We start from the raw sequence: 113780 nt of genomic DNA on the forward strand, positions 1-113780 counted from the left end.
GCACATTAAGCTCAAGGCCGGTAGCTTCGATCAGGCAGGAAGTGATCTCGCGAGAAGCCGCATGAAGTGCAATGCCTTCGTCTGTCAAATGAACAAAAACTTGCCGCTCATCTTCCGTGCCTCGCATCCGACGCAAAAATCCCATGTTCTCAAGTCTTTTTAACAGAGGTGTCAGGGTGCTCGTCTTCAGTGACAATTGTGCTGCAAGTTCACTGACACCTTGCTGGTCCCGCTCCCATAGCAGCATCAAGGTGATGTATTGTGGATATGTTAAGCCAAGAGGGCGGAGCATCGGCCCATAGACTTGGTTGATGGCATGCGAAGCATTGTAAACTGCGTAGCAGAACATCTCATCGGCTTTTTCAGGCAGTTTGTTCATCCTGGTTCCGAGATCCCCAAATACATCGTGTGCGATACTTTTGCTTGACGACTGCCGGAAGTCAAGATTAGTGTCAGAACCACAAAATGTCGTGCGCGATCTAAATTGCGCGAATTCTGACCGTGGTTTTTGCGGTTGCCGGAAGGAGGAGTGGAAGACGATGTCACAGGCCATAGAACTGATTGATGCCTTGAACGGAACATTTGGCCGCCACAGCGGCGCCCGCGCTTCACATGCGAAAGGGTTTTCTGCCAGAGGCCGCTTCATTCCAGCGGCCGTAGGTCCCGGGACCGATATCCCGTTGCTCGCTGAAGAGCAGCCAATAACTGCACGCTTTTCGGTTGGCGGAGGAAAGCCCGGAATCAGTGACAAAAGCCCTACAGTCCGCGGTATCGGGCTTGAAATTGGAAAGGGCGCCGGGGCTTGGGCCATGGCCCTGATTTCCAACCCGGTTTTCTTTGCCAATTCCGCGGAACAGTTTAAGGCCTTTCTGGCAGCAAGGGTGGCCGATCCTGCAACCGGCGGACCGGATCCTGAAAAGGTTAAGGCATTTAACGAGGCGAACCCGAATACGGTTCCCCATCAAAGCTATCTGAAGTCCGTGGCGCCTTGCCGGTGTTATTCTGCAGAGCAGTATCATTCAGGCCATGCCTACCACTTCGGTAGCAGCGAAGGCGTTCTTGCGGCCCGTATCCTTCTGGAGCCTGAAGGCGGCCGTCACGGCCTGACAGATGAGGAGAAGAAGGATCTGCCGGATGATTTCCTTTATGACAGGCTGCTGCGGGAGTTGAGTAACAGGCCTGCCCGATGGGCGCTGAAGCTGGTTGTGGCGAATGATGCGGATGATATCTCGGATCCCACCGTCCCATGGGATGGGGTGCATGGCGAACTGATCCTTGGAACGGTGCAAATCGAGTTGCCGGATGACCGGGCCGAGAGCGTTGCCAAAGTGTTTGACCCCTCTCATTTGCCAGAGGGTGTGGCAGAGCCTCACGATAATGTATTCGCCCTGCGCAGTCCTGCATATGCGGTCTCTGTTGCGCGCCGGTCCAGTTGAAACTGCAAAATTGGCTGCGCCCGAGCCACCGTTGCCGGAGGGGGATTAAAATGCGACTTGAAAATACCTATTTAATAAAGTAGGGATGCCATAGTCAAACTTGGAGATTCTCATGGCGCAAGAACAGCGGGCGCGACCGCATATGTTTGATGTTACCCCGGAAGAGATCAGCAGGCTGGTATGTTGTTTTTATGCACGTATCCGCGTGGATAATGTGCTTGGCCCGGTGTTCAGTGCGGCCATTGAAGACTGGCCAGCGCACGAGGCGAAAATCTTGGCGTTCTGGAGGGGGGCGATCCTGCGCGAACCGGGGTATGAAGGAAATCCCATGCAGGTTCATCTGTCCAACTCGGAAATACTGCCGGAGCACTTTCCTCGGTGGCTGGAGCTGTTCCGGGACACGGCAAACCGCGAGTTGAAACCGGAAACGGCCGCGGCATTTGCAAATCTGGCCGACCGCATCGGCAACGGGTTGTCCTATGGAATCGAAAACTTCCGCAAGCCTGAAGGGGCTCCGCCTGTTCTGGCATGAGTAATTTACGGGCAGTTGCCGGAGGGTCGCTGCCTCGTGTGTTAGGATCGAAGCCATCATTCCGTCCCGGACGGCCAAAAGGAGAGACGAAAAATGACTGCAGGCGTCTATTCCAAAGCAAGGGTGATCCAGGAGGATCCGGGGCAGGTGGTGAAGCGCTGGCTGGTTGCCGGTTGGCGGGATCTGCGCGCGAACCCCGGGTTTTCCCTTGGGTACGGGATGGCACTGGTTCTAGGGGGCTGGGCTTTGATTTGGCTTCTTTCAGCGAGCGGGACCGGCTGGATGTTGCTGCCGCTGCTGGCGGGCGGGGTGCTGATCGGGCCGGTTGCAACGGTTGGGCTCTACGCAGTGGCCCGCGGGCGGCGCGAGGTAGCCTCAAAAGGGCAGATCGCGCTGGTGGGGGCCATCCTGATGGTCTTTGCCCTGACCTGGATCCGCGCGGCCACGGTGCTGTTTGCCATCGTGTACGGTCTGCGTCCCTTTGCCGGTTTCATCGAAACCCTGCAATTGCTGCTCAGCACGCAGGCGGGGTGGGTGCTGATGATCGCGGGTTCGCTGACGGGCGGGCTGTTTGCAGCGCTTGGCTTCGCGGTCTCGGCGTTTTCAGTGCCGATGCTGGTGGATCGCGAGATCGACGGCTTCTCGGCCATGGGGCTGAGCTTCAATGCGGCCACCCATAATTTCCGGCTCTGCGTCTGGTGGGGCGCTGCCATCACCTTCCTGACCGCCCTGGGCATTCTGACCGGGTTGCTGGGGCTTGCAATTGTCTTTCCGCTGCTTGGCTATGCCACCTGGCATGCCTACGCGGATCTGTTCCATGGAGATGCATGAATGGCTGAGGCTCTTCCCAAAGGCGCGGTGCATTACGCCACCTCGCGGTTTACGCAGGACACCCTTCCGGAGAAATTGCGTAAGGATCACAGCACCAAGGCGGGCGTCTGGGGTCAGTTGGCGGTGCAAAGCGGCCGGCTGCTGTTCAGGCGGGAAGACAAGGCAGAGGTGATTGTCGAAGCGGGCGGAACCGCCATCTTTGCCCCGCAGGAAATACATTCGGTCGAGGCGCTTGGCGCAGTGGAATTCGAAGTCCGGTTCCATCGGCAGGAGGTATCCAATGCAACGTAATCTAAGCATAGAGGATGGCGTCATTTTCGGCGCTTTATTTGCCGTGCTCTTGGGCGGGCTTGCCATTCTGGGCTGGGGCGTTCCGCTGGGCTATGTGCTGCACGGCTGGCTGATCGCGCTGGCCGCAGGCTGGGGCATCATGTGGATGCTGAACCGGATCAGTGACGGGCCGGGAGAGGTGCCTTTAGAGTATAACGACAAAGTCATCCGCTTCGGTGTCATTGCTGCTTTGATCTGGGGAATAATCGGTTTTGCCGTTGGTGACATTCTTGCGTGGCAACTGGCCATCCCGTCGCTTAACGGCGATATGTCCTGGTCCAACTTCGGACGGCTGCGGCCGGTGCATACCTCCGGCGTTATCTTCGGTTTTGGGGGCAACGCGCTGATCGCGACCTCCTTTTATGTGGTGCAGCGGACCTCGCGGGCACGGCTGGCCAGCGAGACGCTGCCATGGCTAGTGTTTTGGGGGTATAACCTGTTCCTGGTGCTGGCTGCATCAGGCTACCCGATGGGCATCACTCAGTCCAAGGAGTACGCTGAACCGGAATGGTATGCAGACCTATTGCTGCTGGTGGTCTGGGTTGGCTATCTGACCCTGTACCTCAGGACCTTGGCACGGCGGGCTGAGCCGCATATTTATGTGGCCAACTGGTACTATCTCGCTTTCATCGTGGTGATTGCGATGCTGCACACGGTGAACAACCTCTCGGTTCCGGTCTCGATTGCCTACCCCAAGAGCTATTCGCTGTTTGCCGGCACCCAGGATGCGATGACGCAGTGGTGGTACGGCCACAATGCGGTCGGGTTCCTGCTGACTGCAGGCTTCCTGGGTATGCTCTACTATTTTCTGCCCAAGGCGGTGAACCGGCCGGTCTATTCCTATCGGATGTCAATAGTCGGCTTCTGGGGGATCACTTTCCTCTATCTCTGGGCCGGGTCGCACCACCTGCATTACACGGCGCTGCCGGATTGGGTGCAGTACCTTGGCATGAGCATGTCGATCATCCTGCTGGTGCCCAGCTGGGCCTCGGTCTTGAATGGTATCCTGACGATCAACGGCGCCTGGGACAAGGTGCGCACCGATCCGGCCGTGCGCTTCATGATGGTGGCGATCCTGTTCTACGGGTTGTCGACGTTTGAAGGCTCCTTCATGGCGATCCGCCCGGTGAATTCGCTGAGCCATTATACTGACTGGACCGTGGGCCATGTGCATGCCGGGGCGCTTGGCTGGGTGGCCTTTATCACCTTTGGCGCCATGTACAAAATGGTGCCTTGGGTCTGGAAACGCGAGGGCGTCTATTCGCTGAAACTGGAGGCCTGGCACTTCTGGCTCGCCCTCTCAGGCACGCTGATCTACGTCGGCGCGATGTGGAACAGCGGCATTACACAATCGCTGATGTGGCAGACCTATGATGCGGATGGCGCTTTCCTCTATTCCTTCCTCGACAGTGTGATCGAGATGCACCCCTACTATGTGGCGCGTGCAGTCGGCGGTCTGCTCTATCTGATCGGGGCCTGCATCGGTGCCTACAACATCTACATGACGGTGAGCGGTCCGCGGAAAACACAATCCCGGCAAACCGGGCCTTTGGCTCAGCCTGCGGAGTAACGCCCATGAGCACAGCACATCAGAAACTTGAACGCCACTCGCTGGGATTTGCCATGATGATCCTGCTGGTGGCCTCGATCGGCGGCATTGTCGAAATTGCACCGCTGTTTACAATCGAAAACACGGTGGAGGAAGTCGAAGGCATGCGGCCCTATACGCCATTGGAGCTGGCCGGGCGCGACATCTATGTGCGCGAGGGATGCTATGCCTGCCACAGCCAGATGATCCGTACCCTGCGCTCGGACGTGGAGCGTTACGGGCATTACAGCCTGGCCGCCGAGAGCATGTATGACCACCCGTTCCAATGGGGCTCAAAGCGCACCGGGCCTGATCTGGCCCGGATCGGCGGCAAATACTCGGACGACTGGCATGTGGCGCATCTGGAGGCGCCGCGTGAACTGGTCCCCGGATCTGTGATGCCCGGCTATGCCTTTCTGTCCGAAAACAGGCTGCAGACCGGTCACTTGCCCGCCGCACTGAAGGCGCTGAGCCGGGCAGGGGTACCCTACACAGAAGCGCAGATCGAAAATGCCGAAAAGGACGCGGTCTGGCAGGCAGATTTCGAGCAGAACTACGAAGGCGAACTGCAGGAGAGTTACGGCGCAAATGTGCAGGTGCGCGATTTCGACGGCCAGCCCGGAAGTCTGACAGAAATGGATGCGCTGGTGGCCTATCTGCAGATGCTGGGAACGCTCGTTGATTTCGATTCTTTGAACCCCGAGGAGGTTAACCGATGACCCATGATGCAGTTCTGGTCTTCTCCAAAACCTGGGGCGCTATCTATCTGCTGAGTGTGTTCCTGGCGGCCGTGGTTTGGGTTTACTGGCCATCGCGGCGCCGCATGTATGACGATGCGGCGCAGTCTCCGCTGGATGGGCGGGAGGACCAGCCATGGCGCTAAGAGAAAAGGATCCGGTCTCGGGTACGGACTTGACTGGTCACGAGTGGGACGGGATCAAGGAGCTGGACACACCTGTTCCTTGGGCCGCCCGATGGTCGCTGTGGGGCAGTATTGCAGTGGCCGCCGTATTTTGGGTGTTCTATCCGTCTTTTCCCGCTGTGAGGGACTACGCCAAAGGGGCGCTCGGGTATTCCTCAAGGGCTGAAGTCATGGCCTCGCTGAAGGAAGCAGAGGCGGACCGCGAACAAGCTTTCTCGCCTTTCACATCGGAGGATATTGAAGCGATGGCCGCCGATCCGTCGCTGGAGGAGCGCTATGGCGCGGCCATTTCCAAGCTTTATGCAGACAATTGCGCGGCCTGCCATACGGAAAATCTGAAGGGGCAGCCTGGCTTTCCGAACCTGGCTGACGGCCATTGGCTGTGGTCGGGATCGCCGGAGGAAATCGAATACACGATCCGCTATGGCATCAATGCGGCACATGACGAGACCCGCATCGCCCAGATGCTGGCCTTTGGGGCGGATGGGATGATCGAAAAGCCGCAGGTCAAGGAGGTGACGGAATTTGTGCTGTCGCTTTCCGGTCAAGAGCATGATGCAGAGGCGGCTGAGGCGGGCAGGGCAGTCTTTGAAGAAAACTGTGCCGCCTGCCACGGCGAAGACGGCCGCGGAGGCTATGAAAACGGTGCGCCGGATCTGGGAGATGGCCATTGGATTTACGGCGGCAACAGGGAAAAAATCTATCAGAGTGTCTACTACGGCAGGCAAGGTGTCATGCCTGCCTGGGAAGGTCGCCTGAGCGATATGCAGATCCGGATGCTGACGCTTTATCTGTTGTGGAACGGCGAAAATGCCCCAGGCTGAGGAAAACCCACGGTTCCGCAGGGCTATGTATCTGCTGATACTGGCCTTGCTGACCGGGTACATCGGCTTCAAGGCCTGGCACCTGTCGGTGGCCTTCGACGCGTGGGAAAATCAGTCTCTGGAGGGCGCGATTTCGGGGGCTGCCAAGTAGGTAGTTTGCAGAATGATACGCAAATATTTTGCGTATGAATGGCTTCAAGCAGCCCCTCGTCCAGCTTCCAATGCCCGAATCAGGTTCTTCATTCCGCGGTTTCCCTCCAGAACATTCTGCAGGGTCTTGCTGTCTAGTGCGGCAAAGAACACTTCCTGTGCCTCGGTCAGGATCGGCAATAGGCCGCAGGCCGGGGTCATCACGCAGCAGCCGCCATCTTCCTTCATGCACTCAACCAGCGGTGTGCCGCGCTCAGACTTACGCAGCAGCCCGCCGATTGATATAGCCTCCGGCGGCAGTGCCATCCGCATGCCCCCGTTGCGCCCGCGCACTGATTCCACGTAGCCCTCGTGAGTCAGCCATTGGGAAATCTTGGCCAGGTGGTTGAAGGGCAGCTTCTGCATCTCCGCAATTTCACGTGTAGACATTAGCCCCTCCTCATGGGTGGAGAGGTGGATCAGGATGCGAAGTGCGTAGTCTGAAAACTTTGAAATCTGCATAAGCACTCTTCTCACAAAAAACACGTATTGGAAATACGTATTTCATTGACATGTATCGACGTCCTTCAATAATAAGCATTATAAATACTTATTAAAGGGGGCGGCACATGCAGCCAGTTGTTCTTTTGATCTCGCTGATCCTGATGGCATTGCTGTCAGCGGTCTTCTACATGGCAGCCAGGGCTTCGCAGGGCGAAGCCCCCGGGCCAAATGCCAACAGCAAACGCACCGGCCTGATTTGGGCGATGGTGGTTCTCGGTGTAATCGTGTCCGTAGGCTCTCTGCGCAGCTGGCCGCACGCGTTGGCCAGTACCGGCGATGCGATGGAGGTGAATGTCAGTGGCGGTCAGTGGTGGTGGGATATCGACACCACCGAAATTCCGGTTGGGAAGCCGGTCAACTTCAACGTCACGACCGAGGACGTCACCCACGGCATGGGTATCTATGACAGTGAGCTGACGCTGCTGACCCAGGTCCAAGCGATTCCCGGTTACACAACCAAGGTCACCTATACGTTCACCGAACCGGGCAGCTACCAGCTCCTGTGCATGGAGTTCTGCGGGGTGGCCCACCACGACATGGTCAATGAATTCGAAGTTGTAGCGGTGGAGGGATAAATGAACACTGCATCTGAATCTGCTGTGGCTGATCGGGCCGCTGCCGGGCCTCAGCCCAATCCTCAGGCCAGCGCTGTCAAGCTGACCATGATCCTGTCAGGTGCGGTTTTCGCGCTGATGATGGTCTTCGGACTGATCATGCGTGCCGCTCAGGGCCAGTGGATCGAGCTGGATCCGGCGCTTTTTTATCAAATCCTGACAGCCCATGGCGCGGGCATGGTTGGTACCGCCGCGCTCTCAGGGGCCGCCATCATGTGGTATTTTTGCGGTCGTTACGTCGTACTGACCGCCGGTATCTTCTGGGCCTTTCTCGGCCTGTTCCTGCTGGGTGTTGTGCTGATCCTGGGCGCGATCTTCATCGGCGGATTTGGCGGTGCCTGGACCTTCCTGTTCCCGCTGCCCGCCCTGTCCGGCGGCGCCTGGGAGGCCGGGGCTGCCGCGGCCTTTATGCTGGGTTATGTGTCGATCGGTGTTGGCTTCCTGCTTTACTATCTGGAGCTGGGGCGCCAGATCCATGCGCGATATGGCAGCCTGGCGCGGGCGCTGGGCTGGAACCTGATCCTGGGCCGCGAAGACAACAACCCGCCGCCGCCGACCATTGTTGCTGCGGCAGCCGTCACCATCTTCAACTCTATCGGCATCATTTTGGGTGCGGCCGTTCTGGTGGCCAGCCTGGTGCATCTCTTGGTGCCGGGGTTTGAGGTCGACGCGCTCTTGGCCAAGAACCTGATCTATTTCTTCGGCCATGTCTTCATCAACGCCTCGATCTACATGGCGGTGACCGCAGTCTACGAGATCCTGCCGGAATACACCGGTCGCCCTTGGAAATCGAACCGGGTGTTCGCGATCGCCTGGAATGCGGTGCTGATCTTCGTGATGGCGGTCTACTGGCACCACCTGCTGCAGGATGTGGTAATGCCGCCCTGGATGCTGGTGGTGGGACAGTTGGTCTCCTACTTCAGCGGCATTCCTCTGATCGCAGTTACGGCCTTTTCCACCTTCCTCTATGTGCGCGGATCGAAAATGACCTGGGATCTGGCCTCTGCGCTTCTGGTCTTGTCGGTGGCGGGCTGGTCCGTAGGGTCGATCCCGGCGTCGATCGACGGGATGATCAGTGTCAATAAGGTGATGCACAACACCATGTGGGTGCCGGGCCATTTCCACACCTACTTGTTGCTGGGTGAAGTTGCGATGGCCTTCGGCTTCATGGCCTGGCTGGTGCGCGGCAAAGCCATTGCCGAGATGGGCGGCTTGGACCGCGCGGCCTTTGCCACCTATCTCGCTGGCGCTGCCGGGTTTGTCATCGTCTTCCTGTTCTCCGGTGCCGCCTCAATCCCGCGCCGCTGGGCGGTGCATTACGAGGAATGGCTTACTCATGACCGCATCGGTACAGCCTTCAGCGCACTGGTGGTGCTGGGAACCCTGATCTTTGTGCTGCGGTTTGTGGCGCGCTTGGGCCGGAGCAGCAACTGATGCTGGCGCGCGCATTCCCATCATTTCTCGCCGCCCTGATCGGCGGCGGGATCCTTTGGCACGCCACGGACGGGGCGCGCGCCTTCACAAGCGAAACGGCCCGGCGGCTGGACGTCGCCCGGTCGCCCCGCCCGGTGCCGGGTGTGATACTGGAGGACATGTCCGGCCAGCGCGTGCCGCTGCTGCCGCAGGAGGGCGAGGTGGTGCTGGTTGAGTTCATCTACACGGTCTGCGGTGACATCTGCCAGATCGCGGCGGCGGATTTTGCCGAGGTCCGCGGCCGGTTGCAGGCTCAGGATGTGAAGGCACGGCTGATCTCAGTTAGCTTTGACCCGCAGCGGGACACTCCGGAGCAGATGGCCATCTACGGCGATGCCCATGAGGCAGATGGCGCAGTGTGGATCGTTGCCCGGCCGGAAGAAAGTGACTTGGACGGGCTTCTGGAATTGTTTGATGTGACAGTCATCCCCGATGAATGGGGCGGCTACCAGCACAACGCGGCAATCCATGTGATTGACGGCAGCGGCCGGTTCTCGGCTGTCTTTGATACTGATGCGGTGGAGGCGGTGGCTGCCCATCTACGGGAGGTTCAGCCATGAGGATGATTTGCCTGGGACTGCTTGCATTGGCCGAAGCCGTTGCCCTGCGGGAGGCAGCTGTTAGCAGTCCGATTCAGCATGTTTTGGTGCAGATGCCCTTGCTGGTGCTGGCTGGAGCGGTGGCCGGGTGGCACTTGAGTGTGCCGCGCCACTGGGCGGTGCCGCTGCTTCTGACAGCCCTGACGGCCTTACTGTTCTGGATGCTGCCGCTCAATGTGGACTGGGCGCTGACGCCAGCGGGCGAGCTGGTCAAATACGCATCGCTGCCATTGTTGCTGGGACTGCCACTGCGGCTGTCCTGGCCTTGGCTGGGTCCGATCCTGCGCGGGTTCATTAAGGCCAATGCGCTGTCGATGCTAGGGGTCTTGGGTTTCCTTTACACTCATGCGCCTGTCCGCATCTGTAATTCTTATCTGGTGTCCGCGCAGCAGGATCTTGGCTTTGCCTTTCTTTATCTTGCCGCGGCTCTGGCCTGCCTTTGGGCCATCCCGGTTTTGTTCGGACATCCGCGCTGGCTGCCGCTGAGCACTGACGGATACACCAAATGCGGAGCATGAACTGACATGACTTATTCCGATACTGTTCTTGGGTTTGCGCAGCTGGCGCAAAAGAAAAGCCAGAGCCTGCGCACCGATCCACTGGCTTTCCTGATCCTGGCGCTCAAGGCCGGCGCCTTTGTCGGCGCAGGAATCCTATTGATCTTCTCGGTGGGGCAGGGCGTCGAAGGGGCCTTCCGCCCGATTGTCATGGGGGCAAGCTTTGGCATCGCACTGACGCTGGTGGTCTTTGCCGGAGCGGAGCTGTTTACCGGCCACACCATGTATATGGCGCATGGATTGCTGACCGGCACCAGCAGCCTGAAAGACCTTGCCTGCTGCTGGGCGGCAAGTTGGTCCGCCAACCTGGTTGGCGCGATACTTCTGGCGGCGTTGTTTGTGATAGGGGGCGGGGGCCTGATCCTGGGCGCCGGCGAAGACGCGCTTCTGTACAAGGTCGCCGCCAAGAAGATGCACGGATCAGCACCGCAGCTATTCGCCAAGGCGGTCCTGTGCAACTGGCTGGTCTGCCTCGCCCTGTGGTGTGCGGCACGGTCCAAGGATGATGTAACCAAATGCATCGTCATCTTCTGGTGCCTCTATGCATTCATTGCTGCGGGTTTCGAGCACAGCGTCGCCAATATGACGGTCTTCTCGGTTGCCTTGCTGTCTGATCACCCGGAGAGCATCTCGCTGGCGGGGGCGGCTCATAACCTCACTTTCGTCACTCTGGGCAACGCTTTTGCGGGTGCGGGGATCATGGGCTACGGGTATTGGCGTGCCGCCTCCAAACCGCGGATGCAGGCCGTGACCGCAAGCGACGCAGTTCTTCAGAGTGAGAAGGAGGCGCACTGATGGGTTTTTTCGCGGACAGAAGCGGTTTGGAAACCTTTGCCGGGCAGTCTCCGGTTGATGTGGCTAAGCCTATGGTTGCGATCATCTTCATATGGTCCGGAGCGGCGATTGCCGGAAACCTGATTGCAGCGCCGGCCAAATTTCAGGCACCCTCTCTTACTTTGCCGGTGGCCCTGGATGTGGGCCGAATGCAATTTCAATGGCTGGGAGTGGCTGAAGCAGTTTGCGCCTTTCTCATTTTGGCCCTGCTCCTTGCGTCCAAGCGGATGCCCAGCTGGCAATTGGTTGCGGCATTTGCAGCTTTTGCTCTGCAAAGATTGTGGATCCTGCCAGTTCTGGACGAGCGCACTCTGGCCATCATTGCAAGTCAGCCAGTGAAGGAAAGCTCGCTTCATTTGGTGTACATCGCGGCTGAGGTCGTGAAGGCCGCTTGCCTCGTTTGGGCTGGTTCCCAAGCCATGCGCCCGCTCTCAGCAAGGAGCCGCGCCGAAGTCTATCTCACCCAAAACACTCAATGATGGATGTCAAAACCACGAAAGGAACGAAGTGATGAGGAACATTCTACTGGCCGTTATCCTAGGAATTGGCAGTGGCCAAGCCGCAGCGGCAGATGGTGATGCGGCCGCAGGTGAAAAAGTGTTCAAGAAATGTGCCGCCTGCCATGCAGTGGAGGAGGGTAAGAAGAAAGTCGGGCCGACAATGTTTGGTATCTGGGGCAGGCCTGCGGGGGCGGTCGAAGGGTACAAATACTCCTCTGCAATGCAGGAGGCGGAATTCTCTTGGGACGAGGAACAGCTGACGGGATTCCTAGCGGCACCAAAGAAACATCTTCCAGGCACAAAGATGGCCTTCCCGGGATTGAAAAAGGAACAGCAGATCAGCGACCTGTTGGCATACCTAAAAACATTGAATTAGCGTTTTTAAGAAATCTGGCCGACTACTCTGCTGTTCTGATGAGTAGTTGGCTGGAACATTTGTTAAGAAGGGCCCTGCTTCACTTCTGGGCCGCGTTGCAGACTGAAGGTTATCGGGCTTGGATGAAGCAGTGTCCAAATCCTGCTCCCGCAACCAACGTTTCCAACCAAGCCCTCGCCACCAGCGGGGGCTTCTTCGATTCAGGCTGATCCAACGCCATGATCCCCGACAATTCCTCAGCAATTTTAAGTGGATGTCCGCCCGGCGCATCAGCGTCCGCAACGACGCGGTGGCCGATGCCTGAAGCAGTCGCGGCAGCAACGCAGTGTTCGAAAATAGCGAACGGAACCTTTTCCCGCATTTTGGAAAAATGTTTATTTTGAACATATGCGCTGGAGCATAAACGAAATCGAAACCTTCCTCAGTATGGTGGACACGGGTTCCATCTCCGAACCTGCTACACGGGCTGGCCTTTCAAAAGTCTGTCATTAGCAAACGGATCAGCGATCTCGAAAAGGCCTTGGCGTCGCCCTGTTTACACGCCATGCAGGCCGGATCAGCGCCACGGATGCTGCCAGTGCGCGCGCCGAGAGCGTTCGGCCTGCATTCAGTGAACTCGTAGCAGCCACCGAGTGTGGGGCGGCGGATGATCATGGCTTGCATGGCCGGTTGAGGATTTCAGCTCCGATGAGCTTTGGGACCCGTCACGTAGGTCGAATGGCCGCCAAGTTTGCCAGCCTGCACCCAAACCTTGAGGTCATTATCGAATACGATGATTCAAAGGTTGACTTGGGGCGGCCCGGATTTGACGCCGCTATCCGCGTCGGTGCGATGCCGGACAGCACCCTGGTTGTTCGCACACTTTGCGAGGATCCGCGAGCGATCGTCGCAAGCCCTGATTATCTCGAAAAGCACGGGCCGATCATTAAGCCCGGGCAACTTAGAGAACATGCCGCGATTGGATGTCAGAACAAGCGGCTGGGTGAAATCTGGCAGTTTGACAAGCCGGCTGACCCGCCGATCCCTTCCAGGGTCATGATGAACAACGGCGAAGCGATGCGCGGTATGGTTCTGGAAGGTCTTGGGATAGCGCTTCTGCTGATGTTCATCGTCTACGATGACCTGAAGGATGAACGCCTGCTTCAGGTTCTGCCTGAATTAGTTCCGGAACCTTTGCCGGTACAAGCCGTTTGGCCGCCAGTCAAACACATGCCCCCGAAGCTTCGGCTGTCCATCGACCATCTCCTCCTCGCCTTCGGGCAAAGAGCGACTTGGCAATAAGCGCACGGTGATCGTAGAGATACCTGTGATGCCGCAATTTTTGCCGCAGCTGCAGATTTAAGACGGAGCAGACCAAATCAGGAAAACAGATAGAGTTGTTCAAACAGCTCGGCTGTAAGCCGTCATGCTGCAGATGTAACGGCGTGCGTACTGATCAATGCCGGGTCACCCCGGGATCAATCAAGACTGAAAGCGATCCGCGTTGCTTTAGTGCGCTCGCCATTGTGCTTGAACCATTGCGCATCAATGGCTCGCTGTACGAAGGCCAGTTCGTGATCTTGTACCTCGTCGGGGACCAACTGCTCATGGTTCCCAGCTATCATGCTGGATTCGCGGGATGAATCCCATCACCCGATTCACGCGACAAAGCCGATCAAAGCCATTCATTAGGAGAAGCTTGACGCCAATCTAACTTGCCCCTTTCAGTCCATCGGCACAGCGCTGCTGGACATTGCGTACGATCACATTGATCAACGCGCGGGAGACTTGAAGCTCCTCTGCAATTTCTTTTTGCAGGACGCCGGCCAGCCGGTGACGCAGGAACACGTCGCGGTTCCGCGGGGGGCTGTCTGCAAGGCTCTGGACAACCGCTTGCAGCGCCTGTTTGCTTTCAAGGCTTGCCCGTCCGCACAATGGAGTCACGCCGGCCGCTGCCAGCTGGCCCTCGTCCCCGAAATCCGTGGGGATCTCACGGCGCGATTTGCGCAGGTAGTCGATGGCCGCATTGCGCACCATCCGCGCCACATAGGGCCGGGGTCTGTCCGGCAGGCTGCCGGGCTTGAAAGACAGGCATTTCAGGGCTGTGTTCTGGATCACGTCTTCGGCGGCGTCTAGCGAGCCAACCAGCTTCAGGGCGGAACACAGATGCAGCCTGCGGTGGCTGACAAGTTCTTCAATCAAGTCTTCGCAGACGCGCGGTCGTGGATGATCCGGCATGGCAATCCCATCGGTATGAACCCGGATAAATGTCCGGAAAGGTGATGTTTTTTTGGGAAAACTGCCTTTGGGCGTGCAGGCCCTGGGTTGCGCTCCCGTTATCAGCCAGGTGGGTTGCTAGGTCAATCCTCGCGTGTGAAATTGGCGGGTAATTGCCGTTAACGGGTGTGCGGCCCGCTGTTGCGGGCCGCCGGAGGCGAGCTATTCCGCGGCGGCGAGCTGTGCGGGCTGCGGCGTCAGGAGTGCTTCGGCAATCTCATCGACGCGCACCGCCAGTACCGACAGCAGAGTGTCACTCAGCCCGTGGGTCTCCTCGCAGTAACCCTGCAGGAAGATGCGGGGGCGGAAGGTCCCGCAGGTCCGCATCCGGTAGTTCCGGTCCGGGCTTTCAAAATGCACGTGCGGCTCCAGCCCGGCCAGCAGGGTTTCTCCCAGGCGGCGGCGGTAGCCCGTTGCCAGGATGACCAGATCATAAGCGCCGTTGCGGGTTTCGCCGCCCTGAGCCGGTTGCAAGGTCAGCAGCGTCTGTTGCCCGCTGACTGCTGCAGCGGTGACGCAGGTGCTGCGCAGCAGCCTGTAGGCAGAGCCGCCGGCCACTTCCTGTTCGTAGAACAACCCGTAAACTTGGTCGATCAGATCGCCGTCCACGACTGCGTAGTTGGTGTTGGAATACTCCGCCATCAACGCCCGGCGCTGGTCTGCAGGCTGCTGGTAGACGTGGGAAGTGAAGCTGGCGTCGAAAATCTCGTTCACGAATGGGCTGTCGTCCGAAGGCTTCAGCGCGTGGCTGCGGAAGATGAAGTCCACTTGGGGCCGGGACGGGTCATTGGCGAGGTCCATGAAAATCTCGGCACCGCTCTGGCCCGAGCCGATGACCGCCACTTTCAGCGGCTTGTCCGCTGCCGCCAGCCTGGGCTGGACTGTGCTGAGGTAGCTGGAGCTGTGGACCACGCCGGGGTGGTCTTGCAGCGCAGCAAAAGTGTCCGGGATGGCAGGCTTGCCGCCGATGGCCAGCACCAGATCCCGGGTCAGGTAGCGGATCTGCCTGCCGGTCTCGTCCTCGGCGGTGACGGCCAGGACCTCGCCGGTGCCGCCGGGGTCCTGGACGGGTTCGGCACCGGTCACCCGCTGGCCATAGCGGCAGGTGTCTTCTAACTGCGCAGCGGCCCAGACGAGGTAGCTGTTGAACTCCTGCCGGCTAGGAAAGAAGCTCTTTCGGTTGACGAAGCGCTCAAGCCGGCCCCGTGCATGCAGGTAGCTGAGGAAGGAGTAGGGGCTGGCGGGATTGCGCAGGGTGACCAGATCCTTGATGAAGGAAACCTGCATGTCCGAGCCTTCAAGCAGCATGTCCGGGTGCCAGGCAAAGCGGGGTTTGGCTTCCAGATAGAGGGCGTCCAGCTTTGGCGCCCCGGCCTGCGCACGTTCCTGCAGGGCGATGGCCAGGGCCAGGTTAGACGGGCCGAAGCCCACGCCGATCATGTCGTGGATGTGTTGCGGTTCGCTCATCGGGTTTCTCCGGGTTTCAGTTGGGCAAAGGGGGACAGTTGCAGCGGGCGGCCGGGATCTGCGGGGCTGGGGCGGGACCAGAGGCGGGCCTGAAAGAAATGCTCCCGCTTCAGCCGCACCAGCGTTGCGCGCTTGTGGGCAAAGTCGAACTCCTTGACCGCGGCAAAGCCGGATCGGGTCAGGTTGCGCAGCTGCTGGGTGTGGCTGGCTGCGGGTTCGCCAACCAGCGCCTGTGTGCGGGGCTCCGCCAGGAACATGTAATGCATCAGCGAGGGCAGCCAGGCGGTGATGTAGTCGGCGCCGCGGGCTTCGGGGTCACCGACCAGCACATGCCAGCCGCGGTCCCAATCCCCAGCTGGGTAATGGGCGCCGATGCGGTTTTCACGTGCCCAGTAGAGTTCAAAGTAACAGAAGGGGCGTCCGTCGAGGCAGCCAAGGACCGGCATCATATGCGGATCGGCCTGCATCCGGGAGAGGTAGTTCCGGTGGTATTCCAGGGTTCCGGATTCCTCGAAGAAGGCGGCGACGCGCGTGTCGTTCATCCAGGCGTGGAACAGCTCCAGGTCCGCAGCAGGATCCAGCGCGCGCAGCGAGAAGGTCTGCTGCAGCCAGGGGATGCGGCGATGGTAGAGGAGGCCTGACGGCTTGGGCGGCCGCAGCGGGTGGCTGCCATGCGGCCCGGCCACCTGCGCCTGCGGGTAGCTGCGGGACTGCTGCGCCAGCCATAGGTCCGGAACCTGCCAGAGCATCTCTGGAAAGACTGCTAGCCAGCTGCTGTCCAGCAGGCTGGCAGCACCGGTGGAGAGCAGTTCCTGTTCGAGAGAGGCGAAGTCTTCCCGTTTCAGCACGACCAGAACTTCCTCGGCCGCGTGGCTGGTCAGGGCCTCGCAGGCAGCCAGCAGGGTGGCCAGGCTGAGCGGGCTGGCGGGCGCCGCGAGCTGCAGTTTGCCGCCGCCATGGTCCGTGACGGCGATTTCTTGCGCGGTGCCCTGGCTGTAAACCGTGACACCGCCGGGCCCGGGCCGGGCCCAATGGGGCGGGCTGTGATCTGAGGCGTAATCCAATGACACGCTGGGTCCTCCGTTTGCTGGTCGGCGCGGGCGTGCGCCGGGACTGCTTTGAGAACGCTGCAGGGCGGAGGAAATTTACAAAAAATATCAGGTATTCTGTATTTTTCGGATATGCGCGGAGGAGCCTGTTTTCAAACCGGAAAACCCGGCGCCTGAAGACAGGGCCGGGAGACATTTTCACAGTGAAATCGGGTGTTAACTGAGGGCAAACACCTTTTGAATCGCGCGGTTCACTGCCACAGGCAGCACCGACATATGGTTTTCTCCGGCATAGGTTTCATAGTCAGATTTGACCCCCGGAAGCTGGTTCAGCGCAGCGGCCATGTCCTGTGCTGCGGCGATAGTCCGGGTCTTTTCCTTCTCGGCCAGCCGTTCGGCGGCCTCTGCGGCCTCCGTCTGGAAAGGGGCGAGGCGCGCGCCCTCCCATTCGCCTGCGGAGAGATGCACATAGGGGCTGTGCGGGCCGGGATCGAAACGGATCAGATGCTGCAACAGGAAGCTGTCTTCCCAGGTGATCGCAGGGCTGGCAGCGATCCAGTGGCTGAAGGTGCCCGGCTGGTTGAACAGCAGCCACAGGGCAAACAGCCCTCCAAAGGAATGCCCGAATAATCCGCGGTGCGCAGGGTTGAGCGGCGCACAGGACTCTGCCAGCGGCAGAACCTGTTCCAGCAGGAAGCGGGCCATTTCTTCTCCACCGCCGGTGCGTACCGGTTCGCTGTCCTCGTAGAACGGAGGATAGGTCTGCCCTGGCGGCGGACCGAGGTCCCAGCTGCGCCGGAAAGGGTCATAGGCGCCGTCCGTCGGGTAGCCGATGGCGATCAGCACGCCCCAGCCGACATTGGTGCCTGAGGGGTAACAGGCCTGCGCCCGCATTGCGTCGATTGCGGTGCCGATCACCGCATTGCCGTCTGTCATGAACAGGGCGGGCCAGCCGTCGGCGGGGGGCTCTTCAGGAGGAACCCAGACGAAGATGCGGCGGATGACGCCGCTCACGCTGTCGGCCACGTCGTGCCAGCGGGCGCCTGTCCAGGTCTCGCCGGTGGCGCAGGCAGGGGGCAGCGGTGTCATTAGCGCGCCTCCGCGATGGCTTGCAGGACATCCGCCACCAGGTCATCGGCGTTTTCCAGGCCGGCAGCAAGGCGCACCGAACCGGCGGGGGTGCCGAAGCGCTGGAACACATTGGCCGGGCCGGAAAGGCTCAGGGCGGCCTGAGCGGGGATCACCAGGCTTTCCGGGCCGCCCCAGCTGACGCCGATTTTCACTACTTTTAGCGCATTGGTGAAACGGGGAATGTCGACGCTGCTGTCCAGATCAAAGGCGAACAGCCCGCCATAGCCCGACAGGCAGGCGTTGCCCGGGTTGGCCTCAAAAGCAGGATGGCGGACGCGGGCGACGGCGGGATGGGCAGAAAGGGCCCGCCCCAGCGCCAGCCCGTTCTGCATGTGGCGGGCCATTCGAAGATGCAGGGTGCGCATGCCTCGCAGCACCAGCCAGGCGTCGAAGGGTGAAAGCTTGCCACCAAGGAAATGATAAGCCTCGTGGTCGATACGGGTAAGCAGCGCCTTGGGGCCTGCAATCAGGCCTGCCAGCGTGTCCGAATGGCCTGCGAGATATTTGGAGGCGGCGTGAACCACCAGGTCGATGCCGAATTCCGCCGGGCGCTGGTACAGCGGCGTGGCCCAGCTGTTGTCGATCACCGAGATCACCCCCAGCCGGCGCGCCTCGGCACCGATGGCGCGCAGATCCTGGGTGGTGAAGCTCCAGGAGGCCGGGCTTTCCAGATAAATCAGCGCCGCGCCTGGCAGCGCATCGAGCACCGCCTGGGTATTGGTGCCGTCTACATACTGGGTGGTCACACCGAACTTCTTCAGCAAGCATTCGAACAGGCGGAAAGCGTCGGAATAGAGGTTCTCAACCGCCACAACACGGTCGCCGGATTGCACAAAGGGGATCACCGCGGCAGCAATGGCGGCCATGCCGGAGGCAAAGCCGCGCGCTGCCTCCACGCCCTCCATCCGGGCGATGAGGCTTTCCAGCTCAGCCACCGTGGGGTTGTTGCCGCGGCTGTAGACATAGCGGCTGGACTCGCCTGCAAAGACGGCGGCCAGGTCCTCGTAGCGGTCGAACAGAAAGGAAGAGGTCTGGAACACCGGCACCGAACAGGCGCCATGCGGCATGGGATCATGCGGGGCGATGAGATCGGGTGTGAGCCGGTCGGACGCGGCGGGCAGGGTGGGCGAGTAATCGTTCATGCGGGAAGACCTTTCAGGGGAGTGTGCGGCAGGCGCAGCAGGATCAGGACAGCGGCGAAGCCAGTAAGGAACGCCGCAAGCGACAGTGCTGGGGCAAGCCCGGCGAAGCCCCAAAAACCGGCGGCAGTGAACAGGAGCGGCAGGAACAGCCAGCCCAGCGGTGCGAGGCCCAGGAGAGCGGCATCGCGGGCGCGGGCGGTGGCTTGCAGGCTGACTTGGGCCGCGTGGCGCAAGGCGGTTGCGGGCAGCGACAGAGCGAACGCTGCCAGCGCGGGTTCGGCAAGGGACTGAACCGCAGGATCAAGGGTGAACAGGGCGCTGATTTGCGGCGCGGCCAGCAGACCCGTCAGCAGAAACAGGCTGGCGGCGGCGGTGGCGATGGCTGCGGTGGTGAGCGCCGCGCGGGCAAAGCGGGCGGTATTGTTTGCACCGGCGGCATAAGCCAGCACCGCCTGCGCGCCGAGACAGAAACCCTCGACCGGCAGAGTGGCGAGCACCCAGAGCCTGAGGGCGATGCCCATGGCGGCCTGGCCAGCGGTGCCCTCGTGCTCGCCGGCCAGGCGGTAGAGCAGCAGAAAGGCGAGGCTGGCCCCCAGCACTGAGGCCGCCTCAGGCAGGCCGATGCGCAGAACCGGCCAGAGGCGGGCAAGGGCGCTGCCGGAAAGGCGCGGCCGCAGCCGCAACGGGGTGCGGGAAGTTGTGAAATACCAGCCATAGAGGGCGAGAGTGGCAAGCTGGGCCAGTACGGTGGCCAGCGCAGCACCGCGCACGCCGAGGCCCGCGGTGAAGATCAGCAACGGGTCCAGCGCCATGTTGAGCGTGAAGCAGAAGATCAGGCTGAAAAGGCTGAAACGGGCGTGGCCGCTGCCGATTGCGGTGAAATCGCACAGGATTTGCACCATTCCCAGCCCCGCCGAGAGGGTGAGGATGCTGATGTACTGCAGGGCAGGCTCCCGCACCGCTCCCGTGGCGCCCAGCACATCCAGCAGCGGCAGCCGGGCCAGCCAAAGCGCAGCAGCGGACAGGGCGGCCAGCAGCAGGCAGAGCGCCATAGCGGCGGAGGCGAGGCGGGCGGCCTCCTGCTTGCGGCCGGCGCCCAGGGCACGGCCGGCCGCGGCGGCGGTGCCGATGCCGAGCCCCACGCCAATCGCGGCGGTGAGGCCGGTGAGGGGCAGGGCTAGGCTGACGGCGGCCAGTGCCTCTGGTCCGAGCTGGCCGACAAAGTAGCTGTCCACTCCCTGGTGGGCGGCATTAATCGATAGGCCACCTGCGGTGGGCAGGCCTGCGCGCAGCAGCGTCCGGAGGAGATCCGGGCTGGCAAGGTTCAAGGCGGTCATGGTCTGGGCTTCTATCTGATGAGGGTCTTCCTGACCTTTGACGCAGGCGTGGCGGGGAAATTCATAAGCCAGGTGCAAGTTTTTTGCTGGGCGGGGTGAACCGCGGGCGATGTGCTGCGTCTTTCCGGGGACAAGAGATGAATGGAGACCCGAAAATGACCCAACCTGGACACGATCAATGGATCTGCGTCAGCAACAGTGAAGGCCGCTGGTCCGTCTGGCCTGCAAACCTGCCGGTTCCTGCGGGATGGCAGGCCAAAAGCATGCCTGCGGATCGCAGTGCCTGTCTCGCGGAGATTGAGGCGCGCTGGACCGACCCGCGTCCCGAATCACTGCAGGAGGCGATGGCATGAGCGGCACACTGGCGCTTGAAGATGCGGAGATGGAGCTGACACCGGGTGAAAAACAGGTTTGCGCTCATGATCAAGTGGGGCAGCTGGCGCCCTACGGGGTGCAGGTGCTGCTGCTCAGGGCGGATGCGCGCTGGCAAATCGCTGAGGTCCGGCAGGCCGCGGAAGCCGTCTTGGAAGCGCATCCGGTTTTTTGTGCCCGCCTTCACCGGCAGGCGGGCGGCGAGATGCGCCGCTCTGAACAGGAGAGGAACCGGATTAGACTGGCGGAACGCCCGGCTGAGGAGTTGGAGGCCGCGCTGGCCGGGATGCGTTTTGATCTGGACGGCGGCGCGGGGGCCTTTGCCTGTGTCGCAACGGATGACAGGGACCATCTGTTCGGCGTGGCTTTGCACCCGGCCTTTGGCGATGCAGGGGTGCTGAACGCTGTGGCTCTGGGCTTTGCCCGCGCGTTGACGGGAGAGGCGGATGTTGCTGTTCCAGCGGTTGGGGCTGCAACTGAAACGGGCCGGGATCAGCTGTCTGGCTGGCGGGAGATGCTGGAGGACACGGCCTGTGCGGTTGCCCGTTTGCCGCACCGGCACGGCGGCAGCGAAGACGTCGCACGGGGCCGTGCAGAACATGTGCTGCAGCCGGCGCTGGCGGAAACCCTGCACAGTGAAAGCACCGGAGCGGAAGCACGTTTCGCTGCCGCGCTTGGCATTGTGCTGTCGCGCAGCAGCGGGCAGGGGGATCTGCGCTTTGCAACCGGTTCCGTACAGGCGCAGGCGGTGCGGCGCAGTGAAGACATCCTGCCGCTGCGGCTGCGAATTGATCCGGGCAGCAGCGCAGGAGCTGTGCTGGAACAGGTGCAAACGGAATTGGAGCGGGGCAGGGCGCGCGCAGTGCCTTCGGAATTCCTGGTGCAGGACATGCTGCGCCGCGAGGGTGCGGACCGGCATCCTTTGGGAGCCGTCACCCTGCATGTGCGCAGGGATGTGCCGCTGCCGGATGGGCTGGCGTTTTGCACTTTGCCGGACCCTGCGGCGCAGGGGGAGTTGATGCTGCTGGTGCGTCTGAGCGGTGATGGCAGGGTGATCCTACGGGCCAGCTATGCGCGGGACTTGTTCGAGCCTGCCTTGATCGGGCGCTTTCTGGCGCATCTGGAGCGGGTCCTGAATGCCGGGCTGGCGGATCCGGAGCAAGCGGCAGGGCGGATTGCCTTGCTGAGCGGCGAGGAACTGAACACGCTGTCGGCGCCCTATGAGGACAGCGCGGTCAACGATCCCCGCATGGTGCATGAGATCATCGCCGGCCACGCTTGCCTGACGCCGGACAAAACGGCGCTGATCTGCGGTGGCGAGGCCTGGAGCCACGGCACCCTGAACCGCCGGGCCAACCGGCTGGCGCACCGGTTGCGGGCGCTGGGGGTTGGCGCCGAAGTGCCGGTGGCCGTCATGGTCGAACGCGGCAACGAGGCGGTGATGGCGATCCTGGCGGCGCTGAAGGCAGGCGGCGCCTATATCCCGCTGGAGCCGGACCATCCGGAAAGCCGCAATCACCACATACTGACCGACGCAGGCGTGCAGGCGGTGATCACCCGCCGCTGCCACCTGGACAAGCTGCCCGAGGGGCTCAAGGCCCGGATCCTGTGCCTGGACGAAGATCCCGGGGCAGGTCAGCCGGAGGTGGACCCGGATGTCGCCATCCATCGGGACCAGATGGCCTATATCATGTATACTTCCGGCTCCACCGGTAAGCCGAAAGGCGTTGCGGTGGAACATGGACCGCTCAGCGATCATCTGCAGGATACGGCGCGTGTTTATGAGATGAGCAGCGAAAGCCGCGAGCTGCCGTTCCTGCCGTTCTCCTCGGATGGCGGGCATGAGCGCTGGATGAATCCTCTGATGATGGGCGGTTCGGCGGTGATCCCGGACGGCGTGCTGTGGACGCCGGAGCAGAGCTTTGCCGCGATGCGCAAATACGGCTGCAACAATGCCTCGATCCCGACGACCTACCTGCAGCAGCTGGCGGAATGGGCGGAAGAAACCGGCGAGGCGCCGGATATGCGGCTCTATTCATTCGGCGGCGAAGGGCTGGCGCAAGCAACCTTTGACCTGCTGTCGCGGGAGCTGCGGGCGCCCCTGCTGATCAACGGCTACGGGCCGACCGAAACCATCATGACGCCGATGGTCTGGAAGGTGCGGGCCGGCACCCGTTTCGAAGGCGCCTATGCGCCCTTGGGCCGGGCAGTGGGCAACCGCCGCGCCTATGTGCTGGATGCGCAGCTGATGCCGTGCCCCGTCGGGGTGGTGGGAGAGATCCACCTGGGTGGCGAGGGAGTTGCGCGCGGCTATGTGAACCGGCCCGGCACCACCGCGGACCGGTTCATTCCCGACCCTTTTGCACCGGAATTGGATGGGCGTTCAGGTGCGCGGATGTACCGGTCCGGCGATCTGGGGCGGTGGCGCGAGGATGGCACCATCGAGTTCCTCGGTAGGGTGGATCATCAGGTGAAGCTCAATGGCTACCGGATCGAGCCGGGCGAGATCGAAGCGGCGCTTTTGCAGCAGCCGGGGGTCTCCGAAGCGCTGGTTCTCCTGCGCGAGGATGGTGGCGAAAAGCGGCTGGTCGGCTATGCCGTGGCGCCGCGGGACGTGCAGGAGGAGCAACTGATGCGGGCGCTGGAGGCGCAGCTGCCCCGGCATATGGTGCCCTCAGCCATTGTTGTGCTGGAGCGGATGCCGACCAATCCCAATGCCAAGGTTGACCGGGCGGCACTGCCGCTGCCGGGGGTGCGGCGGCGTGCCGGCGAAGGTGCCGCCCCAGCCGGGGAGGCCGAAGCCGCGGTGCTGGCGGTTTGGCGGGAAGAGATCGGCAATCCGGAAATGGGCGTGACCGATGACTTCTTTGACATGGGCGGCAGGTCGCTGACCGCGTTGAAGGTGCTGGCCCGCATGCGCAAAGCCTGGCCGGGCATTGCGCTGACCATTGCGGACTTGTTTGATGCGCCGACGGTCCGGGCCCTGACACGGCGGCTTGAGGCAGGGGATGCCACGGGGCGGCAGGCGATTGCGCTGCGCAGTACCGGCTCAAGGCCGATGCTGTATTGTTTCCCCGGGCTGCTGGTGTCGACCCGCGAATACCTGCGGCTGACGGCATTTCTGGGAGAGGATCAGCCAGTGACCGGCTTCCTGTGCCATTCGCTCAATGAAGAGAAGCATTTGAACGTGTCAGTGCAGGATGTGGTGGCGCCTTATGTCGAACATATCCGCCGGGAAAGCGCCGGGCGGCCCTGCGCATTTCTGGGTTGGAGCTGGGGCGGTCTTCTGGCCTGGGAGGCGGCGCGACAGCTGCAGGGAGAGGTGGATCTGCGGATGATCGGCATGGTGGATGTCTGCGATCTGGGCCGCGATTTTGCTCCTGGCGCGGTGCCGCGCTTTGCTCTTGGCGAGCGGGAGACGCTGGAAGCGGAGCTGCAGGCGTGGCTGGGCAAGACCAGGATGCGGTCACAGTGGGACGCGCTGATCGGGGCGATGGATGCGCTCTGCTATGACCAGTTCCTGCGTTTCATCGGCAACGAGGCAGAGCCGCTGCCCTTTGACGGCCCCGAGGTTTCCAGCCGCGAGCATACGTTCTGGGTGTTGATCGACAACGCGCTGGTGTTTCGCCAGTACCAGTTGGCGCAGTTGAATGTGCCGGTGGCCTCCTTCAGTGCAGGGGACACGCTGAGCCGGGGTCTGAATCTGGTGGACTGGCGGCAGGTATCCCCGCGCGCCGAACCGGCGGAAGTGGTGCCTGGCACCAACCATCTGCACATCATTGGCGATCAACTGTTCCATGGCCGTTTCAAGGCGGCGCTGGAGCGGGCTTTTGCAGGCGCGTAATGGCAGCAGCCGGGGCTGAAAAAGCCCCGGCTGCCGACCGGACAAAGGCGGCACGGGTTATCCCCGTGCCGCTGTTTTTTTGATCAGAACGATTTGCCGATAGTGAACGACACGGTGCGGCCTTCTCCGCGAGAGCAGCCGTAGCCGTCGTAACAGATGCTGTCGTAACCCTTGTCAAACAGGTTGGAGACCCGCAGGTTCACCTCCATTTCCTGCCATTCATAGCGCAGGGCCAGATCGGCAAGCGTGTAGGAGGGCGTCACCCGTGCGTTGCTTTGGGTGGCAAAGGCATCGTCATTGTAGCGGATGCCGCCGCCGATGCTGAGACCCGGCAGCAGGGCCGCGGCATCATAGTCCAGCCATAGCGACAGCTGATGCGGCGGCGCCATGGCGTTGTCGTTTCCGGTGAGGCCTGCAACCAGAGATTTGGTGATCTCGGTGTCCAGGTAAGTATAGCCGAACACACCTTGCAGATTGTCCGTGATCCGGCCCCGGGCCTCCAGCTCAAGCCCGCGGGAGCGGATTTCGCCTTCCTGAGTAAAGCTGCTCCAGGTCGGGTCGTTGCGGTCGTAGTCCTTCACGTTGGTCTTGCGCAGGTCAAAGACGGCGGCGCTGAGCATATAGCTGCCGTGTTCCGGCAGATAGCGCAAACCGGCTTCCCACTGTTTGCTTTCGGAGGGGTCCAGAGGCGCGCCGGCGATGGTCTTGCCGAAGTTCTGGACGAAGCCTTCGGTATAGCTGACGTAGGGGGTCATGCCGTTGGCCATCTCGTAGGTCAGGCCCAGCATGCCGGTGGTTGCTGCGTTCTTCTGCGATTGGGCGGTGGAATTCAGCAGATCGTCGATTTCATTTTCGAACCAGCTGCGGCGCAGGCCCGCGGTGACGGCCAGACCGTTGCTGAACTTATGGTGGTTCTGCAGGTAGATCCCTTTTTCAGTATATTCTTCCCGGTTATATGCCGACAGCGGCGGGTAGGCGACGTTGAAATCGAATACCGGATTGGCGAAGCTGACGGAATAAGCGCCATAGGCCAGGTGCTGGCGGTATTCGGTTTTGCGGCGCTGGTAGTCGGCGCCGACGATCAGGCTGTTACCGCCGCGTTTCCATTCCAGGTAGTTGTCGAAGCCCAGGTTATAGGCCTCTTCGGTGTTGGCCTGTGCGGTATAGCCCATGTTGCCGGTCGCAAAGTCGGTCGAGGCGAGGTACAGGTGCTGGTAGTCGATCTTGTCGCGGGCATAGCGGGTCTTCTGATTGAAGGTGAAGCCGTCGCCGAAGCGGTGCGAGAACTCCCAGCCGATGGAGCCGCTTTCGCTCTCATAGGAATTGAAGCCCGACTGCCGCGTATAGAAGTTCTCGGGCAGGCTGCCGAGGGCCGCGTCATATTCCACGCCCGCTTGCGGCACCCATTGCAGCGGGGTCCGCTCGTCCTGCTGCAGGTGCATCAGCACCGTCAGGCTGGTGTCGTCACTGGGCGCCCAGGTCAGGCTACCCGCAACCAGATTCCGGTCGTTGTGGGAATTGTCCAGTTCGGTCTCGCCGTCGCGCAGCAGCACCGTCAGCCGTCCGGCCAGCGTTCCTTCGGCATTCAGTACCCGGGATACGTCCAGGCCGGCCTCGGCGGTGCCAAAGCTGCCGTAACCGGCATAGGCAGAGCCTTCGTTTTCAAATGTGGGACGTTTGGTGACCAGATTGACCAGGCCGCCTGCGTCGTTGGAGCCATAAAGAACACCCGCCGGGCCGCGCAGCACCTCGACCCGGTCCAGCATGTAGGGGTCGATCTTGAAACTGGCGAAATTGTGCGCCTTGTTCGGCAGCCCGTCGCGGTAAAGCGCACTGGTGCCCATGTCGAAGCCGCGGATCGAGAACTGGTCGAACCGGTCATCAGTGCCCCAGGTGGAGGGGTTGATGCCGGGGGTGAACCTGATTGCGTCCTCGACCTGGGCGGGCTGGCGCCGCTCCAGCTCGGTAGAGGTCACGACGGAGATCGACTGCGGCACCTCGGCCAGCGGCACGCCGGATTTGACGCCGGTCTCGGAGGCGGGCGCGAGATAGCTGTCGACGGCGCCGGCATATTGCAGCTTGTCACGCACGATGATCGGCGCGAGCTCCAGCACGTCCTCTTCCTGTGCTGAAGCGGGTTGGGCGGCGAACGCAGAGGCGCTAAGCGCGGTGCCGCAAAGCAGCGCTCGCAAAGCGGGCCGGCCGGTAGCGGCCGGGGAGGGTAGGGTTGTCATCACTGTAGTCCCAGGTTTTTCGGCCAGGCTGCGCTGCAGCAGGAAACCGGCCCTATTGGTTGGCAAATTGCAAATATCGCCTGGGACATTCCTGGGTGGCGGCACCATACATTTAACGGGTGAAGAGTCAACGGTGGCGCGGCCGTAACTCTTGATTTGGAGCGGTTTTTTCCGGCTTTTCATGTCCCGTTAGGTCCGTAGGCAGAGAGATGGAACGCCCTGCAGACCGGAACCTCGCCGCGGCGTTGCGGCGGCAAGCCGATGGGTTACGGCAGGCTCCAATAGGCTGCGATATAGCTTTGGCCAGGCGGCACGCCGGCTGCCCGGGCGGCGGCGCGCAAGGGTTGGGCCTCGGATTTTTCGCCGGCGAACCAGAGGAAGGCGCCGGGGTGCTGCGGGAAGTCCGCCCGGGCGCATAGGCCGAGGCTGTCTCCGACCCGCCGGTCCAGCCAGCGCAAGGAAATGCCGGGCGGGGCGGTGACCGGATACCCGCAGGCGGCGCCGCCATCGGCAAGCAGCGTGGCGCTGCCGCAAGTGCCGGGCGGCAGGGTTTCGAGAATGCGGGCTGCTGCGGGAAGGGCGGTCTCATCAGCGTAAAGCAGGATTTCTTCCGTATTCGGAATGCCGCCGCCGCCGGGGCCTGCGATGGCCAGCTGATCACCCGCGGCAGCGTTTTGCGCCCAGGCAGAGGCCCGGCCGCCGGCATGCAGGAACAGGTCGAATTCCAGCAGACCGCTTTGGGCGCAGACATTGCGGGCGGTATAGACCGGCCGGTGCAGCGTCTTGGCGCCTTTGGGCCAAACTGTCCGGCCGCCGGCATCGAGCTTCGGGTACTCCGGATCGGTGCAGCCTGCGGGCGGCAGCAGCAGGCGGAAGTGGATGGCATCATCGCCAAAGCCGGACAGATCCTGCGCCTGCAAGCGGATGCGCAGAAAGCTGCGGCCCAACGGAATGACGGAGAGCAAGGTGGTGAATTGCACATCCGGAGGCCGTGTGCTCACGACGCCATTATCCGGCCAGCGGAGTGAAGCCGCCGCTCCAGGCTGCAGGTGTTCGAGGTGCTCGGCAAAGCCCTCTTTCAGCATGTGGAGCCGGTCCGGCAGCGCAGCTGATACCCGGATCGCGGTGCCTGTTCCCTCCGCGGTAAAGCGGTAGCGGCCAAAAGCGGGGACTTCGATCGTGAGGCTGGCTTCAGTCTCGTGGACGACCGGCAATTCATGCTCTTGCGCCATGGCACGCAGTGCCGGCCGGGCGGCGGCAAAGGGCAAGGCGGGCAGATCAGCCTCGGCCTGCAGGGGGAAGCTGGGAAGGCTGTTCATCGGTGCGGGCCTCATTCCGGGATCACGTGGGGGGTGCCATGCAGCGGGTCTGGGATGATCCGGCATGGGAGACCGAACACCTCCTGCATGACGGTCTCGGTGACCACTTTGGCGGGAGTGCCCTGGCAATGAACGCGGCCGGACTTGAGAGTGATCATATGGGTGGCAAAGCGGGCCGCGAGGTTGATGTCATGCAGCACCATGGCGATGGTGCGCCCGGTCTCGCGGTTGAGTGCCTGCACCAGTTTCAAAAGCTCGATCTGATGCGGCAGATCAAGGTAGGTGGTGGGTTCGTCCAGCAGCAGAATACCGGTGTCCTGCGCCAGCGCCATGGCAATCCAGGCGCGCTGGCGCTGGCCGCCGGAAAGCGCCTCAAGCGGCCGTGTGGCAAGGGGGGCCATGCCGGTGCGTTCCAGCGCCTGATCAATGGCGGCGGCATCCTGGCGGGACCATTGCCGCAAAGGGGACTGATGCGGAGTGCGGCCGCGGGCGGCAAGGTCGCGGACGGTCATCCCTTCGGGGGCTGCGGGGGATTGCGGCAGGATCGCCAGCCTTTGTGCGACAGAGCGGCTGGGCTGACGGTGGATTGCCTTGCCGTCCAGCATGACCTGGCCCGCGGCGGCGGGCTGCAGCCGTGCCAGGGCGCGCAGCAGGGTGGATTTGCCGCAGGCGTTGGGGCCGGCGATGACCGTAATGCTGCCATCGGGGATTTCTGCGTTCAGGTCAGTGAGCACATGGGTCCCGGCATAGGCAGCTGACAGGTTCTCTGCACGCAGGCGGGCGTTTGGGGCGTTGGAGGCATTGAGCATCAGAACGGTCCTTTGCGGAAGTGGCGCAGCAGCATCCAGATCAGCAACGGCGCGCCGGCAAGGGCGGTGAAAACGCCGGCGGGCAGCTGGATCCCGGGCAGAGCACGGGAAACGGTATCAGCAAGCAGGGTGATCAACGCGCCCGCAAGGGCCGCGCCTGGCAGGGCTGGGTGCCCGCCGGGTCTAAGCGCGCGGGCGAGGGGGCCCGCGGCAAAGGCCACAAAGGGCAGCGGCCCGGCGGTGCTGACCGCCAGTGCCGCCAGCAGGGTGCCGGTCACGGTGAGCGCCAGCCGCAGCGCAGGCAGGTTCAGGCCCAATCCGGCGGCGGTCTCCTCGCCCAGAGGCAGCCGGGCAAGCGGGAACTGCAGCCAGAGCACCAGAGGCGCCAGCAGGGCCAGCCCGGCCCAGACCCGGGCCGCGTCGTCCCAGTTGCGCGCGTTCAGCGAGCCGGTGAGCCAATGCGCCATGCTGACGGCGCTTTGGATGTCAAGGCGGCTGAGCAGCAGGTCGGCGGTGGCACTGAGCGCGAGACCGGCACCGATACCGGTGAGGATCAGCCGGGCCGGGGACAAACCGCCCTTCCACGCCAGCAGGGTGACGGCGGCGGCGGTCAGCAGCGCTCCGGCAATTGCGCCTGGCAGCACCAGGCCACCGGTGATGATCAGCGCCGCCAGGGCACCGCAGCTGGCACCGGCGTTGAAGCCGATCACATCGGGTGAGGCGAGCGGGTTGCGCAGCATCGCTTGGAAGATAGCCCCGGAGAGGCCAAAGGCGGCTCCGGCGCCGAGAGCGGACAAGATGCGCGGCAGACGGAGATCAAGCAGAACCAGTTGTTCCATAGCGCTGCCCTGACCTGCCAGCACCTGTAAGCTGCGGGTGAGACCAAGAGGGTAGCTGCCAAGCTGTGCTGCAAATGCAGCCAATGCCAGCAGCATGGCCAGCAGCAGAGCGCTTGCCAGAACGGTCTGGCGCGGGATCTGCAGCGAGAGGGAGGCGATACGAAAGGTCCAGTTCACAGGCTTCGGGCTCCGTTCCGGCGTACCATCCAGATCAATGCGGGACCGCCCAACAGCGCGGTCATCACCCCGGCCTGCAGGCTGCCGCCAAAGAGCGGCAGACGACCGGCCAGATCGGCGCCAAGCAGAAGAATGGCACCAAAGGGGGCAGACAGGGCAAGGCTCCAGCGCAGGCCTGGCCCAGCGGCCCAGCGGGCCAGATGCGGCACGATAAGACCCGCAAAAGCAATCGGGCCGGCCAGGGCGACGGCACTGCCGCTTAGCAACACGATTGCGGCGCTGGCCAGCAGCCGCGCCGCGCCGGTGCGTACGCCCAGGCCACGGGCGCTGTCTTCGCCCAACAGCAGGGCGTCGAGGCCTGACGCCGCCGCCAACGCCGCCAGCGCGCCCAAAACGAAAAAGGGAGCGAGCGCTGCGATTGTCTCTAATTGGATCCCGTCAAAGCCGCCGAGTACCCAGAAACGGTAAACGTCCAGCGCCTGCTGGCTGGCCAGCAGCAGCGCCCGGGTAAGAGCAAGGAACAAAGCGCTGATGGCGGCGCCGGCCAGCAGCAGCCTTAGCGGGCTGGCCAGAGAACCGCCGCTGAGCACGGCCACCAACAGGGCCGCCGCCAGCGCGCCGCCAAGGGCGGCCCAAACAAAACCCGCGGGATCGGTGATGCCCAGCAGCAGGATGCAGCCGGTCACCGCCAGCGCGGCGCCGCCGTTGATGCCGAGAAGGCCCGGGTCGGCCAGAGGGTTGCGGGTCAGCCCCTGGATCAGCGTTCCGGAAATCCCCAGCGCGGCACCTGTCAGGCCAGCGCCGAGCAGCCGCGGCAGCCGCATCTGCCGGATGACGATCTGTTCGGCGCTGGCCGGGTCATAAACGCTCATAGCCTGCCAGACCTCGGCCCAGCTGACGGGGCGCAGGCCTAGCCGCAAAGATACTGCGGCAAGCAGTATCAATGCCGCAAGCGATCCAGTCAGCCAAAGCGCACGGCTGGAAAGGGCGGCGCGGCGGCGAGGAGCTGCCAGGGCAAGTGCGGTGTCAGGCATCTTAATATCCCCCGGGCAGCAGTCCGGCCTCAGCCATTCCAGGAACCGGTGTTGCGGGGGTCCCGTCCGATGCTGCCTCCAGCAGCGGTACCAGGCGGTCGAGCGCGTAATCCAGGCTGAGCGGGCTGGAGTGGGACAGAGCAGCGGCCAGTAGCGGATCCGCGTGGATTTCCCTGCCCTCCCTATAGGCGCGCAGGGTCGGGCGCAGCGGCATCCGGGCAATCTCTGATGCAGAACCGCCGTAGTCGAGCCAGATCAGCACATCCGCGTCGATAGGTGCGGGGGCCTCGGCCGGGATCAGCGCGTGAAAACTATTGACGCCTGCGGCCGTGTTGATTTCAGCGGGCACTTGAAAGCCGAGATCTTCCAGGAAGCGGCCGCGGATATCGCGGCTGGTGAATGCTCCGGTCTGCCCGGCCCAGACCATGGCAGCGCTGGCGCCTTGCCAATCGGGATGGCTTGCACGCAGTTCTTCGAAACGCTTGCCGATGCGTGCGATTACCGCCTCCGCCCGGTCCGTTGTGCCAGTGGCAGCGCCGAGCCGCCGCAGCATCAGTTGCCAGGGGGTACCGTAATCACCAAACCCGGCCGGCTGTGCAAGGGTGGGGGCAATGCGTGACAAAAGGGCGTATTCCCGTTCTGTGATGCCAGACCACTGGGCGGCGATCAGATCGGGTTCAAGCGCGGCAACCGCCTCGATATCTATGCCGCCCCGTAAGACCGCCGGACGGCGCTCTCCCATGACCTCCAGGGCCCAGGGCCAGACGCCGGAAGGATCGTTGCCATACCAATTCCGCAAGGCGGCTGGGGTTTCACCAAGCGACAGCAGGAAGTCATGGCCGATAAAGCTGATCGAAACGATGCGGCGGGGTTTTGCCGGGACGTTTGCGTCCCCAAAACGGGTTTCAAGCCTCACCGGGAAGCTTTGTGCCGCAGCAGCAACTGCTAACAAGGAAACCATAAGGCAGGCAAAGGCAAGACGCATAGCCGGTTTTAAGTCCAAAGGCGGGCACCGCCCGTTGTTAAAGTTTCGTTCAGCTGTCTTCAGCAGCAGAAATTTTAACGTTTGACTGGACTCTGCACCTTCGTTCAGGTGGCTGTAATCTTGCTAATACGCTTTTGATGTGTGGTGTTGACCCGATATACACTCTCAATTCCCCGGTCAAGGAACTTGCGGCTCCAGCTCTTGCCAGCGGCACGAAGCGAATGCCATTCTGCTTGTTCAGGCAAGACCGGTTGATGCTGTGATTGCGGCCGCTACTGAACAGAGGTGGCCGCGCTTTTTTGACCAGTTTGCAGCTCGTTTAAGGTGGATCAGGGTTTCGCATCAGGCTGCCATTCTCATGGTTTCTATTTTGTTTTCACAGGCCTCATCCGGGGGGCAAGATGCCATGGGTCGAATGCCGGCGTTCGGCGTTGTAACAGGCCATCCGTGTACTGATCCCCGCACGGGCTTCAGAGCCGGTTTCAAAAGCGTTTAGGCAGACACATTCGCCCTTCAGGGACCGCCGCAACCGCTCAACCGTCCGGTTGCCGATCCAACAGCCCCGGCCATCCATTCACTGTCCGGCAGCGCATGTTTACATGCGCGACAGGGCAGATACGGACATCGGCGTCTTAGCAACTGGTCTGAATTCCCGCGACCACCTTTCCGCTCCGCCGCCCGGCTGGCCATGTGGATGCAGAGCTTGCGGTCGAAATCCGTGTCCAAACCCGCATTCGGGGGAACATCGCGCTCTATTGTTCCGCCTGCGGCCGCTACACGGACCAGCCCGGCGGGAGCAGGTCGTGGTTGAGGGGACTTCACGTTCATTGCAGCCCCTTTGAAGGGACACCCCAGTGGTCTCCAACAGCGACAATAAGCAGTTCTCGGAGGTGAAACATTTTCCGGTCAACCAAAGTCACCCGTTATCCTTCACTACGGCACAGTTTCCGGACAACCCGTATGTCCAGTGCCAATCGGCCTGCGATGCCACCTGCGCGTGCAATCGCTGTTAGCCTGAAGAGGACTGCCAAAAGCGGCACCTGAAGCACCACGATACCGGGGGCGGTTTTCCAGTCCCACAGATGGGGGACTACCGGGAAGCTGCCGCGGCGGGGATCATGCGGGTACTTCGCGAGGTTTTGAAGGAGCGTTCGATGACAGGTTACTCGGTAGACGGAACCCGGCTTTGGTCCCGGCTAATGGACATGGCCGAAATCGGTTCCACAACAAACGGCGGTTCGCACCGGCTGTCGCTCAGCCAGGATGATGAGGACGGCCGCGAGCTGTTTCTTGCATGGTGCAAAAACCGCGGCTTTGCACCGGTCTTTGACAAGATCGGCAACCTGTTCGTCCGCCGTGCGGGCCGGAACCCGGCAGCGCCTCCGGTTGTCATCGGCAGCCATCTGGACACGCAGCCCAATGGCGGCCGGTTCGACGGCGTGCTGGGGGTGCTGGCCGGATTGGAAGTGCTGGAAACGCTTGAAGATCTCGGCATTGCAACAGAGACGCCGGTAGAAGTCGCCGTGTGGACCAACGAGGAAGGCGCCCGGTTTCAGCCCGCCATGATGGGCTCGGGCGTTCATTGCGGTGTGCATCCCCTTGCAGAGGCACTGGCGGCGACCGACGCATCCGGCATCCCGGTTGCGCGGGAACTCAAACGGTTTGGCTACGATAACGGTATGGAACCGGGAAACCGCGCCACCGGCAGCTATCTGGAACTGCATATCGAGCAGGGGCCGGTCCTTGAACAGGAGGAGAAGACCATCGGCGTCGTCACCGGCGGACAGGCAATCCGCTGGTATACCCTTACACTGAGCGGCGAAGAGACCCACGCAGGTCCGATGCCCATGGCGATGCGGCGCGATCCGGTGCGGCATCTGGCAGCAGTGACGGAGCTTGTTTACCGGAGCGGCCTGGCGGATGCCGATGCCCGCGCGACCATCGGAAAAATCGAAACGCTGCCGGGTTCGATCAATGTAGTGCCAGGTCAGGTTTGCCTGTCGGTCGATTTGCGCCATCCCGGCGAGGCCGCGCTGGAGCACATGCATAGCGCGTTGGCCGAGGGTATTGCACGATTGAATACCGCGGCCGAGGGCGTGGATATTCGTCTTGAGCAGATCTGGCACTCGCCCGCGGTGTCATTCGATGCGCAATTGATTGAGGCGGTGCGAACCGGCGCTGCAGCGCGGGGCTATCCCTCCCGGGATATGGTCTCCGGAGCCGGGCATGATGCGTTCCATCTTGCCAAGCTGGCACCCGCAACGATGATCTTTGTGCCCTGCCGTGATGGCATTAGCCACAACGCGCGGGAATACACGGCACCGGAGCATGTCGAGGCCGGCGCAAACGTGCTGCTGGATGTTGCGCTGCAGGCAGCGGGTGTGCGGGCATTGGCGGGGGGCACGGCATGAGGATCACCATTGCCGATTGGGATCCGCGGCCGCAGGCAAGGGCGGCGCAAGCGGACGCATTGGCCGCCCATGCGGCGGCAGAGCAGAGCGAACTTGTGCTGCTGCCGGAAATGCCGCTGAGCGCTTGGCTGGCCATCAGTCCGGAACGTGACGCGGCGCTGTGGGACCAGTCTGTCCATGACCACGAGAGCGGTCTGGATGAACTGGGTGAGCAGCTGGGAACGGGTTTGGCGGGATCACGGCCGGTCCTGAATGCAGGCGGCCAGCCCAGAAACCGTGCTTTCCTGTGGCAGGACAGCCGGTTCGCCGACGTGCGGCACGAGAAAGCGGCCCTGCCGGAGGAAGACGGTTACTGGGAGAGCCGCTGGTATGGAGCGGGTGCGCAGCAAACGGCGCCGCTGGATTGGAACGGGCTGCGGATCGGTTTTGCCATCTGCACCGAGCTTGGGACCCGGCGCATGGCTGCCGCCTGTCGCAAGCGGGGGCAGAAGTGCTTCTGGTGCCCCGCGCAACGCCGGATCTGGGCAGCGATATCTGGGTCTCCGGCGCCCGTGCCTTGGCGGTGCGGACCGGCTGTTATGTCCTGTCTTCGAATTTCGCCTATCCGGCAGGAAGTTTTGCTTTGAGGGGCGTTCCCTGGCGGTGGATCCGGACGGGGAACTTCTCGCGGTGACCACCGAGGAGCAGCCCTATGCCACGGTCTCAGTCTGCGCCGGTGCCGCACGGGATGCAAAGTCCACCTATCCCCGGTATGTGTTTGACAAAATAAAGAAACAGAAAGGTGCGACATGAAACATCTCTGCGCGGTTGCGGCGGGGTGGGCGCTTTTGGCAGGCGGTGCCGCAAATGCGGACAGGCTGGTGCTGACCAACGCTGCCATTTACACGGTGGATGAGGCGCGCAGCTGGGCCGAGGCGCTTGCCATTGATGAAGACGGCATCATTACCGCCGTTGGCAGCGAGGCTGAGGTACTGGCTGCCGCAGGTGAAGACTCGGAGATTGTGGACCTGGGCGGGCGCATGGTGCTGCCGGGGTTCCAGGACATCCACCTGCATGCGGTGGAGGCCGGGGTGAATGCGGTTCTCTGCCCGTTCGAAGCCTTCGACACGCTTGCGGGCTACAAGGCCACGGTACGGGACTGCGCCGAAAACGGCGAGACCGGCGCCTGGGTGCTGGGGGCCGGTGTGAATATGGTCAACCTGCTGGAATTGCACAGCAACCCGGTTACGGTGCTTGACGAAATCTCGCCGGACCGCCCGGTGATGATCCTCGACGACATCGGCCATGGCGCCTGGGTCAATTCCCTGGCGCTGCAGGCAGCGGGATATGACACGGCCGAGGATGCGGCCAACGGCAATATCATCCTGCGCGGGGATGATGGGCGGCCCAACGGGGTGGTGCTGGAAAACGCACCGCACAACCTGCGCACACTTGCCTTCCCGCCAACTCAGGAGAACTTGGACTTTGCCTATGACGGCCTGCTGAACGCGGCAGCAGAACTGAATGCCAACGGGATCACTTCGATCAGTGATGCAGGCGGATATTGGCCGCAGGGCCACCACAAAGTGTGGGATTGGGCCGAGGAAGCGGGTGAGCTGCCCCTGCGGGCCTCGAACGCCTTTTACATCTATCCCGACCGGCCATTGGACGCACAAATCGCGGAGATCAAGACCCTCTACCACAACGACCCGGACCGGCTGGTGCGCTTCAACGTCGCCAAGATCTATGTCGACGGCATCCTGAGTCAGGCCACAGGCGCCTTGCTGGAACCTTATGAAGCAGGGCTGGACCTGCAGGACGGCGAGGAATACGGGTATCTCTATTTCGAGAAAGACGAACTGATGCGCGCCGCGCGGGAACTTGCCGCAACTGGCTTTCAGCTGCATTTCCATGTGACCGGGGATTACGGCGCGCGGCTGGCGCTGGACGCGATTGCCCAGGCCGCGCCGGAATCTGGACCGCATCGGCTGACCCATCTTTACCTTGCCGACCCCGCCGATTACCCCCGCTTTGCCGAGCTTGGCGTCATTGCCGATTTGCAGCTGGCACCCAGCGCGGTCGCCAAGGGCTACAAGGCCTTCATGGCTGAGTTCATCGGCGACCGCACCGATCGGCTGCTGCCTGCCGGGGCACTGCTGGAAGCCGGAGCGACAGTTACGCTGTCAAGTGACTGGGACGCGGATGAGCTGAATCCGCTGATCAAGATCGAAACGGCGGTCAGCCGCAGGCACAACGGCCTGCCCGATGTCGCCACGGCCATCGCAGCGATGACGATCAACCCGGCCATTGCCCTGCGCCACGCGGACCGGACCGGCTCCATCGAGGTTGGCAAATTCGCGGATCTGGCGGTGCTCAGTAAAGACATCCTGAAGATCCCGACCAACCAGATCAGCAGCGTTGCCATTGAGGCGACCCTGCTGCAGGGCGAAGCGGTCTTTGATGACGCGGGGCTGTTCGCTGAATGAACTCAGAGCTGCCCGCTCACCGGCCTGTCGAGGTAGCTGAGCGGGTCACCGGTTGCATTGGCTGGTGCCCGGGTCAATGCCTCAAGAAACAGCGAGAAAAGTTCGCCCTGCGAGGTGATACCCAGTTTGTTGTGAATGCGCTTGCGGTGGACCTTGACCGTTTCCGGGCTGTTGCCCAGCTCGCGTGCAATCGACTTCGAGGAATGCCCCTTCAGGATCAGCTGCACGATTTCGACCTCACGCCCGCTCAGCATCGAGGTGGCGAACCGGTCAAAGGACTTTTTCAGATGCAGCCCCATGCGGCCGCTGCCGGACAGAGAATTGGGGTCCAGCGCAGGCCAATGGCGGCGGCACAGCGCCGCAATGCAGGGCAGCAGCCCGGCAAGCGCGGCCCTTTGATCCGGACCAAACTGGAAGCCTTCCTCCCTGCTGCCCAGCGAGATCACCGCGGCAGCGCCGTTCCCGAAGGCGACGAACACGCTGGTTTCGTCAAACAGACCGGTGTCTGCATAGAAGGTCTGGTAGTATTCTGACGACATGAAATCATCAGGTGCGCATTCGCCAAGCGTGACCACGCGGTCCCCGATCCCCTGCTGGAACAGATTGTAAAATGGGTCGAGGAAATAGGCGAAATCCAGATAGGGCTTGATCGTCGCAGCGCTGTATTCATCCGACAGGTTGTCGAACAGCTCCATCGGCGGGTGATCCGGGAAAAAGGCTGCAATGAAGGTGCTGTCATATCCTGATGCCGATTGGCACAGGTCTGCGAGGGCGGCCAGGAATCCGTCCTGCCCGGCAAGCTCGATGGCCCGGGCTAGGCCTGCAAGGCAGCCTGACTCACCAGTTCTGTTGGAGCTTTGCATCATCGTCCTTGCGTCAAACATCGTGTTTCCCAACGTTCATATCAGAAAATTCTTGACCACCTGTTGGCATCTAGGCCGGCTGCTGCTGTGTCATGCAGTGGATGCCGCCGCCGGCATGGCAGATCCCGCGCATATCCACCGCCAGGATCTCGCGGTTGGGGAAAGCCTTGGCGAAGATTTCCTGCGCTGCCGCATCAGTGGGCGTTCCGAACGATGGGACCACCACGCCGCCGTTTGCGATATAGGCGTTCACATAAGACAGGGCCGTCGTGTCGGTTTCGGGTTCGACCATATAGGCCTCGTCGATCAGCCCGATCTCGATCTCCCGGCCATCGGCATCGGTCTGGCCGCGCAGGGCTTTCAGGTTTTCCTCACAGACCCTGTAGCGCGGGTTTGCCGGGTCCGGGTTGCGTTCGAACAGCAGCTTGCCCGGCGCTGTGAAGGTCAGCATGCCGTCGATATGGCCGTCGGTGATCCATTCCTCCTCGTCGCCCGGCAGCCAGATGACCTTGCGGGCGCCGATGGTATGGAACAGTTCGCGTTCCACATCCGCCTTGGTCATGCCCGGATTACGGTTGGGATTGAGAAAGCAGGTCTCCGTCGTGATGACGGTGCCGCGGCCGTCCACATGCAAGCCGCCGCCTTCGCCGGTCAAGGGGGACTGGAACAGCGGCAGGTTGAGGTGGCGTACCAGTGCGGCACCGATGCCTGCATCAAGCTCGTAGTCCGGAAACTTTTCGCCCCAGCAGTTGAAAATCAGATTGGATCCGATGGTCCGCCCGTTGCCATCCGTCACGAACAGCGGGCCGGTGTCGCGGAACCAGTGGTCATTCTGCGCCAGCGGCACCACATCAACTTTATCCGGCAGCAGACGGCGCGCAAAGATTGCGTGATCGGGGTGCGCGGCCACCCGGACCGGCTCAAACCTTAAGATCGCAGTTGCGACCCGCACAAAGTTCTCCTGCGCGGCAGCCAGGCCGCTGCCCCAGTTGTCTTCGTGGCCGTCCCAAGGCCAGGCCATCCAGCAGGCGGTATGATGCGCAGTTTCGATCGGCATGACAAAGCCCAGTTCTCCGGGGCTTTTGCCGCTGGCAAGGGCTGCGGTCAGGTCTGTTGAGGTAAGCATGTTCATGCTGCGGGCTCCTGCTGGGTAATACAATGGATGCCGCCGCCGCCAATGGCGATGGCAGGGATTGGCACTTGCGCCACGCGGCGGCCGGGGAAGAGTTCTTCGAAGGTTTCGCGCACCAGCCCGTCTTCGCGGATTCCATACTCCGGCATCACCACACCGCCGTTGCAGATGTAGGAATTGACGTAGGAGCGGCAGAACCGCGGGTCCTCCGAGACCGCGCTGGCGGCATCGGGGATCTTCACCAGCCTGAGGCTGCGGCCCTTGGCGTCGGTCTGGTCTTCCATCGCGCTGATATTGGCCAGATTGATAGCGTGCCAGTCGTGATCTGCCGGGCCTTCCGCCTCGATCAGCACCACGCCCGGCGCGACAAAGGTTGCGATGCCGTCGACATGGCCGTCGGTTTCGGTTTCTTCCACGTTGCCGGGCAGCCAGATCACCTTGTCGCCGCCGAGCATGGCTTTCAGCTCTTCCTCGATGCGGTCGCGGTTCCAGCCGGGATTGCGGTTGGCATTGGGAAAGCAGCTCGCGGTGGTCAGGATGGTGCCTTCGCCATCGACAGAGACGCCGCCGCCTTCGGCGATCAGGCCGGAGTGGAAGATAGGCACACCGGCGGCGTTCAGAATCGCATCCGCAGCGGCATTATCGCCATCAAACGGCTGGTATTTGCCGCCCCAGGCGTTGAAGCCAAAGGACACGCCGGCGCGGCCACCCTTGCCATCGGTCAGAAAACAGGGTCCGGCATCGCGCGCCCAGCTATCGTCGATCGGGCTGGTAAGGACATCGATATCAGACCCCAGCAGCGACTTTGCTTCCGCCGCATCTTCGGGGCGGACCAGCATGGTCAGCGGTTCGAATTCGCGGATGGCGCGGGCCACGGTGGCGTAGTTGCGGCGGGTCTCTTCCATATCGGGCCAGAACCCTTCCCGCGTCGGCCACATCATCCAGGTGCGCTGGTGCGGCGCCCATTCAGCGGGCATGCGGAAGCCCGCGGATTTTGGTGTTTGCTGGTCGGACATGGAGGGCTCCATCATGCAGGAAATGTTGTCCGAACAGTCTAAATGTGAGCATATGTAATGCACAAACGCGGAATTCTACGGGTTAGGATGAGAGATTTTAATGAATAACCCCTATCGCCCCTTACCGCCGCTGGGCGCCCTGATCGGGTTCGAAGCTGCGGCCCGGCTCGGCAGCTTCTCGCTGGCAGCGGAAGAGCTGAACATGACGCAATCGGCAGTGTCGCATCAGATCCGGACGCTGGAGACTCATCTGCAGCAGCCGCTGTTCCTGCGCATCAGCCGGCGGGTGGAACTGACAGACGCCGGCCGCGACCTGATGGTCTCTGCCCAGGAGGCGCTGGAGACGGTGCGGCTGGGGGTACGGCGGCTGGACGCCTATTCCAAGCCCGGTTCGGTGGTCATCCACATGCCGCCTGCTTTCGGGACGCTCTGGCTGGCGCCCCGGCTGACGCGGTTGCGCGGCAGCCATCCCGATGTGGACCCTTGGCTTTATACAGGCAGCCACGACGTCGATCTCACCGAATCCGAATTTGACATCACGCTGACAACAGAGGCGCCGGCCGGCGAAGGCTTTGCCGCGGCGCCTTTCTTGCGCGAGGAACGCATTGCGCTGGCGGGCCCCGGTCTGGCGGCGGATTTTCAGAACCGCATGGGTGAGGCCCCCCTGATCCATGACGAACACCCCGATGACTGGCAGAACTGGTTCCTGGCCGTCGGACTGGAGCGGGCGGATTGCGCCAAGGGGCTGAACTTCTCCGATACCGCGCTGGCAGTTGATGCCGCCACGCGCGGGCTGGGGATGTGCCTGTGTGACAGGACGCTGGCGCAGCCGCTGGTGCGCGCGGGCAAGCTGCAGGTGCTAAGTCCTGTCAGCCTGCGCGGCGGCGGCCAATACCGCCTTGTGACGCTGGAACGCAATCTGAAGCGCACTGCGGTCCGGGTGTTATGGGATTGGATGCTGGCGGAAACCGGCGGCAGTTAGCGGCAGGCTGCCGCAGGGGGCGGTGCCGGTCTGGCCGCCTCATCCGGGAAAAAGCAGGCCGACTGGCGTCCACCCGCCCGCTTGTCCAGCTGCGGCATTTCGGTCCGGCAGCGGGCCGGGCAGCCCTTCTGCTCATACAACCAGCAGCGGGTGTGGAAGGGGCAGCCGGCGGGGATGGCGGCATGCGACGGGACGTCTCCGGACAGCACGATCGGCGCGGCCTGCGCCCGGTTCCTGGCCTTGACCCGCGGCGCCGCCGACAACAGGGCCGTTGTATAGGGATGCGCAGGGGCGGCGGTCATCTGCTTTGTTGGACCGATCTCGACAATCCGGCCCAGATACATCACTGCAATACGCTGGCACAGGTGCCGCACCACCGACAAATCATGGCTGATAAACAGCATCGCCATGTTCTGTTCGGCGCGCAAATCGTTCAGCAGATTCAGGATCTGCGCCTGCACCGATACATCCAGGGCACTGACTGGCTCGTCTGCGATGATCACCGGCGGATCATTGGCAATCGCCCTTGCGATGGCGATGCGCTGGCGCTGACCACCGCTGAACTGCTGGGGATAGCGCGCCGCATGGTCCGGGCTCAGCCCGACGCGCCGCAGCAGCGCCCTGACGCGGGACTGGAGCTCAGGGCCCGAGGCGGTTTTCTGGATCCTGAACGGTTCCGACAGAATGCGTCCGATGGTCTTTCTAGGATGCAGCGAGGCATAGGGATCCTGGAACACCATCTGAACCCGCCGCGCGAGAGTGAGCCGCTCCGGTGAACAGGAAGGATCAATATGCTGCCCGTTGACTTGAATGCCGCCTGCAGAGGTTCCGGTGAGGCCGACGATGGCCTTGCCCAGCGTGGTCTTGCCGCTGCCGGATTCACCAATCAGGCCCAGCACCTCGCCCTGCCGGATCTCCAGGGTTACATCGCTGAGCGCCTTGAAAGTTACGGGTTTCTCAAACAGCGCCCGGCTGCCGGAGGTACGGAATTCGACGGCAAGATTGCTGATCTCAAGCGCGGGGGACGGTGTCGGCCTCATGCGGTTTCCTTTGCCTGCGAAGGGTTGGCGTGCAGCAGGCAGGCGACCTTATGCGCCTGCTGCGGCATTGCAACGGGTTGCGGTTCAACCAGGGCGCAGGTGTCAAATGCTGCCGGGCAGCGGTCGCGGAAAGCGCAGCCCGAGGGCCGCTGCCAGATCACCGGCGGGGTTCCTGGAATGGGCGTCAGCCGGGCGTGCTCGCCGTCCATTGACGGATGCGCCCCCAGCAATCCCTGCGTATAGGGATGCTGCGGGTGTTCCAGTACCTCAGCGGTGGGTCCGCGCTCCACGCCGCGCCCCGAATAAAGCACGATCACCTCATCGGCCATTCCGGCGACCACCCCCAGATCGTGGGTGATCAGCACCAGCGCCATGTTCAGATCCTGTGAGAGTTGTTTGAGGAGCTGCAGGATCTGCGCCTGGATCGTCAGGTCAAGCGCGGTGGTCGGCTCGTCTGCGATCAGCAGCTTGGGCTCGAATACAATGGCCATGGCGATCATGACGCGCTGGCGCTGGCCGCCGCTCAACTGATGCGGATAGCGGGCCATCATGCCTTCGGGGTCCGACATTCCGACCCGTGCCAGCGCCTCGATGGCCTTGCGGCGGGCCTCGGCTCTGGTCAGGCGCCGGTGCGCCTGCAGGCATTCCACAATCTGATCGCCGATCCGCATCACCGGGTTCAGGCTGCTCATCGGGTCCTGGAAGATCATCGCAATGCCGGTGCCCTGCAGTTTGCGGAACTCCGCTGCGGAGAGCTGTGCCAGATCGGCGCCATCGAAAAGGATCTGCCCGGAGACCTGCAAAGGCCCACCTGCCAGCAGCCCCATAATGGCCATCGCCGCAGTGCTTTTGCCGGAGCCGCTTTCACCCACAATGCCCAGGCATTTGCCCCTTGCAAGGCGCAATGAAAGGGGGGCGACAATTGCTGCCGTCCGATCGCCTGCCTTGATGCTTACTTTCAGATCCGTGACGTCCAATAGTGCCATGGCGCGCGCAACATCCTTTTTTGCCAGGGTGTCCCCCGGCACACAGAGAGAACCGGGGCATTGCAAATTACTATAGCCCATCCGCTTCAGGTGGCTGTGCCCCATAGGTGGTATCGACAGGAACAGCCCTATTTTGGGAGTTTAAGAGCAAGGAAACGGTAAGCGGCTCCCTGATTGGCCGAGGCGCAGATTTCCTGACAACATAGGGAGCTTAACATGAGCCATCCGCGCAAACGCCCGAACACACCGCAATTCCATCTGCCGCGCCGGTCCTTTCTGGCCGGCAGCTGTGCCTTTGCCGCGTTGGCGGCGGCGCCGGGTACGGTGGCCTGGGCTGCCGGTTCTGCGAGTCCGCCCAGCCTTGGCGCCCGCGATCCCAATGCCCTGGTGGTGCTGGTGGATGCAACGGTCGAAAACCTAGACCCGGCGACCAATATCGAATGGGCCTATGGGCTGCGCCCGGTCTATGAAACGCTGACCGTGCTGGACGGCACCGATACGCTGAAGGCGGCGCCGGCGCTGGCGACCTCCTGGGAGGCCAGCGAAGACGCCAGCAGCTGGACCTTTACCCTGGCCGAGCGGGTGATGTTCCACGATGGCACTCCCTGCGATGCCGCAGCGGTGAAAAAAGCGGTCACCCGTCTGGTGCTGCATCCCGCCGGGCTGGCCGGCACCTGGCAGTTGGATGACCCGGACAGCCAGATCGTGGTGGTGGATGCCAAAACCATCCGCTTTGACCTGGGCGAGCCGCGCCCGTTCTTCGACCGTCAGGTGTCCTCGCAATACGGCTTCTGGATCGCCAGCCCCACCGCGGCCGAGGCGCATTCCAAGGGCGATGATGACATGGGGTCGCAATACCTGCAGACCAATCCGGTGGGCACCGGTCCTTACATGCTGGAAAGCCTCAACCCCGGTCAGGATGCAACCTTTGCCGCCAATACAGATTTCCGCGGCGGCTGGGACCATCCGCATTTCAACCGGGTGATCACCAAGACCATTCCGGTCTCCGCCACCCGCCGCCAGCTGCTGGAAACCGGCGAAGCCGATATGACCCTGGCAATGGAACCCGAGGATATGGTGGTGCTGCGCGATGATCCGCGGTTTGCGGTAAGCGATACACCGACCTTCACCGTGCAATATGTGGCCTTTGCCACCGATGGAAAACTGGCCGACCCGCGCGCCCGCCAGGCGCTCTGCCACGCCTTTGACCATAACACCTATATCAAGGAAGTGGCGCTGGGCACCGCTGACAAACCTACCTCGGTGTTTCCATCGCTGATGCAGGGCATGGACGGCCAGGACCGGCTGCTGCCGTTTGACCTGGACAAGGCCCGCGCGCTGCTGGGTGAGGCCGGGATTGCCGGAGGCACCGAGCTGACAATGGCCTATTACTCCGGTTTCGGGGACATCGAAGGCCAATTGCTGCAAGCCTGGCTGTCCGAGATCGGCATCAGCCTAAAACTGCAGGAAATGTCCTTCTCCGCTTATCTCGACGTATTCTTTGGTGAGGGCAGCGCCGAGGAGCGCCCGGACCTGTTCTATTTCTCCTGGTGGCCGAATGTGGATCATCCCTACAGCTTTGCCTGGGGGCTGTTCAGCGGCGATGCGGCGACCTTTGACGGCAACACCGGGCGCTATGCCAATGACGAGGCGACGGCGTTGATCGATGAACTGCGCAACCAGGTGATAGATGAGGAGATGACCGCCAAGTTCCGGCGCCTTGCCGAGATCCTGACAAATGAAGACCCGGCCTGGCTGCCCATTCTGCAGGAGCGGTCGCAATTTGTATCGCGCAGCGACATTGCCGGGGTGGAGAACAACCCGGTCTATGTGGCGACGCTCGATATGTACAACCTGTCGCGCACGTCATGAGGGGTGTCTGAATGCTGCGTTTCATTCTCAGGCGTACGGCAGCCACCCTGGTACTGATGACAGGTGTTGTGCTGATGACCTTTGCGCTCGCCCGGCTGCTGCCGGGCGATCCCGCGCGCCTGATCGCCGGCGCCCGTGCCGATGCCGAGGCGGTGGCCGCGGTGCGCGAGCGGCTTGGCCTGGATGACCCGGTCACCACGCAATTCGCGGCCTATGTGGGCAATGTCCTGAACGGCGATTTCGGGCGCTCGGTTGTTACCCGGCGGCCGATCTCCGAGGACATCCAGGCCTTTTTCCCTGCAACGCTGGAACTCGTCATTGCGGCGGGGCTGATCTCATTGGTGCTGGGGGTGCTGCTGGGCACTATGGCCGCGGTCAAAAGCGGCCGGCCCGCGGATGCCGGCGTGCGCAGCGTGGCGGTTCTGGGCCTGTCGGTGCCCGACTTCTGGATTGCGCTGGTCTTTCAGATGATCTTCTTTGCCACCCTGGGGCTGGTGCCCTTTGGCGGGCGGCTTGGCACCGGGATTGCAGCGCCCGAGTTTGTCACCGGCTTCATGACCATCGACAGCCTGATTGCGGGCCGGTTCGACCTGTTCACCGACGCGCTGCACCATATGATCCTGCCTGTTGCTGTGCTGGCGATCCCGTCGATGGCGATCACCATCCGGGTGGTGCGGACCTCGCTTCTGGAGGTGCTGTCGCAGGATTTCATCCGCACTGCGCGCGCCAAGGGGATTTCGCCGGTCCGGGTCTATTTCAAACATGCGCTTGGCAATGCGCTGCTGCCGATCGTCACCATCTTCGGGCTGAACACCGGGCTGCTGATTTCCGGCGCCGTGTTCATCGAGCTGATTTTCGACTGGCCGGGGCTGGGCCGCTACACCGCCAATGCCATCTCCGCCTCCGACTATAACGCCATCATGGCCATCACCCTGGTGGTGTCGATGGCCTATACCCTGATCAACTTCCTGGTTGATCTAAGCTATTCTTTCCTCGACCCGCGGGTGGATCTGACATGAGCGCCGAAACCTCCTTGCCCCCGTCACGCACCCGCCTGCCAAAAACCCTGGGCCGCATCATCCGCCCGGTTGCCGGTTTTGCCGGTTCATCGGGCCAGGCTGCTCTGGCGGTGGCAACCGTCACCCTGGTTGTGACGATTTCGATCCTGGCCTTTGGCGCCTATGTGATGGACACGCATATCACCGCCTTTGATCCGCTGAAGATGAACATCCGGGCGCGGCTTGATCCGCCCTCGGCGGAGCATTGGATGGGCACCGACAAGATCGGCCGGGACATGCTGTCGCGGGTGGTGGCCGGGTCCTGGATCTCGCTGTCGGTGTCCTTTGCCGTGCTGACGGTTGCCGCGGTGATCGGCACCAGCTTCGGGCTGATTGCGGGCTATGCCGGCGGGCTGGCGGATGAGATCCTGATGCGGGTGATCGACCTTTTCCTGGCATTCCCTGCGCTGATCCTGGCGGCGGCAATTGCCGCCAGCTTTGGCGGCGGGATGCTGTCGACCACCATTGCCCTGTCAGCAGTGTTCTGGCCCTGGTACGCCCGCTTGATCCGCAGCCGCATCCTGTCGCTGAAAGAGCAGGAGTTCATTGCCGCCGCTCGCTGCATGGGCGCCTCGCACCTGCGGCTGATCTTCTCGGACCTGCTGCCGATGGTCTGGCCCTTGGTGATCGTCCAGGCCACAACTGACGTCGGATTTGTGATCCTGGCGGCATCCGGACTGTCGTTCCTTGGGCTGGGTGCGCAGCCGCCAACGCCGGAATGGGGCGCGATGATCTTTGACAGCCTCACTCACCAGCCGGCCTCTTGGTGGCTGGCGGTGTTCCCCGGTGGCGCAATTGCCCTGGTTGCAATCGGCTTCAACCTGCTGGGCGACAGCTTGCGAGACCACCTCGATCCGTCACTCGGCGCGTCCGAAGCCGGCATTTAAAATAGGAAATCCCGATATGAACCGACGCAACTTTCTCGCCTCCGGGGCGGCGGCGCTCTCTGGCGCGCTGACAGCAGGCCCTGCCGCCGCCGCCCGGTCCGTGAACTACGCCAAGACCGGGGCCGAAATCATTCCCGGCAGCGCTGCCGCAGACGGCTTTGCCTTCCCCGCCGAATGGGTCCGGCATGAACGCACGCTGATGCAATTCCCACCGCCGCAGAACTGGTACCCGAACCAGCTGAACGCAGCCCGCAAGGAATGGGCGGACGTGGCCAATACCCTTGCGGAGTATGAGCCCGTCACCATGGCAGTACGGCGGCGCGACATGGCGGCGGCAAAGAAGCTGCTGTCCTCGGAAATTACCCTGATAGAAATGCCGCTGAACGATGCCTGGTCGCGCGACAGCGGGCCGATGATTGTGCAGAACGCGCAAGGCGCGCGCCGGATCACCGGCTACACTTTCAACGGCTGGGGCCGCAAGTTCCCGCCCTACAAACACGACACGCTGGCCAAAGGCCGGTTTGCGGCACATCTGGGCCTGCCGATGTACACGTCCGATCTGGTGCTGGAAGGCGGCGCAGTGGCGGTGGACGGCCAGGGCACCCTGCTGACCACCGAGGAATGCCTGCTGCACAAGAACCGTAATCCTGGCTGGAGCAAAGCCCAGGTGGAAGCTGAGCTTAAAGCCGGTCTGGGCGTGCAGAAGGTGATCTGGCTGCCCCGCGGCCTCACCCCGGACCCGATCACCGACGGGCATGTCGACGGCATGGCAGCCTTTGCCGCGCCGGGCGTCGTGCTGCTGCATACCACCGATGACCGCTCCGACCCTAACTACCGGATCACTCAGGATGCCAAGCACATCCTGCAGCAGGAAACCGACATCCGCGGGCGGCGCTTCGAGATTATTGAGATCCCGCTGACCAGCTATGACGTTGTTCACATGAACTTTTACATCTGCAATGGCGCTGTCATCGTTCCGGTGTCCGGCAGGAAAGGCGAGGATGACCAGCCGCTCGCTATCCTGCGCGAGGCCTTCCCGGGCCGGCGCGTCGTGGGCGTTTCAGGCCGTATGATCGGCGGTGGCGGCGGCGGGGTGCATTGTATCACCCAGCAGGTGCCCGCGGTTTGAGAGCAAAAAAGAAGGGGCCAATTGCTTGGCCCCTTTTTCAGTTGCGGGAGAGGGGCTTGTCGTATTTCACGAAAGGCGTCAGCGTGGCCACCTGATCGTAGAGTCTGCGTGCAGTGTGATTGAATTCCTGCGTGTGCCAGTAGAGGTCAGAAGCACCTTCGGCTTTGGCCCGCCTTGCCACTTCATCGATCAAAGCCCGCCCGGCGCCGGCTCCACGCGCCTGCGGATCGACAAACAAGTCCTGCAGGTAGCAGGTGTCCTCCACCGACCACATGTCGCGGTGCAGCAAATAATGGGCGAGACCAACGGCTTCGCCATTCAGTTCGGCAATCAGGCCGCGGTACTCCCGCGCATCCGCCGACAGCAGCCTGGCAAAGCTGCTGTCATATATGGCCGCCGGCAGCGTAGCCTTGTAAAAAGTAAGATAGCCGCTCCACAGCCGGTCCCAGCTTACGCGGTCGCTTTGTTCAATCACCCGGATCGTCAGCAATTTTGTCATCGCATAGTTCCTGTTTTGCCGTCCAAGGTGCGCAGGGTGCCGTACATATGCGGCCTGCGGTCCCGGAACACCCCCCAGGCGCTGCGGTAACGCGCGGCGGCATCCAGGTCGGCGGTTGCCGTGATGAAGGTTTCCTCCTCGCGGCCGGCCTCCGCCAGGATCTCGCCGGTGTGGCCCGCGATGAAAGAGGTGCCGTAAAAGACGCCGGCTGTTTCGCCCTCCTGTTCGGTGCCCACGCGGTTGGATGCCACCACCGGGATCATGTTTGCCGCGGCGTGGCCCTGCATCGTGCGCCGCCAATGGCCGCTGCTGTCCAATTCGGGGTTCTTCGGTTCGGTGCCGATGGCGGTCGGGAACAGCAGCACCTCAGCCCCCTGCAGCGCCAGGCAGCGGGCGGTTTCCGGAAACCACTGGTCCCAGCAGATGCCGCAGCCGATCCGGCCAAAGCGGGTTTCAACCACCTGAAAGCCGCTGTCGCCCGGCGAGAAATAGAACTTCTCCTCGTACCCCGGTGCCTGCGGGATGTGGGTCTTGCGGTAGTTGGTCAGGATCGTCCCGTCAGCATCGGCGATGGCCAGCGAGTTGTAGCGCGCCAGCCCTGCCTCCTCGTAATAGGAGATAGGCAGCACCACGCCGAGTTTCCGGGCCAGCAACGCAAAATGCGACACCACCCGGCTTTGCTCGAGCGGCCGGGCGAGCTGCAGGTGGTCTAGTGACTGTTCGAGACAGAAATAGGGTGTTTCGAACAGCTCCTGCAGCAGGATAACCTGGGCCCCTGCTTCGGCGGCATTGGTCACCAGCGCCTCAGCCTTGGCGATGTTTTCGTCGATATCCCAGCTGCAGGCCATCTGGGTTGCAGCAAGCGCTATCTGTCGCATGCATTCACTCCTGACTGGCGATGAAATCCTGAATTGAGCCGGCAACGGCCCCGATCAGCTCATCGCATTGCTCCTTGCTGATGATCAGCGGCGGCGACAGGACGAGCCGGTCGCCAACCGGGCGCACGATGACGCCACGCTCCATGCAGCCCTTGAACACCTTACCGGCTGCTTGCTCGGACAGATCGAGCGGGGCCTTGCTTGCCTTGTCGGCAACCAGATCGATGCCCAGCATCAGATGGCTGCCGCGCACATCGCCCACAATCGGCAGGTTGAGCAATGACTGGGCGCTTTCCTGAAAATAGCGGCCAACGGTCCGCACATGATCCAGAATGCCTTCGCGCTCGATGATCTCGATATTCTTGAGCGCCGCGGCGCAGGCCACGGGATGCCCGAAATAGGTCAGCCCCATCGAGAACACCCCGCCCTCGCACTGCGGCTTGGCGATGGTGCCGTAAATTTCATCCGAGATCAGCGTTGCCCCCAGCGGGATATAACCCGAGGTCAGCCCCTTGGCGCAGACCAGGATGTCCGGCGTATAGCCATACAGCGTTTCCGAGGTGAACCACTCCCCCAGGCGGCCAAAACCGGTGACCACCTCATCAGCGATATAGAGCATGCCGTGGTGCTTGCAGACTTCATACATGCGTTTGTGGTAGCCCGCGGGCGCAACCAGCACACCGCCGGCGCCCATGATCGGTTCGGCGATGAAAGCGGCCACATTGTCAGGGCCCAGCTGCTGAATGCGGGCTTCGAACTCGCGCACCAAGTGGTCGCAATAGTCCGCATCGCTCCAGCCCTCCGGCTTGGCATAGAGATTGGCTTCGGAAACGTGGCTGATGAACTCCTCACCAATCCGGTCGAAGCCGTATTTGGTGCCATGGATGCCGGTGAGCGAGGCCGCCACATAGGTTGCGCCGTGATAACCGTTCTGCCGGGAGATGATCTTTTTCTTCCGGTGCTGGCCCTTCATGTCAAAGTAATAGTGGACCAGCCGGACCGCGGCATCATTGGCGGTGGAGCCGCCGCAAGTGTAATAGATGTGGTTCAGATCCCCCGGCGCCAGCTCCGCCAGCTTGGCGCCCAGCTGGGCCGCCGGCACATTGGTGCTGTGCCCGAACGGGTTGTAATACTGCATGTCCATTACCTGTTTGGCGATGGTCTCGGCCATCTCCTCGCGGCCATGGCCGATGTTCACGCACCACAGCCCGGCAATGCCGTCCAGCAGCCGGTTGCCCTCGGTATCGATGACATGCATGCCCTGGGCACGCTCGATGACATGGCTGCCCTCTTCGGCAAAGGCGGCAAAATCCGTGTAGGGGTGCAGAAGATGGGCGCGGTCCTGTGCCCATGCGGTCTGCGGTTCGGGAACACTCATCTGGGCTCTCCTGAATGTGGCGGGGTTTTCATTGCTGGGTCCCAGCTTCTTCCAGGTTGTCTTCCGGGCACAGTCCCCCGCAGTGGGTATTGGCAACCCGGTTGCCATCCAAGGAACATGGCCATCACCAATGTCGCGCCGGTCAGACATGCCTCCGCCTGATAACTCGCGCCGTGCGGTATTTCTGGATTGAGAGTGTCCGGTAGCTGCGAGAGATGAAGCTGTTAATCATGGTCGTGCAGCATAGATGCAGCGTCTGAAATGAACTGGAGCTTCGCCGGGCCGCACTGCAGGATTGAGGTAGGCGGCAATCAGGAAATAGTGCCGATCTTACTGCGGGCAACGTCGGCTTCGCGTGCTTCGCACCAGTTAATGCGCTGCGCAGCATTTGGTAAAACCGGCTCGACCCGGCCCGCTGCTGCGGCGCGAACGCAGGTCCGGTCCGGATTGGCGAACGGCACGTGCCGCCCGCCAACGTGATTCAAATGTCGATTTGCTCGGCGATGCTCAGCGCATCTTCAAGTTCGACACCAAGGTATCTGACAGTCCTGTTAACCTTTGTGTGTCCGAGCAATAGTTGAACCGCCTTGAGATTTCCGGTTTTCCGGTATATCTCCGCTGCTTTGGTTCTGCGCTGCGAATGGGTGCCGTATCCACTGGGTTCCAGCCCAATCTCTGCCACCCAATCCCGCACAAGCCGGCCATTTTGGCGAGTTGAGAGATGCGGGTGAGCAGCCCAACTTGAGTGGTCCAAATTTGAAGTCAGTGCATGGTTGGCCTTTGGTCCATCGAGACGATGGCCTCTGGAGCCGGTGGGTGGTAGCCCAGAGCACTGTGGGGTCTTTTGGTATTGTAGTGTTTCCTCCAGCTTTCGATGATAATTTGCGCCTCACGCAGCGAGTAGAAAACTTCCCCGTTCAGCAACTCGTCGCGCATTCGCCCGTTGAAGCTTTCGCAATAGCCATTCTCCCAAGGTGACCCTGGTTCAATGAACGCAGTTTTGGCCCCGACAGCTTTGATCCAACCCCTGACAGCCTCCGCGATGAACTCTGGGCCGTTGTCAGATCGGATACACGCTGGGACACCACGCAATATGAACAGGTCCGTCAGCGCGTCGATGACCTCGGTCGAGTTCAGCTTTCGCTTCACCCGGATCGCAAGACACTCCCGGCTGTGTTCGTCCAGGATGTTCAATGTCCTGAACGCCCTGCTATCATCTGTCCGGTGATGCACGAAGTCGTAGGACCAAACGTGATTGCGATACTCCGGCCGCAGCCGGACACATGATCCGTCGTTGAGCCAGAGCCGTCCCTTCTTGGGTTGCTTCATTGGAACCTTCAGCCCCTCTCGCCGCCATAGACGTTCGACACGTTTATCGTTCACCCGATGCCGGCAGGCGGTGTTTACACCGCCGAGAGGGGCCAGCCTGCGTCTCTCAGCAGTGCTAAAAGCATGCCTCCGTTCCGGCCTCGCACTGAGTCCACATAGGCCTCATGGGTCAGCCATTGAGAAATCTTGGCCAAGTGATTGAAAGGCAGTTTCTGCATAGCCGCGATCTCGCGGGTCGACATCAATCCTTCCTCATGCGTGGCGAGGTGGATCAGGATGCGCAGGGCGTAATCTGAGAACTTTAATATCTGCATAAGTGTTCTTCCCATAATTAATATGCATTGGAAAGGCGTGTTTTGTTGAGGCGTACCGCCGCCTCCCAGTAATGGGCGTTCAGAATACTCATTAAGGGAAGTGGCACATGCAGCCAGTTGTTCCATTGATCCCGCTGGTCCTGAGGGCGGTGCTTTCAGCTGTCTTCTGCTGGGAGGCATGGGCGATTGACCCGGCCCGAATGCCAACAGCAAGCGCACAGGGCTGATCTGGGCAAAGACGGTCCTTGGTGTGATCGTTTCCGCCGGCTTTTTGCGCTGCTGGCCGTATGCACTGGCCAGCACCCGGAACGCGATGGAAGTGAACGTCAGCGGCGGTCAGTGGCGGTGGGATATCGATGCCACCGAGATCCCGGCCGGCACGCTGGTCAATTTCAACGTGGCAACCGGGGACGTCACCGACGGCATGGGCATCTATGACAGCAGCTTGACGCTGCTGACCCAGGTGCAGGCGGTCCCCGGTTGCACCACCCGGGTCACCTATACGTTTGAGGAGCCTGGCGGCTACCAGCTCCTGAGTATGGAGTTTTGCGGAGTGGCCCATCAGGACTTGGTCAAGGAATTCGAAGTTGTAGCGGTGGAGGAATAAAGGAGCACTGCATCTGAACCCGTTGCGGCTGGGTACCCTGCGGCGGCAAAAACCGGCCGCGGAGGATTCCCGCTTCAAGGAGCCGGTGAAGGTACCGCTTGTGCAGAGCCGCAATGAGGTCAAACGCATTGTGGCCATGGCGCTCGGCCCGAAAGCGCGCGTAGCAGAGGCGCGAAAGCTGCCGAACCCCGCAAGGTGCGGCGCAGGCTCATCAAAGCCCGCAAAATCCGTGCCCAATATGCCGCGCATCATTCAAACGTCGCGCACGGTGTCCGAAAAACGGGCAGAAAAATTCTTTATCACAGGGCGTAGTGATGCGTTTGAACGGTTTCTGAGAGTGCCGGTAAGCAACGGCGGTTGAATGCTCCCGCAACTACCGTTTCCAAAGGGCATGATCCCGGCCAATTCGCCAATAAGGTCAAGCTGATGGCCTTCGGACGCTACACTGTCCGGAACCATCCGCACCTCCGAAATCAAGGCTCGCCGCGCCGCGGTGGCCTGCTGCCTCACCTTTGGCGCGAACAGAGGCCGGGATGCAGCCGCAGGGCAGGCGCTGGTGGGTGACAGCCCAGAGCATCGTTGGCGCATTGCGGCATGAACTTTGCGAAATGCGGCGGAAAGCGTCATCCGGCTAGGAAATTGTTAGAGAGTGCAGCTTAAACCCACAGGCAATATGCACGTAATGAAGGTTCCGCACTAATGCTCCGACTCCCCGATTTTCTGTACCGGCTGCCTGTTCGTATCTATGCGCTGGCGGCGCTGGCTCTCAGCTTGACGGCTGTGCTGACTTTCCTGCTGCTGTCACAATCCGTCAAAAACGCCTATGAAATGCGCTATACCGAGCTGCACAACGTCACAGACACCGCAGTCAGCCTGCTGCGCGATCTGGAAGAAGGAGTGAAATCCGGCCGCTTCACCGAGCAGGAGGCCCGGGACATCGGCCGAGAGCGGCTCACCGCTCTGCGTTTCGGCGATGCAGGTTATGTTTTTGTCTTCGACCATGATCTGGTGGTGCAGGCGCATCCGACGGTGCCCGCTTGGAATGGCACCAATCAGGGCGCCTACGAGGATGTGACCGGCATCAAGGTGTTCCAGGAGCTGGAGAAAATCGCCGCAGCTAATGGGGCAGGGGAGCTTACATATTACTTTAAGAAACCTGATTCCGACGTGATCGAAGCCAAGATCGGCTATGTGCAGGCCTATGAACCCTGGGGCTGGATTGTCGGCACCGGCGCCTATGTCTCGGATATCGAGTCGGACGTGGCGCTGATGCGCAATGAGGCGCTGATCATTCTGGGCATCAGCCTGGTGACGCTGTCTATTGCCGCCTATTTCATCACCCGCAGTGTCACCGGACCGCTGAACGGTCTCAAGTCCCGCATGCAGACCTTGGCCGATGGCGACACCGGCAGTGAAATCCCCTGTGCCAATGCGCGCAGCGAAATGGGGGAGATTGCCCAAAGCCTCGATGTGTTCCGCCAGGCTCTGATCCGTCAGAAAGATCTGGAGAAGGCCGAGCAGCTGCGCAATGAAAAGCGCAGCAATGTCGTGGCCGTGCTCAGCGGCAAACTGTCAGCCCTGTCGCAGGGGGACCTGACCGCGCAGATCACCGAGGTTTTCCCTGAGAATTACGAGCAGCTGCGCCAGGATTTCAACACCACCGCGCAGAACCTCAGCGCCACGGTCGAGCAAGTGATTGCCGCGGCCGCCAGCATCCGCAGCGGTGCTGCAGAAATCAGCCAGGCTTCGGATGACCTGTCGCACCGCACCGAAAGCCAAGCCGCCACGCTGGAACAGACCGCCGCTGCGCTGGATGAGCTGACCGCAAGCGTCAAATCCGCCGCCGACGGCGCCCGCAGCGTCGAAGCGACCATGGACGAGGCCAAGGAAGAGGCCCGCACCAGCGGCGAAGTGGTGCAGAGCGCGGTGTCCGCGATGACCGAGATCGAAGAAAGCTCCAACAAGATCAGCCAGATCATCTCGGTGATCGACGACATTGCCTTCCAAACCAACCTTCTGGCGCTGAACGCGGGTGTCGAGGCGGCGCGCGCAGGCGAGGCAGGGCGCGGCTTTGCGGTGGTGGCGTCTGAAGTGCGGGCGCTGGCACAGCGGTCGTCAGACGCGGCGATGGAGATCAAGACGCTGATCTCGGACAGCTCCGGCCAGGTGGCCCGCGGTGTGGATCTGGTGGGCAAGGCGGGGGATGCGCTGCAAAGCATCGTCAGCCAGGTTACCCATATTTCGCAGCTGGTCTCCGGCATTGCAGAAGGCGCGGCGGAGCAGTCCACCGGCCTGAATGAGATCAACACCGGCGTCACTCAGCTGGATCAGGTCACCCAGCAGAACGCGGCGATGGTGGAAGAGGCGACGGCCGCCGGCCATTTGCTGAAGACCGATGCCTCCAAGCTGACCGATCTGGTGGCGCACTTCAAAATCCCTGGCGGCCGTGTGGCAGCTGCTCCGGCCCAGGCGGCCAGCACGCCGGCATCTGTGCCGTCCGCCCATGGCAACGATGACTGGGACATGCAGCCCGCCGCGCAGCCTGTTGCCGCGGCCGGCGGCAATGCGGCCAAGAATATGTGGCAGGATTTCTGACCCGCTTGGCAGCCTTCACAGACAAACAAAAAGCGCCCGGGGATTTCCCCGGGCGCTTTTTTGTTTCGGACTGTCCGGAAAGATCAGCCGATGATCGCGTTCAGTGTGGCACTGGGACGCATCACCTTGGCCTTCAACGCGGCGCTCGGACGGTAGTAGCCGCCGATGTCTGCCGCCGGGCCTTGGGCTGCGGCCAGCTCGCTGATGATCTGTTCCTCCTTGGCGCCCAGCTCTTCGGCGATGGGGGCAAAATGCGCCGCCAGATCCGCATCTTCGGTCTGTGCTGCCAGGGCTTCGGCCCAATAGCGGGCAAACCAGTAATGGCTGTCGCGGTTGTCCGGCTGGCCCACCTTGCGCGAGGGCGAGCGGTTGTGGTCGAGAATGCCTTGGGTGGCGTCCTCAGCCGCGGCGCCCAGCACACCTGCTTTGGCGTTGCCTTTGTTGTCGGCCAGGAAGTTCAGGCTTTCCCCCAGGGCGCAGAATTCACCCATCGAATCCCAGCGCAGGTGGTTTTCCTCGACCAGCTGCTGCACGTGTTTCGGGGCGGAACCGCCGGCGCCGGTCTCAAACAGCCCGCCGCCCTGCATCAGCTTGACGATTGACAGCATCTTGGCCGATGTGCCCAGTTCCAGGATCGGGAACAGGTCGGTCAGATAGTCGCGCAGCACGTTGCCGGTGATGGCGATGCTGTCCTTGCCCGCAGTAATGGTCTCCAGGCTCTGGCGGGTTGCCTCGCGCGGGGCCAGGGTCTGGAACTTGTCCGCAACGCCAGCGGCTTCCAGCGCAGGCTGCACGTATTTGATCAGCTCGGCGTCATGGGCGCGGTTTGCGTCCAGCCAGAAGATCGATTCCGAACCGGTCAGCCGCTGACGGTCCATAGCCAGCTGGATCCAGTTCTCGATCGGCGCCTTCTTCACAGTGCAGGCCCGCCAGATGTCACCCGCCTCAACGTCGTGCGAATGCAGCGTCTCGCCGTTGGCCAGAACCACCCGGATGGTGCCGTCTGCGGGTGCCTCAAAAGTTGTGGGGTGGGAGCCGTATTCCTCGGCCTTCTGCGCCATTAGGCCGACGTTGGCGACGGCACCGGCGGTGGTCACGTCAAGCGCGCCATTGGCTTTGAAGAAATTGATGGTTTCGTCATAAATCGTGGCATAGCAGCGGTCGGGGATCACGCAGTTGGTGTCGCCCTTGTTGCCGTTCTGATCCCAGCCCTTGCCGCCGGCGCGGATCACTGCGGGCATCGAGGCGTCGATGATCACATCGGACGGCACATGCAGGTTGGTGATGCCCTTGTCGCTGTCCACCATGTACATGTCGGGGCGCTCGGCGCGGACCGCGTCGATGGCGGCCATGATCTCTGCGTTGTCCTTGACCCGCGCCAGCAGGTCGCCCAGACCCGAGTTCGGGTTCACACCCAGCGCGTCCAGTTCAGTCCCGAATTTGCCGAACACCGGCGCCAGCCAGGCCTTGACAGCATGGCCGAAGATGATCGGGTCGGAGACCTTCATCATGGTGGCCTTCATGTGCAGCGAGAACATCGTGCCGTCAGCCTTGGTGTCCGCGATCGCCTCCGTCAGAAAGGCGGCCAGGGCCTTGGCAGACATGAAGGTCGCATCGGCCACGGTGCCGTCTTCCAGCGGCCAGGCGTCTTTCAGCACGGTGACCGAGCCATCTTTGGCGGTGAATTCGATTCTTGCGTCCCCGGCCTGCGCGGCGGTGATGGTGGCGGATTTCTCGTTTGCATAGAAATCATTGCCCGGCATCGACGACACTTTGGTCTTGCTGTCTGCCGACCATGCGCCCATCGAATGCGGGTTCTTTTGGGCGAAGTTCTTCACTGCCTTGGCGGCGCGACGGTCGGAATTGCCTTCGCGCAGGACCGGATTTACAGCCGAGCCCTTGATCGCATCAAAGCGCGCGCGGATGTCTTTTTCGGCGTCTGTGGCGGGTTCTGCCGGGTAGTCCGGAATGGCATAGCCCTGGCCCTGCAGTTCCGTGACAGCGGCAACCAGCTGCGGCACCGAGGCAGAGACATTGGGCAGTTTGATGACATTGGCGTCCGGGGTTTTCACCAGCTGGCCCAGCTCGGCCAGATCATCGCTTTGGCGCTGTTCTGCGGTCAGCCCTTCCGGGAAGGCTGCAATGATGCGCCCCGCAAGCGAAATATCCTTGGTTCCGACCGAGACACCAGCGGCTGCGGCAAACTTGCGGATGATCGGCAAGAACGATGCCGAGGCCAGTTCGGGCGCTTCGTCTACAATGGTATACAATATGTCCGGGGTTTGATTTTCTGCCATGTTTCACAACCTTTCAGCGATCTCGGAGGCTTTTGTGACGTCAGCGCAGACAGGCCGCGCCAGGTTCGGGTAATCCGGTGCTGCCGCGGCGGTGCCCTGAAAATGGGCGGAACCCGGCCTGGCAGCCAATGGTATGGCCCCCATGTAGAACACGATTGCTGCGGGTGCAATGGTTTGGCGCATCTGCGCCCCGCGCGGATTGCCGCGGCTGCGCGCAGGCGGGCGGGAGAGGGGCGCTGCCCCTCTTGGGCCTGCGGCCCAATTCACCCCGGAGTATTTGGGGGAAAGATGAACATTGCGAGAGAATGGGATTATTCGCGCAGCTCACCCGGTGCGACGCCCCAGAGTTTTTTCTTAGGCGCCCAGCCGCTGTAACCGCCGGCCGAGATTTCACACCAGCTGGTTTCGCAGTCGCCGAGGCGGGCAACCACGCCCAGTTCAAATGCGGCGGTTACCGGCGCGCGGGAGTCCGGGCGCGCGTGCACGGTCAGCATGTCTTCTTCGATCAGCACCGTGCGCACGCCGGACAGCAGCGCGTAATGCACCCAGCCGCCGGCCCCCTCGCGGTCTTGAACCCGGCGCCAGTGGCCGTATTCCGCGGTGATCTCCAGCGGCATGCCGCGGCGTTTGAACACCCAGTCGATCTTATGGGTCAGCGAAGGGCCGCGGCGCACATTGCCCTTGGCCGCCTTCATCGAGACATAACGGGGCAGCGGCAGGTTGGTGACAGGGCCGCGGGATTCGGCGGCGCACACAGCCCCCGCCAGCGCCAAGGATACCGCTGCCGCTGCCAGATGGCGCATTGCCATTGCCGCTTTTTTCACTGCCTGCTCGCCTCTTTTTGCCCAGCCGGATCAGGCCCAGCCTCTTGTTCCGGTCTTCTGCCCGCCCTTTGGCACTGGCCGGGAAATTTCCGGCCTGCGGCAAGGGAGTCGCGCTTGGGTTCTTGTGCCCGCCCGCGTCCTGCGCCACGATGCCATGGAGGCGTGCGGAATGAAAAGCCCAAGGGAGAGCGCAAGTGCCAAGAGACCGACTGAGTGTTGTTGTTACGCGACGGTTGCCGGAGCCTGTGGAAACCCGGCTGAGCGAGTTGTTCAATGTGCGCCTGCGCGAGGATGACGCGCCGATGTCCCGGGCCGAGCTGGCCGCGGCGGTGAAGGATGCCGATGTGCTGGTGCCCACGGTCACCGATACCATTGATGCAGGGATCCTGGGGCAGGCGGGCGAGCGGCTGCGGCTGATTGCGAATTACGGCGCGGGCGTTGACCATATTGATGTGTCCACCGCCCGTCAGCGCGGCATTCTGGTCTCCAACACCCCCGGGGTGCTGACCGATGATACTGCTGACATGGCAATGGCGCTGATCATGGCAGTGGTGCGCCGCATGCCCGAGGGGCTCGCCGTGATGCAGAAGGGCGACTGGAAAGGCTGGGCGCCCACAGCGCTGTTGGGCGGGCGGATTGCAGGGCGCCGTCTTGGCATCCTTGGCATGGGACGGATCGGCCAGGCCGTGGCCAAGCGCGCGGCGGCCTTTGGCATGCAGATCCATTACCATAACCGCCGCCGGTTGCGTCCCGAAACCGAAGAGACGTTGGAGGCCACCTATTGGGAAAGCCTCGATCAGATGGCGGCGCGGATGGATGTGCTGTCGATCAACTGCCCGTCTACCCCTTCAACCTTTCACCTGATGAATGCACGCCGTCTGAAACTGATGAAGCCCTCGGCGGTGATCGTGAACACCTCGCGCGGCGAAGTGATCGACGAACACGCCCTGACCCGCATGCTGCGCTCGAATGAAATCGCCGGTGCCGGCCTTGATGTCTATGAACACGGCACCGACATCAACCCGCGCCTGCGCGAGCTGCCCAATGTTGTGCTGCTGCCGCATATGGGCTCGGCCACAATCGAGGGCCGGATCGAGATGGGCGAGAAGGTGCTGTTGAATATCAAGACCTTCGAGGATGGCCACCGGCCGCCGGATCAGGTGGTGCCCTCGATGCTGTAACTGCCCGCGCTCCGGGCCGGAATTTAAGAAAGGATTTTTCCATGAGACACTTGATTCTGGCCTGTATCGTCGGCGCCGGCAGTGCGGCCGCGCAGGAGGCCGCCGACGCCGTGGCCCCTGAGGGGGCAACCGCCGGCACGTTTGAGGCACTCTCGGCGGAAGCCGCCGCCGCTATGGAGGCCAAATCCGCAGGCCAGCCCGTAGAAGCCGAAAACTGGATGGTGGCTGCCGCCAATCCGCATGCAGTGGAGGCCGGTGCCGCCGTGCTGCGCGCAGGCGGCACCGCGGCAGATGCGATGGTGGCGGTGCAGACCGTGCTGGGACTGGTGGAGCCGCAATCTTCCGGCCTGGGCGGCGGCGCGTTTCTGGTCTGGTATGACGCTGCTGCGGGCGAGCTGACCACGCTGGACGGGCGCGAGACGGCGCCGCTGGCCGCCACGCCAATCTTGTTTCAGGATGAAAACGGCGAGCCGTTGGAATTCTTTGATGCGGTGGTCGGCGGTCTGTCTGTCGGCACGCCGGGCACACCTGCGCTGCTGGAGGCCGCGCACCGGCGCTGGGGGCAGGCCAACTGGCCGTCGCTGTTTGAACCGGCGATCCAGCTGGCCGAGGAAGGTTTTTCCGTCTCCCCGCGCCTGGCAGGGCTGGTGGCAGATGATGCAGAGCGGCTTGCACGGTTCCCAGCTACCGCGGAATACTTCCTGCCGGACGGCGCACCCATTGCCGAAGGCGCTATGCTGCTGAATCCGGACTATGCCGCCACCTTGCGGGCGCTGGCACAGGACGGGGCAGGGGCGTTTTATTCCGGCCCTATCGCGGCGGGGATCGTGCGTGCCGTGACCACGGCTGAGGGCAATCCCGGCGTGCTGTCTGCCACCGATCTTGCGCTTTATCAGGTCAAGGAACGTCCGGCGGTCTGTGCGGCCTACCGCGATTTTGAGGCTTGCGGTATGGGGCCGCCGTCCTCAGGCGCGCTGACGGTGGGGCAGATCCTCGGAATGCTTGGGCAGTATGATCTGGCAGAACTGGGCGCAGACAGTGCCGAGGCCTGGCGGCTGATCGGCGATGCTTCGCGGCTCGCCTTCGCCGACCGGGGCCGTTACATGGCGGACAGTGATTTTGTGCCGGTGCCGACGCATGGGCTGGTGGCAGCGGATTACCTCGCCAGCCGGGCAGAGCTGCTGCAAAGCGGTGATGCGCTGCCCGAGGCGGCGCCGGGCACACCCGAGTTCGACCATGCGCTGCTGCTGGCGGATGACGAGTCGATCGAGCTGCCCTCGACCTCGCATATTTCGATTGTGGACCAGTACGGTAACGTGCTGTCGATGACCACGACGATAGAAAACGCCTTTGGCTCGCGGCTGATGGCGGGCGGGTTCCTGTTGAATAATGAGCTGACGGATTTCTCCTTCCGCACCCATGCGGACGGCGTGCCTATCGCCAACCGGCTGGAACCGGGCAAGCGTCCGCGCTCCTCGATGGCGCCGACCATTGTGCTGAAGGACGGCAAACCGGTTCTGGCCATCGGCTCCCCCGGCGGCAGCCGGATCATCGGCTATGTGGCGAAATCCATCGTGGCATGGGCCGATTGGGGGATGAACATCCAAGCGGCGCTGGCGCTGCCGCATCTGGTCAACCGGTTCGGCACCTATGATCTGGAGGCAGGCACCAGCGCCGAGGGGTTGGAGCAGGCGCTGACAGACATGGGGTATGAGGTCAATATCCGCGATCTGACCTCCGGCCTGCACGCAATTGAAATCGGCGAGGGGCTGAGGGGAGCTGCGGACCCGAGACGGGAAGGGATTGCGCTGGGCGGTTAGCCCGTTATGGCCCGACCGCCATGCCGGGCGGCATCAGCGCTACGGGGTTCTGGGTATTGCTGAACTGCAAGTTCGGGGCTTAGGTTAACAGGTGAAGTTCCGGGCTCTGTGCCCTGACCCCGAGGAGACCCATCATGGTGCAAGCTATCTCATTGCCCCGCAACGAGGCCGGGATCGCCGCCGCTGTCGAGACGCTGAAACAGCGGTTCGGCGATCAGTTGCAAACCGGCCAGGCCATCCGCGATCAGCACGGCCACACCACTACCTGGATCACCAACCAGCCCCCCGATGCAGTGGTCTTCCCCACCTCTGCGGAAGAAGTTTCCGAGATTATCAAGGTCTGCGCCGAATACGGCGTGCCGGTCATTCCCTTCGGCACCGGCACCTCTCTGGAAGGGCATGTGAACGCCCCCGCCGGCGGTATCTGCATCGACATGATGCGGATGGACAGGATTATCGCCGTCCATGCCGAAGACCTCGACGTGGTGGTGCAGCCCGGCGTCACCCGTGAACAGCTCAACACCTATCTGCGCGATCAGGGTCTGTTTTTCCCGATCGATCCCGGCGCCAATGCTTCCTTGGGCGGGATGGCGGCAACGCGGGCCTCGGGCACCAATGCGGTGCGTTATGGCACCATGAAGGACAACGTGCTGGCGCTTGAGGCGGTGATGGCCGACGGCGGCGTGATCCGCACGGCGCAGCGGGCCAGGAAATCCTCGGCAGGGTATGACATGACTAGCCTGCTGGTCGGCTCCGAGGGCACCCTGGGCCTGATCACCGAGCTGACGCTGAAACTGCAGGGCATCCCCGAGGCGATCCGCTCCGCCCGCTGCTCCTTCCGCACCGTGGACGACGCCTGCCGCGCGGTGATGATGACCATCCAATACGGCATCCCCGTTGCCCGCATCGAACTGCTGGATGCGCTTAGCGTGCGCGCCGCCAACGCCTATTCCAGCCTCGACCTGCCGGAAACTCCGCTGCTCTTGCTGGAATTCCACGGTTCGGACGCGGGCGTGGTGGAACAGTCGGACATGTTTGCCTCCATCGCCGAGGAATTCAGCGGCTTTGATTTCGCGGCAACCTCAACGGCGGAGGAGCGCAACAAGCTTTGGCAGGCGCGCCATGATATGTATTGGGCCAGCCTGCAGCTGCGCCCCGGCGCCAAAGGAATTTCCACCGACGTCTGCGTGCCGATCTCGCGCCTTGCCGAATGCGTCGGCGCCGCGCGGGACAAAGCCGAGGGCATGGGGCTGATGGCGCCGATTGTCGGCCATGTGGGCGACGGCAATTTTCACGCGCTGCTGCTGATTGATATGGACAGCGGGATCGAGCGGCAGAAGGCGGATGATTTTGTCGGCTGGCTCAACGATCTGGCGATCTCGATGGACGGCACCTGCACCGGCGAACACGGCATCGGCCAAGGCAAACGGCCCTATCTGGAGAAGGAACTGGGCAAGACAACCCGTTACATGGCCGCGGTCAAGGCCGCACTGGACCCGGAGAACATCATGAATCCGGGCAAGATCCTGGAGATGTGATCCGCAGACGCCCGCCAGCCGTCCGCACTGGGCCAGCGGAGGATTTGAGTATTTGGAAAAAGGTGAAGCACAAGCCGGTCGCTTCATCTTTTCTCAAATACTCACTCCGCAGCGGGGGCAACGGGATGCAGCGCCAGGACGTTGCGCCCCCGGCGCACGCCTGCCTCAGCGTATCTTAAGCCCGCTCTGTCATGATTCCCCTTGATCGCGGTCACCGCCGGGCCTGACACCCCCGGCATTTTGGAACAGGGCCCTTTGGCAAGGGCACGCAGAGTCAAGTTTCAGCGTGCGGGAGGAACCTCCCGTCCCGCCTCCGCCTCCATGGCGGCGCCGCCATTCCTTACTGCTGACGATCAAAGCATCAGACAGCATCCAAGGATCAGCACCGGCAGAATGCGGCAGCAACCGGCAGGGCAGGGTCCTGGCCGGGCAGCGGAAATTGCACTGCATTCTTCCCTGAAATGCCGGAAAGCTGCCGCAATTCTGCGCCGGGTCCTGAATTGGGATGAAGCCGGAGCGTTTCGCAAAACCGGAGAACGGTATGGGACTGAAAAAGGCAATGGGCATTCTGGTGTTCAGCACCCAGGCGGTGATTGGCTATGATTACTACATCCAGACCCGTGCCGCGGGGCTGAATTGGGGGGATCTCAGCGCCACCGACTACAGCACCATTCTGCAGGACCGCTTTACCCGCGCCCGTGCCGCCAAGGAGGCAACCAGCCTCGCCGGGCTTGCTGCCGCCGGGGACGGCCAGTCGATTTGGAGCGAGGCGGCGGGCTATGGCAAGAGCCTGCTCTCGGGCGGTCAGCAGGTTGCAGATGCACAGAACAACGAGAACGCGCCGCAGCCCGTCTGTATCCGTCGCGGCAATGTTGCGGACTGCTGACAGCCCTAAACCAGCCTGATCAAGGAACCACAGGGGGCGCCGGCCCGCTTTTTGCTGCGTAGAAAAACGCCATTTCCGGCAGGCCTTCCATCAAAATCCTGTATGCTGTGGCGCGCAAGGTCGGTTTTGGCTGTTTTTGCGTCGGCCTGATTTTGCGCCGATTGCGCGGCTTGGGCATAACCGCAGGCAAGAATCTCACAAAGCTGGAGAGCCGGAGAATGAAAACCCAAGTCAAAGCGCTTGTTGTTGGCGGCGGCGCCGTTGGCACCTCGATTGCCTATCACCTGGCCAAGGCCGGCTGGGAAGACGTCATGCTGATCGAGCGTGACGAGCTGACCTCCGGCTCGACCTGGCACGCAGCCGGCCTTCTGCCGCTGTTCAACATGTCCTATGCGACCACCCACATCCACAAGTACTCGGTCGATTTCTACAAGACCCTGGAAGAGGAAACCGGCCTGAACGCAGGTTTCGCCGTGGTCGGCAACCTGCGCATGGCGCAGACCCAGGAGCGCATGGACGAATACATGCTCTATGCCTCCATCGCGGAAACCTGCGATGTGCCCTATGAATGGCTGACCCCGGATGAGATCAAGGCCCGCTGGCCGCTGATCGAAACCTCCGACCTGAAGGGGGCGATCTACCACACCGAAGACGGCTATATTAACCCTGCGGACGTGACCCAGGCGATGGCCAAGGGCGCCCGTCAGCGCGGTGTTGAGATCGTTCGTAAGCTGCAGGCTGATGAATTCCACTGGACCGGCACCCACTGGGAAGTCACCTGCACCAAGATGGTGGAGAAGGGCGGCAACCTGGTCGAGTCCGACGAGAAGGTGGTGATCACCGCCGAGCATGTCGTGACCGCATCCGGCAACCACGCGCAGCGCACCGCCAAAATGCTGGGCATCAAGATGCCCGCGATCCCGGTCGAGCACACCTTCATCGTCATGGACAAGGACCCCGAGCTGGTCAAATGGCGCGAAGCTGGCAACCCCGAGCATCCCGTGGTGCGCGACGCCGACAATGAATCCTATGCCCGCGAAGAGCGCGGCGGCTGGATCCTGGGGATCTATGAGCGCGGCGCGCCTGCACGATTCGAACACGGTGTGCCGGACAGCTTCCGCGCCGACCTGTTCCCGCTGGAGCTGGACCGGATTGCCGATCAGTACATGGCGATGGCGGAACGTGTGCCCTCTTGCGCCGAATCCGGCCTCAAGGACGACTTCAACGGTCCGATCTGCTACACCCCCGACGGCAACCCGCTGGTTGGCCCGGCACCGGGCCTGCGCAACATGTGGCTGGCGGAAGGTTTCTCCTTCGGCATCACCGCCGCTGGCGGCACCGGCTACTATCTGGCGCAGATGATGGTGGACGGCGAAGCCGAGATCGACATGGCGTCGCTCGACCCCAAACGCTATTCCTCCAACTGGATGACCACCGAGTTCGCGGCCCGCAAGAACGAAGAGTGCTATGAGCACGTCTATATCCTGCACCACCCGGACGAAGAGCGCCCGGCAGCCCGCCCGCTGCGCACCGCACCGGCCTATGACCGTCAGAAGGCCCGCGGCGCACAGTTCGGCTGGGTCAACGGCTGGGAACGCCCGAACTACTTCGGCCCTGTCGATGCGCCTGAGAACTTCGACCACGATGCCCGCTCCTTCCGCCGCGGCGGCTGGTGGCAGCATGCCGTGGACGAAGCCAAGGCGATCCGCGAAGGTGTTGGCCTGGTCGACGCAACCGCGTTCACCAAGCATATCGTCAAAGGCCCCGGTGCCACTCAGTTCCTGGACTGGTTCACCTGCAACAAACTGCCCAAGGTCGGCCGCATCAACCTGACCTATGCGCTGACCGTTCTTGGCACCACCCGGACTGAGTACACCATCGTCCGCCTGAAGGACGACGAGTATTACCTGGTGTCCGCAGGCGCCTGGACCGAATACGACGCCGACTTCCTGAAGAAGGCGATCGCGGACAAGGAAGCTGAGTTCGGCCGTATCGAGCTGCAGGACGTGACCACCCAGTGGGGCGTGTTTGCCATTGCCGGTCCGAAATCGCGCGACGTGCTGAAAGAGATCATCAACGACGCCGATCCGGAAACCGCGCTGTCCAACAAGCGTTTCCCGTGGCTGTCGGCCCGTCAGATCGAACTGGGCATGTGCCCGGTCAATGCGATCCGTGTGGCGTATACAGGTGAACTCGGCTGGGAACTGCACCACCCGATGGAGATGCAGAACTACCTGTTCGATCTGCTGGAAAAGGCCGGTGAGAAGCACGGTATGAAACTGGTGGGTGCGCGCGCCCAGAACTGGCTGCGCCAGGAGAAATCCTATCGCGCCTTTGGCAACGAACTGGGCCGCGATGCGACCCCGCTGGAAGCCGACCTGCCGCGCTTTATCGACCTGGAGAAGGACTTCCACGGCAAGGAGAAACTGGTCGAGACCGGTGTGCGCGTGAAATGCTGCACCCTGCTGATCGACGGACCCGAAGACGCCGATCCCTGGGGCCGCGAGGCGCTGTACGCCGAGGATGGCACCCGTGTGGGCCGTCTGACCTCGGGCGGCTATTCGGTGGCCTTCGAGAAATCCATCGGCATGGGCTATGTAAAGCCCGAGATGGCGGTGGAAGGCACCAAGCTGAAGGTCAAGATCCAGGACAAGCTGTGGGACGCGGTTGTGACCTGCGACAGCCCCTATGACCCGAAGAACGAGACCATCCGCCAGAACGGCTAAGGCCAGAGCGGTGAGACAAGGATGCCCCGGCGATTGCGCCGGGGCTTTTTTTCTGGGGGTGGCGGCCAGCCAAGCGCGGCCTGTCTGCCCCTGCGGTCGTTAGGACGCCAGTTTTTCCGCTTCAGCGACCGCGGCCTGGAAGCCGGCCTCCGGATCTGCCGTCAGCAGCGTGGGCTGGAAACGGATTTCTTCGATGTTCTCCACACCGGCCTGGTTCAGCCAGAACTTCAGGTAGGCAGACTGGTGGTCCACGCCGAAGGCGGGCGAAGGCATGTTCGGGCCGTAGGCTCCGCTGGTCAGGGCCAGCACGGCCTTTTTGCCTTCCAGCAGGCCGAAGTAGCCTTTTTCCGGGTCAAGACCCCACAGCAGGCCGGGCTGGTGCACCAGGTCGATGTACTGCTTGAACTTGTAGGGGATGCTGCCGTTCCACATCGGAGAGGCGATCAGGTAGATGTCGGCGCTGATGAAGCGATGAGCCATGGTGGTAATCTCGTCCCAGGCAGTCCGCTGGGATGCATCCTGGTCCTGGCCGGTGATGATGTTCATCTTGGCGGCAACCTTGTCGCCATCAAAGTCCGGCAGGGTTTCGGCGGACAGATCCAGAACGTCCACCTCGAGCTGGGCGTCCTGCGCCTGCAGCTTAGCAAGATAGGCGTTGGCCACCGCGGTAGACTTTGAATCATCGCCGCGGGGCGATGCCTTGATAAACAGCAGTTTGGTCATCTCATGTCTCCTGTCTGAGGGAATGACTGTCTTGGACGGGTGCAATATGAGGGCGGAACCAACCCGCAAAAATGGATTGAATCGCAAAGCACTTGTGCGCAAATTGCACAAATGATTCAGGGCGCCAGCATCTCTCTGTTTGTCTGCGTGGTCGAGGAGGGCAGCTTCTCGGCAGCAGCTCGCGTTCTGGGTGTGGCGCCGTCGTCGGTGGCGCGCCAGATCCAGCAGCTTGAGAGTGCATTGGGGGCGCGGCTTTTTCAGCGCACAACCAGGAAGCAGAGCTTGTCTGAGGCTGGCGAACTGTATTACCGCCATGCGAAACGCGCTGCCGAGGAGCTGGACGCTGCCCGCAGCGGGATCGCGCGTATGACGGGCGCACCGGCCGGGGTGCTGACGGTAACGGTTGAGCCGGATCTGGCGGTGGCCCTGATTTCACCGCTGCTGCCCGAGTTTCTGCGCGGGCATCCGGAGGTGAAGGTGAAGCTGCTGTTTTCCTCTCCCATTGCGGATTTGGTGGAAGGCCGGATCGACCTTGCAATCCGCATGGGGCAGCTGAAGGATTCCAGCCTGGTCGCCCGTAAGTTGTTCGATAGCCACTCGCAGCTCTATGCCAGCCCGGCTTATCTCAAGGCGCAGGGCACACCGGCGCACCCTTCGGATCTGGCAGGGCATCAGTGCCTGTCGTTCCGCACATCCGCCGGCCCCTCGTTCTGGCGGTTTGATACGCCGGACGGCCCATGCGATGTTCCGGTCAGCGGTCCGGTTCAAGCCAACGGGCTGGCGTTTCTGAAGGCGCTGGCGGTGTCCGGATGCGGGGTCGTGATGATGCCCGAGTGGGCAGTCCGGGAGCAATTGGATAATGGCAGTCTTGTTCCCTTGCTCGCAGAATTTGTTTCTCTTCCCGCAGGCACGCCGGTCAGCGCGGTCTATGCGGAGCGGCGCCAGCTGGAGCCGAAAACACGTGCTTTTGTGGATTTCCTGACGGCCCGCCTGCCAAAATCCTGAACCGGCGCCCAATCCGGATCCGGCTATGGAACCTGTGCTGGACGCCTTTCCGATTGGCCGCAGATATTGCTCTCCCGCCCGTCACCGTTCGGATATGAAATCCGAAGGTTCCCGTTGGGCCAGGCAGGCCGCGCCTGCGGCGCGGCCTGCCTGGCCCCCGTGGCGGCGCGCCGGGCGCGGCGCTGGGCCGCCGCGGTCAGCCGCCGGCGGTCTCGGCCAGCTCCATATGGCCCCAGCCGCGCGACAAAACCCGGCGCAGGATCGGCTCGAAGAACTCCAGCGGCTTGGTCGGATACGCCGGATCAAAGGCGCATTGGTCGTATTTTTCGCAGAAATACCTGCAGTCCTCCCAATGGGGGCTGTCACGGTATTTGTCGCGGGCGTTGCGGTCGCCGCCGAAATGATGGTTGTAGTAAAACCCCTGAAACACGCAGTGATGTTTGAGGATCCAATAGGTTTTCTCGCTGACATAGGGCTTCATCATCGCCGCTGACAGTTCGCCATGGTTATAGGGCGACAGGATATCGCCGGTGTCATGCACCAGTGCCGCCACGATGATTTCGTCATCGGCGCCGTCTTCATGCGCGCGGGTCGCCGCCTGCAGCGAGTGCTGGTAACGGTTCACCGGGTAAGGGGTCCAGTCCTCGTCCAGTGAGCGGATCGCGTCCAGGATCCGGTCGGGCAGGGCGGCGTTATAGGCCTCCTCGTATTTCTCCACTGCGGCCCAGTCTTCGGGCGTGGCGTCTTCGAAACTGGTCCAGGTTGGCTTGTGGCTTTTGTCCAGCATGTCGCGGGTCCTTTGGTTGATATGGTTTCAGCCTAGCGAAACGTATCTGAGCAGGAAAACGAATTGATTTGCTCGATCCGAGCAGAAATATTGATCATCATGCAGATCAACGCTTTTGAGACTTTTCTGGCTATTGAGGCCGCCGGCAGTTTTCACGCTGCGGCGCGGCGGCTGCATATCACCCAGACCGCGGTCAGCGCCCGCATCAAGGCGCTGGAGGAGGCGCTGAGCGCCAGCCTGTTTGAACGCGGGCCGGGCGGCACCCGGCTGTCTGCGGCGGGCCGGCAGTTTCTGCCCTATGCCGAGCAGATGATGCGGACCTGGGAGTTTGTTTCCGGCGATTTGCGGGAAAGCCTGGCGGGACGGGTCTCGCTGCGGCTGGGGGCGCAGCTGTCGGTTTGGGATCCTCTGCTGGTCGATGTGGCCGTCTGGCTGGAGCAGGCACAGGGCACCGTGCCGTTCACGCTGAACTATGATCACGGTCTCAACATGGGCGAAGCGGTGGCGCGCAGGCTGCTGGATCTGGCAATTGTGAACGAGGTTCCCGCAGGCACAAGACTAGGGGTAGAGGAGCTGCCGCCGGAGGAGCTGGTTCTGGTGTCGGACCAGCAGTTGCGGCTGGGCCGGGACGCATTGCCCCTGTTCATCAACCTGGAGTTCGGCAGCGAATATGCGGCGCAGGTGCAGCAAGTGCTGCCGCAGCGCAGCCGCCAGCATATTGTGCTGGGTAACGCCCCGATGGGCTTGCGCTATCTGATGAAGCGGGGCGGCATGGGGTATTTTCCTGCCTATATGGCGGCGGGGGCGCTGGCGGCCGGGCAGATCCACAGGGTCGAGGGCGCGCCGCCAATCCAACTGAGCTGCAAGGTGCTGTACCTGCCGGACAACCCGGCGCTGGAGCAGATCCGCCAGGTCCTGCAGGGACTGCGGGAGGTGCGCACTCAAAATTCCGGCGCGGAACTTCCGCCGGAAAACAGGTGGCCTCCGGGTTGAATTCCGCGTTGGAATTCAGCGGGTCAGCTGATCGAAACAGTCCATCGCCTTGGCCGCATACATCATTGCCGGTCCGCCGCCCATCTGGATCGACATCGCCAGCACGTCGCCGACTTCCGCCCGGCTTGCCCCCGACTTGACCAGCGCCTCCACATGCAAACCGATGCAATCCTCGCAGCGCAGGGCCACCGCGATGCCAAGGGCCACAAATTCCTTTTGCTTGAACTCCAGCACGCCGCCCTTTTTCACAGCTTTGCCGAGTGCGCCGAAGGCCTGCGCGGCTTCGGGGATGGCGTCGTTCAGATTGCGCAGCCCCTTGCGGGTCTCATTCAGTTTGCCGTGCCAGTCCATCTGCCTGTCCCTCAATAATACATTCCAATTTACGAAGGTGTATGGGCCGCAGGGGCGGGCAGCATTGATCCAGATCAGAGGCGTGGTTTTTCCGCAATCAGCGCAAGGTTGTTGGCGGGCATCTCGACCGCATGCAGCAGCTCCAGCCCGTTGCTGTGCAGCCAGCCGATGGTGTCGAAATCGTCCTTGTAGCCGATCTGCGGGTCGTGGGCGGTGAGGCTGGCGTGAAAGGTCCGGTCGCCTTCGCTGGTCAGCCCGCCGCCGCGCAGGAAGGGTCCGTAGATCACAAAGCGTCCGCCGGGGGCGAGGGCGGCGGCGGCCTCAGCGATGAGGGTTTTTGCTTCATCTTCGCTGATCAGATGCAACAGGTTCACCAGCACAATCAGGGTCTGGCCGGGGTGCTTTGCACCCCAGCCTGGGGCGGTTGCATCCAGCGGCACGGGCGGGGCGATGTTCGCCAGGCCCGCTTCATCGGCATAGGCCCGGATACTGGCAAGCCGGGCCGCCTCCGCTTCGCTGGGCTGCCACATCAGGCCGGGCAGGCGGGCGGCATAGGCCGCAATATGCTGGCCGGTGCCGCTGGCCAGCTCCAGTGCGCGGCCCTGTGCCGGGGCAATCCCGGCCAGCAGATCGCACAGCACATCGCTGTTGCGGGCGGCGGCGGGGGCGAACAGCTTGCCATCCTCTGGTGCCGCGACCGAGGCTGATCCGGGAACAGAGCGCACCGGCATCAGCGCAGCCTTGCAGGCGACAGGGCCGCGACGGCGGACGCATCCAGTGCCGGCGTGCGGCCTGCCGTCAGATCGGCAATCAGCTGCGAGGCGGAGGGGGCGGTCATGATGCCATAGCCGCCCTGGGCCGCACACCAGATGAAATCCGGCTGCTCCGGGTCCGGGCCCAGCACCAGGGTGCCGTCGGCCACAAAACTGCGCAGCCCGGCAAAGTTGCTTTCGACCCGCGTCACCGGCTCGGTCACCATTTCCTCGTAGCGCGCCAGTCCCTCGGCCAGCACCATGTCGTCGGCATAGGCGTCATGCGGATCCACCGGGTCGGTATCGGCGGGGGAGACCAACAGCTTGCCCGCGTCGGGTTTGGCGTACCAGGTTTCACCGACACCGATCATCATCGGCCAGCCGCTGACGTCATGCCCGCCCGGCGCAGGCAGCCGCGCCATCGAGCGGCGTTTGGGCTGCAGGCCGATGGTTTTCACACCCGCCAGTGCCGCAACCTGATCCGCCCAGGCGCCCGCCGCGTTGACCAGCTTGCGGGCCTGATAGGTCTGGCCGCCGGCAGTGACCCCCCAGCCTGACGCAGAGCGGGTGATGGCGGTCACCGGCGCCTTGGTCACGATCTGCCCGCCGGCGGCGCGCAAGGTTTTGGCGAAATCCTGCAGCATCCGGTCGGTGTCGATATCCTCGGCCGCACCGCTGACGGCGGCAAAGCCGACGGTATCGGGGTTCAGGATAGGGATCATGGCGCGGGCCTCGTCCAACTCCAGCGTAGCCATCTGCAGCTCATCCACGTCGCGGGCAAAGCCCTCGGCATCCTCCTTGGTCCCCACCAGCATCAGCCCGCGCGGTGACAGGTAGCCGCCGTCGCGCAAATAGGCGGCGCTGGCGCGGTTCAGGTCGATGGTGGGGCCGTGGCCGTAGTTTTCCTCGAACAAAGCAGCGGAGCGGCCCGAGGAATGGTAGCCAAGCGCGTCCTCCATCTCCAGCAGGGTAACGCTGCCAAGGTCTGCAAGCCGGGCGGCGGCGCTGGTGCCGGCCATGCCGCCGCCGATGACGATGAAATCCTGCATGGGTCTAATCCTGTTCTTCCAGCCGGTCGGTCGCGGGTGCGGGCCGGGGGCTGAGTGCTTCAATTGCTTGGTAAAGGTCCGGGTCCATAGCAAAATCCAGCGCCGCCAGCGAGGGCTGCAGCTGCTGGACAGTGCGGGCAGAGATGATCGGCACAGGGCGGCTGGGATGCGCTGCGGCCCAGGCAACGGCCAGAGTGGCGGGATCGGTTCCATGATCCGCTGCCAGAGCGGTCAGGGCTTGGGCGGCTTCATGCATGAAGGCCTGACCGTAGCGGGTGCGGTAGCCTTTGTCCTCGGTAATGCGGCCGCTGCCGCCGGTGGCGTATTTGCCGGTCAGCAGCCCGCCGCCCAGCGGGGAATAGGGGACGGCGGTGATGCCCTGATCAGCGCACATCGGCAGGATTTCCACTTCAGCCTGGCGCTTCACCAGCGAATACATCGGCTGCAGGATGTCCACGGCGGTGCCCGAGGCAAGGCCCGCCATCTGCGCCTTCATCACCTGCCAGGCAGCAAAGTTCGACAGCGCCGCATAGCGGATCAGCCCTTCGTCTTTGAGGGCCGCAAAACAGTCCATGGTTTCGCGCAGGCCGGTATGCGGATCAAACCGGTGCAGGTAGAGCACATCGACCATGTCCAGCCCCAGCCGGCGGCGGCTTTCGTCAAACTGAGTGCGGATGTTCGCGGCGCCGGCACCGCCGGTATAGCCGGCCTTGGTGGCGATCAGCAGCTGCTCGCGCTCCTCCCGGATCAGGCGGCCCAGGATCTCCTCCGAGCGGCCATCCGTATAGATCCAAGCGGTGTCAAAGTGGTTGATGCCAGCGGTGCGGCAGGCGGCGTACATCCGGGCCGATTGCGCCTCATCGGCGCGGCCGCCGAACTGCATGCAGCCAAAGGCAAAGCGGCTGGCGGGGGTGCCATCGGGGGTGGTCAGATTCTGCGTCATGCGCGGAGCTTGGCATAGGGGGCGCGGCAGGGAAAGACGGATTGCAGCCTTCGTGCAGCCCAGGCCTGGATGCCATAATGCGGCCCGGTTTTCTTGTCAGGATAGGCGCGGCAAAGCTACGGAGAGTAAACGTGAAACAGTTTCTGATGATCGGGGCGGCGGCGCTTCTGGCAGCCTGTGCGGGACCGGAGAAGCCCGACTACTGGTCGGCAACACGGGCTGGTTCCGGCGCGCAGACGGGAGGGCAGATCAGGGTGCAGACCGGGGCAAGCGGCACAGATTACCGTGCAGCAGCCGAGGCTGAGATGGCCCCCCATGCAGCGATGCGCCCGGGCCTGCACAAGACCCGCACCGGCGCCCCATGGCTGGTGGCCCATTCGGCGGGCTTCCAGGCTGGCGGCGCACGGCTGGCTGCCCGCGAAGCCGCCGGGGCTGCGATTGCCTACAAGGCGTTTGAACGCAAATCGCCCTATGCGGCAAAGACCCATCTGGGGGATGCGCAGACCCGGTTCCGGATCGTCACCGTGGATGGCAGCAGCTTTGCAGTGATGTTTGCCATCGATATGCCAAAGAAAGAGCTGCGGGCGGCTGACAGCGCCGCGCTGCAGGAGTTGACAGCCTATGTCGCGCAGATTTCCGGCTGCGCAGTGACCGGCGCGCCGCTGGCTGAACGGGATGGCGGACAGGTGCGTCGGCTGGCGGCGCCGGTGCGCTGTTCCTGACCGGGGCCGGTGACACCGAATGAAAAAGGCCCGCCAATTGGCGGGCCTTTCCATTTCTGAGTGACGCGCAGCTTACTGCGGGATGTCGCCTTCCAAGCCTTCGACATAGAAGTTCATGCCAGCCAGGGTGCCGTCGTCTGCGGTCTCGCCCTCAGCCAGCCAGTCCGAGCCGTCCTGCTTTTTGATCGGGCCGGTGAACGGGTGGTAGGAGCCGTTTGCAATGGACTCCTTGATTGCCAGCGCGGCGGCTTTCACATCCGCCGGTACCGCGTCGGAAATCTCGCCGATGCCAACCATGCCGGCGCCGATGCCGTCCCAGGTGTCAACCGACTCCCAGTTGCCGTCGATCACCGCCTTGGTGCGGGCGATGTAGTAGGGCGCCCAGTCGTCGATGATCGAAGACACCCGCGGCTTGGGACCGTATTCCGCCATGTCGGAGGCCTGGCCAAAGGTGATCACATTGCCTGCGGCCTGTGCGGCGGCCTGCGGTGCGGTGGAGTCTGTGTGCTGCAGGATCACGTCGGCACCTTGTTCGATCAGCACCTTGGCGGCATCAGCCTCTTTCGCAGGATCGAACCAGGTGAAGGCCCAGACGATCTTGAACTGGACGTCGGGGTTCACCTTCTTGGCGTGGATATAGGCGGAGTTGATGCCGCGCACGACTTCCGGGATCGGATATGAGCCGATGTAGCCGACCACGTTGCTTTCGGTCATGTGGCCCGCGATGGTGCCCTGTACTGCGCGGCCCTCGTAAAAGCGGGCGGAGTAGGTTGAGACGTTGTCGGCGCGTTTATAGCCGGTGGCGTGCTCGAACTTCACGTTCGGGAATTTCTTGGCGACGTTGATGGTCGGGTCCATGTAGCCAAAGGAGGTGGTGAAGATCAGGTCGGCGCCCTCCAGCGCCATCTGGGTCATCACCCGCTCGGCGTCGGGACCTTCGGCGACGTTTTCCACGTACACAGTTTCGACCTTGTCGCCGAATTCAGCCTCAACCGCTTTGCGGCCCTGGTCGTGCTCATAGGTCCAGCCGCCGTCGCCGACGGGGCCGACATAGACAAAGCCCACTTTGGTGGTGTCGGCCATCGCCGCACCGGCGGCCAGGCCAAGCGCCATCGCGGCGCTGGTCAGAAGTTTGGTCAGTTTCATCAATTTCTCCCCAGTTTGGATCTTTTTGGCCCCGGGGTGCCGGGGCAGTGAAAAGCCCCCCTTAACGGGAGGCATGGAAGTTGCGGCCAAGCGAGGCGGGTGCGCTGCTTTTGTCCGCCGAAAGGATAACAAGCACAATGATCGTAATCAGATAGGGCGACATTGCCAGATACTCGACCGGAATGGCAACGCCTGCCGCCTGCAGATTGAGCTGCACCACGGTGACCCCGCCGAACAGGTAGGCACCCAGCAAAGCGCGCCAGGGTTTCCAGCTGGCAAAGACCACCAGCGCCAGCGCAATCCAGCCGATGCCGGCGGTCATGCCTTCGGTCCATTGCGGGACGCGAATGAGGCTGATGTAGGCACCGCCAAGACCGGCGCAGGCGCCGCCGAACATGATTGCCATCAGGCGGATTTTCAGCACCTTGTATCCCAGCGCATGGGCGGCGTCGTGGTTCTCGCCCACTGCGCGCAGCACCAGCCCGATGCGGGAATACTTCAGCACCCACCAGACCGCGGCGGTCAGCACGATACCGAAGTAAAGGATGATGTCATGGCCGAACAGGATCGGGCCGACCACGGGCAGATCGCTGAGCACCGGGATATGGATATCGCCCATCTGCGGCGGTTTCACACCGACATAGGACTGCCCCAACAGCGCCGAAAGCCCCAGCCCGAACAGGGTCAAAGACAGGCCCGAGGCGACCTGGTTTGCCTGGGCAAACTGGGTGAGGATCGCGAACAGGATCGACAGCGCCGCACCGGCAAAGGCGGCAGCGACAAAGCCCAGCAAGGGTGAGCCGCTCTCCACCGCCACGGCAAAGCCTGCGATGGCGCCGATGATCATCATCCCCTCGACGCCAAGGTTCAACACTCCGGATTTCTCGACCACCAGCTCGCCTATGGCGGCCAGCAGCAGCGGGGTTGCCGCCACCATCAGCGAAGCGATGAGCAGGACCGGGTTGATTGCAGAAAGATCCATTACGCCACCTCCGGCTTGCTGAGTGCGATGCGGAAATTGGTCAACAGGTCAAAGGCAAGGAGGAAGAACAGAAGCATGCCCTGGAACACCTGAATGGCCGCGGCGGGCAGCTGCAGGTTCGACTGCGCGATGTCGCCGCCGATGTATGTCAGCGCCATCAGCCCGCCGGCCAGCAGGATGCCTACGGGATGCAGGCGGCCCAGAAACGCGACGATAATGGCGGTAAAGCCATAGCCCACGTTGAAGTCGATGGAGATCTGGCCCGAAGGCCCCGAGACCTCGAACATGCCGGCCAGCCCGGCCAAAGCGCCAGAAGTGCCAAGGCAGAACAGCACCAGCCGGGTCGGGTTCACGCCGGCAAACTTGGCCGCGCGCGGCGCCTCGCCAGTGAGGCGGATGTGGTAGCCGGTCATGTGGCGGTTCAGCAGCACATAGGCAAAGATCACCGCAATCAGCGCCGCCACTACACCCCAGTGCATCCCAGATCCGGCAATCAGCTCGGCGTTATGGGCGCTGTCCCAGGATTGCAGGTTGCGCGAACCGGGGAAGCCGAAGCCCTCCGGGTTCTTCAAGAGGCCCAGTGAGACCGAGGCGAGAAACTGCTCGGCCACATAGACCAGCATCAGCGAGACCAGGATTTCATTGGTGCCGAACCGGGTTTTCAGAATGGCCGGGATCATCGCCCAGAGCCAGCCGCCAAAGGCGCCGGCAATCACCATGAAGGGGAAAATGAGGAAGGATTCGGAAGGATAGAAGGCCAGGCCCGCCCCAGCGCCGAATATGGCGCCCATGATGTATTGCCCTTCGGCGCCGATGTTCCAGATGCCGGCCCTGAAACCCAGCGACAGCCCGATGGCGATCAGCACCAGCGGCGCGCCTTTGACCAGCAGCTGGGGGCGGTAGTAGAAAGAGAACTCGCCAAACAGCGGCTCCCAGAAAATGGTGCGGATCGCCTCCACCGGTGGTTTGCCAAGGGCTGCAAACAACAGTCCGCCAAACAGCATCGTCGCCAGCACCGCCACCAGCGGCGTTGCCATCGACCATGCGCGCGACGGCTGCGGCCGTTTCTCAAGCCGGATCATAAAGCGGCTCCCTGTTTCATCGTTTTATTTCTTTTGCGGAGGTCAAACATGCGCCACCTCCATGCCGTGGGCGCCGCCCATCATCAGGCCGATCTCGTCCACCGTCAGGCCCGCGGCCTCACGCGGGGCGCTCAGGCGGCCTTCGTTCAATGCGGCAAAGCTGTCGGAGATTTCCATCAGCTCGTCCAGATCCTGGCTGATGCAGATCACCGCGGCGCCCTTGGCGGCCAGATCCAGCAGCGACTGGCGGATGGCTGCGGCGGCAGCGGCATCGACACCCCAGGTCGGCTGGTTCACTACCAGCACATCCGGGTCCTGCAGAACCTCGCGTCCGATCACAAACTTCTGCAGATTGCCGCCCGACAGCGAGCGCGCCGCATTGCCGGGACCAGGCGTGCGGACGTCAAAAGCCTTGATGATACGTTCGGCAAAATCCTTGGTCGCTGCCCAATCCAGAAACCCGTTTTTTTCCAGCCCCTCGCGCACCGATCCGGTGAGCATGGCATTCTCCGTCAGGCTCATATCCGGGGCGGCGGCGTGGCCCAGGCGTTCTTCGGGTGCTGCCAGAACGCCCAGCTTGCGCCGCGCGGCGGGGCCGAGGCGGCCGATGGGTTGCCCATGCAGTTTCACCGCATCCGCATCGGTCAGGACCTCGCCGGAGAGCACACCCAGCAGTTCGTCCTGCCCGTTGCCTGCCACGCCGCCGATGCCAAGGATTTCGCCCTTCTTTACCGTCAAGTGCACGTTCTTCAGCGCGGTGCCAAAGGCCGAAGGCGCCGGTACCGACAGGCCGGAGATATCCATCGCCACACCGCCGAATTCGCGGCTGCCGCGTTCCGGGGTCTGCAAGGTGCTGCCGACCATCATCTCCGCCATGTCGCGGGCCGAGGTTTCAGCCGGTGTGCATTCGCCGACGTTCTTGCCCAGCCGCAGAATGGTGGCGTGATCGCAGAGCGTGCGGATTTCCTCCAGCTTGTGCGAGATATAAAGGATCGAGGTGCCCTCGGACTGCAGCTTCTGCAGTGTCTTGAACAGGATCTCCACCTCCTGCGGGGTCAGCACCGAGGTCGGCTCGTCCATGATCAGCAGTTTCGGGTCCTGCAGCAGGCAGCGGATGATCTCCACCCGCTGACGCTCGCCTGCCGACAAATCACCAACAGTACGGAACGGGTCCAGCGGCAACCCATAGGTCTCCGACACCTCGCGGATGCGGGCGGCGAGGTCGCGCAACTCCGGCGGGTTTTCCATCCCCAGCGCGATGTTCTCGGCCACGTTCAGCGCGTCAAACAGCGAAAAATGCTGGAACACCATGGCGATGCCGTCAGCGCGTGCCGCACGCGGCTCCGCCGGGGCGAAAGGCTCCCCGCGCAGCAGCATCTGGCCGCTGTCGGGCTTCACAAGGCCATAGATCATCTTGACCAGCGTCGATTTCCCGGCGCCGTTTTCACCGAGGAGGGCATGTACTTCGCCCTCGCCGATGTCAAAGGAGACGGAGTCATTGGCCACAACCCCGGGGTAGGCCTTGGTCAGGCCTTGCAGGCTTAACAGTGGTACACTCACGCGCGCCGGTCCTTTCTCAGTTCTTCTTTTGCACTCAGCCGCAGCAGCTGGGCCGCGACGCCGACCGCAATCATCTGCGGATGTTTTCCAAGTTGCGGATCGCCGATCGGGCAGGTGATCCGTGAAATCCGGTCCGGGCTGTGGCCCAGGGCGGCAAGACGCGACCGGAACCGCGCCCATTTGGTTTTGGAGCCGATCAGCCCGGCGAAGGCAAAGCCGTGGCCCAGCAAAGCGTGGCATAGCGCCAGATCCAGCGCATGGGAATAGGTCAGCACCAAATGCGCAGCGTTTTCAGGCGCATGCGGCACCAGAGGCGCAACGTCAGCTGCCGGAATCGCGGTGACACCTGCCGGGGTTTCAACCGGGAACCGCGCGGCGGCGGTGTCCGCCCAGGTGATCTGCAATTCCGGCAGCGGTGCCAGCACATTGACCAGCGCCCGCCCGACATGGCCCGCGCCCCAGATCCAGACCGGCAGTTGCGGCTGATGCACCGGTTCGATCATCCAGCCGTCCACCAGCTGCGGCGCAAGGGGCAGGCCCTGGCTGCGGGCGGCAGCGAGGATGCGTTTCACCGCCATCGGCATCGGCGCCGGGCTGGCGGAGCGGGCGATGATCTCCTGATCCAGCGCGGCCAGATCCGCGGTCTCATAGACCTCGCTCAGCAGGGTGACCGCGCCGCCGCAGCATTGGCCCAGGTCCGGCCCTAATGCATGGGTGCTGAACGTCTTGGGCTCGGCTTGCAGGCGTGCGGCCTCTGCGGCCTCAAACTCCAAGGCGCCACCGCCGATGGTGCCGCTTTGGCCATCCTTCCACACTAGCATGGCGGTGCCCGTCTCGCGCGGGGAGGAGCCGCGGATGGCAGCGATCACCACGCGAGTGACGCGGCCATGTTCGGAAACCGCCTTGCGGAGGGCTGCAACATCAAACCCCATCGCGCACCCTCCGGATTGCGCGCCAGACTTCCTCTGCCGTCGCCGGCGCGTTCAGCGCCGGGTAGCTGTCGCCAAAGGCGGAAACCGCATCGCTGAGCGCCAGCCAGGCGGAGATGCCCAGCATAAAAGGCGGCTCCCCCACCGCCTTGGAGCGGTAGATGGTGTCCTCGCGGTTCTGCCCGTCGTAAAGTGCAACGTTGAACACATCGGGCCGGTCCGAGCAGGCAGGAATCTTGTAGGTCGAGGGCGCATGAGTCCTGAGCCGCCCGGCGCCGTCCCAGACCAGTTCTTCGGTGGTCAGCCAGCCGGCGCCCTGCACATAGCCGCCCTCGATCTGGCCGATGTCGATGCCTGGGTTCAGCGACGCGCCGGCATCGTGCAGAATGTCTGCACGCAGGATACGGTTCTCACCGGTGAGGGCGTCCACAACAACCTCGGTCACAGCGGCGCCATAGGCGAAATAGTAAAACGGGCGGCCCTGGCCCTTGATCCGGTCCCATTCCACCTTGGGTGTCTTGTAAAAGCCGGTGGCAGACAGGCTGACCCGGCCCTGGTAGCAGGTCATGGCGGCCTGATCGAAGGACATTTCGTCCTGGCCAATGCGCACCATGCCACCTTCAAACACCACATCGCCGGGGCGGGCCTGATGCTGCAACGCCAGATACTCGGCCATGCGGTCTCGAAGGATGTCGCAGGCCGCTTTCACCGCCATGCCATTAAGGTCGGACCCCGACGAGGCCGCGGTGGCGGAGGTATTGGGCACTTTGGCGGTGTCGGTTGCGGTGATCTTGACCTTCTCCAGCGGGATGCCAAAGCGGCTGGCGGCAACCTGTGCCACCTTCTGAAACAGCCCCTGGCCCATCTCGGTGCCGCCGTGGTTCAGATGCACCGAGCCGTCCTGATAGACATGCACCAGCGCGCCGGCTTGATTGAGATGCGTCAGCGTAAAGGAAATCCCGAACTTCACCGGCGAAAAGGCAATGCCGCGCTTCAGGTGGGTCTGGCCCTTGTTCCATTCCGCAATCGCTGCCTTGCGCGCCGCATAATCCGAGGAGCGCAGCAAATCCACCGTCATCCCATGCAGCTCAAAATCTGTGACTTCCATGCCATAAGGCGTGGTGTTGTCTTTCCTCTTGCCGGAAGTATCCCGGGGGGCAGGGGGGGCAGAGCCCCCCTCCGCCGGTGCCGCATAATAATTCCGCTGCCGCAGCTCCGCTGGGTCCATCCCGAGGTCATGGGCGATATGGTCCATCACCCGCTCGATCCCGACCATGCCCTGCGGTCCGCCAAAGCCGCGGTAGGCGGTGGCGCTTTGCCGGTTGGTGCGCAGGCGGTGGCTCTCGATCCGGATATCGGGGATCAGATAGGCGTTATCCGCGTGCAGCATCGCGCGGTCGGCGACCGGCAGCGACAAGTCCTGCGCCCAGCCGCAATCTGCCAGATGCAGGAACTCGACCCCTTGCAGAAGGCCGTCCTCATCAAATCCAGCGCGGTAGGAGATGCGGAAGGCGTGGCGCTTGCCGGTGATCACCATGTCGTCGTCACGGTCATAGCGCATCTTGCAGGGCTTGCCGGTCAGCCGCGCCGCAACGGCACAAGCGACGGCCAAAGCATTGCCCTGGCTTTCCTTGCCGCCAAAGCCGCCGCCCATGCGGCGGGTTTCGACCCGCACGGCGTGCATCGGCAGGCCGATGGCGTCCGCGACTTTGTGCTGGATCTCGGCCGGGTGCTGGGTCGAGGAGAAGACATGCATGCCGCCATCCTCCTGCGGCCAGGCCATTGCCGCCTGGCCTTCGAGGTAGAAATGCTCCTGTCCGCCGAGTTCGAATGTGCCCTCAATCATGCGCGGAGCGGCAGCGATGGCAGCGGCGGCGTCGCCCTTGGCATAGATGCGCGGGCCTTCCTCGAACCGGCTGTCAGCTGCAAGGGCCGCGTCCAGGGTCAGCAGGGCGGGCTCCTCGGCATAGTCGGCCTTGCCCTTGCGGGCCGCGATGCGGGTGTTGCGATGGCTGTCAGCCACCACCAGGAACACCGGCTGGCCGACGTAGTTGACCGTGCCCGAGGCCAGCAGCGGCTCGTCATGGATCGAAGGGGAGACGTCGTTGGAAAACGGCAGCCCCCTGGCGGTCAGCACCGCCACGACACCGGGGCTGTGCTGCGCGTCGTGCAGGTCCATGCCGGTGATATGGCCGCGGGCGATGGGGGAAAGGCCAAAGGCCAGATGCAGCGTGCCGGCGGGCGAGGGGATGTCATCCACATAGCGCGCGGCGCCGGTCACATGCAGTTCGGCGGCGTCATGGGGGAGGGGTTTTGAAATGCTCATGGTTTCACCTCCAGCACCGAAACTGCCGCGCCGTTCATCTCTGCGAAATAGCGGCAAAGCATGCTGCGCGCGGTTTCCAGCCGGTATTCGGCTGAGCCACGCATGTCGCTCATCGGGGTGAAGTCCTGATCAAAGGCCGCGGCGGCGGCCTGGATCGTGGCTTCATCCCAGGGCTGGCCTGCGAGGGCGGCCTCGACATTCGCGGCGCGCTTGGGGATACCTGCCATGCCGCCAAAGGCGATGCGGGCCGTAGTGATCCGGCCGTTCCCGACTGTCACGTTGAAAGCACCCAGCACGGCGGAGATGTCCTGATCAAAACGTTTCGACAGCTTGTAGACTTTCAGCGCGCCGGGCTGGCGCGGGAAGCTGACGGCCTCGACAAATTCGCCATGCTGGCGGTCCTGTTTGCCGTAGCCGAGGAAGAAATCCTCCAGCGGTAAATCGCGGCGGTCATCCCCATTGCGCAAGTGCAGGGTGGCACCGAGCGCGATCAGTGCGGGCGGGGTGTCGCCAATGGGGGAGCCGTTGGCGATATTGCCGCCAACTGTAGCGGCGGCGCGCACCTGCTGGGAGGCGAAGCGGCGGAGCATTTCGGCGAATGACGGGTGCAGCGGTTCTATTGCGGTGCGCAGGGCGTTCATGTCTGACATGGCGCCAATGCGGACGGAGGTATCCGTGACCTGAATGTCCTTCAGGTCTGTGCAGCCGTCCAGCAAGATCATCTGCGGCAGATGGCGCAGCTGCTTGGTGACCCAGAGGCCGACGTCGGTGGCGCCGGCCACAAGGGTTGCATCCGGGTTGGCGCTGTAGAGTTCGGCTAGTTCGTCTGCGGAGGCGGGCAGCAGCGGGGGCGTTGCCGCAGGGGGGCCGGAGGGGGGCGCTGCCTCCCGGCCTGCGGCCTCCCCCCGGAGTATTTCGGAAAAAGTGAAAGAGGTTTCATCCGCGATCCAGTCCGGGACCGGGGCGCCGCTGGCGGCCTCGGCGGCGCGGATGATCGGGGCGTAGCCGGTGCAGCGGCAAAGGTTGCCGGCCAGCTGGTCGTCATAATCCGTCGCACCGTTGGTGTGGGCGGTCACCATCGACATGATGAAGCCGGGGGTGCAGAAACCGCATTGGCTGCCGTGATGATCGATCATGGCCTGCTGCACCGGATGCAGGCTGCCGTCCGGGCCTGCGGCACCTTCGACAGTGCGGACAGATTTGCCGTTGAGCTGGGGCAGGAACAGAATGCAGGCATTCAGCGCCTTCGATCCGCGTGAATCGGTGACCATCACGGTGCAGGCGCCGCAATCGCCCTCATTGCAGCCTTCTTTGGTGCCGGTGAGACCCTTAGCGTCGCGCAGCCAGTCCAACAGCGTGACTGAGGCGTCTGCGTGTTCGATCAGAACGTCTTCACCATTCAGACGAAAGGCGAGTGCCATCTTCCCGGGATCCGCCGCGTTACCCTGTTGACCCGGTGTGCCTTCCTTCGATGCGGCGTAGAAGGAGAGGCGGGCTGTGTATTGCTTGCGGATACCAGCCTAGGGAGCAGGCCCTTGGCAAAGCAAGGAAAACCGCTGCTGCGCTGCAGTATTCCGCGGCGCAAGAAAATTGCGGATGCAGCGGCTATGCTGTTATTTTTTATGCCTTTTAGCTGTATGTTTGGGGCGGGTCTCTCTTTGCGGGGCGAAACAGCTTCAAATTAATCCTGAAAATGGCGGGTAATCCTTTCGCTATTCCGGGAGGCGGACCGGCACTTCACCCTTTCACCGTGCTGCGGCAATAAGATAGCGTGGCGGCATGACAAGCTCTCCCCGATTCATTCACCTGCGCAGCCATACCGAGTATTCCCTGCTGGAAGGCGCGCTGCGGCTGAAAAAACTGCCGGACCTGTGCAAGAAACACGGCATGCCTGCGATTGCTGTGACCGATACCAATGCCATGTTCTCGGCGCTGGAATTTTCGGTGACGCTGTCCGGTGCAGGCATCCAGCCGATCCTGGGCTGCCAGGTCGATCTGACCTTTCAGCAGGCGGAGCCGGGCGGCAAGCCCAAGCTGCCCGCGCCCCTGGTGCTGCTGGCGCAGAGCGAAGAAGGGTATGAGGGCCTGATGCGGCTGTCGTCCTGTCTGTATGTGGACAATGGCGGGCAGCTGCCGCAGGTCACATTGGACGATCTGGAGGCCAACAGCGCCGGGCTGATCTGCCTGAGCGGCGGGCCGGACGGGCCGGTGGGGCTGTTGCTGCAGCAGGGACAGCGGCCGGCGGCAGAGGCGCTGATGCAGCAGCTGAAGCGGATTTTTCCGGACCGGCTGTATGTGGAACTGCAGCGCCACCCCGGCGAGCACGGCCAGCCGGAGGCGGAAAAACAGACCGAGCGCGGCCATGTGGAGATGGCCTATGCGATGGAGCTGCCGCTGGTCGCGACCAATGACGTTTATTTCCCCAACACCGAAATGTACGAGGCCCATGATGCGATGATCTGCATCGCCGAGGGTGCCTATGTCGACCAGTCCGAGCCGCGCCGCCGGTTGACTGCGCAGCATTACTTCAAAAGCCAGGAAGAAATGGTGGCGCTGTTTGCCGACCTGCCCGAAGCGGTTGAAAACACGGTGGAGATCGCCAAGCGCTGCGCGTTCAAGGCCTATTTGCGGGATCCGATCCTGCCTAAATTCGCCGATGATGAGGTCTCAGAACTGCGCCGCATCGCCAATGAGGGCCTGCAGAAACGTCTGGCGGTGATCCCGCACGCGGTGAGTTTGGAAGAATACCAGGCACGGTTGGATTTTGAGCTGGGCATTATCGAGGGCATGGGATTCCCCGGCTATTTCCTGATCGTTGCGGACTTTATTCAATGGGGCAAGGATCAGGGCATTCCGGTGGGGCCGGGGCGGGGCTCGGGCGCGGGATCTTTGGTGGCCTATGCGCTGACCATCACCGACCTTGACCCGCTGCGCTATTCGCTGCTGTTTGAACGGTTCTTGAACCCGGAACGGGTGTCGATGCCTGACTTCGACATCGACTTTTGCATGGACCGCCGCGAAGAGGTGATCCGCTATGTGCAGCAGAAATACGGCCGCGACAAGGTGGGGCAGATCATCACATTCGGAGCGCTTTTGTCCAAGGCGGCGGTGCGCGACATCGGCCGGGTCCTGCAGATGCCCTATGGCCAAGTGGACCGGCTGTCCAAGATGATCCCGGTGGAAGGGGTCAAACCCGTCTCGATTGAAAAGGCGCTGGTGGATGAGCCGCGGCTGAAGGAAGAGGCACGCAATGAGCCGGTGGTGGACCGGCTCTTGACCTATGGCCAGCAAGTCGAGGGGCTGCTGCGCAATGCCTCGACCCATGCCGCCGGTGTGGTGATCGGCGACCGGCCGCTGGATGCGCTGGTGCCGCTCTATCAGGATCCGCGATCCGACATGCCGGCCACCCAGTTCAACATGAAATGGGTGGAGCAGGCCGGGCTGGTGAAGTTCGACTTCCTTGGCCTGAAAACCCTGACCGTCATTCAGAACGCAGTGGACCTGATCAAGCAGTCGGGCCGCGATCTGCATACCGGCGAGGACGGCACGCAATTGTACGAGCCGCCCGAGGGCGCGGTGAATGAAATCAACGCCATTCCGCTGGACGATAAGGTCACCTATGACCTTTATTCGCGGGCCAAGACGGTGGCGGTGTTCCAGGTGGAATCCACCGGCATGATGGATGCGCTGAAGCGCATGAAACCCACCTGTATCGAGGACATCGTGGCGCTGGTGGCGCTGTACCGGCCCGGTCCGATGGAGAACATCCCGACCTACTGCGAGGTGAAGAACGGCCTGAAGAAGATCCAGTCGGTGCATCCGCTGATCGACCATATCCTGGAGGAAACCCAAGGCATCATCGTCTACCAGGAGCAGGTGATGCAGATTGCCCAGGTGATGGCCGGCTACAGTCTGGGCGGCGCCGACCTGTTGCGCCGGGCAATGGGCAAAAAGATCAAGGAGGCGATGGACGCCGAACGCCCGAAGTTTGAAAAGGGCGCGGCGGAGAATGGCGTGCCTGCCAAGAAGGCCTCGGAAGTCTTCGACCTGCTGGAGAAATTCGCCAACTACGGCTTCAATAAATCGCACGCGGCGGCCTATGCGGTGGTCAGCTATCAGACCGGCTGGCTGAAGGCGAACCACCCGGTAGAGTTCATGGGCGGCGTCATGAACTGCGATATCCATCTGACCGACAAGCTGGCGATCTACTTTGAAGAGGTGAAGAAAGGGCTGGGGCTGAAATACGTGCCGCCCTGTGTGAACCGGTCGATGGCGACGTTTAATGTGGTCAAGGGCGAGTTGGTCTATGCGCTGGGCGCGCTGAAAAACGTCGGTGTCGAGGTGATGCGATTGGTCACCGAGGCGCGCAATGAGAGCGGGTATGACCGGGTTTTTGTGAACCTGTTCGATTTTGCCCGCCGGGTGAATTTAAAGCGCGTCGGCAAGCGGCCCTTGGAGATGCTGGCGCGGGCAGGGGCGTTTGACCAGCTCGACCCCAACCGCCGCCGGGTGTTCGAAAGCCTCGGCCCGTTGGTGGATTACTCCGCCGCGGTGCATGACCAGCGCAATTCCAGCCAGGTGTCGCTGTTCGGCGAGGCGGGCGAGGATCTGCCCGAACCACGCCTGCCGAGCGTGCCGGACTGGCTGCCGGCCGAGCGGCTGAGCGAGGAATTCAAGGCGATCGGGTTCTACCTGTCGGGCCATCCGCTGGACGATTACATGCCGGCGCTGAAGCGCAAGGATGTCATGACGCTGGATGAAGTGACGGCGAAGGCCGAGCGCGGCCCATTCATGGCCAAGATGGCGGGCGTGGTGGCCGGACGGCAGGAGCGTAAATCTGCCCGCGGCAACCGCTTTGCCTTTGCCCAGCTGTCGGACCCCTCCGGTGCCTTTGAGGTGACGCTGTTTTCCGAAGTGCTGGAGAAATCCCGCGAGTTCCTGGAGACCGGCGCCAAGGTTGTGATCACCGCCGAGGCGACGATGGAGAGCGATCAGCTTAAACTGCTGGTGCGCTCGGTTGGTCCGGTGGACAGTGCGATTGCCGATGCCGGGCGCAGTTCCCTGCGGGTCTACCTGAGCGATGCGGCTGCGGTGGGCACCGTGGCGCAGGTGCTGGAGGACGCCAAGGCGGCGGCCCGCAATGCCGCGCGCGGAGAAGTCTATATGTACCTGCAGGATCCGGGCCTGCCCGGCGATGTGGAGATGGATCTGGGCCAGGCGTTTCCGATCAACCCGCAGATCAAAGGGGCGCTGAAGTCGCTGGACGGGGTGCTGGATGTGGAGGAGATTTGAGGGGGTGATTTTGAGGTTTCAATGCCTAGTTTAAAAGATTTTGTCGCAGCAATGCAGGCGGGATGGATGCCTGCACTCGCCGCTTTTGTTGGTTGTCTGTCGGTTTTAGCGGGTGACTATTACAAACTGCCCTATTTAGATTCCGCACCCGACTGGTTAACAACTACCGCAGCGTATGTAGGTGTCTTTGCCTTTAGCATTTTAGTAGCAAACCTCTTTCGGTTGCCGGTGCTGGCCTGGAAGAAGCGGCAATCACGCAGAAAAGAGAGGCAACTTCGGGCGAGGCTGCGGAAGTCTTTAGATGAGGCGCCAGACGAAGAGTTGGATTTGTTAATGAGCTTGTTCGCATCTGGACGGCAGTCATTTGTTGCAACCTATACCGATGGGCGTTTGGCCCCTCTAGTCGCGAAAGGGTTTCTCCTCCGCAGTGGCGGTCAATACTCTGTGTTAGAATGGCCTTTTCGTGTGAGAAATGAAGTGTGGAACTACCTGAGAGAACTGGCCCGAGAGAGTTAACCTTTTCGGCACTTTGAGAACTAGGTCTAAAGGTTAGAAGGTGTTTACTTAGCCCGGAACAACGGCGCGGAGCGCCCCGGGCCTGCGGCAGCCCGTTCGGGCGGGCTGGCGCAATGGCAAGGCTGGGTGCTCCGCCGGAGAAGTCGTACCGGTTTGGCCGGAATAAACTGCCCCGAACACCTGTTGAGGCGCCAGCCCACGGGCTGGCGCAGGCCCGTCATGACGGGATTTTGCTCAGTAATGCGGCGGGCGTTCGTCGCCGAAGACCGCACCGCCGGTGCCGTCCTGCTCGCGGGTGGCCTCACGCTGCATCAGCATGGCGACGCGGCGGGTCAGGGTGTCGATCTCCTGCTGCTGACGGGCGATCACGTCGCTCATCTCCTCCACGCTGCGGGTCAGATGGGCAATTTGCTCTTCCAGATGCTGCATGGGGCTCTCCTGTGCGCGGCTGGCCTGTCATAGGGCCATTGCCTGCCTGGGTCCATGGGGCGGCTGTTGCTGACGCGGGTTTTCTGGTGGAAAACCCGCGGGCCTCCGGCGGGGATATTTTCCGCCAGACGAAGACGGCGCGGCGCTATGGCCATTGGGTTCCTGCGTCCCTGTGTGTGCCCGGCTCCTTCTTGCTGTTGCGGCTGGCATCCGCTAGACCGCCGGGCAAGTGAAACCGCTACCCGTGAGGAGGCCGAACATGGCCAAAGTGAAGAAACAGCCCCGCCCCAAGGCACAAACGCCCAAGGGGTTCCGTGACTATTTCGGTGCGGAGGTGACCCAGCGCAGCGAGATGCTGCGGGCCATTGCGGGTGTGTATCATCATTACGGGTTTGAGGCGCTGGAGTCCGCGGCGGTGGAAACCGTTGAGGCGCTGGGCAAGTTCTTGCCCGATGTGGACCGCCCCAACGAGGGTGTGTTTGCCTGGCAGGAGACCGAGGACGACGGAAACGGTGACTGGATGGCGCTGCGCTATGACCTGACGGCGCCCTTGGCGCGGGTCTATGCCCAGCACCGCAATGATCTGCCGACACCGTACCGCCGCTATGCGATGGGGCCGGTCTGGCGCAATGAAAAGCCGGGACCGGGCCGCTTCCGCCAGTTTTATCAGTGTGACGCGGACACCGTGGGCACCGCCTCGATGGCTGCCGATGCCGAGATCTGCGCGATGCTGTCGGACACGCTGGAGACCGTCGGCATTCCCCGCGGCGACTATCTGGTGCGGGTGAACAACCGCAAGGTTCTGAACGGCGTGCTGGAAGTGATGGGGATCGGTGACGACCCTGCTGTACGTGACAATGTTCTTCGCACTATCGACAAGTTCGACAAGGTGGGTGAGGCCGGTGTGCGCGAGCTGCTGACCAAGGGGCGGCTGGATGCTTCGGGTGCCTTCATCGACGGCGTTGGCCTGTCTGATGATCAGGCCGCGCCGGTGCTGGCGTTTCTGACCTCCAAGGCGGCGGAGGCGGCGGGCACCATTGCCAACCTGCGTGCTGCCGTGGGTGACAGTGCGGTGGGCCAGGAGGGCATTGCCGAGCTGGAGCAGATCGGCGAGCTGCTGGCTGCGGGCGGCTATGGCAAGGACCGGATCGAGATTGATCCTTCGGTTGTGCGGGGGCTTGGCTATTACACCGGGCCGGTGCTTGAGGCGGAGCTGACCTTTGATATCCTCGACGAAAAGGGCCGCAAACGGCAGTTCGGATCGGTTGCGGGCGGCGGGCGCTATGACGGGCTGGTCAAGCGCTTTACGGGCCAGGAAGTGCCTGCAGTGGGTGTGTCCATAGGCGTTGACCGGCTGCTGGCGGCGCTGCATGCCAAGGGGCGGCTTTCGGCGGAGGCTGCCGGCCCCGTTGTCGTCACCGTGATGGACCGAGACCGGATGGCGGATTACCAGATGATGGTTGCGGAGCTGCGCAACGCGGGCATCCGGGCCGAGGTTTACCTGGGCAATCCCAAGAATTTCGGCAACCAGTTGAAGTATGCGGATAAGCGGAATTCACCCGTGGCCGTGATCGAAGGCGGTGATGAAAAAGCCAATGGCGTGGTGCAGATCAAGGACTTGATCCTGGGTGCCAAGATCGCAGAGAGCGCGACCCTGGAAGAGTGGAAGGAGCGTCCGAGCCAGTTTGAAGTGCCGCGCACGGAACTGGCCGCCAAGGTGCGGGAAATTCTGGACGGGCAGGACTGATCATGGCGGCTCAATCGCAAATTCAGGCCCGCGCTGCGATGCTGCGGGTCCGCTTTGAGGCCGCAGGCGCGCAGGTGGTGGACACGCCGCTGCTGCAACCGGCCGGCACGTTGCTGGATCTTTACGGCGAGGACATCCGGGCGCGCGCCTATGTGACCTCAGATGCGCTGCACGGCGAACAGATGCTGCGCCCGGATTTCACTGTGCCGGTGGTGGAGGCGCATATGCGCCACGGGGCGGAGCCTGCGCGCTACACCTATTCAGGCGAGGTGTTCCGGCGGCAGGAGGTCGACCCTGACCGGCCCAACGAATACCTGCAAGTCGGCTATGAGGTGTTTGAGCGCAACGATGCGGCGGCAGCGGATGCGGAGGTGTTTGCGCTGTTTGCGCTGCAGGTGCGCGGGCTGCCTTTGCGGGCGGCAACCGGCGATATCGGCATTCTGATGGCCGCCGTGCAAGGGCTGAAAACCACGGAAAAGCGCAAGGCGGCGCTGATGCGCCATATCTGGCGGCCGCGCCGGTTCCGGGCGTTGCTGGACCGGTTCGCGGGCCGGGCATCGGTCCCGGAGAACCGCAAGAAGCTGCTGGAGACCGAGGGTGATCTGACCGGGTCGGCGGTGGAGCTTGGCAAACGCCGCGCGGCAGAAGTGCAGGCGCGGGTTGAAGCGCTGCGCGAAGATGCCAAGGCGCCGCCGATTGCCGAGAATGAGCTGCTGGCGCTGGAAGCGCTGATGGCAGTACGCGAAACGGTACCCTACGCGGTAGAGCAGATGCGCGACATCGCGGTGGACCTGCCGCAGATCAATCTGGCGCTGGACCGCCTGGATGAACGCACCGCGGCGATGAAGGCGCGCGGAGTGGATGTGGAAGCCCTCGATTTCGAGGCCTCTTACGGGCGCACCTCGATGGAGTATTACGACGGGTTTGTGTTCGGCTTTTATGCCGAGGCGCGGCCTGATCTGCCGCCCATTGCCAGCGGCGGGCGCTATGATGCGCTGACCCGGCGGCTGGGCGGGGGCGAGGAAATCCCGGCGGTCGGCGGTGTGCTGCGCCCGGACCTGATGCTGCAGCTTGAGGAGGTGCGCGCATGAGTTTGAAGCTGGGGGTGCCGTCCAAGGGGCGGCTGATGGAGAAGACATTCGACTGGTTCGCCAAACGCGGCGTGACATTGGCGCGCACCGGGTCCGACCGGGAATATGCCGGCGCGGTCGAGGGTGTTGCGAACATGGAGCTGGTGCTGCTGTCGGCGGGGGAAATCCCGCGTGAGCTGGCGGCGGGGCGGATCCACCTGGGCGTCACCGGCACCGATCTGGTCCAGGAGAAACTGCCGCGGTTCGAGCAGCAGCTAGAGAGCCTGGCCGAACTGGGTTTTGGCCATGCCGACCTGATCCTGGCGGTGCCGCAGTTCTGGATTGATGTGGACACACTGGATGACCTGGATGCGGTGGCGTCTGCCTTTCGCACCGAGCATGGGCACCGGTTGCGGATTGCCACCAAATACCACCGGCTGGTGCGGGAATTCCTGACCGATGCCGGGGTGGCGGATTACCAGCTGGTGGACAGCCAGGGCGCGACTGAGGGCACGGTGAAGAACGAGACCGCCGAGATGGTGGCCGATATCACCTCAACCGGCGAGACGCTGCGGGCCAATCACCTGAAGCTGCTGGCGGACGGGCTGGTGCTGAAGTCCCAGGCGACGCTGTGGCGCAGCCGGGTGGCGAAATACGGGCTGGATGAGAAGGCGGCGCTGAACACGCTGCTGGATCTTCTGGAACACCAGAGATAGGCGGGACCGCCCGCGCGCAAGCGCGGGCTGCGCCCAACGCCATTCGGGCATCTTTGATGCCTGCAATGGGGGAGGGAGATCCTCTTTTTTGAACCCAAAGCGGTCCGTGTGCCAGTGTTCTCCCGCCCGGAGCAGCGGCATCCAAGATACCGCCGTTCCGGTTGGGCCGGGCGCCGGGCTGACGCCCGGCGCTGGCGAGGCACGCGGCGGGGGGTGCGGAAAGCCTCAGATCACTCCGATTTCCGCCAGTGCCTGCGAGAGTTCCAGCGGCAGCGGCTCTTCTTGGCTTTTGCCGGCAGGCAGGTCGGCGGGTGAGTCTTCAGTCTTCAAATAGCGCCAGCCCTGGAACGGGCGTTTCGGCGCAGTGTGGGTGCGGTGCAATTCCGGTTCCAGAATGATGGCGCAGCGGCGGATGCCGTCTTCGCCGATGACCTCATCCATGCGCAGCACGCGCTGGCGGCATTGGATCAGCCCCTTGATCACCCAATAGATCGAGCCGCCGTTGAGGATCTCCGCCTCGCGCTTGGGCCACATGCGGGTGACGTGGCGTGGCAGGCCTTCGGGCAGTTCGCGGCGGCGCATCTCCTGCCAGGCCATCAGGCTTTCGACGCTTTCGGTGCCAACCGAAAGCTTCACAAGGTTCACGCATTTATCCACAGGTTCCCCACAGAGTCGTCCAGAGCGGCACCTTTATATAGTAGTTCGGAGTTTGGTGCTAGCAAGGTCTTGTGGTACACTCGGCAATAAATTCTCAACGAAGTACGTTTTCAGCGTTGAGAAATCTGTCTTGCCTGTAGTATCGAAGCCGCCATTCAAGCTGCATTCGTGCTGCCACACGACTCAAAGGATTCGCCATATGAGCCGCTTCGCCGCCCCCATCGCCGAGCAAATCTGGGATATGAAATACCGTTTCAAGCAGGCCGATGGCATGCCGATTGACGTCACCGTCGAGGACAGCTGGCGGCGCATCGCGCGCGATTTGGCGCGGGCGGAAAAATCGCCGGATGCGTGGGAGGAGAAGTTCTTTGCCGCGCTGGAAGACTTTAAATACCTGCCCGCAGGCCGGATTACCGCAGGTGCAGGCACCGCGCGCCAGGTGACCCTGTTCAACTGCTTTGTGATGGGCACCGTGCCGGACAGCATGTCGGGGATTTTCGACATGCTGAAAGAGGCGGCGCTGACCATGCAGCAGGGCGGCGGCATCGGCTATGACTTCTCAACCATCCGGCCGCGTGGCGCGGATGTGAAGGGCGTGGCGGCGGATGCCTCCGGCCCGTTGTCGTTCATGGATGTGTGGGATGCGATGTGCCGCACCATCATGTCGGCGGGCTCGCGCCGCGGCGCGATGATGGCCACCATGCGCTGCGACCATCCGGATGTTGAGGCTTTCATCACTGCCAAATCCGATTCTGCCCGCCTGCGCATGTTCAATATGTCGGTGCTGATCACCGATGCTTTCATGGATGCGGTCAAGGCCGACGGGTCCTGGGAACTGGTGTTTGACGGCAAGGTCTACCACACCGTGCAGGCGCGCGATCTGTGGAACAAGATCATGCAGGCGACCTATGATTATGCCGAGCCCGGCGTGATCTTCATCGATCGGATCAACAAGGCCAACAACCTTTCCTATATCGAAAACATCTGCGCCACCAACCCCTGCGGCGAGCAGCCGCTGCCGCCCTATGGTGCGTGCCTTTTGGGCTCGGTCAACATGGCGCGGCTGGTGGCCAATCCGTTTGAGAAAGACGCGCATCTGGACCAGGAGGCGATGCAGGAGCTGGTCGCCACTGCGGTGCGGATGATGGACAATGTGGTAGATGTCTCCAAATTCCCGCTGGAGGCGCAGGCACAGGAAGCCAAGAACAAGCGCCGGATCGGCCTTGGCGTCACGGGCCTGGCCGATGCGCTCTTGATGCTTGGTCTGGAGTATGGTTCGGACGAAGCGGCGCGTCAGACCGACGAATGGCTGCATAGCATAGCCCGCGCCGCGTATCTGGCGTCGGTGGATTTGGCCAAGGAGAAGGGTGCCTTCCCGCTGTTCGATGCCGAGGCGTACCTCAGCTCCGGCAATATGCTGAACATGGACGCGGACGTGCGCGACGCAATCCGCGAGCACGGCATCCGCAACGCACTGCTGACCTCCATCGCGCCGACCGGCACCATTTCGCTGTATGCCGGCAATGTGTCCTCGGGCATTGAGCCGGTGTTTGCCTATGCATACACCCGCAAGGTGCTGCAGAAGGACGGGTCGCGCACCGAAGAGGAAGTGGTCGATTACGCAGTGCAGATGTACCGCGAGAAATTCGGCGCCGATGCCAAACTGCCCGGTTACTTCGTCAACGCCCAGACCCTGCCGCCCGCGGCCCATGTCAAGATGCAGGCAGCGGCGCAGAAATGGATCGACTCGTCGATCTCTAAGACCATCAACTGCCCGGAAGACATCTCCTTTGATGACTTCAAAGACGTTTACATGCAGGCCTGGGATCAGGGCTGCAAAGGCTGCACCACTTACCGCCCGAATGACGTGACCGGCTCGGTTCTGTCGGTCAGCGAAAGCGCCGACACCGCGCCGGGCGAGACCGCCCAGGCACCGCATGAGAGCGATAGTGCCGAAGTGGTCTACATGTCCGAACCGCTGGACCGCCCGCAGTCTCTGGAGGGCCATACCTACAAGCTGAAGTGGCCGGACAGCGAGCACGCGATCTATCTGACCATCAACGACATCATCATCAACCACCACCGCCGTCCGTTCGAGGTGTTTATCAACTCCAAAAACATGGAGCATTATGCCTGGACGCTGGCGCTGACCCGGATGATCTCGGCCGTGTTCCGCCGCGGCGGTGATGTGTCCTTTGTGGTCGAGGAGTTGAAAGCGGTGTTCGACCCGCGCGGCGGCGCCTGGGTTCAGGGCAAGTATATCCCGTCGATCCTGGCGGCGATTGGCGGCGTGATCGAAACGCATATGGTCAAGACCGGCTTTCTGGAAGGCGAGGGAATGGGGCTGAAATCCGACCCGCAGGCGCAAGTGGTAAACCTGAACGCCCCGCGCGGCAAGGCCTGCCCGAGCTGCGGCCAGTTCGACATGCAGATGGTCGAAGGCTGCATGACCTGCCGCAGCTGCGGTCATTCGAAGTGCGGCTGAAGGGGGCTGGGGGTTAATTGTTTTGTAAATGGCGTATGATCGCTGCCAAAACGCCCTAATCGGCTGCCAATTGTAGGCCCTAAAAATTCCGCCGGTCCAGAAATGGACCGGTTTTCCTTTTGTTTCAATGCCTTGGGCGGGACCCGGTTTCGGCTATCTGTTTCGAGATGACACACTCGCTCCGACTAGTTCGCTCAGTTGACTTAAGCGTCCTTGTTCAGCAGGACTGAAGCTCAAACCTGGCCAGGTTCTTTCCCCCATTTTCTCGAATGCACTGTGCGCAATCGGGATCCAAACGGCGCGGCGCGCCGGGAAAAGGGCCAGCTATGTCCAAGATCAAGTTCATCGAAGCAGAGTTCCACAATGTCGACAAAGACCGGCGGGCGATACGGCAGCGCCTGGAACGGTTCCTGAAAACGCGCCTCGCCCTCGAGCGCGGCATTGTGCCTCCGGACCAGGACGATCGTGATGACCGCCTGCGGTGGGAAAACGAATTGATGCAGGTTGGTCTCGGGCGCGAAGGTCAGGATCGCGTGGACCGCCGGGTGGGCAGGCTGGCGGAAGGGAGGGCTGCCGCCGCAGGTCTCTCCCACCTCAAGCTCGACGACCGGAGAACCTTGGAGGGTCTGCGCAACGGTGTGGAACTGGTCCGGATCCGGACGGAACATCAGGCGGATGAAATCGCCGCCAGAATCCATTCCGGCATGCCCTGGATGGCACCTGCGACAGATCTCCTTTGGAAATTGATGCGGCGCTCGGTCCGCAATGGTGACGCGGGCTTCCGCCTGCCTCCGGTTCTTCTCGACGGACCGCCGGGGATTGGAAAGAGCATGTGGGCCCGTCAGCTGAGCACCGCACTTGGCGTGCCCCGCTGTGGTGTGGAGGCGACGGCGGAACAGGCGTCGTTTGGCATTGTCGGCTCTCAGCGAGGCTGGTCCAACGCGCAGCCGGGGCGCCCTTTGATGACGATCCTGAAGCACCTGGTTGCGAACCCGGTGGTCGTTGTGAATGAAGCGGCAGAGGCCGGGGTTGCAACTTCGACCAAAGGGAACTGTTTCGGCCTGACCGAGGGGCTGCTGTCCCTCCTGCAGCCATCTTCTGCAACTTTGTGGCAGTGCCCTTACTACTAGGTGGGTTTCGACATGTCCTGGATCAGCTGGGTGCTGACCTCCAATACCTTGGTCACTCTACCAGCCCCATTGCTCAAGCCGCTCTGAAGTCCCATTCTATATGACGACGGACAGAACGTTTTGCGCAAACCGCAATTGAGACCGGGAAGCCGATTACTATTGCTGGAGAGCCGTTGGCGGTCGACCAGGCTCACTACTTGCTGGACGTTCCAGCGACGGCTTCAAATGATGCGGCCAAACAACTGTTTGAGGCCTGGCTAGAGGCTTCTTTTCAATAAGAGCTCGGCAAAGGCCATTCTAGATTTACCGCATGTGCGCCGAAGGCAGACCGAACTCACGTCTGCGGATGGTCCATTTCCAAAGTAGGCCGATGCCACGCCAAGCCGCACCCTCACTCCGCGGCGAACATCAAAGAACCTTCACCAGAGCTGCCAGCCTCCGCCGCTCCTTCAACAACAATGTTTTATAGAATCCGGCCGACGCGGACGGCCCTTTCCTGCCGTCTGATCATTAAGCGAAACGCTGCGGTGCGGCTCGTCAAACCTGCTGTTGGCACATAGCGCAGCATTTCTTCAATGGGGCGGTCCACGTCACTGGAGCCATCCGGGCTGCTGTCGAGAAGGAGGCGCGGCGGGCTTGCCGTGCCAGCTCAAAGAGTCCGGCATCATCGCGGCGGATGAAAATACCGGCGGCATCGGGCTGATCAGCCCGGCACAATGCACGGGCAAGCCGGGTGACAGCTGACATCAGAACAGAACCGGCTTTGTGTAGTAAGGCAGCTCTTCCACTCGGACGGCGTTCGGGTCTTTTGCGGCCTCGGCGCGGACATGAGCTGCGATTTCATGCATCGGCGCAAACCAGACATCGCCGCGCTCCAGCACTTTCTCAAGCCAGGTCTCCACCTGCCGTCAGCGCGCCAGACGCTCGGTCAAGAAAGGATGCCAGATCGCCAGCCACAACTCGCCGGCCTCGAATTGGGCTTCGAATTCTTCCCAGAAACCCTCAAGGCCGCGGCTGGGTCCGGCCACCGGCATCATGTAGCCGATCTCATCGTATTGGGCGAAGGGCGGCCAGTCGTCGGTGCCCCAATGGACCGGAAGCTCAACCAGCGACCCGGCGATGGAGTTCAGCATAACCCGCAAAAAACTAGGGGAGGGGGTGGGCGGCCAGGAATTGCTCCATATGGGTTTGCAGGAAACCGTCCTGTGCCAGCCCGTCTTCACCAATGGCAACCAGGCGGGTTTCCGGCGCACCGCGCCACAGGCCGTCCTTGTGGAATTCAATCCGCGAACCGACCTTTTGAAACACAATCCGGGTTTCCGGAAAATCCGCACAAAAAAGCACGCCTTTGGACCGGAACACGGAATTTGGCAGAGAGCCGAGTGCGGATTTGAAGCTGGCATAGCTGAAAGGCTCTTGCGCCGACCAGATTTGCGAGCAGAACCCTGCCGCAGGTCGCGATTGTGGAAGGACAGCGTTCTCCGGGTCATGCCGGCCAGTGTCCAAAAGAAACTGCACCGGCACTTGCCCGATGCTGGCCTCAAAGGCTGGCAGATTCGGGAACAGCCATCGCGCGCGGAAATCCGCAACCTGCTGCGGCTGCACCAGATCCGTCTTGGTCAGCACCGCAATATCGGCGGCCTCAATCTGCGCCTGCACCAGCTGCCGGCAGCTGTCCGACAGCACATCAGTGTTTTCGACATCCAGCAGCGTTACCACCGCATCCAAACGGGCATAGTTCCGCAGCTGCGGATAGCCGAAGACAGAAGCGATGCGGCCGGGCTGAGAAACCCCGCTGGCCTCGATCAGCAGATATTCTGGCGGGTTGTCCGAGAGGAACAGGGCCTGGAGCTGCGCCACCATATCACTTTGGATCGAGCAGCAAACGCAGCCGTTTGACAGCTCCATCACCTCGCGCTCGCGCTTCAGGATCAGGTCGGCGTCGATATTGACCGCGCCGAAATCATTGACCAGCACGGTGATGTTCAACCCATGCTCCCCCTGCAGCAGGGTATTGATCAGAGTGGTTTTGCCAGAGCCGAGGAAGCCCGCGACGATGGTAACCGGAACGCGCGTGTCCATCAGATGTCCACCGGAGTGAGATCAGGCACCGGAGAGGTGATGCGGCTTTCAAAATCTGTGCCTTGCATCCAGCCCTTTGGGTCATGCACAATCTCGCCATCCACCATTGTCAGATGCACCTGCGATTTGTGCCAGTTGCCCTTGGCGTCAATCTCCAACAGGTTGCGGTCCAGGACGATCAGATCGGCGGTCTTGCCTGCGGTGATCGAACCGGACACATCCTCGCAGCCCATCGCATAGGCGCCGTTGAGGGTCAGCATCCGGATCGCCTCTTGCGGGGTGATCGACCGGCCCAGTTTGCCCTCCATCTCCCCGCGCGGGTTTTCGCGGGTGACAAGCGTTTCGAACCCGAACCAAGGGTCGATGCTGCTGACCGGCCAATCGGTGCCCATTACGGTAACTCCGCCCGCATCCAGCACGCCGCGCACGTTATAGGCCTCCTGCAGCCGCTCCCCGAAAGACGAGCGCGCACCGATGGTGAACTCCGACGGGAACCATCCCACCGGAGAGAACTCGGCAATCACGTCCAGCTCAGCAAAACGGGCCAGATTGCCCTCGTCCAGCAGGGTGGAATGGGCGCATTGGTGGCGCATGCCACCCGAACCATTGCGGCGGCGGCATTCAGCTACTGCATCCAGGAAAATGTCCGAGGCGCCGTCGCCGGTACAATGGGCGATTACCCGGATCCGCTTGCGGTCCATCTCTGCCACCATGTCGTAGATATGTTCGGGCGTCAGGTTCAGCGAGCCCTGCCAGGTCTTTTCGTTCGGCCATGGGGTGATCAAGTAAGAGGTGCGCGGCTCGGCAGTGCCGTCAAAGTGGAACTTCACGGCATTCGCATTCAGACGCTTGGAGCGGTAGTAATGCCGCTCGCCCGCCAGCAGCTCCCAGCGGCGGCGCACCGGGAAGATGTCGTCTTGCCAGCTGATCGCGGCTTCGACCCGCACCGGCAGCTCACCCGCGAGGTCGATAGCACGCAGCGCATCCAGACGCTGCTCGCACACATGCACGTATTTCGTTGCCACCACCCCGCGGGCAGACTGGAACCGCGCGCCCTCGCGATAGGCGCGGGTCAGCGCATGCATCGGCGGCGGCGGCATCGCCGCCATGATCAGCGCATAGGCCCCATCAACCAGAATGCCGTCCGGCTCGCCGGTCAGCGGGTCGCGCACGATGTAGCCGTTGTTGGGATCGACTGTGTCCTTGCTGACGCCTGCCAGCTCCAGCGCCTTTGAGTTGGCCATGCAGCTGCCCCACATCCGGTCCATGATCGCAACCGGCCGGTCGGGGATAAAACTGTCGAGCCAGTCGCGCCCTGGCTTCAGCCCCGCCTTGCGGAAGGCGTAGTGGACGAAATGCTTGCCGAAAATCCACTCGTGGTCCGGGTTTTCGGTTGCATAGCGCAGGGTCGCCTCGCGCACCTGATCCGGGGAGGGCGTCTCCAGTCCCACGTCCAGATAGTCGGAGTATTTCGGCCCCAGAGCCAGATCCGGATGGGTGTGCATATCGTACAGCCCCGGCATCGCAAAGGCGCCGTTCAGATCATGCACATGGGTGTAATCGGCAATCAGCGGCTCTATCTCGGCATTGCTGCCAACCGCCATGAACCGTCCGTGTTTGATTGCCACCGCCTCGGCCCAGGGCTGATCCTGATCAACGGTGTAAATCCGCCCGTTCCGCAGCACCATATCCGCCGCAGGCAGCCCTTCAGGTGTGTTGGTCGACCGGATTCCGACGCTCGAAACCATGCTAATTGTCCTTTTCCTGTCCTGGGCCCGCACCACACCGGCATGCGGCTGCCCTGTCCGAACACAGTAAGAACGCAGGATTTCTCACGTCAAATGAAAGAAATTCCGCTGCATTTAGAAATTTTTCTCATGTAACATGCCCGAAACCCTGCTTAGAGAGGTCCCGAACATGGGTAGCATGGCCGAAAGAGACGCAAGCGATGCGCGCCGGGTCTACCCGTCGATGACCGCGCTCAGGATGCTGGAGGCGGTGTCGCGGCTGGGCAGCCTGCATAAGGCGTCAGAGGCGATGTTCGTGACCCCCAGCGCGGTTTCGCATCAGCTGCGAAATCTGGAACAAATGCTGGGTGTCAAACTGATCAGCCGTGCGGGCCGCAAAGTGGAGCTGACCTCAGCCGGCAACCGCTATGTGCAGGACATCCGCAAGGCGCTGGAGATCGTCGAACGCGCCAACGCTCCACTGGGCGGCAGCGAACCCTTCGGACCCTTGCGGATCAACTGTGCGTCAGGTCTCGGCAGCTATTGGCTCGCGTACCACATCACCGAGTTCCTGGACCTCTTTCCCAACATAGACCTGGAAATCACCAACGAGACCGATCGCAGCGATATCCTCAACGATCAATCTGATTTCTCGATCATCTACGGCGACGGCGCCTGGCCGGGCAAGCACGTCCAGCACCTGTTCACCCCACGCGCTTTCCCAGTCTGTTCGCCCGCCTTCCTAGAGCGCCACGGCCGCATCCGTACGCCCGAGGATCTAGTGAAACTGCCGCTACTGCACCACCGCAATCAAAGCGATTGGGTGGTCTGGCTGTCTGCCGCCAGCAAGAAGAGCTTTGAGTTGAGTAAGGGCATCATGTTCTCGGACGTGACCCAAAATATCAACGCAGCTATTGCCGGAGCCGGGATAGCCATCGGGGACGACATCCTGGGCCGCCACGCGCTGAGCGAGGGTAAGCTGGTACGCCTGTTTGACACCGATATTCGCGGCCCCCACGCCTATTACATCGTTACCCAGAAAGAGCGGATGGAACGCCGGGTTTGCCAGCTGGCGATCGACTGGCTGTCGCGCTGGTTCCAGGAATACACACTGCAAACGCAGAGTTAGCCACACGCAAATTCATGAAAAAATCTCAAGTAAATACGGAAATTTGTTTCATTTGACGTGAAAAAAACTGACTGCAATCCTTTCGCCAATGCTCAGGGCCTTACCGGGGCCAGGAACGATGGGGAGCCAGTCAGTGTCACAAATCGCGGCCAGCAGCATCTGCAAGTCCTATGGCAACTTCAAGGCTCTGCATGATGTCAGCATGGAGATCAACAAAGGCGAGTTCCTGACCTTTCTCGGCCCCTCCGGTTCCGGCAAGACCACTTTTCTGATGATCCTTGCAGGCTTTACCGAACAAACATCCGGCCAATTGATGAAAGACGGCAAGGACATCAGCGCAATGGTAGCAGAAGAGCGCAATTTCGGCATGGTGTTCCAGGGTTACGCGCTGTTTCCGCATATGACCGTCTGGCAGAACGTCGACTACCCCCTGCGGGTGCGCAAGATGGGCAGCGCCGAGCGCAAACAGAAAGTCGGGCGGATCATCGAGACGGTGGGCCTCGCAGAACATGCACACAAAAAACCTTCGCAACTGTCAGGCGGCCAGCAACAGCGGGTGGCGCTGGCGCGCTCGCTGGTGTTCCAGCCGGATGTGCTGCTGCTGGATGAGCCGCTCTCTGCGCTCGACCGCAACCTGCGCGAACAGATGCAAAACGAGCTGAAGCGGGTGCATGAGGAGACCGGCACCACCTTTGTCTTTGTCACCCATGACCAGGGCGAGGCGCTGGCGATGTCCGACAAGATCGCCATTTTCAATAGGGGCCGGCTGATGCAGCTGGACTCGCCTGACCGGATCTACAACGCGCCGGACTCGCGCTTCGTCGCGGAATTCCTGGGCCAGATCAACATTTTCCCGGTGGCGAACCCCGGCATGGACGGTAGCCTCTTGCGCGGCAATCTGGACGGCACGACGCTTTCGGCCGCCAATCCGGGAAACCGCGTGAACGGCACCGTCAACATCGCCGTGCGGCCTGAACACATGACACTCAGCTCCGAGCGCCCCGCGGGTCAGGCCAATATGCTGCCCGCCAAGGTGATCCAGACCACCTATCAGGGCTCGCACAGCGACCTGGTGCTGCAGACGCCGCAAGGCCACAGCATCAGCGCCTCCACCCACAACGCCAGTGGCGCGCTGCCCCGCGTTGGCAGCGATCTGTGGGTCGGCTGGTCGCCCGAAAACACCATCGTGATTGCCGACTAACAAGATCCGGGCCGCACCGCCCCGGGCGGCGGATGGACCCGGCAGAAAATGACCAGGGAGGATACCATGAACAACTTTCAACGAGACTGCTGCGAGCTATTGGCTGAGAGCTTCCGCAACGGCAAACTGGATCGCCGCGGCTTTCTGACCGGGCTGGTGGCACTGGGTGCCGCCACTGTAGCCGCGCCTGGGGCCCGTGCTGCGGGCCAGGAACTGGTGGTGGTCAACTGGGGCGGCGACGCGATTGACGCGTACTCCGCAGCCTTTGCCGAAGCCTATGAAGCCGCCACCGGCAACAAGTTGAAAATCGACGGCTCCGGCCCGCTCGAAGGCTCGATGAAGACCCAGTTCGAAAGCAATTCGGTCCGCTGGGACGTCTGCGACGCGGAACCCTATTCCGCGATCCGCCTGGGCCGCGAAGGCATGATGGAGAAAATTGATTACTCCATTGTCGACCGCAGCAAGATCGAACCGGGCTTTGACGGTGAATTCTACGTTCCTTCCTATTTCTACAGCAACGTCATCACCTATGACGCCGCCCGCTTCGGCGATGACGCGCCCAGCACCTGGGGCGATTTCTGGAACGTGGAGAAGTACCCGGGCAAGCGCACCCTCTACAAATGGATGACCGGCGTGCTTGAGGCCGCGCTACTGGCCGATGGCGTTGCGCCTGCCGAGCTTTACCCGCTGGACGTGGACCGCGCGCTGGCCAAGATCGAGGTGCTGAAGCCGCATATCGTCAGCTTCTGGTCCTCCGGCGCCGAAAGTCAGCAGCTGTTGCGCGACGGCGAGGCCTCGATGGGCCTGCTGTGGCACACCCGTGCGAACCTAACCAAACAGGACACCGAGGGTGAGGTCGACTGGACCTTTGATCAGGGTCTGGTGTCGCCCTCTGGCTGGACTGTGATCAAGGGCAACCCGGCCGGGCTCAAGGCTGCAATGGAGTTCATCGCCCTGGCCCAAAACCCGGACAATCAGGTGACCCTGCTGAACGAGCTGGGCAACGGCCCAGCCAACCCTGCCGCCCATGCGCTGGTGTCGGAAGAAATGAAGCCGGTGGATGCCAGTTCGAAGGAGAACCTGGAGCGTCAGATCGTGCTGCAGGCGGAATGGTACGCCGACCACTACGGAACTGCGCTGGACAAGTATCTGGCGCTGGTTAGCAGCTAAAGCGATAGGAGAGGGCAGCAAAATGGCCACGCGGTTCAACATACACACCATCGCCATGTGGCTGCTGCCCGCCCTGTTCCTGGCGGTCTATCTCGCGCCGCTTCTGGGTGTCTTCGGCTGGTCCGTCTCCCGGCCCGAGCCGGGCGCGGAGAACTATGTGCGAATGCTGACCGACGCCGATGCGCTCAACATAATGCTGCGCACCGCGCGAGTCTGCCTACTGGTCACCGGCATCTCGGTGCTGCTGGCCTATCTTATGGCCTACCACTGGGTCTTCGGCTCGCCCGCCCGCAAGCTTTTCATGGAGCTTTGCATATTTATCCCCTTCTGGATCTCAGTATTGATCCGCGCCTTCGGCTGGGTGGTGATCCTGCGCAACAAGGGCATTCTGAATGAAACATTGCTGTCCATTGGCGCCATTACTGAGCCGCTCACACTGGTCAGGACCGAGCTTTCGGTGATCCTGGGCATGGTGCATTTCCTTGTGCCCTTCGCGGTTTTCCCGATTGCCTCGGTGATGCGCCAGATTGACTCACGGGTGCTCCTCGCCTCGCGCGGCATGGGCGCTAATCCCGCCTTCACCTTCTGGAACGTGTTCCTGCCGCTCACCATTCCCGGCGTCCTCGCCTCGGTGATCATCGTCTTTGTCTTTGCCCTTGGCTTCTTCATCACCCCGGCGATCCTCGGTGGCGGCAAAATCGTGATGATTGCGGAATACATCTACATCCAGATGTTCCAGACATCGAACTGGGGCTTTGGCGCCGCGCTCAGCATCGGGGTGCTGGCCGTGGTCGCGGCAATGGCGGGCCTGCTGTTCAGGGTCATCCGCCCGGAAAGGTTGGTCAAATGATGCGCAAGCCCCTGAACCTGCAAGGCTGGCTGCTGAAACTTGCCGCCATCCTCACCGGCCTCTTCATGCTGATGCCGCTGATGGCTGTGATCCCGGTCTCCTTCACCCCCAAGCGGTTCCTGTCTCTGCCAAAGGGCGACTGGTCCCTGCGCCACTATCAGGCGCTGATGACGGATGAGGCCTGGCTGGCAAGCATATCCGACAGCGTGCTGGTGGCTCTGGCCAGCAGCGTGATCGCCACGGTTCTGGCCACCGCTTTTGCCTTGGGCCTTTGGTTCCGCCAGCCGCGCTATGGCGGGGCGCTGGTGGGGCTGGCGCTGTTGCCAATGGCGGTGCCTCCGGTGGTCTCGGCGGTAATCATCTACTTCCTGCAAGCGCGCATCGGCCTGATCGATACCTATGCGGGGCTGATCCTGACCCATGTGATCATGGTGACGCCCTTTGCGGTGATCGTGATGCTGACGGCCACCTCGCGCCTCGACAAGTCGCTTGAGCTTGCTTCGCGCAACCTCGGCGCCTCGCGGATGCAGACCACCTTTTGGGTGGTGCTGCCGAACCTCAAATTTGGGCTGTTCTCGGCCTGGTTCCTTAGCCTGGTGCTATCCTGGGAGGAGATCGCCGTCACCCTGTTTGTCAGTGGCATCGACGTGATCACCTTGCCGAAACGGATCTGGGACGGGCTGCGCCTGAACGTGGACCCGATCATCGCCGCAGTTTCGGTGATCCTGATGGTGCTGACCACCATCGCCATTGTCGCCAAGACCCTGCACGAGCACCACAAAGGCAAATCCGGCAGCTAAGACCGGCACAATCGAAGGTACCCCTGATGGACATCAATCAGATTTCCGAGCTGTTCACCCTGGTGACCGGCGCCCAGAATGTGATCACCGGTGAGCGGCTCGCCCTGCGAAACACCGGCTATTGCGCTGCGAGCTACGATGGTGGCGTGCTGCTCACGCCGGGCTCGGCGCAGGAAGTCAGCGGGATTTGCCGGCTGGCCGCTGACAACGGGCTGACCATTGTTCCGCAAGGCGGGCTGACCGGGCTGGTTCAGGGCACAGCCACCGCATCCGGGCAGGTGGCTTTATCACTGGAAAAGATGAACCGCATCCTGGATCTTGACCCGGTGCAAGGCGTTGTTACCGCCGAGGCCGGCGTCACCCTGCAGCAGGTAATCGACGCCGCCGAGCCCCTCGGCCTCGCCCCCGGTGTCGACCTGCCGTCGCGCGGCAGCTGCACCCTGGGCGGCATCGCCTCGACCAATGCCGGTGGGATCCAGGCGATCCGTTACGGCATGGCGCGGGACAACATCCTGGGGCTGGAGGCGGTGCTGGCCGACGGCACGCTCCTTGACCTCAGCAACACCCTGCTCAAGAACAACGCAGGCTATGACCTGAAACAGCTGTTCATCGGCTCAGAAGGCACGCTGGGCATCATCACCAAACTCACCCTGCGCCTGCACAGCCGCCCGTCCTCGGTGCAAACTGCGCTGATCGGCTGCGCCGGAACCGAAGATCTGTTCCAAGTGCTGGCCAGCGCCCGTAAGGTCTTTGGAGGCAGCCTCTTGTCATTTGAAGCTATGTGGCCGGAGTTCTTCACCCAAATCGCCACACATTTGGGTACCGGCATGGTGTCACCAGATTGCGGCATCTACGGAGTGATTGAGACAGGTCATTGGGGCGATGTAGGGCAGGACGACACCCTCACGGCCTTCCTGGCACAATGTTTCGAAAACGGCATCCTGCTGGACGGTGTCGCCGCCCAATCCGAATCCCAGCGCCGAACCATCTGGCAACTGCGCGAGGACGCAGACGTGATTGAAAGCCGCAAGGGGCCCTGCCTGTCCTATGACGTCGGCCTCTGCCTCAGCGATATCCCGGGCTATGTCGAACAGCTGCAAGAACAGATCGCCCGGGAATGCCCGGGTGTCGGCTGCTATGTCTTCGGCCACATGGGCGACGGCAACCTGCACATCATGGCGGGCCCCGCCCCTGACCCCGCCAGCCACGCCGCAATTGACGGTGCGATTTACGGCGTGCTGCAGCAGTTCCCTGGCACCACGGTTTCGGCAGAACACGGCATCGGACTGGAAAAACGCGCTCAGCTGCCGCTTAGCCGCCCCGCACCAGCTCTTGCGGCCATGCGACGGCTAAAGACAACGTTTGACCCCCAACTTATGCTCAACCCCTTCAAGGTACTTTCAGATCTATCCTAGCCTCCTCTTGAAAGGTGATGCGCGATTTGACTAGCCTGAATGCCCGCCAAAAAACCGGTGCCTGGGGGATAGCACTTTTGCAGCGAGTATTAGCATCCTGCCCCTCACATCCCACAAAGAGTTGAGTGTTGGAGACTTCTCGCTACTGCAGCGAATATCTGGAATGTCCGGCCCCTCGATGATCGATCATGGCTGCAGCGAAAGGGTGGTTCGAGTTTCACGCCTCAGACTGGCTTCGAATGACCGTTCCGGCGACATCGGCTGCATCGCAGCGAGGAGCGTGCCGCACCTGCAAGCGAATGCTGCCTCAGCAAACACCTGGAAGGGCAAGGGCAGCGAAGTCCGGCTCACCGCCAGCCCAAGTCCGACCAGGTGAACGGCCTCTGTCTAGGAGATCAGCCATTCACGCCCGGCGCGGCGAACTTGCGGCATGAGCCCAACCTGTAAACTCGAATTTCTCGCTGCATGCGCACGCAGCGCGAGAAATGCTGCATACGCGTTAAACTCGGTGCTGCCGCTCAGCGGAAGGAACGGTCATTCATGCTGGCCGCAGCGAAGATCAGACGCGAAACTCACAGGTCGCGGACGAAGTTGCCGTTCCCCGGTTCAGTCTGGAAGGTCCGCTAGGAAAATTTGGAGGGTGCAATTGATACTCTTCCGTACCTTAAGATAGGCAGGCAAATCGTATTGGATGTCAGGCGACGCCCCACCAGCGCAGGGTCTGTTCGCAGTGATATCGGATCGCGTTGACCGCGCCTTCAGTGTCACGGCATTCCAGAGCTTCAATGATCGCAAGATGCTCTTCCATGGCTGATACGATCCGGTTTTGAAGAAACGGGCGCGCATTTTGGATAATTGAAATCCGCATCCGGTTGGCTTCATAGCTGGCCGTTAGCTGCGAGTTGTCGAGGCCCTCGGCAAGGAAATTGTGCAGCGACAGATCGACTTCGATAGCCTTCGGAGGAAGACTGCTTCCCAGTTCAGCCCGTGCGGTGTCTAGCATTGCATTGTGCTGCACCCGCAAGTCCTTCAAGCCAGATAACGTACTGCCGGCGATCCGCCGGCGCGCTCCCTCCTGATCCAGAACCATGCGGAAATCGAGGCATTTCCGGATGATCTCCGGACGCGCTTCCATTACTTGCACGCCGCGTTTCGGCAACGTGGCCAGCAGGCCGTGCGAACTGGCCTGTTTCACCGCCTCGCGGACAGCGGCGATCGGGCAGTCGAGAATTTGAACAAGTTGCGACATGGACAGGAACTGCCCGTCGCGCAATCTGCCGGTCCGCAGCGCGTGCCAGAGCTCCTGCTGAGCTTTTTCCGCCAGAAGCTGAACGCCGCCTGATTGAGTCATTGACGCCCCGATGTGGTATTATCAACCAAAACCATAAGGTGTTACCTGGATTTTCATATAGCCTGCTAGATAACATATCTTCTAAAATGTTAGATGCAAGATTAATTTCGCTCGATGTTTAACAGGATAAAAAAGCCGCTTGTCGGGTGGCTTCGGGGAGGAAAGCATGGCTTCTATAGATCAATCGAATGTCGCCCACGGTGGCACGTTAGACCCAGAGGGCAACGCCCTTAACCCAGTCGGCGCTGACGAAAAAACCTGGGGATGGTTCGCGATCTTCAACATCTGGGCAAACGACGTGCAATCGCTGTTCGGCTATTCACTTGTCGCGTCGCTGTTCATCTCGTTTGGTGTCGGCGGCTGGACTGCGTTTGCGGCTCTGATCACTGCCGGGCTTTTTGTCATGTGGATGGTCAACTTGTCTGGTGCCGCTGGTGAAAAATACGGCATTCCCTACCCTGTCTTCGCGCGCGCCAGCCTGGGAACCCAGGGCGCAAAGCTTCCGGCCATACTTCGGGCCACGGTTGCCGTGTTCTGGTACGGAGTTCAGGTTTACTTTGCCTCGACGGCGGTGGCTCTCCTGATCCGCTCAATCACCGGCGCAAGTGGCGGGGTGGAAATCCTCGGTCTGACGGGCATCGACTGGATTTCCTTCCTCATTGTCTGGGGCTTCCACATCGTCATTTTCTGGCGAGGCATGAACTGGGTCGAGACCTTCCTGAACATCGCCGGTCCTTTCGTCTATCTGGTGATGATCGGCTTGGTGATCGTGCTTTGGCAGCGCTCCGACGGTCAGCTTCTTTCGGCAACTGCGTCGATCTTTGCTAATCCCGAGGGTACGTTCTGGACAGAGTTCAAAGGCTTCACCGCCATCGTCGGCACAATGGTGGCCTATTTCGCCGCGGTCATGATCAACTTCAGCGACTTCTCGCGCTATGCTAAGGACAATCGGACGATGAAGCTGGGCAACCTTGCCGGTCTGCCCTTCAACATGATTCTGTTCTCGGCACTTGCGCTTTTGACCACTGGCGGCGCAGCTGTGGTGTTTGGTGAAGAAATCATCAACCCCACAGAAATCGTCGAGCGCACGGACAGCGTGCTGCTGGGCGTTATCGCGGCGATCACCTTCTTCGCCGCTACGGTTGGCATCAACCTGGTGGCCAATTTCATCCCCGCAGTAAATGGCATTGCCAACTTGGCACCAGAAAAGATCAGTTTCCGAAAGGCCGGCTTGATCACATCGATCTTTGCCCTGGTGATCGGTGGGTTCTGGAACAGCTTCATCAGCCAGTTCGGGATCAGCGGCTTCGTCAATACGCTCGGTGCCGTGCTCGCCCCGATCTTTGGGATCATGATTGTCGACTACTATCTGCACCGCAAAGAGCAGCTGAGCGAAGCCGATCTCTACAACATGGAAGGCGGCATCTATCACTTTGACAACGGCTGGAACGGTCGTGCAGTTAAGGCGTTCGGCGTGGCGGCGGTGTTCTCGGTTGCAACCGTCTGGGTCCCTTGGTTCGCAGTCTTGTCCGGCTTCAACTGGGTGATTGGCGCAATCCTGGGCGGCGTAATCTACCATGCCATCGCCAAGGACCACGTGAAAGTCTGATGATGCGCTAGTGTCTCGCCGGTGGAGCCTTGTGCTTCACCGGCAACCCTTCTGGGCTCATGACCGAAAACTCAGTTCCAAAATCAAGCTGGCGAGTTTGCCCTCTCCGGCAGGGCTGGATCTGGCTGGACAAACGGATCGAGATGACCACGGCTGAAATCATGGAGGTCAGCGAAACTGAGCCGGGTTGCCAGCGGCTTATGACGATCCCAGGTATTTGGCCCGTTGATCTCAACGGCGATGGCTGCTGCCGTTGGCGAGGGCGAGGCCTATGACCGGGGACGCGACTTTGCAGCCTGGCTCGGATTGGTCCCGAGGCAAAGCAGCACCGGCGGGCGCACGATATTGGGGAGCAACACAAAACGGGGCAGTCGTCATCTGCGCATGCTCTTTGTGCAGGCCGCACAGGTCATCATGATGCGCCCCAAGAACTGGCACAAGTTCAGCTTTGGTCCGTGGCTGGAAGCAGCGTCAATGCGGATGCAGCACAACAAACTTGGTGCGGCACTGGCCAACAAGCTCGCCCGGATCGCCTGGAGCGTCCTCAGCTCCGGCAAAGACTTTGATTGGAAAGGACAAGAGATAGCGGCTGCGGTCCGATCAGGCCAATGCCGCAAACAACGTTCGTAAACCTCAACTGCATGGAACGGAATTAAGACGCACCCAAAGTCTGAGAGCCCAAATGGTCATCAATGATCTGGCAAGTAATGAGACAGCGGCGCGTGCGCACTCCCAACAGGGCCACGGCAAACAATGAAGCCGATACAAAGGCCGGATACATATCAGCGGCTTCCAGAAGACATGCGATTGATCACTTGCAAACAGCAGCCGGTACATACATTGGGCTCTCTGCTGACCTCGAATGCGCTGCAGCATCCACGGGCTCCAGATCGCCCGGCTAGGCGCGACCGGCCCAACTAGAGGTGGTCGCGGGGTTGATCCAGCGACGTTTTCGGTGATGTGCTGCCACCCGCGTCCCAAAAGCCGAGGTTCGGCCTAGTGGCGGCGAAATCTTGGTGAGAGCCCAATGTGCCGGATGCTGCGTTCTGTACTGGTAAAGCTGCTCTTCGCGGCCAATCAGGATGTTGGCTAGGAACCAATATGCTTCGCTCCAGGCGCGGATCACTTCCTCGGTCGCCGCCTCTTTGAGAACCGCCTTGATCGCGGCCAGCAGGGCGCTGACGACATGATCATAGTGGCGGGGTTCGATTTGCAGGCCCACATGCTTGTTTGCAATACGCTCCACCGCCGACGCCATCGCCGGAAGGTTTTCGATGTTCTGGGCGTAGGCCAGGATCGCGTTGGCCAATGCTGCGTGCTGGGGGGAGGCGCCGTTCTGGTGCGACTGGTTGAACAGTGTGCGGATTTCAGGATCGGCCAGCAGCCTGTCGTACATCTCTGCTACGATCTCGCGCCCATGCTGCGCCAGCGCCGGAACAGTCGCCTTTACGGTATCGATGGTGGTTTGGCTGAGTGGCTGTGCCATTGCACGCTCTTGATTTGTCGGTTGGCAAGCCTGCGGCCTGCTTCGTGAGTTTCACTGCATGAAACATTCAGGCTGGTTGCATGTATGATTGCAGCTTTGAAAGATGCAATCCAAATGAATATTAAAAGCGTGATCGGAGCCCCGGATGAAGCTGAACCTGACAACTGATTACGCGTTGAGAATTCTTATTTTTCTGACGTCCAAACCCGAAGAGCTGCACTCGATTGAGACATTGAGCCGCATCTACCGTCTGCCGCACAGCTCTTTGATGAAGATCGTCAGCGAGCTGGTCCGGCAAGGCTGCGTCATGAGTGTTCGCAGCCGCTACGGCGGCATCAAGCTCGGACAGGCCGCCAGCGAAATCAATGTGGTGCAAGTCGTACGGAGCATGGAGGAAAGCTTCGAAGTTGCCAATTGCGGAGAATGTCTGATCCAGCCCCAAGGACGAAGCCGCTCCGCGGCATTGGCGCGGGTGGCTGATGTTCAGCGATGATCTGACAGTGGTGCATTTGGGGAACGGCATTTCTGCCTGACGATTGAGCCCTTCTCAATCATCAGACAGGAGGCTCCCATGACAGAGGAGAGATCAACCCCGCTTCGAGAGCGGATGATCGAGGACATGCGCATCCGCGGGATGGGCGACAAGGCGCAGAAAGCGCATATCCGGGCGGTCAAGGATTTCGCCATTTTCCTCGGGCACCCGCCGGATACCGCCTCACCGGAGGAACTCCGCGCCTATCAACTGCACATGACGGATACAGGGGTCACGCCGGCGACTTTCAACGCCAGGATCGTGGCGCTCAGATTCTTCTTCGGCATGACCTGCGGGCGCGAGGAGATGAAGCGCTACATGCAGTTCCGCACCCAGCCCAGGAGGTTGCCTGTAGTCTTCAGCGTTGAAGAGGTATCGGACATCCTGATGGCGGCGCCGGGGCCCGGGCTCAAATACCGTGCCGCGCTCAGCATTTCCTACGGCGCGGGGCTGCGGGCCGCCGAGGTCTGTAACCTCAAGATCGGCGATATCGACAGCAACCGGATGCTGATCCATGTCGAACAGGGCAAAGGGCGGAAGGACCGGAAGGTGATGCTGTCACCCGGGCTTCTGAGCTTGCTGCGCGACTACTGGCGCGAGGCGCGGCCGGAGGGCTGGCTGTTCCCCGGCAAGCCGAAGATCAACCCGCTGTCGCCACGGCAGCTGAACCGCGCCTTCACGTCAGCGAAGAACATGGCCGGCATCAAAAAGGCCGCCACTCTGCATACCCTGCGGCACAGCTTTGCGACGCATCTGCTGGAGGCCAACACCGATGTCCGGGTCATCCAGGTGCTGCTCGGCCATGCCAAGCTGAGCACGACGGCCCAATACACCCATGTCGCCACCAAGACGATCCGTGACACGGTCAGCCCCTACGAGATGCTGGAGCAGTTGCAGGATCAGACAATCAAGCGAAGCCTGAAGTGACGGGGCACTGGGGTGTCCCGCCCGGGGCTGGAGATTGCTGATATATTCCGTGCCCATGGTGCCGCGTGGCGGCGGGCCAATGCAGGGCATGTCAGCCTGACCCAGCTCAAGGTGATGTCGGCAATCGAAGCCTGCCGGACCGAAGCGCTCGGCGGGCATGTGGCCGGGTGCGCCAAATGCGGCCATCGCCACATCGCCTACAATTCCTGCAAGAACCGGCACTGCCCGAAGTGCCAAGGGCCAGCGGCGCGCGACTGGATGGAAGCCCGCGCCGAGGACCTGCTGCCCGTGGAGTATTTCCACGTGGTCTTCACCCTGCCCGCAGAGATCGCCCGGATCGCCTCCTGGAACAAGCGGGCGGTCTACGGTCTGCTGTTCCGGGCGTCGGCACAAACGGTCATGACCATCGCAGCGGACTCCAAGCGCCTTGGTGCTCGGGTGGGCATGACCAGCGTGCTGCATACCTGGGGATCGGCGCTGACCCATCACCCCCACATCCATATGATCGTTCCCGGTGGCGGCCTGTCTCTGGACGGCGCGAGATGGATTGCCTGCAAGCCCGGGTTCTTCCTGCATGTGCGGGTCCTGTCGCGCTTGTTCCGGCGGCTGTTTCTGGAGGGGCTGATGGCGCTTCACCGCGCCGGGGAGCTGGCCTTCTTCGGCGACCTGGAACCGCTGGCGCAGGCCGATGCCTTCGCAGAGTGGCTGGCTCCTTTGCGCAAGTCCGAATGGGTGGTCTATGCCAAACCGCCCTTCGGAGGCCCGGAAGCCGTTCTCGCCTATCTCAGCCGGTACACCCACCGGGTGGCCATCTCGAACGCACGCCTCGTCAGCGCCGACGCAGGCACCGTGGCATTCCGTTGGAAGGACTACAGGATCAAGCGCGGCGACAGGCAGAAAGTCATGCGTTTGGCCACGCCCGAGTTCATCCGCCGCTTCCTGATCCACGTCCTGCCCGCTGGTTTCCACCGCATCCGGCACTACGGCTTGCTCGCCTCAGCGCAGCGCAAGGCCAACATCGCCCGGTGCCGTGCCCTGCTCGGGACAAGGTGCCCGGCTCAAGAACCGCCAGAAGCCGCCGAGGTTCTCCCGCTCACCCTGCGTGAGCCATGCCCGTGCTGTGGCGGAACAATGCATATCATCGAGATCTTCCGGCGCGGGCAAAAACCCCGGTCGCGCGCGCCACCGCGGAAGGAGGCGGCATGACGAAACGCCCGTCATTCCGGTATTGTGAACACCGGGCATCCGCAGCCGCCCGGCTGTCTCCATTTACGCCTGTACTCTCCTGCAAG

The 113780-nt window shown here is 62.2% G+C and carries 102 protein-coding genes and 3 pseudogenes (1 of these 105 running past the window's edge); 56 read left to right on the forward strand and 49 right to left on the reverse strand.

Going from position 1 to position 113780, the window contains the following annotated elements; translation table 11 throughout:
• On the reverse strand, positions 1 to 379 hold the 5' portion of the coding sequence (locus K3555_RS04480; RefSeq protein WP_260007536.1) for a MarR family winged helix-turn-helix transcriptional regulator. The gene continues 77 nt to the left of window position 1, outside the view; only the first 379 of its 456 coding nucleotides appear in the window; the start codon lies at positions 377 to 379; the stop codon falls past the left edge of the window.
• A 70-nt stretch (positions 380 to 449) separates the two neighbouring features.
• On the opposite strand from K3555_RS04480, the gene K3555_RS04485 reads away from it, so the two are divergent.
• From K3555_RS04485 to K3555_RS04525, 9 genes are all read left to right on the forward strand, one after another.
• Positions 450 to 1436 carry a catalase gene (locus K3555_RS04485; protein WP_260007537.1) on the forward strand — a complete coding sequence of 329 codons (987 nt, stop codon included), beginning with the start codon at positions 450 to 452 and terminating at the stop codon, positions 1434 to 1436.
• 112 nt (positions 1437 to 1548) lie between these two features.
• On the forward strand, positions 1549 to 1968 hold the full coding sequence (locus K3555_RS04490) for a group III truncated hemoglobin (RefSeq protein ID WP_260007538.1): 420 nt from the start codon (positions 1549 to 1551) through the stop codon (positions 1966 to 1968).
• A gap of 93 nt (positions 1969 to 2061) precedes the next feature.
• Positions 2062 to 2799: a DUF2189 domain-containing protein gene (locus tag K3555_RS04495; RefSeq protein ID WP_072503354.1), complete on the forward strand. Its 738-nt coding sequence runs from the start codon at positions 2062 to 2064 to the stop codon at positions 2797 to 2799.
• Entirely contained in the window at positions 2800 to 3090 is a 291-nt protein-coding gene (locus K3555_RS04500; protein ID WP_260007540.1) for a DUF1971 domain-containing protein, read from the forward strand.
• Positions 3080 to 4699 (forward strand): cytochrome-c oxidase, cbb3-type subunit I, encoded by a 1620-nt coding sequence (ccoN, locus tag K3555_RS04505; RefSeq protein ID WP_260007541.1) that lies wholly within the window; start codon positions 3080 to 3082, stop codon positions 4697 to 4699. The genes K3555_RS04500 and ccoN overlap by 11 nt, the downstream gene beginning before the upstream one ends.
• 5 nt (positions 4700 to 4704) lie before the next feature.
• Positions 4705 to 5436: a cytochrome-c oxidase, cbb3-type subunit II gene (gene ccoO, locus K3555_RS04510; protein WP_102859016.1), complete on the forward strand. Its 732-nt coding sequence runs from the start codon at positions 4705 to 4707 to the stop codon at positions 5434 to 5436.
• Positions 5433 to 5600: a cbb3-type cytochrome c oxidase subunit 3 gene (locus K3555_RS04515; protein WP_014875441.1), complete on the forward strand. Its 168-nt coding sequence runs from the start codon at positions 5433 to 5435 to the stop codon at positions 5598 to 5600. The genes ccoO and K3555_RS04515 overlap by 4 nt, the downstream gene beginning before the upstream one ends.
• On the forward strand, positions 5591 to 6463 hold the full coding sequence (ccoP, locus tag K3555_RS04520) for a cytochrome-c oxidase, cbb3-type subunit III (protein ID WP_260007542.1): 873 nt from the start codon (positions 5591 to 5593) through the stop codon (positions 6461 to 6463). Before K3555_RS04515 ends, ccoP begins: the two co-directional genes overlap by 10 nt.
• The gene (locus tag K3555_RS04525; protein WP_211003004.1) at positions 6450 to 6614 is read left to right on the forward strand and encodes a hypothetical protein; all 165 of its coding nucleotides are present in this window, start codon (positions 6450 to 6452) and stop codon (positions 6612 to 6614) included. Before ccoP ends, K3555_RS04525 begins: the two co-directional genes overlap by 14 nt.
• A 44-nt stretch (positions 6615 to 6658) precedes the next feature.
• Here the strand turns inward: K3555_RS04525 and K3555_RS04530 are convergent, their stop codons facing one another.
• A complete protein-coding gene (locus K3555_RS04530) occupies positions 6659 to 7114 on the reverse strand; it encodes an Rrf2 family transcriptional regulator (protein WP_014875439.1) in 456 nt (151 codons plus the stop codon).
• Positions 7115 to 7221: 107 nt separating this feature from the next.
• Between K3555_RS04530 and K3555_RS04535 the strand changes: the two genes are divergently transcribed.
• The 8 genes from K3555_RS04535 to K3555_RS04570 all read left to right on the forward strand — a co-directional run bounded on the left by K3555_RS04535 (position 7222) and on the right by K3555_RS04570 (position 13390).
• Positions 7222 to 7731: a cytochrome C oxidase subunit I gene (locus K3555_RS04535; RefSeq protein WP_260007543.1), complete on the forward strand. Its 510-nt coding sequence runs from the start codon at positions 7222 to 7224 to the stop codon at positions 7729 to 7731.
• Complete coding sequence (locus tag K3555_RS04540) at positions 7732 to 9204, forward strand: cbb3-type cytochrome c oxidase subunit I (protein WP_260007544.1); 1473 nt, start codon at positions 7732 to 7734, stop codon at positions 9202 to 9204.
• Positions 9204 to 9803, forward strand: coding sequence for an SCO family protein (locus K3555_RS04545; protein ID WP_260007545.1), 600 nt, complete (start codon positions 9204 to 9206; stop codon positions 9801 to 9803). Before K3555_RS04540 ends, K3555_RS04545 begins: the two co-directional genes overlap by 1 nt.
• Positions 9800 to 10360: a hypothetical protein gene (locus K3555_RS04550; RefSeq protein ID WP_260007546.1), complete on the forward strand. Its 561-nt coding sequence runs from the start codon at positions 9800 to 9802 to the stop codon at positions 10358 to 10360. The genes K3555_RS04545 and K3555_RS04550 overlap by 4 nt, the downstream gene beginning before the upstream one ends.
• 6 nt (positions 10361 to 10366) lie before the next feature.
• Positions 10367 to 11194 (forward strand): formate/nitrite transporter family protein, encoded by an 828-nt coding sequence (locus K3555_RS04555; protein ID WP_260007547.1) that lies wholly within the window; start codon positions 10367 to 10369, stop codon positions 11192 to 11194.
• Positions 11194 to 11712 (forward strand): hypothetical protein, encoded by a 519-nt coding sequence (locus tag K3555_RS04560; protein WP_260007548.1) that lies wholly within the window; start codon positions 11194 to 11196, stop codon positions 11710 to 11712. Before K3555_RS04555 ends, K3555_RS04560 begins: the two co-directional genes overlap by 1 nt.
• A 31-nt stretch (positions 11713 to 11743) precedes the next feature.
• Positions 11744 to 12109, forward strand: coding sequence for a cytochrome c family protein (locus K3555_RS04565; RefSeq protein WP_260007549.1), 366 nt, complete (start codon positions 11744 to 11746; stop codon positions 12107 to 12109).
• Positions 12110 to 12796: 687 nt separating this feature from the next.
• Positions 12797 to 13390, forward strand: coding sequence for a substrate binding domain-containing protein (locus K3555_RS04570; protein WP_260007550.1), 594 nt, complete (start codon positions 12797 to 12799; stop codon positions 13388 to 13390).
• A 408-nt stretch (positions 13391 to 13798) separates the two neighbouring features.
• On the opposite strand, the gene K3555_RS04575 is transcribed toward K3555_RS04570, so the two are convergent.
• From K3555_RS04575 to K3555_RS04600, 6 genes are all read right to left on the reverse strand, one after another.
• Positions 13799 to 14326 carry a sigma-70 family RNA polymerase sigma factor gene (locus tag K3555_RS04575; RefSeq protein WP_260007551.1) on the reverse strand — a complete coding sequence of 176 codons (528 nt, stop codon included), beginning with the start codon at positions 14324 to 14326 and terminating at the stop codon, positions 13799 to 13801.
• 201 nt (positions 14327 to 14527) lie between these two features.
• Complete coding sequence (locus K3555_RS04580) at positions 14528 to 15832, reverse strand: lysine N(6)-hydroxylase/L-ornithine N(5)-oxygenase family protein (RefSeq protein WP_260007552.1); 1305 nt, start codon at positions 15830 to 15832, stop codon at positions 14528 to 14530.
• A complete protein-coding gene (locus K3555_RS04585) occupies positions 15829 to 16902 on the reverse strand; it encodes a GNAT family N-acetyltransferase (protein WP_260007553.1) in 1074 nt (357 codons plus the stop codon). Before K3555_RS04585 ends, K3555_RS04580 begins: the two co-directional genes overlap by 4 nt.
• Before the next feature lie 195 nt (positions 16903 to 17097).
• Positions 17098 to 17970, reverse strand: coding sequence for an alpha/beta hydrolase (locus K3555_RS04590; RefSeq protein WP_260007554.1), 873 nt, complete (start codon positions 17968 to 17970; stop codon positions 17098 to 17100).
• Positions 17970 to 19154, reverse strand: coding sequence for a PLP-dependent transferase (locus K3555_RS04595; protein WP_260007555.1), 1185 nt, complete (start codon positions 19152 to 19154; stop codon positions 17970 to 17972). Before K3555_RS04595 ends, K3555_RS04590 begins: the two co-directional genes overlap by 1 nt.
• Positions 19151 to 20491 carry an MATE family efflux transporter gene (locus K3555_RS04600; RefSeq protein ID WP_260007558.1) on the reverse strand — a complete coding sequence of 447 codons (1341 nt, stop codon included), beginning with the start codon at positions 20489 to 20491 and terminating at the stop codon, positions 19151 to 19153. Before K3555_RS04600 ends, K3555_RS04595 begins: the two co-directional genes overlap by 4 nt.
• A 155-nt stretch (positions 20492 to 20646) precedes the next feature.
• Here K3555_RS04600 and K3555_RS04605 point away from each other — a divergent pair, with 155 nt between their 5' ends.
• Positions 20647 to 20844, forward strand: coding sequence for an MbtH family NRPS accessory protein (locus K3555_RS04605; protein ID WP_260007560.1), 198 nt, complete (start codon positions 20647 to 20649; stop codon positions 20842 to 20844).
• Entirely contained in the window at positions 20841 to 24707 is a 3867-nt protein-coding gene (locus K3555_RS04610; RefSeq protein WP_260007561.1) for an amino acid adenylation domain-containing protein, read from the forward strand. Before K3555_RS04605 ends, K3555_RS04610 begins: the two co-directional genes overlap by 4 nt.
• Before the next feature lie 83 nt (positions 24708 to 24790).
• On the opposite strand, the gene K3555_RS04615 is transcribed toward K3555_RS04610, so the two are convergent.
• The 7 genes and pseudogenes from K3555_RS04615 to K3555_RS04645 form a co-directional block, all read right to left on the reverse strand.
• Complete coding sequence (locus tag K3555_RS04615) at positions 24791 to 26821, reverse strand: TonB-dependent siderophore receptor (protein WP_260007562.1); 2031 nt, start codon at positions 26819 to 26821, stop codon at positions 24791 to 24793.
• 386 nt (positions 26822 to 27207) lie between these two features.
• Complete coding sequence (locus K3555_RS04620; protein WP_260007564.1) at positions 27208 to 28260, reverse strand: siderophore-interacting protein; 1053 nt, start codon at positions 28258 to 28260, stop codon at positions 27208 to 27210.
• An 11-nt stretch (positions 28261 to 28271) separates the two neighbouring features.
• The gene (locus K3555_RS04625) at positions 28272 to 29069 is read right to left on the reverse strand and encodes an ABC transporter ATP-binding protein (protein ID WP_260007565.1); all 798 of its coding nucleotides are present in this window, start codon (positions 29067 to 29069) and stop codon (positions 28272 to 28274) included.
• Positions 29069 to 30085, reverse strand: coding sequence for an iron chelate uptake ABC transporter family permease subunit (locus K3555_RS04630; RefSeq protein WP_260007566.1), 1017 nt, complete (start codon positions 30083 to 30085; stop codon positions 29069 to 29071). Before K3555_RS04630 ends, K3555_RS04625 begins: the two co-directional genes overlap by 1 nt.
• Entirely contained in the window at positions 30082 to 31119 is a 1038-nt protein-coding gene (locus K3555_RS04635; protein WP_260007567.1) for an iron ABC transporter permease, read from the reverse strand. The genes K3555_RS04630 and K3555_RS04635 overlap by 4 nt, the downstream gene beginning before the upstream one ends.
• A gap of 1 nt (position 31120) precedes the next feature.
• The gene (locus K3555_RS04640) at positions 31121 to 32035 is read right to left on the reverse strand and encodes an ABC transporter substrate-binding protein (RefSeq protein WP_260007568.1); all 915 of its coding nucleotides are present in this window, start codon (positions 32033 to 32035) and stop codon (positions 31121 to 31123) included.
• Between the two features lie 472 nt (positions 32036 to 32507).
• Positions 32508 to 32678: pseudogene (locus tag K3555_RS04645) on the reverse strand (integrase core domain-containing protein); the annotation flags it as partial.
• Between the two features lie 580 nt (positions 32679 to 33258).
• Between K3555_RS04645 and K3555_RS04650 the strand changes: the two are divergent.
• The 3 genes from K3555_RS04650 to K3555_RS04660 all read left to right on the forward strand — a co-directional run bounded on the left by K3555_RS04650 (position 33259) and on the right by K3555_RS04660 (position 36980).
• Positions 33259 to 34515, forward strand: coding sequence for a Zn-dependent hydrolase (locus K3555_RS04650; protein WP_260007569.1), 1257 nt, complete (start codon positions 33259 to 33261; stop codon positions 34513 to 34515).
• On the forward strand, positions 34512 to 35141 hold the full coding sequence (locus tag K3555_RS04655; RefSeq protein WP_260007570.1) for a nitrilase-related carbon-nitrogen hydrolase: 630 nt from the start codon (positions 34512 to 34514) through the stop codon (positions 35139 to 35141). The genes K3555_RS04650 and K3555_RS04655 overlap by 4 nt, the downstream gene beginning before the upstream one ends.
• A 162-nt stretch (positions 35142 to 35303) precedes the next feature.
• Positions 35304 to 36980 carry an amidohydrolase gene (locus K3555_RS04660; protein ID WP_260007571.1) on the forward strand — a complete coding sequence of 559 codons (1677 nt, stop codon included), beginning with the start codon at positions 35304 to 35306 and terminating at the stop codon, positions 36978 to 36980.
• 2 nt (positions 36981 to 36982) lie between these two features.
• On the opposite strand, the gene K3555_RS04665 is transcribed toward K3555_RS04660, so the two are convergent.
• From K3555_RS04665 to K3555_RS04675, 3 genes are read right to left on the reverse strand one after another with little or no spacing between them, the layout of a single operon-like run.
• Positions 36983 to 37864 (reverse strand): response regulator transcription factor, encoded by an 882-nt coding sequence (locus K3555_RS04665; protein ID WP_260007572.1) that lies wholly within the window; start codon positions 37862 to 37864, stop codon positions 36983 to 36985.
• A 49-nt stretch (positions 37865 to 37913) separates the two neighbouring features.
• On the reverse strand, positions 37914 to 38975 hold the full coding sequence (locus K3555_RS04670) for an agmatine/peptidylarginine deiminase (protein WP_260007573.1): 1062 nt from the start codon (positions 38973 to 38975) through the stop codon (positions 37914 to 37916).
• Positions 38972 to 39991: an agmatine/peptidylarginine deiminase gene (locus K3555_RS04675; RefSeq protein WP_260007574.1), complete on the reverse strand. Its 1020-nt coding sequence runs from the start codon at positions 39989 to 39991 to the stop codon at positions 38972 to 38974. The genes K3555_RS04670 and K3555_RS04675 overlap by 4 nt, the downstream gene beginning before the upstream one ends.
• Before the next feature lie 100 nt (positions 39992 to 40091).
• Between K3555_RS04675 and K3555_RS04680 the strand changes: the two genes are divergently transcribed.
• On the forward strand, positions 40092 to 40973 hold the full coding sequence (locus K3555_RS04680) for a LysR substrate-binding domain-containing protein (RefSeq protein WP_260007575.1): 882 nt from the start codon (positions 40092 to 40094) through the stop codon (positions 40971 to 40973).
• On the opposite strand, the gene K3555_RS04685 is transcribed toward K3555_RS04680, so the two are convergent.
• Together K3555_RS04685 and K3555_RS04690 are read right to left on the reverse strand one after the other, a co-directional pair.
• Positions 40970 to 42013 carry an ABC transporter ATP-binding protein gene (locus tag K3555_RS04685; protein ID WP_260007576.1) on the reverse strand — a complete coding sequence of 348 codons (1044 nt, stop codon included), beginning with the start codon at positions 42011 to 42013 and terminating at the stop codon, positions 40970 to 40972. The genes K3555_RS04680 and K3555_RS04685 overlap by 4 nt on opposite strands.
• Positions 42010 to 42999 (reverse strand): ABC transporter ATP-binding protein, encoded by a 990-nt coding sequence (locus tag K3555_RS04690; RefSeq protein ID WP_260007577.1) that lies wholly within the window; start codon positions 42997 to 42999, stop codon positions 42010 to 42012. Before K3555_RS04690 ends, K3555_RS04685 begins: the two co-directional genes overlap by 4 nt.
• Positions 43000 to 43215: 216 nt before the next feature.
• Between K3555_RS04690 and K3555_RS04695 the strand changes: the two genes are divergently transcribed.
• The 4 genes from K3555_RS04695 to K3555_RS04710 are packed head-to-tail and all read left to right on the forward strand — an operon-like array spanning position 43216 to position 47945.
• Positions 43216 to 44871 (forward strand): ABC transporter substrate-binding protein, encoded by a 1656-nt coding sequence (locus K3555_RS04695; protein WP_260007578.1) that lies wholly within the window; start codon positions 43216 to 43218, stop codon positions 44869 to 44871.
• Positions 44872 to 44882: 11 nt separating this feature from the next.
• Complete coding sequence (locus tag K3555_RS04700) at positions 44883 to 45890, forward strand: ABC transporter permease (RefSeq protein WP_260007579.1); 1008 nt, start codon at positions 44883 to 44885, stop codon at positions 45888 to 45890.
• On the forward strand, positions 45887 to 46816 hold the full coding sequence (locus K3555_RS04705; RefSeq protein ID WP_260007580.1) for an ABC transporter permease: 930 nt from the start codon (positions 45887 to 45889) through the stop codon (positions 46814 to 46816). The genes K3555_RS04700 and K3555_RS04705 overlap by 4 nt, the downstream gene beginning before the upstream one ends.
• Before the next feature lie 16 nt (positions 46817 to 46832).
• Positions 46833 to 47945, forward strand: a complete 1113-nt coding sequence (locus K3555_RS04710) for an agmatine/peptidylarginine deiminase (protein WP_260007581.1) — start codon at positions 46833 to 46835, stop codon at positions 47943 to 47945.
• Between the two features lie 37 nt (positions 47946 to 47982).
• Here the strand turns inward: K3555_RS04710 and K3555_RS04715 are convergent, their stop codons facing one another.
• From K3555_RS04715 to K3555_RS04740, 6 genes and pseudogenes are all read right to left on the reverse strand, one after another.
• On the reverse strand, positions 47983 to 48444 hold the full coding sequence (locus tag K3555_RS04715) for a GNAT family N-acetyltransferase (RefSeq protein WP_260007582.1): 462 nt from the start codon (positions 48442 to 48444) through the stop codon (positions 47983 to 47985).
• Positions 48441 to 49322 (reverse strand): N-carbamoylputrescine amidase, encoded by an 882-nt coding sequence (gene aguB, locus K3555_RS04720; RefSeq protein WP_260007583.1) that lies wholly within the window; start codon positions 49320 to 49322, stop codon positions 48441 to 48443. Before aguB ends, K3555_RS04715 begins: the two co-directional genes overlap by 4 nt.
• 4 nt (positions 49323 to 49326) lie before the next feature.
• Positions 49327 to 50700, reverse strand: coding sequence for an aminotransferase (locus tag K3555_RS04725; RefSeq protein ID WP_260007584.1), 1374 nt, complete (start codon positions 50698 to 50700; stop codon positions 49327 to 49329).
• Positions 50701 to 51181: 481 nt separating this feature from the next.
• Positions 51182 to 51427 (reverse strand): annotated as a pseudogene (locus K3555_RS04730) (tyrosine-type recombinase/integrase); the annotation flags it as partial.
• A 35-nt stretch (positions 51428 to 51462) separates the two neighbouring features.
• Positions 51463 to 52083: pseudogene (locus tag K3555_RS04735) on the reverse strand (IS3 family transposase); the annotation flags it as partial.
• Between the two features lie 20 nt (positions 52084 to 52103).
• Positions 52104 to 52469 carry an Rrf2 family transcriptional regulator gene (locus K3555_RS04740; protein WP_260007585.1) on the reverse strand — a complete coding sequence of 122 codons (366 nt, stop codon included), beginning with the start codon at positions 52467 to 52469 and terminating at the stop codon, positions 52104 to 52106.
• 124 nt (positions 52470 to 52593) lie between these two features.
• On the opposite strand from K3555_RS04740, the gene K3555_RS04745 reads away from it, so the two are divergent.
• The 3 genes from K3555_RS04745 (at position 52594) to K3555_RS04755 (ending at position 55545) form a co-directional block, all read left to right on the forward strand.
• Positions 52594 to 52950, forward strand: coding sequence for a cytochrome C oxidase subunit I (locus K3555_RS04745; protein ID WP_260007586.1), 357 nt, complete (start codon positions 52594 to 52596; stop codon positions 52948 to 52950).
• Between the two features lie 22 nt (positions 52951 to 52972).
• On the forward strand, positions 52973 to 53311 hold the full coding sequence (locus K3555_RS04750; RefSeq protein WP_260007587.1) for a hypothetical protein: 339 nt from the start codon (positions 52973 to 52975) through the stop codon (positions 53309 to 53311).
• Between the two features lie 338 nt (positions 53312 to 53649).
• A complete protein-coding gene (locus tag K3555_RS04755) occupies positions 53650 to 55545 on the forward strand; it encodes a methyl-accepting chemotaxis protein (protein ID WP_260007588.1) in 1896 nt (631 codons plus the stop codon).
• A gap of 83 nt (positions 55546 to 55628) precedes the next feature.
• On the opposite strand, the gene K3555_RS04760 is transcribed toward K3555_RS04755, so the two are convergent.
• Positions 55629 to 57842 (reverse strand): NADP-dependent isocitrate dehydrogenase, encoded by a 2214-nt coding sequence (locus K3555_RS04760; protein WP_260007589.1) that lies wholly within the window; start codon positions 57840 to 57842, stop codon positions 55629 to 55631.
• Between the two features lie 311 nt (positions 57843 to 58153).
• A complete protein-coding gene (locus K3555_RS04765) occupies positions 58154 to 58651 on the reverse strand; it encodes an SH3 domain-containing protein (protein WP_259994441.1) in 498 nt (165 codons plus the stop codon).
• 209 nt (positions 58652 to 58860) lie between these two features.
• On the opposite strand from K3555_RS04765, the gene K3555_RS04770 reads away from it, so the two are divergent.
• The 5 genes from K3555_RS04770 (at position 58861) to K3555_RS04790 (ending at position 66817) form a co-directional block, all read left to right on the forward strand.
• The gene (locus K3555_RS04770) at positions 58861 to 59847 is read left to right on the forward strand and encodes a D-glycerate dehydrogenase (protein WP_259994430.1); all 987 of its coding nucleotides are present in this window, start codon (positions 58861 to 58863) and stop codon (positions 59845 to 59847) included.
• A 41-nt stretch (positions 59848 to 59888) separates the two neighbouring features.
• Positions 59889 to 61667 (forward strand): gamma-glutamyltransferase, encoded by a 1779-nt coding sequence (ggt, locus tag K3555_RS04775; RefSeq protein ID WP_260007590.1) that lies wholly within the window; start codon positions 59889 to 59891, stop codon positions 61665 to 61667.
• 134 nt (positions 61668 to 61801) lie between these two features.
• Complete coding sequence (locus K3555_RS04780; protein WP_260007591.1) at positions 61802 to 63205, forward strand: FAD-binding oxidoreductase; 1404 nt, start codon at positions 61802 to 61804, stop codon at positions 63203 to 63205.
• A gap of 541 nt (positions 63206 to 63746) precedes the next feature.
• The gene (locus K3555_RS04785; RefSeq protein ID WP_260007592.1) at positions 63747 to 64091 is read left to right on the forward strand and encodes a hypothetical protein; all 345 of its coding nucleotides are present in this window, start codon (positions 63747 to 63749) and stop codon (positions 64089 to 64091) included.
• A gap of 218 nt (positions 64092 to 64309) precedes the next feature.
• Positions 64310 to 66817: an FAD-dependent oxidoreductase gene (locus K3555_RS04790; RefSeq protein WP_260007593.1), complete on the forward strand. Its 2508-nt coding sequence runs from the start codon at positions 64310 to 64312 to the stop codon at positions 66815 to 66817.
• 99 nt (positions 66818 to 66916) lie between these two features.
• On the opposite strand, the gene K3555_RS04795 is transcribed toward K3555_RS04790, so the two are convergent.
• Positions 66917 to 67540, reverse strand: a complete 624-nt coding sequence (locus tag K3555_RS04795) for an FMN-dependent NADH-azoreductase (RefSeq protein ID WP_260007594.1) — start codon at positions 67538 to 67540, stop codon at positions 66917 to 66919.
• 111 nt (positions 67541 to 67651) lie between these two features.
• Between K3555_RS04795 and K3555_RS04800 the strand changes: the two genes are divergently transcribed.
• A complete protein-coding gene (locus tag K3555_RS04800; RefSeq protein ID WP_260007595.1) occupies positions 67652 to 68545 on the forward strand; it encodes a LysR family transcriptional regulator in 894 nt (297 codons plus the stop codon).
• A gap of 196 nt (positions 68546 to 68741) precedes the next feature.
• On the opposite strand, the gene K3555_RS04805 is transcribed toward K3555_RS04800, so the two are convergent.
• Positions 68742 to 69332 carry an HD domain-containing protein gene (locus tag K3555_RS04805; RefSeq protein WP_260007596.1) on the reverse strand — a complete coding sequence of 197 codons (591 nt, stop codon included), beginning with the start codon at positions 69330 to 69332 and terminating at the stop codon, positions 68742 to 68744.
• A gap of 99 nt (positions 69333 to 69431) precedes the next feature.
• Here K3555_RS04805 and K3555_RS04810 point away from each other — a divergent pair, with 99 nt between their 5' ends.
• Positions 69432 to 70325 (forward strand): LysR family transcriptional regulator, encoded by an 894-nt coding sequence (locus K3555_RS04810; RefSeq protein ID WP_260007597.1) that lies wholly within the window; start codon positions 69432 to 69434, stop codon positions 70323 to 70325.
• A 15-nt stretch (positions 70326 to 70340) separates the two neighbouring features.
• Here K3555_RS04810 and K3555_RS04815 read toward each other — a convergent pair whose 3' ends face one another.
• From K3555_RS04815 to K3555_RS04830, 4 genes are all read right to left on the reverse strand, one after another.
• Complete coding sequence (locus K3555_RS04815) at positions 70341 to 70676, reverse strand: carboxymuconolactone decarboxylase family protein (RefSeq protein ID WP_260007598.1); 336 nt, start codon at positions 70674 to 70676, stop codon at positions 70341 to 70343.
• Between the two features lie 74 nt (positions 70677 to 70750).
• Positions 70751 to 71407: a class I SAM-dependent methyltransferase gene (locus K3555_RS04820; protein WP_260007599.1), complete on the reverse strand. Its 657-nt coding sequence runs from the start codon at positions 71405 to 71407 to the stop codon at positions 70751 to 70753.
• Positions 71407 to 72477: an FAD-binding oxidoreductase gene (locus K3555_RS04825; protein ID WP_259994412.1), complete on the reverse strand. Its 1071-nt coding sequence runs from the start codon at positions 72475 to 72477 to the stop codon at positions 71407 to 71409. The genes K3555_RS04820 and K3555_RS04825 overlap by 1 nt, the downstream gene beginning before the upstream one ends.
• A 4-nt stretch (positions 72478 to 72481) precedes the next feature.
• Positions 72482 to 73420: an aldo/keto reductase gene (locus K3555_RS04830; protein ID WP_260007600.1), complete on the reverse strand. Its 939-nt coding sequence runs from the start codon at positions 73418 to 73420 to the stop codon at positions 72482 to 72484.
• Positions 73421 to 73551: 131 nt separating this feature from the next.
• On the opposite strand from K3555_RS04830, the gene K3555_RS04835 reads away from it, so the two are divergent.
• Positions 73552 to 74142: a hypothetical protein gene (locus tag K3555_RS04835; RefSeq protein ID WP_260007601.1), complete on the forward strand. Its 591-nt coding sequence runs from the start codon at positions 73552 to 73554 to the stop codon at positions 74140 to 74142.
• 72 nt (positions 74143 to 74214) lie between these two features.
• Here K3555_RS04835 and K3555_RS04840 read toward each other — a convergent pair whose 3' ends face one another.
• From K3555_RS04840 to xdhA, 7 genes are all read right to left on the reverse strand, one after another.
• Positions 74215 to 75288 (reverse strand): BMP family ABC transporter substrate-binding protein, encoded by a 1074-nt coding sequence (locus K3555_RS04840; RefSeq protein ID WP_259990590.1) that lies wholly within the window; start codon positions 75286 to 75288, stop codon positions 74215 to 74217.
• Between the two features lie 61 nt (positions 75289 to 75349).
• On the reverse strand, positions 75350 to 76270 hold the full coding sequence (locus K3555_RS04845) for an ABC transporter permease (RefSeq protein ID WP_260007602.1): 921 nt from the start codon (positions 76268 to 76270) through the stop codon (positions 75350 to 75352).
• Positions 76270 to 77352, reverse strand: coding sequence for an ABC transporter permease (locus K3555_RS04850; RefSeq protein WP_260007603.1), 1083 nt, complete (start codon positions 77350 to 77352; stop codon positions 76270 to 76272). Before K3555_RS04850 ends, K3555_RS04845 begins: the two co-directional genes overlap by 1 nt.
• A 42-nt stretch (positions 77353 to 77394) precedes the next feature.
• The gene (locus tag K3555_RS04855; protein ID WP_260007604.1) at positions 77395 to 78912 is read right to left on the reverse strand and encodes an ABC transporter ATP-binding protein; all 1518 of its coding nucleotides are present in this window, start codon (positions 78910 to 78912) and stop codon (positions 77395 to 77397) included.
• Entirely contained in the window at positions 78909 to 79844 is a 936-nt protein-coding gene (gene xdhC / locus K3555_RS04860; RefSeq protein ID WP_260007605.1) for a xanthine dehydrogenase accessory protein XdhC, read from the reverse strand. The genes K3555_RS04855 and xdhC overlap by 4 nt, the downstream gene beginning before the upstream one ends.
• Positions 79834 to 82167, reverse strand: a complete 2334-nt coding sequence (gene xdhB / locus K3555_RS04865) for a xanthine dehydrogenase molybdopterin binding subunit (RefSeq protein WP_260007606.1) — start codon at positions 82165 to 82167, stop codon at positions 79834 to 79836. The genes xdhC and xdhB overlap by 11 nt, the downstream gene beginning before the upstream one ends.
• Positions 82164 to 83588, reverse strand: a complete 1425-nt coding sequence (gene xdhA, locus K3555_RS04870; protein WP_260007607.1) for a xanthine dehydrogenase small subunit — start codon at positions 83586 to 83588, stop codon at positions 82164 to 82166. Before xdhA ends, xdhB begins: the two co-directional genes overlap by 4 nt.
• 358 nt (positions 83589 to 83946) lie before the next feature.
• Here xdhA and dnaE point away from each other — a divergent pair, with 358 nt between their 5' ends.
• Positions 83947 to 87459: a DNA polymerase III subunit alpha gene (dnaE, locus tag K3555_RS04875; protein WP_259994394.1), complete on the forward strand. Its 3513-nt coding sequence runs from the start codon at positions 83947 to 83949 to the stop codon at positions 87457 to 87459.
• Positions 87460 to 87480: 21 nt separating this feature from the next.
• Positions 87481 to 87975, forward strand: coding sequence for a superinfection exclusion B family protein (locus K3555_RS04880; RefSeq protein ID WP_260007608.1), 495 nt, complete (start codon positions 87481 to 87483; stop codon positions 87973 to 87975).
• 234 nt (positions 87976 to 88209) lie between these two features.
• Here K3555_RS04880 and K3555_RS04885 read toward each other — a convergent pair whose 3' ends face one another.
• Complete coding sequence (locus K3555_RS04885) at positions 88210 to 88404, reverse strand: SlyX family protein (protein WP_259990609.1); 195 nt, start codon at positions 88402 to 88404, stop codon at positions 88210 to 88212.
• 259 nt (positions 88405 to 88663) lie between these two features.
• Here K3555_RS04885 and hisS point away from each other — a divergent pair, with 259 nt between their 5' ends.
• Genes hisS through hisG form a run of 3 tightly spaced genes read left to right on the forward strand, consistent with a single transcriptional unit; the run spans position 88664 to position 91937 of the window.
• On the forward strand, positions 88664 to 90151 hold the full coding sequence (gene hisS, locus K3555_RS04890; RefSeq protein WP_260007609.1) for a histidine--tRNA ligase: 1488 nt from the start codon (positions 88664 to 88666) through the stop codon (positions 90149 to 90151).
• A gap of 2 nt (positions 90152 to 90153) precedes the next feature.
• Entirely contained in the window at positions 90154 to 91242 is a 1089-nt protein-coding gene (locus tag K3555_RS04895; RefSeq protein WP_259990613.1) for an ATP phosphoribosyltransferase regulatory subunit, read from the forward strand.
• Positions 91239 to 91937, forward strand: a complete 699-nt coding sequence (gene hisG / locus K3555_RS04900; protein WP_259990615.1) for an ATP phosphoribosyltransferase — start codon at positions 91239 to 91241, stop codon at positions 91935 to 91937. Before K3555_RS04895 ends, hisG begins: the two co-directional genes overlap by 4 nt.
• A gap of 225 nt (positions 91938 to 92162) precedes the next feature.
• Here the strand turns inward: hisG and K3555_RS04905 are convergent, their stop codons facing one another.
• Positions 92163 to 92594: a DUF1489 family protein gene (locus K3555_RS04905; protein ID WP_259994384.1), complete on the reverse strand. Its 432-nt coding sequence runs from the start codon at positions 92592 to 92594 to the stop codon at positions 92163 to 92165.
• Positions 92595 to 92793: 199 nt separating this feature from the next.
• Here K3555_RS04905 and K3555_RS04910 point away from each other — a divergent pair, with 199 nt between their 5' ends.
• Both K3555_RS04910 and K3555_RS04915 read left to right on the forward strand, forming a co-directional pair.
• Positions 92794 to 95079 (forward strand): adenosylcobalamin-dependent ribonucleoside-diphosphate reductase, encoded by a 2286-nt coding sequence (locus K3555_RS04910; protein WP_260007610.1) that lies wholly within the window; start codon positions 92794 to 92796, stop codon positions 95077 to 95079.
• A 326-nt stretch (positions 95080 to 95405) separates the two neighbouring features.
• Positions 95406 to 96209 carry an AAA family ATPase gene (locus K3555_RS04915; RefSeq protein ID WP_260007611.1) on the forward strand — a complete coding sequence of 268 codons (804 nt, stop codon included), beginning with the start codon at positions 95406 to 95408 and terminating at the stop codon, positions 96207 to 96209.
• A gap of 746 nt (positions 96210 to 96955) precedes the next feature.
• Here K3555_RS04915 and K3555_RS24765 read toward each other — a convergent pair.
• Genes K3555_RS24765 through K3555_RS04930 form a run of 4 tightly spaced genes read right to left on the reverse strand, consistent with a single transcriptional unit; the run spans position 96956 to position 100039 of the window.
• Positions 96956 to 97111: a hypothetical protein gene (locus K3555_RS24765; RefSeq protein WP_311200018.1), complete on the reverse strand. Its 156-nt coding sequence runs from the start codon at positions 97109 to 97111 to the stop codon at positions 96956 to 96958.
• Positions 97112 to 97117: 6 nt separating this feature from the next.
• Positions 97118 to 97342: a hypothetical protein gene (locus tag K3555_RS24770; RefSeq protein WP_311200019.1), complete on the reverse strand. Its 225-nt coding sequence runs from the start codon at positions 97340 to 97342 to the stop codon at positions 97118 to 97120.
• A 13-nt stretch (positions 97343 to 97355) separates the two neighbouring features.
• On the reverse strand, positions 97356 to 98291 hold the full coding sequence (locus K3555_RS04925) for a GTP-binding protein (protein WP_260007612.1): 936 nt from the start codon (positions 98289 to 98291) through the stop codon (positions 97356 to 97358).
• A complete protein-coding gene (locus K3555_RS04930; RefSeq protein ID WP_260007613.1) occupies positions 98291 to 100039 on the reverse strand; it encodes an amidohydrolase in 1749 nt (582 codons plus the stop codon). The genes K3555_RS04925 and K3555_RS04930 overlap by 1 nt, the downstream gene beginning before the upstream one ends.
• Before the next feature lie 178 nt (positions 100040 to 100217).
• Between K3555_RS04930 and K3555_RS04935 the strand changes: the two genes are divergently transcribed.
• The 6 genes from K3555_RS04935 (at position 100218) to K3555_RS04960 (ending at position 106583) form a co-directional block, all read left to right on the forward strand.
• On the forward strand, positions 100218 to 101147 hold the full coding sequence (locus K3555_RS04935; protein WP_260007614.1) for a LysR substrate-binding domain-containing protein: 930 nt from the start codon (positions 100218 to 100220) through the stop codon (positions 101145 to 101147).
• Between the two features lie 133 nt (positions 101148 to 101280).
• The gene (locus K3555_RS04940; protein ID WP_260007615.1) at positions 101281 to 102348 is read left to right on the forward strand and encodes an ABC transporter ATP-binding protein; all 1068 of its coding nucleotides are present in this window, start codon (positions 101281 to 101283) and stop codon (positions 102346 to 102348) included.
• Positions 102349 to 102414: 66 nt separating this feature from the next.
• Positions 102415 to 103518, forward strand: coding sequence for an ABC transporter substrate-binding protein (locus K3555_RS04945; protein ID WP_260007616.1), 1104 nt, complete (start codon positions 102415 to 102417; stop codon positions 103516 to 103518).
• A gap of 22 nt (positions 103519 to 103540) precedes the next feature.
• On the forward strand, positions 103541 to 104368 hold the full coding sequence (locus tag K3555_RS04950) for an ABC transporter permease (protein WP_260007617.1): 828 nt from the start codon (positions 103541 to 103543) through the stop codon (positions 104366 to 104368).
• On the forward strand, positions 104365 to 105168 hold the full coding sequence (locus K3555_RS04955; protein ID WP_260007618.1) for an ABC transporter permease: 804 nt from the start codon (positions 104365 to 104367) through the stop codon (positions 105166 to 105168). The genes K3555_RS04950 and K3555_RS04955 overlap by 4 nt, the downstream gene beginning before the upstream one ends.
• A gap of 26 nt (positions 105169 to 105194) precedes the next feature.
• Complete coding sequence (locus K3555_RS04960) at positions 105195 to 106583, forward strand: FAD-binding oxidoreductase (protein WP_260007619.1); 1389 nt, start codon at positions 105195 to 105197, stop codon at positions 106581 to 106583.
• 694 nt (positions 106584 to 107277) lie between these two features.
• Here K3555_RS04960 and K3555_RS04965 read toward each other — a convergent pair.
• Complete coding sequence (locus tag K3555_RS04965; RefSeq protein WP_260007620.1) at positions 107278 to 107934, reverse strand: GntR family transcriptional regulator; 657 nt, start codon at positions 107932 to 107934, stop codon at positions 107278 to 107280.
• A 166-nt stretch (positions 107935 to 108100) separates the two neighbouring features.
• Here K3555_RS04965 and K3555_RS04970 point away from each other — a divergent pair, with 166 nt between their 5' ends.
• Positions 108101 to 109543 carry an NCS1 family nucleobase:cation symporter-1 gene (locus K3555_RS04970; protein WP_260007621.1) on the forward strand — a complete coding sequence of 481 codons (1443 nt, stop codon included), beginning with the start codon at positions 108101 to 108103 and terminating at the stop codon, positions 109541 to 109543.
• A gap of 240 nt (positions 109544 to 109783) precedes the next feature.
• Positions 109784 to 110173, forward strand: coding sequence for a transposase (locus tag K3555_RS04975; RefSeq protein WP_409201674.1), 390 nt, complete (start codon positions 109784 to 109786; stop codon positions 110171 to 110173).
• Positions 110174 to 110441: 268 nt separating this feature from the next.
• On the opposite strand, the gene K3555_RS04980 is transcribed toward K3555_RS04975, so the two are convergent.
• On the reverse strand, positions 110442 to 111029 hold the full coding sequence (locus K3555_RS04980; RefSeq protein WP_260007622.1) for a globin domain-containing protein: 588 nt from the start codon (positions 111027 to 111029) through the stop codon (positions 110442 to 110444).
• A gap of 145 nt (positions 111030 to 111174) precedes the next feature.
• Here K3555_RS04980 and K3555_RS04985 point away from each other — a divergent pair, with 145 nt between their 5' ends.
• The 3 genes from K3555_RS04985 to K3555_RS04995 all read left to right on the forward strand — a co-directional run bounded on the left by K3555_RS04985 (position 111175) and on the right by K3555_RS04995 (position 113694).
• Positions 111175 to 111522 carry an Rrf2 family transcriptional regulator gene (locus tag K3555_RS04985; protein WP_260007623.1) on the forward strand — a complete coding sequence of 116 codons (348 nt, stop codon included), beginning with the start codon at positions 111175 to 111177 and terminating at the stop codon, positions 111520 to 111522.
• 78 nt (positions 111523 to 111600) lie between these two features.
• Positions 111601 to 112488, forward strand: a complete 888-nt coding sequence (locus tag K3555_RS04990) for a site-specific integrase (protein WP_260005203.1) — start codon at positions 111601 to 111603, stop codon at positions 112486 to 112488.
• Between the two features lie 12 nt (positions 112489 to 112500).
• The gene (locus K3555_RS04995; RefSeq protein WP_260005205.1) at positions 112501 to 113694 is read left to right on the forward strand and encodes an IS91 family transposase; all 1194 of its coding nucleotides are present in this window, start codon (positions 112501 to 112503) and stop codon (positions 113692 to 113694) included.
• The last annotated feature ends 86 nt before the right edge of the window (positions 113695 to 113780 follow it).

Origin of the sequence: Leisingera sp. M527 (assembly GCF_025141525.1) — a bacterium.
Lineage (GTDB): Bacteria > Pseudomonadota > Alphaproteobacteria > Rhodobacterales > Rhodobacteraceae > Leisingera.

Excerpts from the sequence above, each read along its gene's own strand:
- K3555_RS04755 (WP_260007588.1), top strand. The coding sequence starts at position 53,650 with ATGCTCCGACTCCCCGATTTTCTGTACCGGCTGCCTGTTCGTATCTAT.
- K3555_RS04535 (WP_260007543.1), top strand. The coding sequence starts at position 7,222 with ATGCAGCCAGTTGTTCTTTTGATCTCGCTGATCCTGATGGCATTGCTG.
- K3555_RS04495 (WP_072503354.1), top strand. The coding sequence starts at position 2,062 with ATGACTGCAGGCGTCTATTCCAAAGCAAGGGTGATCCAGGAGGATCCG.
- K3555_RS04790 (WP_260007593.1), top strand. The coding sequence starts at position 64,310 with ATGAAAACCCAAGTCAAAGCGCTTGTTGTTGGCGGCGGCGCCGTTGGC.
- K3555_RS04965 (WP_260007620.1), bottom strand. The coding sequence starts at position 107,934 with ATGACTCAATCAGGCGGCGTTCAGCTTCTGGCGGAAAAAGCTCAGCAG.
- K3555_RS04765 (WP_259994441.1), bottom strand. The coding sequence starts at position 58,651 with ATGGCAATGCGCCATCTGGCAGCGGCAGCGGTATCCTTGGCGCTGGCG.
- K3555_RS04915 (WP_260007611.1), top strand. The coding sequence starts at position 95,406 with ATGTCCAAGATCAAGTTCATCGAAGCAGAGTTCCACAATGTCGACAAA.
- K3555_RS04660 (WP_260007571.1), top strand. The coding sequence starts at position 35,304 with ATGAAACATCTCTGCGCGGTTGCGGCGGGGTGGGCGCTTTTGGCAGGC.
- K3555_RS04655 (WP_260007570.1), top strand. The coding sequence starts at position 34,512 with ATGAGGATCACCATTGCCGATTGGGATCCGCGGCCGCAGGCAAGGGCG.
- K3555_RS04595 (WP_260007555.1), bottom strand. The coding sequence starts at position 19,154 with ATGAACGATTACTCGCCCACCCTGCCCGCCGCGTCCGACCGGCTCACA.
- K3555_RS04780 (WP_260007591.1), top strand. The coding sequence starts at position 61,802 with ATGGTGCAAGCTATCTCATTGCCCCGCAACGAGGCCGGGATCGCCGCC.
- K3555_RS04945 (WP_260007616.1), top strand. The coding sequence starts at position 102,415 with ATGAACAACTTTCAACGAGACTGCTGCGAGCTATTGGCTGAGAGCTTC.
- K3555_RS04800 (WP_260007595.1), top strand. The coding sequence starts at position 67,652 with ATGATTCAGGGCGCCAGCATCTCTCTGTTTGTCTGCGTGGTCGAGGAG.
- K3555_RS04795 (WP_260007594.1), bottom strand. The coding sequence starts at position 67,540 with ATGACCAAACTGCTGTTTATCAAGGCATCGCCCCGCGGCGATGATTCA.
- K3555_RS04970 (WP_260007621.1), top strand. The coding sequence starts at position 108,101 with ATGGCTTCTATAGATCAATCGAATGTCGCCCACGGTGGCACGTTAGAC.
- K3555_RS04740 (WP_260007585.1), bottom strand. The coding sequence starts at position 52,469 with ATGGAACAACTGGCTGCATGTGCCACTTCCCTTAATGAGTATTCTGAA.
- K3555_RS04690 (WP_260007577.1), bottom strand. The coding sequence starts at position 42,999 with ATGGCACTATTGGACGTCACGGATCTGAAAGTAAGCATCAAGGCAGGC.
- K3555_RS04845 (WP_260007602.1), bottom strand. The coding sequence starts at position 76,270 with ATGGATCTTTCTGCAATCAACCCGGTCCTGCTCATCGCTTCGCTGATG.
- dnaE (WP_259994394.1), top strand. The coding sequence starts at position 83,947 with ATGACAAGCTCTCCCCGATTCATTCACCTGCGCAGCCATACCGAGTAT.
- K3555_RS04840 (WP_259990590.1), bottom strand. The coding sequence starts at position 75,288 with ATGAAACTGACCAAACTTCTGACCAGCGCCGCGATGGCGCTTGGCCTG.
- K3555_RS04670 (WP_260007573.1), bottom strand. The coding sequence starts at position 38,975 with ATGAACATGCTTACCTCAACAGACCTGACCGCAGCCCTTGCCAGCGGC.
- K3555_RS04910 (WP_260007610.1), top strand. The coding sequence starts at position 92,794 with ATGAGCCGCTTCGCCGCCCCCATCGCCGAGCAAATCTGGGATATGAAA.
- ccoP (WP_260007542.1), top strand. The coding sequence starts at position 5,591 with ATGGCGCTAAGAGAAAAGGATCCGGTCTCGGGTACGGACTTGACTGGT.
- K3555_RS04950 (WP_260007617.1), top strand. The coding sequence starts at position 103,541 with ATGGCCACGCGGTTCAACATACACACCATCGCCATGTGGCTGCTGCCC.
- K3555_RS04675 (WP_260007574.1), bottom strand. The coding sequence starts at position 39,991 with ATGTCCGACCAGCAAACACCAAAATCCGCGGGCTTCCGCATGCCCGCT.
- K3555_RS04820 (WP_260007599.1), bottom strand. The coding sequence starts at position 71,407 with ATGCCGGTGCGCTCTGTTCCCGGATCAGCCTCGGTCGCGGCACCAGAG.
- K3555_RS04895 (WP_259990613.1), top strand. The coding sequence starts at position 90,154 with ATGGCGGCTCAATCGCAAATTCAGGCCCGCGCTGCGATGCTGCGGGTC.
- K3555_RS04825 (WP_259994412.1), bottom strand. The coding sequence starts at position 72,477 with ATGCAGGATTTCATCGTCATCGGCGGCGGCATGGCCGGCACCAGCGCC.
- K3555_RS04955 (WP_260007618.1), top strand. The coding sequence starts at position 104,365 with ATGATGCGCAAGCCCCTGAACCTGCAAGGCTGGCTGCTGAAACTTGCC.
- K3555_RS04570 (WP_260007550.1), top strand. The coding sequence starts at position 12,797 with ATGAGCTTTGGGACCCGTCACGTAGGTCGAATGGCCGCCAAGTTTGCC.
- K3555_RS04610 (WP_260007561.1), top strand. The coding sequence starts at position 20,841 with ATGAGCGGCACACTGGCGCTTGAAGATGCGGAGATGGAGCTGACACCG.
- K3555_RS04805 (WP_260007596.1), bottom strand. The coding sequence starts at position 69,332 with ATGCTGGACAAAAGCCACAAGCCAACCTGGACCAGTTTCGAAGACGCC.
- K3555_RS04700 (WP_260007579.1), top strand. The coding sequence starts at position 44,883 with ATGCTGCGTTTCATTCTCAGGCGTACGGCAGCCACCCTGGTACTGATG.
- K3555_RS04605 (WP_260007560.1), top strand. The coding sequence starts at position 20,647 with ATGACCCAACCTGGACACGATCAATGGATCTGCGTCAGCAACAGTGAA.
- K3555_RS04530 (WP_014875439.1), bottom strand. The coding sequence starts at position 7,114 with ATGCAGATTTCAAAGTTTTCAGACTACGCACTTCGCATCCTGATCCAC.
- K3555_RS04620 (WP_260007564.1), bottom strand. The coding sequence starts at position 28,260 with ATGAACAGCCTTCCCAGCTTCCCCCTGCAGGCCGAGGCTGATCTGCCC.
- K3555_RS04785 (WP_260007592.1), top strand. The coding sequence starts at position 63,747 with ATGGGACTGAAAAAGGCAATGGGCATTCTGGTGTTCAGCACCCAGGCG.
- K3555_RS04560 (WP_260007548.1), top strand. The coding sequence starts at position 11,194 with ATGGGTTTTTTCGCGGACAGAAGCGGTTTGGAAACCTTTGCCGGGCAG.
- K3555_RS04625 (WP_260007565.1), bottom strand. The coding sequence starts at position 29,069 with ATGCTCAATGCCTCCAACGCCCCAAACGCCCGCCTGCGTGCAGAGAAC.
- K3555_RS04710 (WP_260007581.1), top strand. The coding sequence starts at position 46,833 with ATGAACCGACGCAACTTTCTCGCCTCCGGGGCGGCGGCGCTCTCTGGC.
- K3555_RS04635 (WP_260007567.1), bottom strand. The coding sequence starts at position 31,119 with ATGCCTGACACCGCACTTGCCCTGGCAGCTCCTCGCCGCCGCGCCGCC.
- K3555_RS04880 (WP_260007608.1), top strand. The coding sequence starts at position 87,481 with ATGCCTAGTTTAAAAGATTTTGTCGCAGCAATGCAGGCGGGATGGATG.
- xdhC (WP_260007605.1), bottom strand. The coding sequence starts at position 79,844 with ATGGGGTTTGATGTTGCAGCCCTCCGCAAGGCGGTTTCCGAACATGGC.
- ccoN (WP_260007541.1), top strand. The coding sequence starts at position 3,080 with ATGCAACGTAATCTAAGCATAGAGGATGGCGTCATTTTCGGCGCTTTA.
- K3555_RS04550 (WP_260007546.1), top strand. The coding sequence starts at position 9,800 with ATGAGGATGATTTGCCTGGGACTGCTTGCATTGGCCGAAGCCGTTGCC.
- K3555_RS04980 (WP_260007622.1), bottom strand. The coding sequence starts at position 111,029 with ATGGCACAGCCACTCAGCCAAACCACCATCGATACCGTAAAGGCGACT.
- aguB (WP_260007583.1), bottom strand. The coding sequence starts at position 49,322 with ATGCGACAGATAGCGCTTGCTGCAACCCAGATGGCCTGCAGCTGGGAT.
- K3555_RS04850 (WP_260007603.1), bottom strand. The coding sequence starts at position 77,352 with ATGATCCGGCTTGAGAAACGGCCGCAGCCGTCGCGCGCATGGTCGATG.
- K3555_RS04545 (WP_260007545.1), top strand. The coding sequence starts at position 9,204 with ATGCTGGCGCGCGCATTCCCATCATTTCTCGCCGCCCTGATCGGCGGC.
- ccoO (WP_102859016.1), top strand. The coding sequence starts at position 4,705 with ATGAGCACAGCACATCAGAAACTTGAACGCCACTCGCTGGGATTTGCC.
- K3555_RS04575 (WP_260007551.1), bottom strand. The coding sequence starts at position 14,326 with ATGCCGGATCATCCACGACCGCGCGTCTGCGAAGACTTGATTGAAGAA.
- K3555_RS24770 (WP_311200019.1), bottom strand. The coding sequence starts at position 97,342 with ATGCTGAACTCCATCGCCGGGTCGCTGGTTGAGCTTCCGGTCCATTGG.
- K3555_RS04580 (WP_260007552.1), bottom strand. The coding sequence starts at position 15,832 with ATGAGCGAACCGCAACACATCCACGACATGATCGGCGTGGGCTTCGGC.
- K3555_RS04490 (WP_260007538.1), top strand. The coding sequence starts at position 1,549 with ATGGCGCAAGAACAGCGGGCGCGACCGCATATGTTTGATGTTACCCCG.
- hisG (WP_259990615.1), top strand. The coding sequence starts at position 91,239 with ATGAGTTTGAAGCTGGGGGTGCCGTCCAAGGGGCGGCTGATGGAGAAG.
- K3555_RS04680 (WP_260007575.1), top strand. The coding sequence starts at position 40,092 with ATGAATAACCCCTATCGCCCCTTACCGCCGCTGGGCGCCCTGATCGGG.
- hisS (WP_260007609.1), top strand. The coding sequence starts at position 88,664 with ATGGCCAAAGTGAAGAAACAGCCCCGCCCCAAGGCACAAACGCCCAAG.
- K3555_RS04650 (WP_260007569.1), top strand. The coding sequence starts at position 33,259 with ATGACAGGTTACTCGGTAGACGGAACCCGGCTTTGGTCCCGGCTAATG.
- K3555_RS04815 (WP_260007598.1), bottom strand. The coding sequence starts at position 70,676 with ATGGACTGGCACGGCAAACTGAATGAGACCCGCAAGGGGCTGCGCAAT.
- K3555_RS04975 (WP_409201674.1), top strand. The coding sequence starts at position 109,784 with ATGGCTGCTGCCGTTGGCGAGGGCGAGGCCTATGACCGGGGACGCGAC.
- K3555_RS04985 (WP_260007623.1), top strand. The coding sequence starts at position 111,175 with ATGAAGCTGAACCTGACAACTGATTACGCGTTGAGAATTCTTATTTTT.
- K3555_RS04665 (WP_260007572.1), bottom strand. The coding sequence starts at position 37,864 with ATGTTTGACGCAAGGACGATGATGCAAAGCTCCAACAGAACTGGTGAG.
- K3555_RS04960 (WP_260007619.1), top strand. The coding sequence starts at position 105,195 with ATGGACATCAATCAGATTTCCGAGCTGTTCACCCTGGTGACCGGCGCC.
- K3555_RS04930 (WP_260007613.1), bottom strand. The coding sequence starts at position 100,039 with ATGGTTTCGAGCGTCGGAATCCGGTCGACCAACACACCTGAAGGGCTG.
- xdhA (WP_260007607.1), bottom strand. The coding sequence starts at position 83,588 with ATGGCACTCGCCTTTCGTCTGAATGGTGAAGACGTTCTGATCGAACAC.
- K3555_RS04555 (WP_260007547.1), top strand. The coding sequence starts at position 10,367 with ATGACTTATTCCGATACTGTTCTTGGGTTTGCGCAGCTGGCGCAAAAG.
- K3555_RS04885 (WP_259990609.1), bottom strand. The coding sequence starts at position 88,404 with ATGCAGCATCTGGAAGAGCAAATTGCCCATCTGACCCGCAGCGTGGAG.
- K3555_RS04540 (WP_260007544.1), top strand. The coding sequence starts at position 7,732 with ATGAACACTGCATCTGAATCTGCTGTGGCTGATCGGGCCGCTGCCGGG.
- K3555_RS04725 (WP_260007584.1), bottom strand. The coding sequence starts at position 50,700 with ATGAGTGTTCCCGAACCGCAGACCGCATGGGCACAGGACCGCGCCCAT.
- K3555_RS04600 (WP_260007558.1), bottom strand. The coding sequence starts at position 20,491 with ATGACCGCCTTGAACCTTGCCAGCCCGGATCTCCTCCGGACGCTGCTG.
- K3555_RS04515 (WP_014875441.1), top strand. The coding sequence starts at position 5,433 with ATGACCCATGATGCAGTTCTGGTCTTCTCCAAAACCTGGGGCGCTATC.
- ggt (WP_260007590.1), top strand. The coding sequence starts at position 59,889 with ATGAGACACTTGATTCTGGCCTGTATCGTCGGCGCCGGCAGTGCGGCC.
- K3555_RS04935 (WP_260007614.1), top strand. The coding sequence starts at position 100,218 with ATGGCCGAAAGAGACGCAAGCGATGCGCGCCGGGTCTACCCGTCGATG.
- K3555_RS04715 (WP_260007582.1), bottom strand. The coding sequence starts at position 48,444 with ATGACAAAATTGCTGACGATCCGGGTGATTGAACAAAGCGACCGCGTA.
- K3555_RS04685 (WP_260007576.1), bottom strand. The coding sequence starts at position 42,013 with ATGAGGCCGACACCGTCCCCCGCGCTTGAGATCAGCAATCTTGCCGTC.
- K3555_RS04810 (WP_260007597.1), top strand. The coding sequence starts at position 69,432 with ATGCAGATCAACGCTTTTGAGACTTTTCTGGCTATTGAGGCCGCCGGC.
- K3555_RS04990 (WP_260005203.1), top strand. The coding sequence starts at position 111,601 with ATGACAGAGGAGAGATCAACCCCGCTTCGAGAGCGGATGATCGAGGAC.
- K3555_RS04590 (WP_260007554.1), bottom strand. The coding sequence starts at position 17,970 with ATGACACCGCTGCCCCCTGCCTGCGCCACCGGCGAGACCTGGACAGGC.
- xdhB (WP_260007606.1), bottom strand. The coding sequence starts at position 82,167 with ATGAGCATTTCAAAACCCCTCCCCCATGACGCCGCCGAACTGCATGTG.
- K3555_RS04500 (WP_260007540.1), top strand. The coding sequence starts at position 2,800 with ATGGCTGAGGCTCTTCCCAAAGGCGCGGTGCATTACGCCACCTCGCGG.
- K3555_RS04705 (WP_260007580.1), top strand. The coding sequence starts at position 45,887 with ATGAGCGCCGAAACCTCCTTGCCCCCGTCACGCACCCGCCTGCCAAAA.
- K3555_RS04830 (WP_260007600.1), bottom strand. The coding sequence starts at position 73,420 with ATGACGCAGAATCTGACCACCCCCGATGGCACCCCCGCCAGCCGCTTT.
- K3555_RS04695 (WP_260007578.1), top strand. The coding sequence starts at position 43,216 with ATGAGCCATCCGCGCAAACGCCCGAACACACCGCAATTCCATCTGCCG.
- K3555_RS04760 (WP_260007589.1), bottom strand. The coding sequence starts at position 57,842 with ATGGCAGAAAATCAAACCCCGGACATATTGTATACCATTGTAGACGAA.
- K3555_RS04565 (WP_260007549.1), top strand. The coding sequence starts at position 11,744 with ATGAGGAACATTCTACTGGCCGTTATCCTAGGAATTGGCAGTGGCCAA.
- K3555_RS04925 (WP_260007612.1), bottom strand. The coding sequence starts at position 98,291 with ATGGACACGCGCGTTCCGGTTACCATCGTCGCGGGCTTCCTCGGCTCT.
- K3555_RS04525 (WP_211003004.1), top strand. The coding sequence starts at position 6,450 with ATGCCCCAGGCTGAGGAAAACCCACGGTTCCGCAGGGCTATGTATCTG.